Annotated in this window: 115 protein-coding genes, 2 tRNA genes and 2 riboswitches (1 of these 119 running past the window's edge); of the genes, 38 read left to right on the forward strand and 79 right to left on the reverse strand. The window is 62.4% G+C overall.

Going from position 1 to position 110,084, the window contains the following annotated elements; translation table 11 throughout:
- Nucleotides 1–45: 45 nt before the first annotated feature.
- The 9 genes from AAEU42_RS09735 to mobB all read right to left on the reverse strand — a co-directional run bounded on the left by AAEU42_RS09735 (nt 46) and on the right by mobB (nt 8,588).
- Complete coding sequence (locus AAEU42_RS09735; protein WP_342233352.1) at nt 46–1,218, reverse strand: molybdopterin molybdotransferase MoeA; 1,173 nt, start codon at nt 1,216–1,218, stop codon at nt 46–48.
- A gap of 9 nt (nt 1,219–1,227) precedes the next feature.
- On the reverse strand, nt 1,228–2,256 hold the full coding sequence (locus AAEU42_RS09740; protein ID WP_342233353.1) for a sulfate/molybdate ABC transporter ATP-binding protein: 1,029 nt from the start codon (nt 2,254–2,256) through the stop codon (nt 1,228–1,230).
- 1 nt (nt 2,257) lies between these two features.
- On the reverse strand, nt 2,258–2,947 hold the full coding sequence (gene modB, locus AAEU42_RS09745; RefSeq protein WP_342233354.1) for a molybdate ABC transporter permease subunit: 690 nt from the start codon (nt 2,945–2,947) through the stop codon (nt 2,258–2,260).
- Between the two features lie 95 nt (nt 2,948–3,042).
- Entirely contained in the window at nt 3,043–3,879 is an 837-nt protein-coding gene (modA, locus tag AAEU42_RS09750) for a molybdate ABC transporter substrate-binding protein (protein ID WP_342233355.1), read from the reverse strand.
- A riboswitch (molybdenum cofactor riboswitch) is annotated at nt 3,872–3,988 on the reverse strand. Its footprint overlaps the gene before it by 8 nt.
- Before the next feature lie 109 nt (nt 3,989–4,097).
- The gene (locus AAEU42_RS09755; RefSeq protein WP_342233356.1) at nt 4,098–5,048 is read right to left on the reverse strand and encodes a molybdopterin-binding protein; all 951 of its coding nucleotides are present in this window, start codon (nt 5,046–5,048) and stop codon (nt 4,098–4,100) included.
- Between the two features lie 549 nt (nt 5,049–5,597).
- Nucleotides 5,598–6,563: a GTP 3',8-cyclase MoaA gene (gene moaA, locus AAEU42_RS09760; protein ID WP_342233357.1), complete on the reverse strand. Its 966-nt coding sequence runs from the start codon at nt 6,561–6,563 to the stop codon at nt 5,598–5,600.
- Complete coding sequence (gene moaC, locus AAEU42_RS09765) at nt 6,560–7,054, reverse strand: cyclic pyranopterin monophosphate synthase MoaC (RefSeq protein ID WP_342233358.1); 495 nt, start codon at nt 7,052–7,054, stop codon at nt 6,560–6,562. Before moaC ends, moaA begins: the two co-directional genes overlap by 4 nt.
- Nucleotides 7,055–7,056: 2 nt before the next feature.
- Complete coding sequence (locus AAEU42_RS09770; protein WP_342233359.1) at nt 7,057–8,085, reverse strand: molybdopterin-binding protein; 1,029 nt, start codon at nt 8,083–8,085, stop codon at nt 7,057–7,059.
- Nucleotides 8,082–8,588, reverse strand: a complete 507-nt coding sequence (mobB, locus tag AAEU42_RS09775) for a molybdopterin-guanine dinucleotide biosynthesis protein B (RefSeq protein ID WP_342233360.1) — start codon at nt 8,586–8,588, stop codon at nt 8,082–8,084. Before mobB ends, AAEU42_RS09770 begins: the two co-directional genes overlap by 4 nt.
- A gap of 78 nt (nt 8,589–8,666) precedes the next feature.
- Nucleotides 8,667–8,783, reverse strand: a riboswitch (molybdenum cofactor riboswitch).
- A 190-nt stretch (nt 8,784–8,973) separates the two neighbouring features.
- Between mobB and AAEU42_RS09780 the strand changes: the two genes are divergently transcribed.
- From AAEU42_RS09780 to AAEU42_RS09810, 7 genes are all read left to right on the forward strand, one after another.
- On the forward strand, nt 8,974–9,795 hold the full coding sequence (locus AAEU42_RS09780) for a MerR family transcriptional regulator (RefSeq protein ID WP_342233361.1): 822 nt from the start codon (nt 8,974–8,976) through the stop codon (nt 9,793–9,795).
- 142 nt (nt 9,796–9,937) lie between these two features.
- A complete protein-coding gene (locus tag AAEU42_RS09785; protein ID WP_342233362.1) occupies nt 9,938–10,636 on the forward strand; it encodes a DUF554 domain-containing protein in 699 nt (232 codons plus the stop codon).
- Nucleotides 10,637–10,761: 125 nt separating this feature from the next.
- A complete protein-coding gene (locus AAEU42_RS09790) occupies nt 10,762–12,111 on the forward strand; it encodes a Na+/H+ antiporter NhaC family protein (protein WP_342233363.1) in 1,350 nt (449 codons plus the stop codon).
- A 66-nt stretch (nt 12,112–12,177) separates the two neighbouring features.
- Nucleotides 12,178–13,368 (forward strand): MalY/PatB family protein, encoded by a 1,191-nt coding sequence (locus AAEU42_RS09795; protein WP_342233364.1) that lies wholly within the window; start codon nt 12,178–12,180, stop codon nt 13,366–13,368.
- Nucleotides 13,365–14,630 carry an NAD(P)/FAD-dependent oxidoreductase gene (locus tag AAEU42_RS09800; protein ID WP_342233365.1) on the forward strand — a complete coding sequence of 422 codons (1,266 nt, stop codon included), beginning with the start codon at nt 13,365–13,367 and terminating at the stop codon, nt 14,628–14,630. Before AAEU42_RS09795 ends, AAEU42_RS09800 begins: the two co-directional genes overlap by 4 nt.
- Complete coding sequence (locus AAEU42_RS09805; RefSeq protein ID WP_342233366.1) at nt 14,627–16,753, forward strand: molybdopterin-containing oxidoreductase family protein; 2,127 nt, start codon at nt 14,627–14,629, stop codon at nt 16,751–16,753. The genes AAEU42_RS09800 and AAEU42_RS09805 overlap by 4 nt, the downstream gene beginning before the upstream one ends.
- Entirely contained in the window at nt 16,750–17,256 is a 507-nt protein-coding gene (locus AAEU42_RS09810) for a 4Fe-4S dicluster domain-containing protein (protein WP_342233367.1), read from the forward strand. Before AAEU42_RS09805 ends, AAEU42_RS09810 begins: the two co-directional genes overlap by 4 nt.
- 42 nt (nt 17,257–17,298) lie before the next feature.
- Here AAEU42_RS09810 and mobA read toward each other — a convergent pair whose 3' ends face one another.
- From mobA to AAEU42_RS09825, 3 genes are read right to left on the reverse strand one after another with little or no spacing between them, the layout of a single operon-like run.
- Nucleotides 17,299–17,877 (reverse strand): molybdenum cofactor guanylyltransferase, encoded by a 579-nt coding sequence (gene mobA, locus AAEU42_RS09815; RefSeq protein ID WP_342233368.1) that lies wholly within the window; start codon nt 17,875–17,877, stop codon nt 17,299–17,301.
- 1 nt (nt 17,878) lies between these two features.
- On the reverse strand, nt 17,879–18,796 hold the full coding sequence (locus tag AAEU42_RS09820) for a SufB/SufD family protein (protein ID WP_342233369.1): 918 nt from the start codon (nt 18,794–18,796) through the stop codon (nt 17,879–17,881).
- Between the two features lies 1 nt (nt 18,797).
- Nucleotides 18,798–19,535, reverse strand: coding sequence for an ABC transporter ATP-binding protein (locus AAEU42_RS09825; protein ID WP_342233370.1), 738 nt, complete (start codon nt 19,533–19,535; stop codon nt 18,798–18,800).
- Nucleotides 19,536–19,664: 129 nt separating this feature from the next.
- On the opposite strand from AAEU42_RS09825, the gene ymfI reads away from it, so the two are divergent.
- The 6 genes from ymfI (at nt 19,665) to AAEU42_RS09855 (ending at nt 25,489) form a co-directional block, all read left to right on the forward strand.
- Complete coding sequence (ymfI, locus tag AAEU42_RS09830) at nt 19,665–20,384, forward strand: elongation factor P 5-aminopentanone reductase (protein ID WP_342233371.1); 720 nt, start codon at nt 19,665–19,667, stop codon at nt 20,382–20,384.
- A gap of 122 nt (nt 20,385–20,506) precedes the next feature.
- A complete protein-coding gene (locus AAEU42_RS09835; RefSeq protein WP_342233372.1) occupies nt 20,507–21,730 on the forward strand; it encodes an ABC transporter substrate-binding protein in 1,224 nt (407 codons plus the stop codon).
- Nucleotides 21,731–21,948: 218 nt separating this feature from the next.
- The gene (locus tag AAEU42_RS09840; protein ID WP_342233373.1) at nt 21,949–22,839 is read left to right on the forward strand and encodes a branched-chain amino acid ABC transporter permease; all 891 of its coding nucleotides are present in this window, start codon (nt 21,949–21,951) and stop codon (nt 22,837–22,839) included.
- Nucleotides 22,840–22,849: 10 nt separating this feature from the next.
- On the forward strand, nt 22,850–23,929 hold the full coding sequence (locus AAEU42_RS09845; protein WP_342233374.1) for a branched-chain amino acid ABC transporter permease: 1,080 nt from the start codon (nt 22,850–22,852) through the stop codon (nt 23,927–23,929).
- A complete protein-coding gene (locus tag AAEU42_RS09850; RefSeq protein ID WP_342233375.1) occupies nt 23,929–24,780 on the forward strand; it encodes an ABC transporter ATP-binding protein in 852 nt (283 codons plus the stop codon). The genes AAEU42_RS09845 and AAEU42_RS09850 overlap by 1 nt, the downstream gene beginning before the upstream one ends.
- A 1-nt stretch (nt 24,781) precedes the next feature.
- Nucleotides 24,782–25,489 carry an ABC transporter ATP-binding protein gene (locus tag AAEU42_RS09855; RefSeq protein ID WP_342233376.1) on the forward strand — a complete coding sequence of 236 codons (708 nt, stop codon included), beginning with the start codon at nt 24,782–24,784 and terminating at the stop codon, nt 25,487–25,489.
- Nucleotides 25,490–25,548: 59 nt separating this feature from the next.
- Here the strand turns inward: AAEU42_RS09855 and AAEU42_RS09860 are convergent, their stop codons facing one another.
- The 3 genes from AAEU42_RS09860 to AAEU42_RS09870 all read right to left on the reverse strand — a co-directional run bounded on the left by AAEU42_RS09860 (nt 25,549) and on the right by AAEU42_RS09870 (nt 29,176).
- Nucleotides 25,549–27,669 (reverse strand): Cys-Gln thioester bond-forming surface protein, encoded by a 2,121-nt coding sequence (locus AAEU42_RS09860; RefSeq protein WP_342233377.1) that lies wholly within the window; start codon nt 27,667–27,669, stop codon nt 25,549–25,551.
- Nucleotides 27,670–27,779: 110 nt separating this feature from the next.
- Nucleotides 27,780–28,598 carry a putative RNA methyltransferase gene (locus AAEU42_RS09865; RefSeq protein ID WP_342233378.1) on the reverse strand — a complete coding sequence of 273 codons (819 nt, stop codon included), beginning with the start codon at nt 28,596–28,598 and terminating at the stop codon, nt 27,780–27,782.
- Nucleotides 28,592–29,176: a DNA-3-methyladenine glycosylase I gene (locus AAEU42_RS09870; protein WP_342233379.1), complete on the reverse strand. Its 585-nt coding sequence runs from the start codon at nt 29,174–29,176 to the stop codon at nt 28,592–28,594. Before AAEU42_RS09870 ends, AAEU42_RS09865 begins: the two co-directional genes overlap by 7 nt.
- A 166-nt stretch (nt 29,177–29,342) precedes the next feature.
- Between AAEU42_RS09870 and AAEU42_RS09875 the strand changes: the two genes are divergently transcribed.
- The 3 genes from AAEU42_RS09875 (at nt 29,343) to metG (ending at nt 34,637) form a co-directional block, all read left to right on the forward strand.
- The gene (locus AAEU42_RS09875; RefSeq protein ID WP_342233380.1) at nt 29,343–30,938 is read left to right on the forward strand and encodes an ABC-F family ATP-binding cassette domain-containing protein; all 1,596 of its coding nucleotides are present in this window, start codon (nt 29,343–29,345) and stop codon (nt 30,936–30,938) included.
- A 902-nt stretch (nt 30,939–31,840) separates the two neighbouring features.
- A complete protein-coding gene (locus tag AAEU42_RS09880) occupies nt 31,841–32,677 on the forward strand; it encodes a hypothetical protein (protein ID WP_342233381.1) in 837 nt (278 codons plus the stop codon).
- A complete protein-coding gene (metG, locus tag AAEU42_RS09885; RefSeq protein WP_342233382.1) occupies nt 32,670–34,637 on the forward strand; it encodes a methionine--tRNA ligase in 1,968 nt (655 codons plus the stop codon). Before AAEU42_RS09880 ends, metG begins: the two co-directional genes overlap by 8 nt.
- Before the next feature lie 177 nt (nt 34,638–34,814).
- Here metG and AAEU42_RS09890 read toward each other — a convergent pair whose 3' ends face one another.
- Nucleotides 34,815–35,633, reverse strand: coding sequence for a 4Fe-4S binding protein (locus tag AAEU42_RS09890; protein ID WP_342233383.1), 819 nt, complete (start codon nt 35,631–35,633; stop codon nt 34,815–34,817).
- Between the two features lie 157 nt (nt 35,634–35,790).
- On the opposite strand from AAEU42_RS09890, the gene AAEU42_RS09895 reads away from it, so the two are divergent.
- Nucleotides 35,791–35,919, forward strand: coding sequence for a hypothetical protein (locus AAEU42_RS09895; protein ID WP_342233384.1), 129 nt, complete (start codon nt 35,791–35,793; stop codon nt 35,917–35,919).
- A 95-nt stretch (nt 35,920–36,014) separates the two neighbouring features.
- Here AAEU42_RS09895 and arcC read toward each other — a convergent pair whose 3' ends face one another.
- The 4 genes from arcC to dpaL all read right to left on the reverse strand — a co-directional run bounded on the left by arcC (nt 36,015) and on the right by dpaL (nt 41,187).
- The gene (gene arcC / locus AAEU42_RS09900) at nt 36,015–36,956 is read right to left on the reverse strand and encodes a carbamate kinase (protein ID WP_342233385.1); all 942 of its coding nucleotides are present in this window, start codon (nt 36,954–36,956) and stop codon (nt 36,015–36,017) included.
- Nucleotides 36,957–37,050: 94 nt separating this feature from the next.
- Entirely contained in the window at nt 37,051–38,250 is a 1,200-nt protein-coding gene (gene ygeW / locus AAEU42_RS09905; RefSeq protein WP_342233386.1) for a knotted carbamoyltransferase YgeW, read from the reverse strand.
- A 143-nt stretch (nt 38,251–38,393) separates the two neighbouring features.
- Nucleotides 38,394–39,701 (reverse strand): YgeY family selenium metabolism-linked hydrolase, encoded by a 1,308-nt coding sequence (locus AAEU42_RS09910; protein WP_342233387.1) that lies wholly within the window; start codon nt 39,699–39,701, stop codon nt 38,394–38,396.
- Nucleotides 39,702–39,975: 274 nt separating this feature from the next.
- A complete protein-coding gene (gene dpaL, locus AAEU42_RS09915) occupies nt 39,976–41,187 on the reverse strand; it encodes a diaminopropionate ammonia-lyase (protein ID WP_342233388.1) in 1,212 nt (403 codons plus the stop codon).
- Nucleotides 41,188–41,388: 201 nt separating this feature from the next.
- Between dpaL and xdh the strand changes: the two genes are divergently transcribed.
- The 4 genes from xdh to AAEU42_RS09935 all read left to right on the forward strand — a co-directional run bounded on the left by xdh (nt 41,389) and on the right by AAEU42_RS09935 (nt 47,166).
- On the forward strand, nt 41,389–43,944 hold the full coding sequence (gene xdh / locus AAEU42_RS09920; protein ID WP_342233389.1) for a selenium-dependent xanthine dehydrogenase: 2,556 nt from the start codon (nt 41,389–41,391) through the stop codon (nt 43,942–43,944).
- A gap of 188 nt (nt 43,945–44,132) precedes the next feature.
- Nucleotides 44,133–44,609 (forward strand): hypothetical protein, encoded by a 477-nt coding sequence (locus AAEU42_RS09925; protein ID WP_342233390.1) that lies wholly within the window; start codon nt 44,133–44,135, stop codon nt 44,607–44,609.
- Nucleotides 44,610–44,686: 77 nt separating this feature from the next.
- The gene (locus tag AAEU42_RS09930) at nt 44,687–46,849 is read left to right on the forward strand and encodes a bifunctional metallophosphatase/5'-nucleotidase (protein WP_342233391.1); all 2,163 of its coding nucleotides are present in this window, start codon (nt 44,687–44,689) and stop codon (nt 46,847–46,849) included.
- Nucleotides 46,850–46,917: 68 nt separating this feature from the next.
- Nucleotides 46,918–47,166, forward strand: coding sequence for a hypothetical protein (locus AAEU42_RS09935; RefSeq protein WP_342233392.1), 249 nt, complete (start codon nt 46,918–46,920; stop codon nt 47,164–47,166).
- Nucleotides 47,167–47,459: 293 nt separating this feature from the next.
- On the opposite strand, the gene AAEU42_RS09940 is transcribed toward AAEU42_RS09935, so the two are convergent.
- The gene (locus tag AAEU42_RS09940; protein ID WP_342233393.1) at nt 47,460–48,710 is read right to left on the reverse strand and encodes a M16 family metallopeptidase; all 1,251 of its coding nucleotides are present in this window, start codon (nt 48,708–48,710) and stop codon (nt 47,460–47,462) included.
- 124 nt (nt 48,711–48,834) lie between these two features.
- Nucleotides 48,835–49,371 (reverse strand): MntP/YtaF family protein, encoded by a 537-nt coding sequence (locus AAEU42_RS09945; RefSeq protein WP_342233394.1) that lies wholly within the window; start codon nt 49,369–49,371, stop codon nt 48,835–48,837.
- 195 nt (nt 49,372–49,566) lie between these two features.
- Between AAEU42_RS09945 and AAEU42_RS09950 the strand changes: the two genes are divergently transcribed.
- Nucleotides 49,567–50,160, forward strand: coding sequence for an HD domain-containing protein (locus AAEU42_RS09950; protein ID WP_342233395.1), 594 nt, complete (start codon nt 49,567–49,569; stop codon nt 50,158–50,160).
- A 2-nt stretch (nt 50,161–50,162) separates the two neighbouring features.
- Entirely contained in the window at nt 50,163–51,542 is a 1,380-nt protein-coding gene (locus tag AAEU42_RS09955; protein ID WP_342233396.1) for an MATE family efflux transporter, read from the forward strand.
- Nucleotides 51,543–51,581: 39 nt separating this feature from the next.
- On the opposite strand, the gene mnmA is transcribed toward AAEU42_RS09955, so the two are convergent.
- The 3 genes from mnmA to AAEU42_RS09970 all read right to left on the reverse strand — a co-directional run bounded on the left by mnmA (nt 51,582) and on the right by AAEU42_RS09970 (nt 56,060).
- Nucleotides 51,582–52,607 (reverse strand): tRNA 2-thiouridine(34) synthase MnmA, encoded by a 1,026-nt coding sequence (gene mnmA / locus AAEU42_RS09960; RefSeq protein ID WP_342233397.1) that lies wholly within the window; start codon nt 52,605–52,607, stop codon nt 51,582–51,584.
- 733 nt (nt 52,608–53,340) lie between these two features.
- Entirely contained in the window at nt 53,341–55,158 is a 1,818-nt protein-coding gene (gene mnmG, locus AAEU42_RS09965; protein ID WP_342233398.1) for a tRNA uridine-5-carboxymethylaminomethyl(34) synthesis enzyme MnmG, read from the reverse strand.
- Nucleotides 55,159–55,163: 5 nt separating this feature from the next.
- The gene (locus tag AAEU42_RS09970) at nt 55,164–56,060 is read right to left on the reverse strand and encodes a diacylglycerol/lipid kinase family protein (RefSeq protein ID WP_342233399.1); all 897 of its coding nucleotides are present in this window, start codon (nt 56,058–56,060) and stop codon (nt 55,164–55,166) included.
- A 169-nt stretch (nt 56,061–56,229) separates the two neighbouring features.
- Here AAEU42_RS09970 and AAEU42_RS09975 point away from each other — a divergent pair, with 169 nt between their 5' ends.
- Together AAEU42_RS09975 and AAEU42_RS09980 are read left to right on the forward strand one after the other, a co-directional pair.
- Nucleotides 56,230–56,940, forward strand: a complete 711-nt coding sequence (locus tag AAEU42_RS09975; protein ID WP_342233400.1) for an AzlC family ABC transporter permease — start codon at nt 56,230–56,232, stop codon at nt 56,938–56,940.
- Nucleotides 56,937–57,266 (forward strand): branched-chain amino acid transporter permease, encoded by a 330-nt coding sequence (locus AAEU42_RS09980; RefSeq protein ID WP_342233401.1) that lies wholly within the window; start codon nt 56,937–56,939, stop codon nt 57,264–57,266. Before AAEU42_RS09975 ends, AAEU42_RS09980 begins: the two co-directional genes overlap by 4 nt.
- A gap of 224 nt (nt 57,267–57,490) precedes the next feature.
- Here the strand turns inward: AAEU42_RS09980 and AAEU42_RS09985 are convergent.
- The 3 genes from AAEU42_RS09985 to AAEU42_RS09995 all read right to left on the reverse strand — a co-directional run bounded on the left by AAEU42_RS09985 (nt 57,491) and on the right by AAEU42_RS09995 (nt 59,277).
- Nucleotides 57,491–57,566 (reverse strand) — tRNA-Gly (locus AAEU42_RS09985).
- A gap of 49 nt (nt 57,567–57,615) precedes the next feature.
- Nucleotides 57,616–58,809 carry an MFS transporter gene (locus AAEU42_RS09990; protein WP_342233402.1) on the reverse strand — a complete coding sequence of 398 codons (1,194 nt, stop codon included), beginning with the start codon at nt 58,807–58,809 and terminating at the stop codon, nt 57,616–57,618.
- Nucleotides 58,810–59,058: 249 nt separating this feature from the next.
- Nucleotides 59,059–59,277: a helix-turn-helix domain-containing protein gene (locus tag AAEU42_RS09995; RefSeq protein ID WP_342233403.1), complete on the reverse strand. Its 219-nt coding sequence runs from the start codon at nt 59,275–59,277 to the stop codon at nt 59,059–59,061.
- 144 nt (nt 59,278–59,421) lie between these two features.
- On the opposite strand from AAEU42_RS09995, the gene AAEU42_RS10000 reads away from it, so the two are divergent.
- The 4 genes from AAEU42_RS10000 (at nt 59,422) to AAEU42_RS10015 (ending at nt 60,491) form a co-directional block, all read left to right on the forward strand.
- Nucleotides 59,422–59,556, forward strand: coding sequence for a hypothetical protein (locus tag AAEU42_RS10000; RefSeq protein WP_342233404.1), 135 nt, complete (start codon nt 59,422–59,424; stop codon nt 59,554–59,556).
- A gap of 299 nt (nt 59,557–59,855) precedes the next feature.
- Nucleotides 59,856–60,065, forward strand: a complete 210-nt coding sequence (locus AAEU42_RS10005) for a hypothetical protein (RefSeq protein ID WP_342233405.1) — start codon at nt 59,856–59,858, stop codon at nt 60,063–60,065.
- Between the two features lie 44 nt (nt 60,066–60,109).
- A complete protein-coding gene (locus AAEU42_RS10010; RefSeq protein WP_342233406.1) occupies nt 60,110–60,298 on the forward strand; it encodes a hypothetical protein in 189 nt (62 codons plus the stop codon).
- Between the two features lies 1 nt (nt 60,299).
- A complete protein-coding gene (locus AAEU42_RS10015) occupies nt 60,300–60,491 on the forward strand; it encodes a hypothetical protein (RefSeq protein ID WP_342233407.1) in 192 nt (63 codons plus the stop codon).
- 265 nt (nt 60,492–60,756) lie between these two features.
- Here the strand turns inward: AAEU42_RS10015 and AAEU42_RS10020 are convergent, their stop codons facing one another.
- The 11 genes from AAEU42_RS10020 to AAEU42_RS10070 all read right to left on the reverse strand — a co-directional run bounded on the left by AAEU42_RS10020 (nt 60,757) and on the right by AAEU42_RS10070 (nt 71,773).
- Entirely contained in the window at nt 60,757–61,218 is a 462-nt protein-coding gene (locus AAEU42_RS10020) for a phage holin family protein (RefSeq protein WP_342233408.1), read from the reverse strand.
- Between the two features lies 1 nt (nt 61,219).
- A complete protein-coding gene (locus tag AAEU42_RS10025; protein WP_342233409.1) occupies nt 61,220–61,897 on the reverse strand; it encodes a CHAP domain-containing protein in 678 nt (225 codons plus the stop codon).
- Nucleotides 61,881–62,027: an XkdX family protein gene (locus AAEU42_RS10030; protein WP_342233410.1), complete on the reverse strand. Its 147-nt coding sequence runs from the start codon at nt 62,025–62,027 to the stop codon at nt 61,881–61,883. Before AAEU42_RS10030 ends, AAEU42_RS10025 begins: the two co-directional genes overlap by 17 nt.
- 227 nt (nt 62,028–62,254) lie before the next feature.
- On the reverse strand, nt 62,255–63,856 hold the full coding sequence (locus tag AAEU42_RS10035) for a phage tail protein (protein ID WP_342233411.1): 1,602 nt from the start codon (nt 63,854–63,856) through the stop codon (nt 62,255–62,257).
- Nucleotides 63,846–64,049, reverse strand: a complete 204-nt coding sequence (locus AAEU42_RS10040) for a hypothetical protein (RefSeq protein ID WP_342233412.1) — start codon at nt 64,047–64,049, stop codon at nt 63,846–63,848. The genes AAEU42_RS10035 and AAEU42_RS10040 overlap by 11 nt, the downstream gene beginning before the upstream one ends.
- On the reverse strand, nt 64,042–64,338 hold the full coding sequence (locus tag AAEU42_RS10045; protein WP_342233413.1) for a hypothetical protein: 297 nt from the start codon (nt 64,336–64,338) through the stop codon (nt 64,042–64,044). The genes AAEU42_RS10040 and AAEU42_RS10045 overlap by 8 nt, the downstream gene beginning before the upstream one ends.
- Nucleotides 64,335–65,417: a glycine-rich domain-containing protein gene (locus AAEU42_RS10050; RefSeq protein ID WP_342233414.1), complete on the reverse strand. Its 1,083-nt coding sequence runs from the start codon at nt 65,415–65,417 to the stop codon at nt 64,335–64,337. The genes AAEU42_RS10045 and AAEU42_RS10050 overlap by 4 nt, the downstream gene beginning before the upstream one ends.
- A gap of 4 nt (nt 65,418–65,421) precedes the next feature.
- Nucleotides 65,422–65,835, reverse strand: coding sequence for a hypothetical protein (locus AAEU42_RS10055; protein WP_342233415.1), 414 nt, complete (start codon nt 65,833–65,835; stop codon nt 65,422–65,424).
- A 1-nt stretch (nt 65,836) separates the two neighbouring features.
- On the reverse strand, nt 65,837–67,618 hold the full coding sequence (locus tag AAEU42_RS10060) for a hypothetical protein (RefSeq protein WP_342233416.1): 1,782 nt from the start codon (nt 67,616–67,618) through the stop codon (nt 65,837–65,839).
- Nucleotides 67,619–67,996: a hypothetical protein gene (locus tag AAEU42_RS10065; RefSeq protein WP_342233417.1), complete on the reverse strand. Its 378-nt coding sequence runs from the start codon at nt 67,994–67,996 to the stop codon at nt 67,619–67,621.
- A gap of 12 nt (nt 67,997–68,008) precedes the next feature.
- Complete coding sequence (locus AAEU42_RS10070; protein ID WP_342233418.1) at nt 68,009–71,773, reverse strand: phage tail tape measure protein; 3,765 nt, start codon at nt 71,771–71,773, stop codon at nt 68,009–68,011.
- Nucleotides 71,774–71,902: 129 nt separating this feature from the next.
- Here AAEU42_RS10070 and AAEU42_RS10075 point away from each other — a divergent pair, with 129 nt between their 5' ends.
- The 3 genes from AAEU42_RS10075 (at nt 71,903) to AAEU42_RS10085 (ending at nt 73,760) form a co-directional block, all read left to right on the forward strand.
- Nucleotides 71,903–72,520, forward strand: a complete 618-nt coding sequence (locus tag AAEU42_RS10075) for a hypothetical protein (RefSeq protein WP_342233419.1) — start codon at nt 71,903–71,905, stop codon at nt 72,518–72,520.
- Between the two features lie 407 nt (nt 72,521–72,927).
- Entirely contained in the window at nt 72,928–73,254 is a 327-nt protein-coding gene (locus AAEU42_RS10080) for a hypothetical protein (RefSeq protein WP_342233420.1), read from the forward strand.
- Nucleotides 73,251–73,760 carry a hypothetical protein gene (locus tag AAEU42_RS10085; protein ID WP_342233421.1) on the forward strand — a complete coding sequence of 170 codons (510 nt, stop codon included), beginning with the start codon at nt 73,251–73,253 and terminating at the stop codon, nt 73,758–73,760. Before AAEU42_RS10080 ends, AAEU42_RS10085 begins: the two co-directional genes overlap by 4 nt.
- A 175-nt stretch (nt 73,761–73,935) precedes the next feature.
- On the opposite strand, the gene AAEU42_RS10090 is transcribed toward AAEU42_RS10085, so the two are convergent.
- From AAEU42_RS10090 to AAEU42_RS10140, 11 genes are all read right to left on the reverse strand, one after another.
- Entirely contained in the window at nt 73,936–74,385 is a 450-nt protein-coding gene (locus AAEU42_RS10090; RefSeq protein ID WP_342233422.1) for a hypothetical protein, read from the reverse strand.
- Between the two features lie 12 nt (nt 74,386–74,397).
- The gene (locus AAEU42_RS10095; protein WP_342233423.1) at nt 74,398–75,270 is read right to left on the reverse strand and encodes a major tail protein; all 873 of its coding nucleotides are present in this window, start codon (nt 75,268–75,270) and stop codon (nt 74,398–74,400) included.
- Nucleotides 75,271–75,275: 5 nt separating this feature from the next.
- Nucleotides 75,276–75,656 carry a hypothetical protein gene (locus tag AAEU42_RS10100; RefSeq protein WP_342233424.1) on the reverse strand — a complete coding sequence of 127 codons (381 nt, stop codon included), beginning with the start codon at nt 75,654–75,656 and terminating at the stop codon, nt 75,276–75,278.
- Between the two features lie 98 nt (nt 75,657–75,754).
- Entirely contained in the window at nt 75,755–76,090 is a 336-nt protein-coding gene (locus AAEU42_RS10105; protein WP_342233425.1) for a hypothetical protein, read from the reverse strand.
- Entirely contained in the window at nt 76,071–76,385 is a 315-nt protein-coding gene (locus AAEU42_RS10110; RefSeq protein WP_342233426.1) for a hypothetical protein, read from the reverse strand. The genes AAEU42_RS10105 and AAEU42_RS10110 overlap by 20 nt, the downstream gene beginning before the upstream one ends.
- Nucleotides 76,375–76,665: a hypothetical protein gene (locus tag AAEU42_RS10115; RefSeq protein WP_342233427.1), complete on the reverse strand. Its 291-nt coding sequence runs from the start codon at nt 76,663–76,665 to the stop codon at nt 76,375–76,377. Before AAEU42_RS10115 ends, AAEU42_RS10110 begins: the two co-directional genes overlap by 11 nt.
- A 12-nt stretch (nt 76,666–76,677) precedes the next feature.
- Nucleotides 76,678–78,057 (reverse strand): phage major capsid protein, encoded by a 1,380-nt coding sequence (locus AAEU42_RS10120; RefSeq protein WP_342233428.1) that lies wholly within the window; start codon nt 78,055–78,057, stop codon nt 76,678–76,680.
- Nucleotides 78,058–78,639, reverse strand: coding sequence for an HK97 family phage prohead protease (locus AAEU42_RS10125; RefSeq protein ID WP_342233429.1), 582 nt, complete (start codon nt 78,637–78,639; stop codon nt 78,058–78,060).
- The gene (locus AAEU42_RS10130; RefSeq protein ID WP_342233430.1) at nt 78,632–79,825 is read right to left on the reverse strand and encodes a phage portal protein; all 1,194 of its coding nucleotides are present in this window, start codon (nt 79,823–79,825) and stop codon (nt 78,632–78,634) included. The genes AAEU42_RS10125 and AAEU42_RS10130 overlap by 8 nt, the downstream gene beginning before the upstream one ends.
- A 12-nt stretch (nt 79,826–79,837) precedes the next feature.
- Nucleotides 79,838–81,556, reverse strand: coding sequence for a terminase large subunit (locus AAEU42_RS10135; RefSeq protein ID WP_425288215.1), 1,719 nt, complete (start codon nt 81,554–81,556; stop codon nt 79,838–79,840).
- Between the two features lie 37 nt (nt 81,557–81,593).
- Nucleotides 81,594–82,031, reverse strand: a complete 438-nt coding sequence (locus tag AAEU42_RS10140) for a P27 family phage terminase small subunit (RefSeq protein ID WP_342233432.1) — start codon at nt 82,029–82,031, stop codon at nt 81,594–81,596.
- Between the two features lie 456 nt (nt 82,032–82,487).
- Between AAEU42_RS10140 and AAEU42_RS10145 the strand changes: the two genes are divergently transcribed.
- Entirely contained in the window at nt 82,488–82,631 is a 144-nt protein-coding gene (locus AAEU42_RS10145; protein WP_342233433.1) for a hypothetical protein, read from the forward strand.
- A 462-nt stretch (nt 82,632–83,093) separates the two neighbouring features.
- Here the strand turns inward: AAEU42_RS10145 and AAEU42_RS10150 are convergent, their stop codons facing one another.
- The 12 genes from AAEU42_RS10150 to AAEU42_RS10205 form a co-directional block, all read right to left on the reverse strand.
- Nucleotides 83,094–83,534 (reverse strand): hypothetical protein, encoded by a 441-nt coding sequence (locus AAEU42_RS10150; RefSeq protein WP_342233434.1) that lies wholly within the window; start codon nt 83,532–83,534, stop codon nt 83,094–83,096.
- A 210-nt stretch (nt 83,535–83,744) separates the two neighbouring features.
- Nucleotides 83,745–83,909, reverse strand: coding sequence for a hypothetical protein (locus AAEU42_RS10155; RefSeq protein ID WP_342233435.1), 165 nt, complete (start codon nt 83,907–83,909; stop codon nt 83,745–83,747).
- Between the two features lie 153 nt (nt 83,910–84,062).
- A complete protein-coding gene (locus AAEU42_RS10160) occupies nt 84,063–85,382 on the reverse strand; it encodes a DnaB-like helicase C-terminal domain-containing protein (protein ID WP_342233436.1) in 1,320 nt (439 codons plus the stop codon).
- Nucleotides 85,363–86,019: a hypothetical protein gene (locus AAEU42_RS10165; protein WP_342233437.1), complete on the reverse strand. Its 657-nt coding sequence runs from the start codon at nt 86,017–86,019 to the stop codon at nt 85,363–85,365. Before AAEU42_RS10165 ends, AAEU42_RS10160 begins: the two co-directional genes overlap by 20 nt.
- A gap of 18 nt (nt 86,020–86,037) precedes the next feature.
- A complete protein-coding gene (locus AAEU42_RS10170) occupies nt 86,038–86,676 on the reverse strand; it encodes a CHC2 zinc finger domain-containing protein (protein WP_342233438.1) in 639 nt (212 codons plus the stop codon).
- Nucleotides 86,663–86,887, reverse strand: coding sequence for a hypothetical protein (locus tag AAEU42_RS10175; RefSeq protein WP_342233439.1), 225 nt, complete (start codon nt 86,885–86,887; stop codon nt 86,663–86,665). The genes AAEU42_RS10170 and AAEU42_RS10175 overlap by 14 nt, the downstream gene beginning before the upstream one ends.
- Entirely contained in the window at nt 86,884–87,177 is a 294-nt protein-coding gene (locus tag AAEU42_RS10180; RefSeq protein ID WP_342233440.1) for a hypothetical protein, read from the reverse strand. The genes AAEU42_RS10175 and AAEU42_RS10180 overlap by 4 nt, the downstream gene beginning before the upstream one ends.
- Entirely contained in the window at nt 87,174–87,482 is a 309-nt protein-coding gene (locus tag AAEU42_RS10185; protein WP_342233441.1) for a hypothetical protein, read from the reverse strand. Before AAEU42_RS10185 ends, AAEU42_RS10180 begins: the two co-directional genes overlap by 4 nt.
- A complete protein-coding gene (locus tag AAEU42_RS10190) occupies nt 87,479–87,793 on the reverse strand; it encodes a hypothetical protein (protein ID WP_342233442.1) in 315 nt (104 codons plus the stop codon). Before AAEU42_RS10190 ends, AAEU42_RS10185 begins: the two co-directional genes overlap by 4 nt.
- 196 nt (nt 87,794–87,989) lie before the next feature.
- On the reverse strand, nt 87,990–88,253 hold the full coding sequence (locus tag AAEU42_RS10195; RefSeq protein ID WP_342233443.1) for a hypothetical protein: 264 nt from the start codon (nt 88,251–88,253) through the stop codon (nt 87,990–87,992).
- Nucleotides 88,254–88,454: 201 nt separating this feature from the next.
- Nucleotides 88,455–88,670 (reverse strand): hypothetical protein, encoded by a 216-nt coding sequence (locus AAEU42_RS10200; protein WP_342233444.1) that lies wholly within the window; start codon nt 88,668–88,670, stop codon nt 88,455–88,457.
- 274 nt (nt 88,671–88,944) lie between these two features.
- Entirely contained in the window at nt 88,945–89,655 is a 711-nt protein-coding gene (locus tag AAEU42_RS10205; protein WP_342233445.1) for a BRO-N domain-containing protein, read from the reverse strand.
- A 287-nt stretch (nt 89,656–89,942) separates the two neighbouring features.
- Between AAEU42_RS10205 and AAEU42_RS10210 the strand changes: the two genes are divergently transcribed.
- Complete coding sequence (locus AAEU42_RS10210; protein ID WP_342233446.1) at nt 89,943–90,143, forward strand: hypothetical protein; 201 nt, start codon at nt 89,943–89,945, stop codon at nt 90,141–90,143.
- A 69-nt stretch (nt 90,144–90,212) separates the two neighbouring features.
- Here the strand turns inward: AAEU42_RS10210 and AAEU42_RS10215 are convergent, their stop codons facing one another.
- Both AAEU42_RS10215 and AAEU42_RS10220 read right to left on the reverse strand, forming a co-directional pair.
- A complete protein-coding gene (locus AAEU42_RS10215) occupies nt 90,213–90,383 on the reverse strand; it encodes a hypothetical protein (RefSeq protein WP_342233447.1) in 171 nt (56 codons plus the stop codon).
- 83 nt (nt 90,384–90,466) lie between these two features.
- On the reverse strand, nt 90,467–90,676 hold the full coding sequence (locus AAEU42_RS10220; RefSeq protein WP_342233448.1) for a helix-turn-helix domain-containing protein: 210 nt from the start codon (nt 90,674–90,676) through the stop codon (nt 90,467–90,469).
- A 181-nt stretch (nt 90,677–90,857) separates the two neighbouring features.
- On the opposite strand from AAEU42_RS10220, the gene AAEU42_RS10225 reads away from it, so the two are divergent.
- From AAEU42_RS10225 to AAEU42_RS10235, 3 genes are all read left to right on the forward strand, one after another.
- Nucleotides 90,858–91,367: a helix-turn-helix domain-containing protein gene (locus tag AAEU42_RS10225; RefSeq protein ID WP_342233449.1), complete on the forward strand. Its 510-nt coding sequence runs from the start codon at nt 90,858–90,860 to the stop codon at nt 91,365–91,367.
- Nucleotides 91,368–91,837: 470 nt separating this feature from the next.
- Complete coding sequence (locus tag AAEU42_RS10230; RefSeq protein WP_342233450.1) at nt 91,838–92,275, forward strand: hypothetical protein; 438 nt, start codon at nt 91,838–91,840, stop codon at nt 92,273–92,275.
- Between the two features lie 131 nt (nt 92,276–92,406).
- The gene (locus tag AAEU42_RS10235) at nt 92,407–93,591 is read left to right on the forward strand and encodes a site-specific integrase (protein WP_342233451.1); all 1,185 of its coding nucleotides are present in this window, start codon (nt 92,407–92,409) and stop codon (nt 93,589–93,591) included.
- Nucleotides 93,592–93,677: 86 nt separating this feature from the next.
- On the opposite strand, the gene AAEU42_RS10240 is transcribed toward AAEU42_RS10235, so the two are convergent.
- A tRNA-Val gene (locus tag AAEU42_RS10240) sits at nt 93,678–93,754 on the reverse strand.
- A gap of 123 nt (nt 93,755–93,877) precedes the next feature.
- On the opposite strand from AAEU42_RS10240, the gene AAEU42_RS10245 reads away from it, so the two are divergent.
- Nucleotides 93,878–94,477, forward strand: coding sequence for a rubrerythrin (locus AAEU42_RS10245; protein ID WP_342233452.1), 600 nt, complete (start codon nt 93,878–93,880; stop codon nt 94,475–94,477).
- Between the two features lie 56 nt (nt 94,478–94,533).
- Here the strand turns inward: AAEU42_RS10245 and AAEU42_RS10250 are convergent, their stop codons facing one another.
- The 14 genes from AAEU42_RS10250 to AAEU42_RS10315 form a co-directional block, all read right to left on the reverse strand.
- Complete coding sequence (locus AAEU42_RS10250; RefSeq protein ID WP_342233453.1) at nt 94,534–95,247, reverse strand: V-type ATP synthase subunit D; 714 nt, start codon at nt 95,245–95,247, stop codon at nt 94,534–94,536.
- Nucleotides 95,248–95,250: 3 nt separating this feature from the next.
- The gene (locus AAEU42_RS10255; RefSeq protein ID WP_342233454.1) at nt 95,251–96,633 is read right to left on the reverse strand and encodes a V-type ATP synthase subunit B; all 1,383 of its coding nucleotides are present in this window, start codon (nt 96,631–96,633) and stop codon (nt 95,251–95,253) included.
- Nucleotides 96,630–98,402 (reverse strand): V-type ATP synthase subunit A, encoded by a 1,773-nt coding sequence (locus AAEU42_RS10260; RefSeq protein WP_342233455.1) that lies wholly within the window; start codon nt 98,400–98,402, stop codon nt 96,630–96,632. Before AAEU42_RS10260 ends, AAEU42_RS10255 begins: the two co-directional genes overlap by 4 nt.
- Nucleotides 98,403–98,949: 547 nt before the next feature.
- A complete protein-coding gene (locus AAEU42_RS10265; RefSeq protein ID WP_342233456.1) occupies nt 98,950–99,264 on the reverse strand; it encodes a V-type ATP synthase subunit F in 315 nt (104 codons plus the stop codon).
- Nucleotides 99,257–100,246: a V-type ATPase subunit gene (locus tag AAEU42_RS10270; RefSeq protein ID WP_342233457.1), complete on the reverse strand. Its 990-nt coding sequence runs from the start codon at nt 100,244–100,246 to the stop codon at nt 99,257–99,259. The genes AAEU42_RS10265 and AAEU42_RS10270 overlap by 8 nt, the downstream gene beginning before the upstream one ends.
- A gap of 30 nt (nt 100,247–100,276) precedes the next feature.
- Nucleotides 100,277–100,966, reverse strand: a complete 690-nt coding sequence (locus tag AAEU42_RS10275) for a V-type ATP synthase subunit E (RefSeq protein ID WP_342233458.1) — start codon at nt 100,964–100,966, stop codon at nt 100,277–100,279.
- A 31-nt stretch (nt 100,967–100,997) separates the two neighbouring features.
- Complete coding sequence (locus AAEU42_RS10280; RefSeq protein WP_342233459.1) at nt 100,998–101,522, reverse strand: V-type ATP synthase subunit K; 525 nt, start codon at nt 101,520–101,522, stop codon at nt 100,998–101,000.
- Nucleotides 101,523–101,535: 13 nt separating this feature from the next.
- Nucleotides 101,536–103,479 (reverse strand): V-type ATP synthase subunit I, encoded by a 1,944-nt coding sequence (locus AAEU42_RS10285; protein WP_342233460.1) that lies wholly within the window; start codon nt 103,477–103,479, stop codon nt 101,536–101,538.
- Nucleotide 103,480: 1 nt separating this feature from the next.
- Nucleotides 103,481–103,795: a hypothetical protein gene (locus AAEU42_RS10290; RefSeq protein ID WP_342233461.1), complete on the reverse strand. Its 315-nt coding sequence runs from the start codon at nt 103,793–103,795 to the stop codon at nt 103,481–103,483.
- Between the two features lie 335 nt (nt 103,796–104,130).
- Nucleotides 104,131–105,243 carry a putative glycoside hydrolase gene (locus AAEU42_RS10295; RefSeq protein ID WP_342233462.1) on the reverse strand — a complete coding sequence of 371 codons (1,113 nt, stop codon included), beginning with the start codon at nt 105,241–105,243 and terminating at the stop codon, nt 104,131–104,133.
- A gap of 114 nt (nt 105,244–105,357) precedes the next feature.
- Nucleotides 105,358–105,792 (reverse strand): MarR family winged helix-turn-helix transcriptional regulator, encoded by a 435-nt coding sequence (locus AAEU42_RS10300; protein WP_342233463.1) that lies wholly within the window; start codon nt 105,790–105,792, stop codon nt 105,358–105,360.
- A gap of 149 nt (nt 105,793–105,941) precedes the next feature.
- Nucleotides 105,942–106,565 (reverse strand): S-layer homology domain-containing protein, encoded by a 624-nt coding sequence (locus tag AAEU42_RS10305; RefSeq protein ID WP_342233464.1) that lies wholly within the window; start codon nt 106,563–106,565, stop codon nt 105,942–105,944.
- A 74-nt stretch (nt 106,566–106,639) separates the two neighbouring features.
- The gene (locus tag AAEU42_RS10310) at nt 106,640–108,463 is read right to left on the reverse strand and encodes a glycoside hydrolase family 13 protein (RefSeq protein ID WP_342233465.1); all 1,824 of its coding nucleotides are present in this window, start codon (nt 108,461–108,463) and stop codon (nt 106,640–106,642) included.
- A gap of 39 nt (nt 108,464–108,502) precedes the next feature.
- Nucleotides 108,503–110,084: the 3' portion of a penicillin-binding transpeptidase domain-containing protein gene (locus AAEU42_RS10315; protein WP_342233466.1), read on the reverse strand. It continues 512 nt past the right edge of the window; the window shows 1,582 of its 2,094 coding nt (coding positions 513–2,094); the start codon falls outside the window, past its right edge; it ends in the stop codon at nt 108,503–108,505.

Genomic DNA, 110,084 nt, shown 5'->3' on the forward strand with positions numbered 1-110,084 from the left:
TTCCTCTCAACCACGCAAAATGCCCTGCCACCCACACAGGCCCGCTTACAAAATCAAAAGGGGCACAGGGCTCCCCGGCTCCAGCGCGGGGCCCGGGGAACGGTCGATGAGACAGTCGCAGCCCGCCAGGGACCAGACCATGCCGGAGGAATGTCCCCCCGCCGCGGGGCAGACCCTTCCCTCCGGGGTCCTGACCGCCCGGATGAACCGCCGGACCTGGGAGGCGGGCAGGCCCTCGGCCAGGGGGAGGGTCATCCTCCCGGGCAGAGCCCCCTCCATCCCCGCCAGCTTTTCCAGGGCGGGGCGGCCCACCGCCTCAAAGACGGCCAGGGAGGCGAAGGGGTTCCCCGACAGGGCCAGCACCGGCTTGCCCTCCGCCAGAAATGCCATGGCGGGGGAGCCGGGGCGGACAGCCAGGCCGTGGAACAGCACCTCCGCCCCCAGCAGCTCCGCCGCCCGGGGCATGGCGTCCTCCGCCCCCACCGACACCCCGCCGGTGGTGAGGAGGAAGTCGCATTTGGCCAGTGCCGCCCGGACCCGCCCGGCCAGCAGCTCCGCGTCGTCCCCCACGGGGGGGAAGGCCACCGGTTCCATCCCGAGGGCCTGGAGCCGGGCGCACAGCATGGGGCCGTTGGCGTCATAGATACCCGACGAGGGCAGGGGGGCCCCGGCGGGGACCAGCTCCCCTCCAGTGGGCAGGACCCCCACCTTGGGCCGGGCCGCCGCCGCCAGCGCCGTCACTCCCTGGGCGGCCAGGGCGGCCACGTGGGTCCAGTCCATCCGGGTCCCCACGGGAAAAATGGTGCGGCCCACGGGCATGTCCTCCCCGCGGAACACATAGTTCTCCCAGTGGGCCGGGGCAATGCACACCAGGACGGCGTCCCCATCCCGGCGGGTGTCCTCCACCTTGACCACGCAGTCCGCCCCGGCGGGAATGGGCGACCCGGTGGACACGGGGACGGCCGTCCCCGGCCCCACGGCCTCCCCCAGGACAAGCCGGGCGGGCTTTTCGGGCTCCGCCCCCACCGCGTCCACGGAGCGCAGGGCATAGCCGTCCAGCGGGGAGCGGTCAAAGGGGGGCGTGTCCAGCTTGGCTGTGACGCTTTCCCACAGCACCCGCCCCGGCGCCTGGGCCGGGGAGATCTTCTCCCACCTCGCCAGGGGTTTGACCCGCTCCAACAGCAGGGCCGCGCCCCGCTCCACAGAAATCCGCTCCATTCCCGCACCTCATTTCAACAGCATGATATCTTCCGGCTTCACCGACACCGTCAGCCGGTCCGGTTCTCCCAGGGCCTCCCAGCCCTCCTTGGACAGCTCCATCCGAAGCCGCTCCGGGCCGGAAGCAGTTAATATAACAACAGTGGAGAACACGTCCTCCACCACCCGCTCCACCCGGCAGGGGATAGGGTTGGGGCCTGGGCCGGGGGTGATGAAGTGGGCCCGGATGCCCACATGGTCCAGCTCCGGGGGCACCGGCCCGGCCACGTCCAGGGTCACGCCCCAGTCCAGGGCCTCCACCCGCCCCTCCCCGGCCCTCCGGGCCCGGGAGACGTTCTTGCACCCGGAGAGGAGGCAGGCGGACAGGGTGTCGGGGGCTTGAAAGAGGGCCTTGACCTCCCGCTCGGGCTCCGACCTGCCGTGGTCCAGCACGCAGGCCTGGCGGCACATACGGTAGACCTCCCCCCGGTCGTGGGTCACCAGCACCGCCGGGCCGGGGAACTCCCGGAGGAAATCCGTCAGCTCCAGCTCCATCTCCCAGCGCAGGTAGCCATCCAGGGCGGAAAAGGGCTCGTCCAGCAGCAGGCACTCCGGCTCGCTGGCGAAGAGCCGGGCCAGGGCCGCCCGCTGCTGCTGGCCCCCGGAGAGCTGGCGGGGGTATTTGCCCGCCAGCTCTCCGATCTGGAAGCGGGCCATGAGCTCCGCCGCCGTCTCCCGGCGGCGGTGGCGGTCCCTGGCCCCGGCCTCGATGTTCTCCCCCACGGTCATATTGGGGAAGAGGGCGTAGTTTTGAAAGAGGTACCCTACCCGCCGTTCCTGGGGGGGGAGGTCGATCTTTTTCTCCGCGTCAAACAGCACCCGGCCGTCCAGGACGATGCGCCCCGCGTCCGGTGTCACCAGGCCGGCCACGCATTTGAGGGTCATGCTCTTGCCGCAGCCGGAGGCCCCCAGCAGGCCGGTAAGGCCCTCGCCGGTAGTGAAGGCCACCTTCAGGTGGAACTTGGTAAAGCGCTTCTCGATCTGTACTTCTAAGCTCATCTCACACCTCCGGCGCCCCGGCGGGCCACTTGTCCCGCTTCTCCCGGCGCTCCAGCAGGTTCACCGCCAGGAGGACGGCCAGGGAGATGCCGACATTCACCGCCACCCAGCGGTAGGCCAGAACATCGTTCCCCTCCCGCCAGAGCTGGTAGACGGTGGTGGCGATGGTGGCCGTCTTGCCGGGGGTGTAGCCGGAGACCATGGAGGTGGCCCCGTACTCGCCCAGGCCCCGGGCGAAGGCCAGCACGGTGCCCGCCATGAGCCCCTCCCTGCACCCCGGCATCAGCACCCGCCAAAAGACCCAGGGGTTGGACCGGCCCAGGGTGCGCCCCGCCGCCAGGAGGTTGGGGTCGAAGGCCTCGAAGGCCCCCCGGGCGGTGCGGTACATCAGGGGGAAGGTGACGATGATGACGGCGAAAATGGCGGCTGGCCAGGTCATGGTGACCCGGAGGGCGAAGGTGTCCAGCAGCCAGGCCCCCAAAACGGTCTTGGGCCCCAGCAGCTTCAGCAGGAAAAAGCCCACCACCGTGGGGGGGAGCACCAGGGGCAGGGTGAGCAGGCAGTCCAGCAGCCCCTTGGCCACCCTGGGCAGCCTGGCCACGTAATAGGCCGCCAGGATGCCCAGGAAAAAGACGCAGACGGTGGAGATGGCCGCGATGCGCAGGGAGTTGAGCAGCGGGAACCAGTCCATCCTTCCCACCTGCCTTTCTATGGTATTCCGGCGGACACGCTCCGCCCCGCTTTTTTGTAAAACCCCATGTAGGGGCGGCTATCAGCCGCCCGCCCTTACTTCGCCATGGCGAAGCCCACGGCCTCAAACACGGCTACGCTCTCATCGGTCTTTAGATAGTCCAAAAACGCCTGGGCCTCATCCTTATGGGCGGAAGCGGCCAGCACGGCGGCGGGGTAGATGACCTGGTTGGTGAGCAGGGCCGGGTCGGCCTCGGCCACCACCTCCAGCCCGGCGGAGAAGGCGTCGGTGGCGTAGACCACGCCGCAGTCCACGGCGCTCTCCCCCACCCAGGTGGTGACCTCCTTCACGTTGGAGCCGAAGGTGATCTTGTCCTGGATGGCGTCCCAGACGCCCATGGCGGTGAAGAGCTCCTGGGAATACTGGCCCACGGGTACATCAGCGTTACCCAGGGCGATCATCTTCACCTTGTCGGTGTTCACATCCTCAAAGGACGCCACCCCGGCGGGGTTGCCCTGGGGCACGGCCAGGGTGACTTTGTTCTCCAGCAGATCCACCCGGCTGCCCTCGTCGATGTACCCGCCCTCGGCAAGGCCGTTCATCTGCTTCTGGGCGGCGGAGAGAAAAAGGTCGCAGTCGCCCCCCTCCTCGATCTGGGTCTTGAGGGTGCCGGAGGAGTCAAAGGTGTAGGTAATGGTCACGTTGGGGGCCACGGCCTTGTAGTTCTCGGCAATCTGGTTCAAGGATTCGGTGAGGGAGGCGGCGGCGTAGACGTGAAGCTCCACGGCCTCGGCGGCGGGGGTCTCCGCCGGGGCGCTCTCAGCGGCGGGAGCGGTGGTCTCCGGGGCTTCGGACGGGGCGGCTCCTCCCCCGCAGGCGGTCAGGGACAGGGCAAGGGACAGGGACAGTGCGAAGGTCACAAGCTTTTTCATGGGTTTCTCTCCTTTTCAAACGGAAGGCACGCCCGTTTCCCGGCGTACCCTTTGGCCCGCCCCCATGGCGTCCGCTTTAGGCGAGACGGGCTCGAAGATTTTGGGACCTATTGAAACAGGCGTTGGCAGGGGTTCCGTTCCGCCCGAAAAACGGCCGTTGAAAGCCTTCCCGGCTTCCCTTCTCTTCCGAAAAAGCAGTTTATGGAAGCTCTTTTTGCTTACTTTTTCTCTCGAGAAAAAGCAAGGGCGCACTCGCCTGCCGTTCCCCGCAGGATGTCCAGGCCGTGGCCCAGGGCGGGGAGGATGTACTCCGCCCCCTCCCGGGCGGCCTTGGGACTGCCGGGGAGGTTGACGATGAGGGTCCCGTTTCGGATGACCGAGGCCCCGCGGCTGAGCATGGCCCGGGGGGTGATGGTCATGGAGTAGGCCCGGATGGCCTCGGCGATGCCGGGGGCGTTCCGGGTGGCCACCGCCAGGGTGGCCTCCGGGGTCACGTCCCGGGGGGAGAAGCCGGTGCCGCCGGTGGTGAGCACCAGATGGCACTGGCGGCCGTCGGAGAGACGGATGAGCTCCATCTGGATGCGGCTTTGCTCGTCGGGGATGAGCAGCTCTTCCACCACCTCATAGCCCGCCTCGGTAAGGAGCTTCGCCAGCACCGGGCCGCTCTCGTCCGCCCGCTCCCCCTTGGCGCCCTTGTCGGAGAGGGTCACCACCGCCGCCCGGCGGACGGCGGGGTCCGGGGGGAGCATGACGAGCTCGTCCCCCACGCGGATGTCCCCGCCCTTCAGCACCTTAGCGAAAACCCCCTCATGGGGCATGATGCACTCCCCCATCACCTGGTAGATGGCGCAGTGGGTGTGGCACTCCTTGCCGATCTGGGTCATCTCCAGCAGGGCGTCGCCGCACTGGAAGCGGGTGCCCACGGGGAGACTGCGGAAGTCATAGCCCTCCACCACCAGGTTTTCCCCGAAGGCGCCGAAGGCCACGTCGGCCCCCTTGGTGCGGAAGGCCTCGATTTTCTCGAAGGACAGCAGGGAGACCTGCCGGTGCCAGTGGCCGGCGTGGGCGTCCCCCTCCAGGCCCCAGTCCTCCACCAGCCGGGCGGCGGGGACGGTGTGCTTTTGGGTGCCCTTTTTCTCGCTGAGGCAGATGGCTTTAATAGTTGACATAAGATCGTCTCCTTTGTTCGCGGACTGGGGCAGCTGTGCGCTTCTCTTGGGGAGAACAGGGATACACCTGGACGGCGTGCGTTTCGCCCTGCGCCGCACAGGCGGAAAACCCCGCTTGTTTTGCCAAGGGCTCCCCCTGCGGGGGAGCTGCCCCCGAAGGGGGCTGAGAGGGAGGCAGGCCGGTGAGGACATCGGCCTCGCAGGGAGAGGCCCTGCTAAACGGTAAGTTTCCCTCATCAGTCTCGCTATGCTCGACAGCTTCCCCCAAGGGAGGCCTAAGACCTGATCAACAGCAAAACTGGTGCAAAATAAGGGACTGGTGTTTTTCTGCACCCTTTGGGACAACCCTAAAGACTAAGTCCACACAAGGGGCTCAGAGGCCCACACCGGGAAACAAATGGGCTCGCGGCGCATTTGCAACGTAGGCCAGCCAAAGCCAAAGTCACCCGCCGATTTGAGACACCGCAGCGTTAAGAAAACTTGCCGGTGGCAAGTTTTTAGCGCAGGCAGGGTGGCTACGCCACCCTGGGCTCTCTTCCAGAAGTGAAATCACCCTCCGATTTGGGACATCAGCCGCCCCTCCTCCGTCGGCCCCCGGCCGAAGGAGTGGTGGGCGGGCTTGTTCCAGACCGCCCGCCGGATGGTCTCCTCCAGCTCCCCGTCGGAGGCGCCCCCCCGCAGGAGTGGCCGCAGGTCCACCCCTCCGCCGTAGCACAGGCACAGCTTCAAAAAGCCCTCACTGGTCAGACGAAAGCGGTTGCAGTCCCCGCAGAACTCATGGCTGACGGCGCTGATGAAGCCCAGAGCCCCCTTCATGCCGGGGGCCCTCCAATACCGGGCGGGGCCGTTGCCCCGGCGCTCCTCCACGGAGGCCAGGCCGGGCCAGCGCTCCCTCAGGGCGGCCAGCAGCTCCGCCTGGCCGAAGGGGGCGAGATCGGCCCCGTGGCCCACCGGCATCAGCTCGATGAAGCGCACGTCCAGCGGCCGGTCCTGGGCCAGAGCGGCCAGGGCCAGCAGGCCTTCCCGGCCGGTCCCGGCCAGGGGGACCACGTTGATCTTGGTCCGCACCCCGGCCGCCAGGGCCGCCTCCAGCCCCGCCAGGGCCCGGGGCAGGTCATCCCGGCCGGTGACCGCCCGGTAGCCCTCCCGGTCCAGGGTGTCGATGCTGATGTTCACCGCGTCCAGCCCCGCCGCCAGCAGTTCCGGGAGCTGATCGGCCAGCAGGACACCGTTGGTGGTCAGGGTCACCTGCCGGATGCCGGGGACCTCCTTCAGCGCCCGGACCAGCCCGGCGCAGCCCTTTCGGGCCAGGGGCTCCCCCCCGGTGACCTTGATAGTGTCCACCCCCAGCCGGGCGGCGGCGGCGCACACCCGGACCATCTCCTCATAGCGGAGGATGTTTTCGTGGGGCACGAAGGGCACCTCCTCCGGCATGCAGTAGCGGCAGCGGAGGTTGCAGCGGTCGGTGATGGACAGCCGCAGATAGTCGATCTTCCGTCCAAAGGCGTCGGTCATGTCCCGTCCTCCCGGGGGGCGGCGTTGAAAATACGGCCGCTCTTGCCCCCGTCCTTCTCCCGGAGGTAGACCCCGGTGAGGGTCATGCCCCGGTCCATGGCCTTGCACATGTCGTAGATGGTGAGGAGGGCCACGGTGCAGCCGGTGAGGGCCTCCATCTCCACTCCGGTCTTCCCGGTGCAGGAGACGGTGCACTCCGCCTCCACGGCGTGGATGTCCTCCAGCAGGGTAAAGTCCACCGACACCTTGGTGATGGGCAGGGGGTGGCACAGGGGGATCAGGTCGGAGGTGTGCTTGGTGGCCATGATCCCGGCCACCCTGGCCACCCCCAGCACGTCCCCCTTCTTGGCGGTGCCCCCCCGAATGGCCCGGAAGCACTCCGGGCTCACCAGGATGCGGCCCGCCGCCGTGGCCTGGCGGACGGTGTCCGCCTTTTGGGAGACGTCCACCATGACGGCGTTGCCGGCAACGTCAAAATGATTGAGCGGCACGCTCACCACCCCTTTCCAAATCCGCAGTTCGGGTAGGTGCAGACCTCACAGTTCAGGCACAGCCCCCCGTGGCCCATGGCGGCCAGGTCCTCCAACCTCACCGGCACACCGGCCAGGAAAAGGGGAAGCACCAGGTCAAACACGGTACGCTTGGCGTACATGACGCAGCCGGGCAGGCCGGCCACGGGCACGCCGTCCAGATAGGCCACCATCAGCATGGCGCCGGGGAGGACGGGGGCGCCGTAGCTCACCACCCGTGCCCCGGTGTTCTTGATGGCCAGCGGGGTCCTGTCGTCGGGGTCCACGCTCATACCGCCGGAGCAGAGGATGAGCTCCGCCCCCTGGGCCTTATAGTCCAAAATGGCGGCAGTGATGGCCGCCGGGTCGTCCCCGGGGCAGACGTGGCCCATGACCTGACAGCCGTACTCCCCCACCTTTTCCTCCAGCACGGGGGTAAAAGTGTCGGTGATGAGGCCCTTCTGGACCTCGCTGCCGGTGGTGACGATGGCCACCTTTCTAGGCCGGAAGGGCCGCAGCTCCAGCAGGGGTTTGTCCCCCGCGGCGGCCCGGGCCGCCTCCATCTTCTCCGCCCGGATGACCAGAGGGATGATGCGGGTGCCCGCCAGCTTGTCCCCCTTCCTGACCGCCTGATGGCCGTGTCGGGTGGCGATCATCAGCTCCCCCAGGGAATTGAGCTTTTGGAGCCGGTCCGTGTCGATGAGGAGCAGGCCGTCCTCCCCGGCGGAGACCTCGATCTTCCCCTCCTTTACCTCGGAGGGGACCAGGTTTTCCGCCCCGCCGGCGCAGATTTGATACAAGATCTCCGCCGCCTCGTTTTCGTGGAGCATCCCTGGCTCCTTCTCCCAGACATAGAGGTTCTCCTTGCCCATGGACAACAGGACGGGGATGTCCTCGGGGGCCACAACATGGCCTTTGCGGAAGGCGGGGCCCTTGGAGACCCCCTTGACGATACGGGTCATATCGTGGCAGAGCACGTGGCCCACCGCGTCTTCGGTACGGATCAGTTTCATTGATCTTCCTCCTTCACATTCCGCCGTTCCAGCTGCCCCGCCAGCCACAGGGCCAGGGGCTCCGGGTCCTCCGTGGGGAACAGGGGCACCGGGCAGTCCTCCGGCGGCGCGTCGGTAATGAGGGCCGCGCACTCCTCCAGCGGCACCACCGGCTCCCGCCCCGCCCGGCAGAAGGCCAGCTTAGGCCAGGGCCCGTGCTTGAAGCCCTCCGTCAGGATGAGATCCACCCCACGGACCCGTCCCACCGCCTCTTCCGGGGTGAGGGGCCGCCGCTCCACGAAGGCGGCCTGGGTGGAGGAGACCACGGCGGTGACCTCCGCCCCCGCCCGGCTCAGCCGCCAGGAGTCCTTGCCCTCGTAGTCGATCTCAAAGTCGTGGGCGTCATGCTTCACCACCCCCACCGTCAGGCCCAGACGGCCCAGGGCTGGGATCAGTTTTTCCAGATAGGTGGTCTTGCCCGTATTGGACTGGGCCACCAGGGACCACACCGGGATATTCGGCATCGCTTACGCCTCCCTGCCTCCATAAAAAAATCCCCGCCTTTCTGTTCGAAAAGCGAGGACGGAGAGCCACGGTCCCCCGCGGCCCTTGGCTCCTCTCCTTTTCAAGCATGGAAGGCCCGGCCGTTTCCAGCGGGACCCTGGCCCGGCCGCCATAGCGTTTGCCGTAGGCGGGCAGGCTCGGAGAATTCTATTTTTACTGTTTTAAAAGGGCACCCGGCCCGGCCGGATGCTTTTTTCCAACATAACACCTTCCATCCCCCTTTGTCAAGCCCAAAGAGCGCAAATGGAAGAGATGACCTTTGCGCACCGGATCAAAACATGCTATGATATTTTTGTCATCCCCATCAACGGGGTATCTGCCCCCTCTATTGAAGGAGTGTTCTCTATGTCCATCGAGCTGTCCATCAGCCAGATGGCTTCCCTCCACGGCCTGTCCCGGCAGACGCTGATCTATTACCACAAGATCGGCCTCTTTTCTCCCCAACGTCTGGACGAGAACGGAAACCGCATCTACTCCTCCGCCCAGATCCCAATTTTGCGGGAGATCTGCACCCTCAAGTCCATCGGCGTACCCCTGGAGACCATCCGCCAGCAGCTTTTCCGCCGGGCTCCGGAGAGCGCCGCTGAGCTGCTGGAGCGGCGGTGGCGGGAGATCGACGAGGACATCCGCCGCCAGCGGGACATCCAAAAGGCCATCGAAAACCGGCTTATCCTCTACCGGAAGGGAAAGGATCTGGAGCGGGAGGACACCTTCACCCTGGAGCACCTGCCCCGGCGGCGGGGCGCCTTCCAGGCCTGGGAAAAGGGGCCGCTGGACCGCTCCGCCCTCCACATGGCCACCATGGACGTCCGAAAGTGGCTCACCGCCCGGGGGCTCATCCTGTCCGGGAGCATGGGCTCCCTCCTGCGCAGGGACAGCCTCTACACCGACACACCCCTGGCCGGGGCGGGCTCCTTCCTCATCGTGCCCGAGACCGCCCCCGAAACGGGGGAATTTTTGGAGTTCCCCGAGGGGGACTACCTGTGCATGTACAAGACCGGGATGCCCTACGAGCCGGAGCCCGCCTACCACATGCTCTCCGTGGCGGAGAAGCGGGGCTACAAGCTCCGGGGGGACATCATCGACATCTGCCTGCTGGACGCCACCTTTTATGACTACGTCCATCTGAAGTCCGATTTCTGCCAGCTTCAAATCTTGCTGGCCTAAACGGTCTTTTTCGACATTTTATCCATTTTGCCCACTTGCGTGTATAACCGCTATACATCCTATAATGACGGTCAAGGAGGACGCAGCCTCTTTGGCCGTCATTTTCCGTATGACCACGATCCCATACAAGGAGGCTACGCAAATGCCCACCTGCATCTTCATCGACAGCGGCGCCGTCTGCCTGGGCGGCATCTTGGGGGCGCTGCTGGGCCGGCGGCTGGACGAGGCCCTCAAGGCCACCCTCAACCGCATCTTCGGCCTTTGCTCCATCGCCATCGGCGTCATCAGCCTGACCCATACCCAGACCCTGCCCGCCCTGGTGCTGTCCGTGGTTCTGGGCTCCCTGGCCGGCACCCTCCTGCTCCTGGAGCGCCGGGTCACCGCCCTGGCGGCCCCCCTGGGGGGCAGGCTCTCCGGCGGCGGGGCCTTCTCCAGCGCCGACGCCGACCGGCTCATCAGTGTGCTGGTCCTCTTCTGCGCCAGCGGCACCGGCATCTTCGGGGCCATCCAATACGGGGCCACGGGGGACGGCAGTGTCCTGCTGGCCAAGTCCATCCTGGACTTCTTCACCGCCGCCATCTTCGCCTCCTCCCTGGGCCTGGCGGTGAGCGCCATCGGCCTGCCCCAGTGCCTCATCCTCTGCGCCCTCTACCTGTGCGGGCCGCTGCTGATGCGGGTGTCCCCGGCGGTGGCGCTGGAGGACTTCACCGCCTGCGGCGGGGTGCTGATGCTGGCTACGGGCCTCAAGATCACCGGCATCTGCTCCTTCCCGCTGATGGATATGCTCCCCGCCCTGGTGTGCGTCATTCCCATCTCCACGTTGTGGAATGTTCTGTTTTAACGGCCGAACCGACGCGTCAACGGTTTGATCCTGCTTCTTCAAAAGGAGGGAAAACAGCCCCATCAAACGCCCCGTGTCCCCAAGTCATTTCGTGAGAGAGAAATTGAGAAAGGTGGCAAACGAGTATGTCTGACAACGTCAAAACAGCGGATAAAAAAGTGCAAAACATGGGAGGGGCGGCCTTCGTCCCCTTCCTGGTCCTCATCGGCCTGGTGCTGGGGAACATCCTCTTCAACACCGTCACCGGCGCGCCCCAGGCGGGCAATGGCCTGCCCATCCTGGCCGTCACCCTGGTGGCCGTGGTCTTTTCCTTCTTCTGGGGGAAGGGCGGCAGCGTGGAGGGCCGGGTCCAGACCTTCTCCAAGTCCATGGGCGACCCCACCGTACAGATGATGGTGGTCATCTTCCTGCTGGCCGGCTCCTTTACCTCCGTCAGTAAGGCCATGGGCGGCGTGGACTCCGTGGTAAACCTGTGCCTGTCCTTTCTGCCCAAGAACATGATCTACATGGGCATCATGCTCATCACCGGCTTCATCGCCGTCTCCATCGGCACCTCCGTGGGCTCGGTCACCGCCATGGCCCCCATCGCCGTGGGCCTGGTGGAGCAGGCGGGGCTCAACGTGAACATCGCCCTGGCCGCCTGCGTGGCAGGCGCCATGTTCGGCGACAACCTCTCCATGGTGTCCGACACCACCATCGCCGCCACCCGGGGCCTGGGCTGTGAGATGAAGGACAAGTTCAAGATGAACTTCCTCATGGTTCTCCCCGCCGCCATCCTGGCCCTCGTGATCTACGCCGCCCTGGGCATGTCCGGCAGCGGTGGGGCCATTGAGGTGGGCGCCTACAACATCATCAAGATCCTGCCCTACATCTTTGTCCTCATCGCCGCGCTGTGCGGGCTCAACATCATGACCGTGCTCCTCTCCGGCATCGTCCTCTCCGGCGTCATCGGCTTCGCCATGGGCGAGCTGACCTTCCGCTCCTTCATGGGGGCCATCGGCTCCGGCATGTCCGGCATGACCACCGTCATCCTCACCTCTCTGCTGGTCAAGGGCCTCATGGGCATCATCGCCGAAAACGGCGGCGTGGACTGGCTCATCCAGAAGCTCACCGGCAACCTCAAGAGCGCCAAGGGCGCCCAGGCCAGCATTTGCGTATTGTCCTTCTGCATGAGCGTCCTGCTCCGCAGCACCAGCGCCATCGTGGTCTCCGCCCCCCTGGCCAAGGACATCGGCGACCAGTACGACATCGACCCCCGGCGCACCGCCAGCCTGCTGGACATCTTCGCCACCTCGGCCAACGGCTTCGTGTTCTGGGAGGGCTTGATTCTCACCGTCACCCAGCTCACCGGCGTGGGCGACCCCATCAGCATCGTGGGCTTCGCCATCTACCCCATCCTCATCATCCTCTCGGTGGCCATCAGCATCATCTTCAACATCCAGCCTGGCAAAAAGCGCGCGGCCGCGGGCAAGTAATCGCTCATCCAAGCTGGGGTCCCTCCTCGGAGGGGCCCCAGTCACGTTCGGAAAGAAGGTTTCGTTATGGCATTTGATTTTGACCGTGTCCCCTCCCGGAAGGGCACCCACTCTCTGCGGTGGGACACCGTGGAGGAGAAATTTGGGGAGCCCGACCTCATCCCCCTGACCACCGCCGACATGGACTTCCCCGCCCCGCCCTGCGTCCGGGAGACTTTGGCCCGGGCGGTGGAGCAGGGCGTCTACGGCTATCCCTCCGCCGGGAAAAGCTATACGGACGCCGTGGCGGCCCACATGGCCCGGGACGCCGGGTGGGAGATCGCCCCGGAGTGGCTCTGCCGGGCCCCCGGCGTGGTCAATGGGGTGGCTTACGCCCTCCAGAGCCTCACCCAGCCGGGGGACGGGGTCCTGCTACCCTCCCCCATGTACCACCCCTTCGCCCACCTCATCGAGGACAACGGCCGGAAGGTGGTCCGCTCCTCCCTGAAGCTGGAAAACGGCCGCTATGAGCTGGACTGGGCCGACCTGGAGGCCAGGGCCGCCGATCCCGCCGTCACCCTGCTCATTTTCTGCACCCCCCACAACCCCTGCGGCCGGGTGTTCACCCGGGAGGAGCTGGAGCGGGTGGCCCGGCTGTGCCATGACCACCACCTCATCCTCATCGCCGACGAGATCCACGCCGGCTTCTGCTGGCCGGGGCACCCCTTCGTCTCCATGGGCAGGGTGTGCCGCGACCTGGGGCCCGCCTATGAAAACAACCTGGTGCTGTGCACCTCCGCCTCCAAAAGCTATAACCTGGCGGGGCTCCAGACCTCCGACATCATCATCCCCTGCCCCGGCAAGCGCTCCCGGTACCAGCGCACCCTCCAGAACCAACACCTGATGAGCGCCAACCTCTTCGGCATCCTGGCCACCGAGAGCGCCTACAACGGCGCCGGGGAGTGGCTCTCCCAGCTCCGGGATTACCTGTGGGGCAACTGCCAATATCTTCTGGACTTTTTCCGGGACCACGTCCCCGGCATTGTCCCCCTGGTCCCCGAGGCCACCTACATGGTCTGGCTGGACTGCCGGGGGTTGAACCTCTCCGACAGCGCTCTGGAGGAGCTTTTCATCCACAAAGCCAAGGTGGGGGTCAACCTGGGCCACACCTTCGGCCCCGAGGGCGCCGGCTTCGTCCGCCTCAACTTCGCCACCCCCCGTGCCACCCTGGCCGAGGCCTGCCGCCGGATCGCCAAGGCCGTGGAGGGTCTGGCATGAGGCGGTGCGCCATCGTGGGCTTCGGCTGCGCGGGTTACCACGCCGCCGAGGAGCTGCGCCGCCGGGACCCCCAGGCGGAGATTTCCGTCTTTTCCGACCACTCCCTGGCCCCCTACAACCCCATGCTCACCACCTACTACGCCGCCGGGCGCATCCCTTTCGACGCCGCCTTCCCCTTCGGGGGCCTGCCGGAAATCGGCACGCGGCTGCGGCTGGACCTGCGGCCCAACTGCCGGGTTGCCCGGGTGGACGGGAAAAACCGCCGCCTCCTGCTGGAGGGCGGAGAGAGCGAAACCTTCGACTCCATCCTGCTCTCCACCGGGGCCAAGGCCTTCGCCCCGCCCATTGAGGGGCTCCCCAAAGACCGCACCTTCCTTATGCGCACCATGGACGACGCCCAGGCCCTGCGTGCCCGCCTGTCCCAGGGGGACCTGAAACGGGTGCTGGTGGTGGGGGCCTCCATGGTGGGCATCAAGGTGGTGGAGCTGTGCCGGGCCGCCGGACTGGAGGTGCTGCTGGCCGACATGGCCGGGCGCATCTTCCCCCTGTCCACCTACCCCGAGGTGGCCAAGGCCATCGAGGGCCGCCTCACCGCCCAGGGCGTGGAGCTGCGCTTCGGCTGTGCCATGGACAGAGCCAGGGAGACGGAGACGGGCCTTCTCTGCCACATGACCGACGGCAGCGAGACCCCCGCCGACATCGTGGTCCTCTGCATCGGCACCCGGGCCAACACCGCCCTGGTGGACCCGGCGGAGATTTCCCTGGGCCGGGGCATCACCGTCAATTCCCGCATGGAGACCTCCTGTCCCGGCGTCTACGCCGCCGGGGACTGCTGCGAGGGCACCGACCTCCAGTCGGGGCAGAACCTCATCATCGGCCTGTGGGCCAACGCCGGTCACCAGGGGGTCACCGCCGGGGCCAACATGGCCGGCGGGGACGAGCGGTTCGACGGCAACATCCTCCACAACATCACCCACTTCATGAACATGGACTTCGTGGGTATGGGGGACAACCGCCGCACGGGCCGGGACTGTATCCTGGGCACCCCGGACAAGGGGCTCTACATCCACGCCGTCATGGACGGGGAGGAGCTGGCGGGGGTCAATATCCTGGACAGCTACCGCGTCTCCGGCGCGGTGAAAAACTACTTCTACCGGATGCTCAAGGGGAAGGGCCACGCCCTGGAGGACGTCCAGCGGGGCGTCCTTCTCAAGGAGGGCCTCACCCCAAGCTTCATCCGGCAACTGGAGGGACGGACATGACACGACAGGAAGCGCTGCTCCACAGCAAGATCCCCGGCGCCGAGACCGGCATCCAGGTGCGCCATACCCTGTGCGACATCTGCACCCCCCAGATGCACTGCGGCCTGGACGTGTACGTGAAGGACGGCAGGGTCCTGAAGGTGGAGGGGAACAAAAACCACCCGGTGAACCGGGGCAAGCTCTGCACCAAGGGCCTGTGCAACCGCCAATACCTCTACCGGCCCGACCGCATCCTCACCCCCCTGCGCCGGGTGGGGGAGCGGGGGGAGGGGAAATTTGAGCCCATCTCCTGGGACGAGGCCCTGGAGGAAATTTCCCGCCGCCTGCTGGACATCCGGGCGGCCCACGGGGCGGACGCCGTCACCTTCTTCTCCGGCTACTCCAAGTGGTACCGGCCCATGTTCCGCCGGTTCGCCCACGTCTTCGGCAGCCAGAACTACTGCACCGAGTCCAGCGCCTGCTTCACCTCCGGGCTGATGGCCTGGCAGGTGGCCACCGGCCTGCCCGCCGGGATGGACCTGCCCCGCTGCGACCTCTTCGTGGGCTGGGGCTTCAGCGGGTACTACTCCCGTTACCTCCAGCCCGCCGCCGTGGAGGAGAACCGGAAGCGGGGGATGAAGGTCATCATCATCGACCCCCGCACCACCCCCGCCCAGCGGTTGGCCGACCTGGTGCTCCATCCCCGCCCCGGCACCGACGGGGCCCTGGCCCTGACCATCGCCAACGAGCTCATCCAAAACGGCTGGATCGACCGGGACTACGTCGCCCGGTACGTCCACGGCTTCGAGGCCTACGCCGCCTACGCCGCCGGGTTCAACTCCTCCAACGTGGAGGCCCTCACCGGCGTCCCCTACGAGCAGGCCGCCCTGGCCGCCAAGATGATGGCCCGGGCGGAGCGTATGTGCATCAGCGAGAGCAGCGCCCCCATCGGCCACCACGCCAACGGGATGCAGAGCTACCGGGCCATTATGGCTCTGCTGGCCATCACCGGCAGCTACGACCGCCCCGGCGGCCAGCTCCCCGCCCCCCACACCTACATGGAGATGCCCTGCGGCTTCGAGACCCGGGAGGAGGAATTCATGAACGGCCGCTTCCCCGCCGGCGCCCCCGCCGCCGTGGGGGCCGAGCGGTTTCCCCTGTGGTACGAGTGCCGCCGGGAGGGCCAGGCCATGGATCTGAGCCGCCGCATTCTCACCGGGGAGCCCCGGCCCATGAAGGCCGTCTTTTCCCTGGGGATGAACCTGCGGATGTTCCCCGGTGACGGCAAGCTCATCGAGGCCCTTAAAGCGCTTGACTTTTTCGTGGACGTGGACCTCTTCCTCACCGACACCGCCAAGTACGCCGACATCGTCCTGCCCGCCTGCACCTCCATGGAGCGGGGGGAGCTCAAGTGTTACCCCGGCGGCTACCTGTGGTACACCAGCCCCGTGGTGGAGCCCCTGGGGGAGGCCAAGTCCGACGCCGACATCCTCACACTCCTGGCCCAAAAAATGAGTCTGGACGACGACCTTCTGAAGGGGGGCTACGACGCCTGCTCGGCTTACATCCTCCAAGACCTTCCCGTGTCCATCGACACCCTGCGGCAGAGCCCCACCCCCGTGAAGCTGCCGGATTTCGCCCCGCCGGAGGCCGGAAAATGGCTGGAGAAGGGCCTCCCCACCCCCACGGGAAAGTTCGAGCTCTATTCCGAGGTCATCGCCGCCCACCCCGAATGGGGGCTGGACCCCCTGCCCACCTACACGCCCCCCAAGTCCGGCGGGGCGGAATACCCCTACACCCTCTCCGCCGGGGTGCGCATCCCCAACGCCCTCCACTCCCGGCTCCACGACGTGCCCTGGGCCCGAAGCCTGCGGCCCGAGCCGGGGGCGGAGATCAGCCTGGAGGACGCGGAAAAGCTGGGCGTGGAGGAGGGGGACCGGGTCCGCATCTCCACCCCCTGGGGGAGCACGGTCCTCAAGGTCCTGCCCACCGCCACCGTCCGCGCCGGGGAGGTCTACACCTACCACGGCTACCGGGAGTCGGACATGAACGCCCTCCTGGACCCCGACGCCCTGGACCCCTACTCCGGCTTCCCGGCCTACCGGAGCGCCTACTGTCAGATGGAAAAGGTGGTGGAAGCGTGAGCCGCTATTTTGAACTGGACATCGACCGCTGCTGCGCCTGCGGGGCCTGCGCCATCGCCTGCATGGACCAGAACGACGTGGACATCCCCGCCGGGGAGCGGCCCTTCCGCACGGTGTTCCGCCAGGAGCCGGAGCGGATAGGCGCCTGCGCCAGCTACTACTCCGTGGCCTGCATGCACTGTGACAACGCCCCCTGCGTGCTGGCCTGCCCGGTGGGCTGCCTCTACAAGGACGAGGCCACCGGCCTGACCCTCTTCGACAACACCGACTGCATCGGCTGCCACTCCTGCGCCATGGCCTGCCCCTTCGGGGCCCCTGCCTTCGGGGCCGACGGGAAGATGCGCAAGTGCGACGGCTGCGTGGAGCGGCTGCGGGCGGGAGAGGAGCCCGCCTGCGTCCGGGTGTGCCCCACGGGGGCCCTATCCCTGGCCAGGGACGGGGAGATCCCCCCGGACCACTCCCTGCGGGAGATCTGCGCCCGGCTGGCCAAGGAGCAGATTTGAAAAAACGCCCAAAGACATCTGTCTTTGGGCGTTTTGCTTCTTTTATAAAAGCCGGTCAAAATCCTCGGGGTAGTTGATGTTGTAGAAGGGCGAGCCGGGGGCGGCCTCCCCGCTTTGGCACCAGTCCCCGCAGTCCAGGAACAGGGTGTCGGTGTCCTCGTAGAGGCCCCGGACGGGGCGTCTCCCCGCCCGGAGCAGCTCCTCCGCCCGGGGCAGTAGGGCCCGGTCATAGACGGCGAAGAGGGGCTGGAGCTTGTCCCCCACCCTGGGGACGCAGGCCAGGTGTCCCCCGCTCGCCTCCAGCAGCCGCCGGGCCAGCTCTGGGGAGAAAAAGGGCATGTCGCAGGCCACCACCAGGTTCTTTTCGCTTTGGGAGGCGGTCAGCCCGGCGTGGATGCCCCCCAGGGGGCCGGCGTCGGGGTAGATGTCCCTAAGCTCCATCACGCCGGGGAGGCCAAACTTCCCCTGGGCGTTGCTCACCAAAAACAGCTCGCCGCAGAAGGGACGGCAGGCGTCCACGATGGCGGGGACCAGCCGCCGCCCGGCCAGCTCCAGCTGGGTCTTGTCACGGCCGAAGCGGGAGCTCTTGCCCCCCGCCAGCAAAATCAGGGCGTTTCCCATCTCAGTTGAGGAAGCCTTCCAAAATCTTTTCCTCGGCCTCCTGCTCGGTGAGGCCCAGGGTCATCAGCTTCAAAATCTGGTCCCCGGCGATGCGGCCGATGGCCGCCTCGTGGATGAGCTGGGCGTCCACGCTCTGGGCGTCCAGGGCGGGGATGGACTTGATCTTGGCATCGTCCATGATGATGGAGTCGCACTGGACGTGGCCGAAGCACTTGGCCTTCCCCGTCACGCAGGGCTGGAACACCTGCCGGGAGGTGCCCCGGGCCACGGAGCGGGAAATGACCCGCCCGTTGGCGTCCGCCCCGTCCAAAATCAGCTCCACGTTGGACTCGGCGCTCTGCACCCCGTCGGTGAGGAGCTTTTCATTGATGATACACTCGGCCCCCGGCCCCACCACGACCACGGTGTCCCGGATGGTGGAGTCCACCCCCCGGATCTGGGTCATCTCCATGGTGATGGAAGCCCCCTCCTCCAGGTAGACCTCGGTGCGGGGGTTCAGGATGTTCTCGCCGGTGCCGGGACCCTCGCCGTAGTGGCGCTCGTAGTAGCGCACCTTGGCGTTCTTGCCCACGTGGAAGACGTGGATGCCGTCGTGCTGGCTGGTCTCGCAGCCGGTGTTGTGGATGCCGCAGCCGGCCACGATGTCCACGTCGGCCCCCTCGCCCACGTAAAAGTCGTTGTACACCACGTCCTTCAAGCCGCTCTGGCTGAGGACCACGGGGATGTGGACGCTCTCCTTTTTGGTGCCGGGCTTGATGATGATGTCGATGCCCGGTTTATCGGCCTTGGAGGCGATCTCAATGTTGGCGGTGGACTGCCGCCCGTCTCCCGCGCCGTTGAGCCGGAAGTTATAGGCCCCCTGGGGCACCTGCTCCAGGTCGGCAATCTCCTTTAGAATTTTCCACTCGGTCTTATCCATCTCAGCGGTCCGCCTCCTTCATATAGCCGCAGCCCGGCAGTGTGCGGGCCATGATCTGGGGGAAAATCTCCTCCCGGGGGCCGCACTTGGCCACCTCCCCCTTCTCGATGACCACGATCTCGTCGGCCAGCTGGATGATGCGCTCCTGGTGGGAGATGATGAGCAGGGTGGACTCCCCCCGCTTGTGGATGGCCTCGAAGGTCTCGGTGAGCTTGGCGAAGGACCACAGGTCGATGCCCGCCTCCGGCTCGTCGAAAATCATCAGCCCGGCCTTCCGGGCCAGGATGGTGGCGATTTCGATGCGCTTGACCTCGCCGCCGGAGAGGGAGGCGTCCACCTCCCGGTCGATGTAGTCGTCGGCGCACAGGCCCACCTGGGTCAAATACTGGCAGCCCTCGGCGGGGGTCAAATCCTCCTTCCCCGCGGCCAGGGCGATGAGGTCCTTGACCTTCAGGCCCTTGAAGCGGGGGGGCTGCTGGAAGCCGTAGCTCACCCCGGCCCGGGCCCGCTCCGTGATGCTCATATCGGTGATGTCGGTGCCGTTCCAGCGGATGGAGCCGCCGGTGGGCTGGTTGAGGCCCATGATGGTCCGGGCCAGAGTCGTTTTTCCGCCGCCGTTGGGGCCGGTGATGACCACCAGTTTGCCGTCACCCACGGTGAGGGACACGTCCCGCAGGATTCCCAGCTCCCCGCCGTCCTCGGCCGCCACGTCGTAGCGCAGATGGCTGATCTCTAACATAGTATCTATGCTCCTTTGTGGGTGTTATTTCCTATCAGTACGGTATTTTATCACGGCGGTATTGAAATTACAATGGAAAAACCGAAAAACACCTGCTATACTGGGGAAAAACGCAAGGAGCTGAGGAAGATGGCAAAAACCGCGCTCGTCACCGGCGGCAGCCGGGGCATCGGCGCCGCCGTGGCCCGTCGGCTGGCCGCGGATGGGTACCAGGTGGCGGTGAACTATGCCGCCTCCCGGGAGAAGGCGGAGGCCCTGGCCGGGGAGATCGGCGGCATGGCCCTCCAAGCCGACGTGTCCGACCCGGTCCAGGTCAAAGGCATGGTTGACACTGTGTTAGAAAAATTTTGTCAACTTGACATTTTGGTATGCAATGCAGGTGTGGCCTGGCAAGGACTTTTGCAGGACATGACGGACGGGGATTGGCGCCGGGTCATGGGGACCGACCTGGACGGCGTCTTTTACTGCTGCCGGGCCGTTCTGCCCCAGATGATCCGGCAGAAGCAGGGAAAGATCGTCACCGTCTCCTCCATGTGGGGCCAGGTGGGCGGGGCCTGCGAGGCGGCCTATTCCGCCGCCAAGGCCGGGGTCATCGGCCTGACCAAAGCCCTGGCCAAGGAGGTGGGACCCTCGGGCATCACCGTCAACTGCGTCTCCCCCGGCGTCATTGACACGGAGATGAACCAAGCCCTTGGGCCCCAGGCTCTTGACCAGTTGGCGGAGGAGACGCCCCTGGGGCGGCTGGGCTCCGCCGAGGACGTGGCGGAGTGTGTCTCCTTCCTCTGCTCCCCCGCCGCGGACTTCCTTACCGGTCAGGTTTTGGCCCCCAACGGGGGGCTCATCATCTGAATAATTGGGCGTTTTCCCGGAAACGACTGTCCTCCTGTGGGGTACATTATGCAAAACAACGGTTGACAATCCACTTTGACGCCGCTATAATTGTCAACATACCTGTAAGGAGGTAAGATGAAATGAAGAAACGCGTGATTGCACTTGCCCTCACCGGCGCCATGACCGCCGGCCTGCTCGCCGGCTGCGGCGGCGGCTCCACCGAATCCCAGGCTCCCGCCCCCTCCCAGGCGGCTGAATCCGCCGCCGCGGAGTCCAAGGCCCCCGCCACGGACGCCAAGGCCTCCGGCACCTTCAAGCTGGGCGGCGTGGGCCCCCTCACCGGTGACGCCGCCATCTACGGCACCGCCGCCATGAACGGCGCCAAGATCGCCGTGGACGAGATCAACGCCCTGGGCGGCGATGTCCAGTTCGAGTTCCAGGCCGAGGACGACGTGGCCGACGGTGAAACCGCTGTCAACGCCTACAACACCCTCATGGACTGGGGCATGCAGGCCCTGGTGGGCCCCGTCACCACCGGCTCCGCCATCTCCGTCTCCGCCAAGGCCTATGAGGAGCGGGTCTTTGCCCTGACTCCCTCCGCCTCCTCCACCGACGTCATCGACGGCAAGGACAACATGTTCCAGGTCTGCTTCACCGACCCCAACCAGGGCGTGGGCGCCGCCGACTACATCTCTGAGAACATGCCCGGCTCCAAGGTGGCCATCATCTACCGCAACGACGATCCCTATTCCCAGGGCATCCGGGACACCTTTGTCAAGGAGGCCGAGGCCAAGGGCCTGGAGGTCGTGAAAGAGGGCACCTTCACCAAGGACACCCAGACCGACTTCTCCGTCCAGCTCACCGCCGCCCAGTCCGCGGGGGCCGACGTGATGTTCCTGCCCATCTACTATCAGCCCGCCTCCGTCATTCTGAACCAGGCCAACCAGATGGGCTACGCCCCCACCTTCTTCGGCGTGGACGGCATGGACGGCATCCTGACCATGCCCGGCTTCGACACCAGCCTGGCCGAGGGCGTCATGCTGCTGACCCCCTTCTCCGCCGACGCCCAGGATACCCTGACCCAGAACTTTGTGAAAACCTACAACGACCTCTACGGCGAGACTCCTAACCAGTTCGCCGCCGACGGCTACGACGCCGTGTATATCATCTATAACGCCCTGAACGCCGCCGGCTGCACCGGTGACATGTCCGCCGAGGAGATCTGCGAGGCCCTGATCGGCGCCATGCCCACCATCTCCGTGGACGGCCTGACCGGCGAGGCCATGACCTGGGCCGCCACCGGCGAGGTGTCCAAGGCCCCCCGGGCCGTGGTCATCAAGGACGGCGTGTACGTCACTCCCTGAAAACCGGCCCCAACCACAATAATAAAATAAACGGATCAGGCTGCCGGGAAGGGGGACCTCCCCGGCAGCCACCGTTGTTTTATTCCACCTGTCTGTGTGTTGTGTATCCTATGGTGGAAACAGCGGCAGCGGCCTTCCCGCCGCCGTTGTTTCTGCCATAGGCCGCCCTTTCCCCCGGGGACAAGGGCTTGATTTGAGAGAAAGAGAGGTGCGATCCCATGGAATTTTTGTCCTACCTGATCAGCGGGATCAGCCTGGGGAGCGTGTACGCCATCATCGCCCTGGGCTACACCATGGTCTACGGAATCGCCAAGATGCTCAACTTTGCCCACGGCGACGTCATCATGGTGGGCGGCTACGTCTCCCTGGTGGCCATGACCTCCCTGGGGGTGCCCAACCTGGTGGCGGTGCTGCTGGCCATGGTGGTGTGCACCATCCTGGGCGTGGTCATCGAGGGGCTGGCCTACAAGCCCCTGCGTCAGGCCACCTCCCTGGCGGTGCTTATCACCGCCATCGGAGTGAGCTATTTCCTCCAGAACGCCGCCCTCCTCATCTGGGGCGCCAATCCCCGCAGCTACACCCCCATCATCCCCACCGGCCCGGACTCCGCCCTTAAGCTGATGGGCGGGCGGCTGTCCATCTCCTACATCTCCCTGCTGACCATGGCGGCCTGCATCGTCATCATGATCGCCCTGACCCTCTTCACCAGCAAGACCAAGATGGGCAAGGCCATGCGGGCCTGCTCGGAGGACAAGGGGGCCGCCCAGCTCATGGGCATCAACGTCAACCGCACCATCTCCATGACCTTCGCCATCGGCTCCGCCCTGGCGGCCATCGCGGGGGTGCTGCTGTGCTCCTCCTACCCCACCATCATGCCCACCACCGGCTCCATGCCGGGCATCAAGGCCTTCACCGCCGCCGTGTTCGGCGGCATCGGCTCCATCCCCGGGGCCTTCCTGGGCGGGCTGCTGCTGGGCATCATCGAGTCCCTGTCCCGGGCCTATATCTCCTCCCAGCTGGCCAACTCCATCGTGTTTGCCGTCCTGATCGTGGTGTTGCTGGTGCGGCCCGCCGGTCTGCTGGGCAAATACGTGCCCGAGAAAGTTTGAGGTGGCCCACATGGGAAATTTGAAAGGAAAAAAGCTGAAAGCCACCACCAAGGTGGACTTCGCCACCTATCTGGGCGTTATCCTCGCCTTCCTGGTGGTCACCTTCCTGAAAAACGGCGGCTTCCTCACCCGCTCCCTCACCGGCATGCTGGTGCCCATCTGCGCCTACGTGGTCATGGCCATCTCCCTGAACCTGACCGTGGGCATCCTGGGGGAGCTCTCCCTGGGCCACGCGGGCTTTATGAGCGTGGGGGCCTTCTCCGGGGTCATCGCCGCCATGTCCCTCCAGTCCGCCATCCCCTTCGCCCCCGTGCGGCTGGCGGTGGCCATGCTGGTGGGCGCCTTGTGCGCCGCGGCGGCGGGCGCCCTCATCGGCATCCCGGTGCTCCGGCTCCGGGGGGACTACCTGGCCATCGTCACCCTGGCCTTCGGGGAGATTATCAAGGAGCTCATCAACTGCCTGCTGGTGGGCTATGACGCCAAGGGCCTGCACATCGCCTTCAACATCTCGGGCAGCCTGACCATCGACGACCTGAACCTGGCCGAGGGGGGCTTCGCCATCATTAAGGGGGCCCAGGGGGCCACGGGCACCACCACCATCGCCTCCTTCACCGCCGGGTTCGTCCTCATCATGCTCACCCTGGTCATCGTCCTCAACCTGGTGCGCAGCCGGGCGGGCCGGGCCATCATGGCCCTGCGGGACAACCGCATCGCCGCAGAGAGCGTGGGCATCAACATCACCAAGTACAAGATGATGGCCTTCGTCACCTCCGCCGCCCTGGCGGGGGCCGCCGGGGCCCTGTACGGCCTGAACTACTCCAACCTGGCGGCCAGCAAGTTCGACTTCAACACCTCCATCCTGGTGCTGGTGTACGTGGTGTTGGGCGGCCTGGGCAATATCTGGGGCTCCATCATCGCCGCCGCCGTCCTCTACATCCTGCCTGAGGCCCTGCGGCAGTTCTCCGACTACCGGATGCTGGTCTACGCCATCGTCCTCATCCTGGTGATGCTGGCCACCAACAATCCCACGCTGCAAAACTTCTTTGGCCGCTTCCGCCGCCGGAAGGAAGAGAAAGGGGGCGAGGCGTAATGGCGCTGCCCAAGAGAGAGCCCACCAAGCTGGTGCCGGTCCCCAGCGTCAACAAGATTCCGGAGCGGGACATCGACAAGTCCCCCATCCTGGAGTGCCAGCACCTTGGCATCGACTTCGGCGGCCTCACCGCCGTCAATGAATTCAACATGGCCATCGGCCGCACGGAGATCGCCGGGCTTATCGGCCCCAACGGGGCGGGCAAGACCACGGTCTTTAACCTGCTGACCAAGGTCTACCAGCCCACCCGGGGCACCGTCCTGCTGGACGGGGTGGACACCCACAGCATGAACACCATGCAGGTCAACAAGGCGGGCATCGCCCGGACCTTCCAGAACATCCGCCTCTTCAACAACCTCTCGGTGGAGGACAATGTGAAGCTGGGCCTCCACAACCACATCGACTACGGCATGTTCAAGGGCATCCTCCGCCTGCCCGCCTACTGGCGGGAGGAGAAGATCGCCCACGACCGGGCCCTGGAGCTCCTCTCCATCTTCGACATGCAGGACCTGGCGGAGGCCAAGGCGGGCAGCCTGCCCTACGGCGCCCAGCGGCGGCTGGAGATCGTCCGGGCCCTGGCCACCAACCCCTCCCTCCTTCTGCTGGATGAGCCCGCCGCGGGCATGAACCCCTCGGAGACCGCCGAGCTGATGGAGAACATCGTCAAGATCCGGGACACCTTCCAGATCGCCGTCCTCCTCATCGAGCACGACATGTCCCTGGTCATGGGCATCTGTGAGGGCATCTGCGTGCTGAACTTCGGCCAGATCATCGCCAAGGGCACCCCCGACGAGATCAAGAACGACCCCACGGTCATCGAGGCCTATCTGGGCAAGAAGGGGGAGAATTGAGATGGCCCTTCTCAGTGTCAACGACATTAACGTCTATTACGGCGCCATCCACGCCATCAAGGGCATCTCCTTCGAGGTCAACGAGGGAGAGGTGGTCACCCTGATCGGCGCCAACGGCGCGGGCAAATCCACCACGTTGCAGACCATCTCCGGCCTGCTGCGGTCCAAGACCGGCTCCATCACCTTCCGGGATCAGAACATCTCCAGCATCCCCGCCGACAAGCTGGTCTCCCACGGCCTGGCCCAGGTGCCGGAGGGCCGCCGGGTTTTCCTCCAGATGAGTGTGGAGGAGAACTTGGAGATGGGGGCCTACACCCGGCCCAACTCCGAGGTGGACCCCGGCCTGGAGCGGGTCTACGACCAGTTCCCCCGGCTCAAGGAGCGGCGGAAGCAGGTGGCGGGCACCCTCTCCGGCGGCGAGCAGCAGATGTTGGCCATGGGCCGGGCTCTCATGTCCTCCCCCAAACTCCTCATGCTGGATGAGCCCTCCATGGGCCTGGCCCCCATCCTGGTGGATCAGATCTTCGAGATCATCCAGCGCCTCCACAAGGCGGGCACCACCATCCTGCTGGTGGAGCAGAACGCCCAGATGGCCCTCTCGGTGGCCGACCGGGGCTACGTGCTGGAGACGGGCAAGATCGTCACCAGCGGCACCGGCAGCGCCCTGCTGGCCGATGAGAGCGTGAAGAAAGCCTACCTCGGCGGCTGACCAAAGAAACCAATAAAGGCGCCATCCCCTCTCGGGGATGGCGCCTTTAATTTTAGCGCTCAGGATTCCTTTTTCTTCAGGAGGGAAACCCCCGCCAGAGTCAGGGCGCCGGCGCCGGCCAGCAGAGCGGCGGTCAGGCCGGTGATGGACTGGGCGGTGGTGCCGGTCTGGGGCAGATCGCCCAGGGCGGTGGGGTCGTCCACGATGACGGTCTCTTCCCCATCAAACACCTCGGGCAGATCGGCCAGAGGCACTTCCTCGGGGATCAATTCCACAAGTTCCTCTTCCTCGGGCTGGGAGGCCAGGGGGATCTCCTCGTCGACGATCTCGATCTCTTCGGCGGGCTCGCTGTCCTCAGGGGCGGGCGCCTCGGGCGTGGAGGCGGGGGGAGGGGTGGGTCTGCTGGGACGGTCGTCCCGGTCGCCGTTATCTCCGGAGTTCGCGGGGGGCGTCTCAGTGGGCGTTTCACTGGGGTCCGTGGGATCCCCGGTGGGAGGCACCGGCTTCCCCGCGGTGGTAAAGTCCACGTCCACGCCGCCGCTCACATCGCTCCAGCCGAAGCCAAGCATGGCCTGGAAGGGCCTGCTTTTCCCGGGAAGGTCGGTGACAAACGCGCCAAGGGTTTTCTCGTCCACCAGCTGGTACTTCGTGTAGGAGAAGCTCAGCCCGGTCAGGTCGGTCCCCTCTTCCGCCACCGCGGTAAAGGTGCCGTCGGAACCGACGATGGCCTCTCCCGCCGTCACGGCGGTCTGGCTGCCGTTGTAATCATAGCTCAGCTCGAGCCCCTGGGGCAGGCTGACCACCTTCAGGCTGTCGTTGACCTGGGAGAGCTGGAAGGTGCCCACGTACTTGCCGTAATTGTCGTCAGTCTCATCGGCCACATAGCGCAGCTCCACCTGGCCACCGCCCAGCACGGTGATGGCCGTCTCGTCCACCCGGTCGAATCCATCGGGCAGCTCCCCGGTGGCAGCGTAATTCCACACCGCGGCAAAATAGGGATCCACCCCCTGAAGGGCATCCTCGTCATAGGAATCGCCCCTCATCAGCGCCCAGATGACCTGCTGGGTCAGGGCCCCCCGGGCCGCGTCGGTGGCGGCGTCCAGGCGGCTGAAGCCGAACACGTCGTAGGGGTATCCCGCCATCAGCGCGCGGGCCAGCATCTCGTTGTCCAGGATGTCCTCCAGGGCCCGGGCAGCCAGCTCCCCCTGGGAGGCGAAACGGTAGGTCAGCTCAGGCCTGCCGGGCAGATTATCCAGGAAAGACCCGGTCCCGGCCATGGGGTAGGCATTGTCGGGCTCCACACAGTAGGTGTAGTAGCTCCCCATATCGTTGCCGACCTCCACGCCGCAGGAGCCCGCCTTCAGCACGGTATCCACCCAGTGGGTGGCGGGAATGGAGACGGTGAGAGCCACATTGGACCCCGCGTCGAAATAAGTGTGCCCGAATCCGATGGAGTAGTCCACCTTGGCGATGCCGCCGCTCAGCACGGAGACCCGGGTGCCCTTCTCAAAGGCGACCGCCTCCCCGCTGTCCTTCTTTGCTCCGGAGGCCTTCTCGCTCAGGGTCATCTGCACGGCCTGCTCATCCACTCCGGCATAGTCGGTGACCCACACGCCGAAGCTGGTGATCCGCCCGGCGTCCTCTTCCGGGTCCAGACGGACCGTGCGGACCGCCCGGGTCCCCGCTGCGTTCAGCTCCGCCTCGCCGCTCACCCGCAGGGTGTAGCCCGCCTTCACCAGGGCCGGGGCCAGGTCGTAGGTGATGGTGTAGCTCTGCTCCGGCGCCTCCAGCTTGAACTGGGCCATGTTGAGCTGGAGCTCAGGAAGCTGGTCCGCCTCTTCGGAGGGCTCCGGGGAGGGCTCAACCTCCTCTGTGGCCTCGGGGGAGGGCTCGGCGCCGGGCTCCAAAGTGGGCGCCACGGAAGGTTCCGCGCTGGGCTCCGAAGAAGGCTCGACGGAAGGCTCGGCGCTGGGCTCCGAAGACGGTTCCGCGGAAAGCTCCGCGCTCACCTCGGCGGAGGGCTCCCCCTCAGGCTCCACAAACATTTCCTCGTCCAGGAGCATATCTTCATCCTGCACGGCGGGATCCGCCGCCAGGGCCACGGCGCTCAGGGCGGTGGAACTGACGCTCACGGCAAAGCCCACAGCCAGGGCCAGGTTCAATACACGGTGCTTTTTCATATCGTCATCCTCCGGTCAGGTAACCTTTGCTTTCTTGAGCATAAGTCTACCCCCCGGAAGTGACATTTCAGTTACATTCCCAAAATAGCCATCCACATTTTATTTTGTTTTTATACCCGCTCCAGCACGTGACACCGGAACTGGGCCCGGACCGTGAGCCGGTCCAGCTCCTCCAGCCGGGCCATGCCGGTCTTGGGTGTCTTCCAATAATAGGGCGTCATGTGGAACAGGTCCCGGATCTCTCCGGGCCCCGGCAGGGTAAAGACCGTCTCCACCGGTACGATGTCCACGTAGCGAAAACCGGGGTAGGCCTCTTCCTTTTCCGGGTTTTCATAGAGGGTGTCATAAAGCGCCTCCTTCAGCTCCCACAGGTGCCGGGGGCCGGGCACCACGTAGAGAAAGAGCCCTCCGGGGCGGAGCACCCGGCCGAATTCCTCCGCCGCCAGTGGCGAGAAGCAGTTCACCAGCAGGTCCACCGCTCTGTCTGCCACCGGCAGGTGGTACACCGAGGCCACGGCGAACTCCGCTCCTCCGCACCGCTTGGCCGCCTTTTTCACTGACGGCTTGGACAGGTCGATCCCCGCCGCCCGGCCGCCCTTGGCGGCCGCGGCCCCGGCCAGGGCGGCGGTGTAATATCCCTCCCCGCACCCGGCGTCCAGCAGAGCTGGGGCCTCCCCCGGCCATCCGCCAATCAGTTGACATAACGTGTCACGAAGAGGCCCATACCAGCCCCCGTCCAAAAAACGGGTCCGGGCGGCGGCCATCTCTTTGTCATCCCCCGGGGTCTTGGAGTGCATCCGGTTGGCCGGCAGGAGGTTGACATAACCCTCCTTCGCCAGGTCAAAACCGTGCCCCGACGGGCAGACGTACCGCCGCTCCTCCCGGTCCAGCGCCCCGCCGCACACGGGGCAGCGGAAGAGGCTCAGCATGTCCCGCCTCCGCAAAGCTCATGCCACGGGCAGGACAGCAGGTGGTCGTTGACCAGCCCCGCCGCCTGCATCAGGGAATAGACGATGACCGGGCCCACAAATTTGAACCCCCGCTTCTTCAAATCCCGGCTCAGGGCCCTGGACAGCTCCGTCTGGGCGGGCGTGTCCTCCATCCGCTCCAGTCCGCCCTCCAGCTGTTTCCCCTCTGTCCAGCCCCAGAGGTAGGCGTCAAAGCTCCCGAATTCCTCCCGGACCCGCAAAAACGCCTGGGCGTTGGTGACGGCGCAGTGGACCTTGCTCCGGTTGCGGATCACCCCAGGGGCGGCCAGGGCCTTCTGGATATCCTCTTCCCCCCAGGTGGCCAGCTTTTCCGGGTCAAAGCCCGCGAAGGCCTCCCGCAGGGCCGCCCGGCGCTCCAGGATGAGGCTCCAGCTCAAGCCCGCCTGGAAGCCCTCCAGCTCCAACAGCTCAAACAGGGCCCCCTCGTCGTGGAGGGGCCTCCCCCACTCCCCGTCGTGATAGGCGATCTCCAACGGCGTTTTGGCCCAGGGACAGCGCTTTCCCGTCTGTCGCTCCATATAAACCGCCTCCTTTCTCTTTTGGACAGTATAGCACACCCCATTCTCCCCTTACAAGGGCGCCCCACCCCCATTTTCAGCTCTTTTGCCCTTGTTTTGCGGCAAAAATATGATATACTAGTTGGGCGTTTATACGATTACATCAATGATATATAAGGAGCACAACATGATTACCGTTTCCGACCTGAGCCTCAACTACTCCGGCACCCCCCTCTTCTCCCACGTGGACCTGCAGTTCGTCAAAGGCAACTGCTACGGCATCATCGGCGCCAACGGCGCGGGCAAATCCACCTTCCTGAAGATCCTGTCCGGCCAGCTGGAGCCCACCTCCGGCGAGGTCAACCTCCTGCCCAAGACCCGCATGTCGGTCCTCAAGCAGGACCAGAACCAGTACGACGCCTACACCGTCATGGATACGGTGCTTATGGGCAATCAGCACCTCTACGACATCGGCAAGGAGATGAACGCCCTCTACGAGAAGGAGGACTTCACCGACGAGGACGGCATCCGGGCCGCCGACCTCCAGGCCGAGTACGCCGAGCTGGGGGGCTATGAGTCCGAGTCCGACGCCTCCCGCATCCTCCAGGGCTTGGGCATCACCACCGACTTCCATTACAGCGACATGGCCACCCTGGACGCCCGGCTCAAGGTGAAGGTCCTGCTGGCTCAGGCCCTCTTCGGCAATCCCGACATCCTCATGATGGACGAGCCCACCAACAACCTGGACATCGCCGCCACCAACTGGCTGGAGGACTTCCTGCTGGACTTTGAGGGCACCGTCATCGTGGTCTCCCACGACCGGCACTTCCTCAACACCATCTGCACCCACATCGTGGACATCGACTACAACAAAATCAAGATGTACGTGGGCAACTACGACTTCTGGTACGACGCCTCCCAGCTCATGCAGAACCTGATGAAGAACCAGAACAAGAAGAACGAGGAGAAGGCCCAGGAATTGAAGGAGTTCATCTCCCGCTTCTCCGCCAACAAGTCCAAGTCCAAGCAGGCCACCTCCCGCCGCAAGCTGCTGGATAAGCTCTCCCTGGAGGAGATCCCCGCCTCTTCCCGCCGCTACCCCTGGGTGGCCTTCTCCCCCGACCGGGAAGTGGGCAAGGACATCCTTTTCGTCACCGACGTGTCCAAGACGGTGGACGGGGTGAAGCTGCTGGACAAGGTGAGCTTCACCGTGGGCCACGGGGACAAGATCGCCTTCGTGGGCGACAACGAGAACGCCCACACCGCCCTCTTTAAAATCCTCACCGGCGAGTGGGAGCCCGACGAGGGCACCGTGAAGTGGGGCCAGACGGCCACCTTCTCCTACTTCCCCAAGGACAACACCCAGTACTTCCAGGACTGCGGCGACAACCTGGTGGAGTGGCTGCGCCAGTTCTCCACCGACCCCCACGAGGCGTACCTCCGGGGCTTTCTGGGCCGGATGCTCTTCTCCGGGGACGACGTGTATAAGCCCGTGAAGGTCCTCTCTGGCGGCGAGAAGGTGCGGTGCATGCTCTCGAGGATGATGCTCTCCGGGGCCAACGTGCTGCTGCTGGACCAGCCCACCAACCACCTGGACCTGGAGTCCATCGCGGCGGTGAACAACGGCCTGGAGGCGGTGAAGTGCAACGTCCTCTTCTCCTCCCACGACCATCAGATGGTCCAGACCGTGGCCAACCGGGTGTTCGACTTCACGGCCGACGGCAAGCTCATCGACATGCCCATGACCTATGACGAGTATCTGGAGCGGCAGGCCCAGCAGTAAGAGGAGCGGTGGATCGTCTTATATCCATTGGGTGGATGAATTTTTGATCTGTTGGCTGATTGCACGTCAAACGTGCGCTTTTCTGGGGGACATTTCTTTTCCCGAGGAAAAGAAATGTCCCCCAGACCCCCAAAGAAAAGTTTTTGGTGCTAACCTGCTCGCAGACTCCCTTTTTGGTAGAAGGTCTACTGCTTGTTGAAAGGGGGAAAAACACGGGAGCGTCTGTGCGACACGTGGTCCCTCTGGCGCCGCTCGCCGCTGACGTGTTCTTGATTGGCGGCCCCTCCGGGGGCAGGCAGAGCATATCCGTAGGGGCCGCTGTCCTCAGCGGCCCACCCCGCCCCCGACATTTGCCAAGGGCTCCCCCCTCCGGGGGGAGCTGTCCGGCTTCGCCGGACTGAGAGAGAGCCGCTGACGTGTGCTTGATACAGGTTGGTCTTTAGCCTTCCCCTGGGGGAAGGTGGCAGCGGCGAAGCCGCTGACGGATGAGGGGAACTGCGGATATGGGAAAGGCCCTGCTACACGATAAGTTCCCCTCATCAGTCTCGCTTCGCTCGACAGCTTCCCCCAGGGGAAGCCTAGGCCTACCGGACCCCGGACCCGCTACGGAGTAAGGGACCGGGGTTTTCCCACACTCTTGTGGACAGCCCCGGGGGATGAATCCAAACAAGGGGGCCGAGGCCCCCTTGGCTGGCCGTTGAGAGAGGGGGTTCAGGGGGAGAGAGAGTCGGAACTCTCTCCCCCTGATGCTTTCTTGGGGGGTGTGGGGGGCTATTCTTTCCAGAAAGAATAGCCCCCCACGCTTCCTCCCACCTCCCGAGGCGGAAAACCTTTTCAAACAAGTAAAACCATGGTATACTATGATATTATCATAAAATCCCCATCCAGAGAGGATGTCAGCCATGCAGAAAAACAAACTCCTCCCCGCCATCGCCCTTCTGGGCGGCGCCGTGGGCTTTGCCCTGCGCAAATGGGAGCTGGCCACCGCCTTCGAGCCCGGCACCGGCCTCCCCATTTCCGGGATGCCCGCCACCATAACGTTGGCTGTCTGGTCGGCCGCCATCGCCGCCGCCCTCTTCTTCCTGTGCCGGGACTGCAAGGAGCGCCTGCCCTACGACAGGGCCTTCGCCGCCGAGGGGAACTCCCTCTATCTCACGGCCGCCGTCCTCTCCGCCTTCCTGCTGCTGGCCAGCGCCGGAGCGGAAATCGTCACCTTCCCCATCACCTATCAGGCCGCCCTTTCCGCCGAATCCAGCGGCTCCAGGCTGGCCCTGACCCTGCCCCCCCTGCGCATCGGACTGTGCGTACTGGGCTTTTTGTGCGTGCTGATGATCGCCGGGAATCTGTACCGGGCCAAGGGCCGGGGCAAGGAGAGCCTGCCCCTTCTGGGGCTGTGCCTCCTCTTCTGCGTATGGCTCATCTCCGACTACCAGGGCCGGGCGGCCGACCCCGTCATTCTGGACTACGTCTACGAGGTCTTCGCCATCATCTCCAGCCTTCTGGGCATCTACTTTATTGCCGGATATTCCTTCCAGACGGGAAAGCCCCGCCGGACCATCCTGCTGTCCCTGCTGGGGGTTTTCTTCTCTATGGTAACCATGGCCGACCGCCACTCCCTGGCCGACCTGCTGCGCTACGGCTTCGCCGTGGTGTTCCTCACCGCCCACGCCGTCCTGCTGCTCAGTGAACATCCCGCCGGGGAACTCCCGGCTGAAACGGAGGAACCCGAACATGCCTGAAAAGTTCTATATCACCACCCCCATCTACTACCCCTCGGACAAGCTCCACATCGGCCACACCTACTGCACCGTGGCCACCGACACCATGGCCCGCTATAAGCGGCTCCAGGGCTGTGAGGTCATGTTCCTCACCGGCACCGACGAGCACGGCCAGAAGATCGAGGAGAAGGCCAAGGAGGCGGGGGTCACCCCCCAGGCCTTCGTGGACAAAATCGTGGACGGCCCCGGCGGCGTGAAGGATCTGTGGGAGCTGATGAACATCTCCAACGACCGCTTCATCCGCACCACCGACGGCTACCACGTGGCGGCCATCCAGAAGATCTTCAAGAAGATGTACGAAAACGGGGACATCTACAAGGGCAAGTACACCGGCAAGTACTGCACCCCCTGCGAGTCCTTCTGGACCGAGACCCAGCTGGTGGACGGCAAGTGCCCCGACTGCGGCCGGGACGTGGTGGACGCCGAGGAGGAGGCCTACTTCTTCAAGCTTTCCAAGTACGCCGACCGCATCCGGGACCTGCTGGAGAACACCGACTTCCTCCAGCCCAGGAGCCGGGTCAACGAGATGGTCCACAACTTCCTGGACCCGGGACTGGAGGACCTGTGCGTCTCCCGCACCTCCTTCACCTGGGGCGTGCCCGTGGACTTCGACCCGGGCCACGTGGTCTACGTGTGGATCGACGCCCTCTTCAACTACTGCACCGCCCTGGGCTTCATGAACGACCAGTACCACGACTTCGACCAGTTCTGGCCCGCCGACGTCCACTTCGTGGGCAAGGAGATCGTGCGGTTCCACTCCATTATCTGGCCCGCCATGCTCATGAGCATGGACATGCCCCTCCCCAAGCACGTCTACGGCCACGGCTGGCTGCTGCTGGACGGCGGCAAGATGTCCAAGTCCAAGGGCAACGTGGTGGATCCCTACCTGCTGGGGCAGCGCTACGGGGTGGACGCCCTGCGGTTCTTCCTGCTGCGCTCCTTCCCCTTCGGCTCCGACGGCAACTTCAGCAATGAGCTGCTCATCCAGACCATCAACACGGACCTTGCCAACGACCTGGGCAACCTCGTCAGCCGCACCACCGCCATGGCGGAGAAGTACTTCGGCGGCACCCTCCCCGCGGAGCAGGCGGCGGACGAGGAGAAGGACGCCGAGCTCGTCTCCCTGGCCTCGGGCCTCCGGGACCGCTACGAGGCCGCCATGGAGGGCTACCAGTTCCAGGACGCCCTGGCGGCGGTGTTCCAGGTCATCGGCCGGGCCAACAAGTATATCGACGAGAACGCCCCCTGGACCCTGGCCAAGGATATGCAGGCCAACGGCCCCCGGCTGGCCCGGGTGATGTACAACCTCCTGGAGGCCGTGCGGCTGTCCGCCGTCCTGCTGACCCCCTTCATCCCCGGCACCTGCGCCAAGATTTTTGACCAGATCGGCGCCTGCGACGGCTGCCGCAGCTGGGAGAGCGCCAAGGGCTGGGGCCATCTATCCCCCACCGTCACCGTCCACAAGGGGGAGAACCTCTTCCCCCGCATCGACCTGGAGAAGGAGCTGGCCGAGCTGGACGCCGCCCAGGCGGCCGCCCATGCCGCCCAGGGGCCTGCGGTGGAGCTGGAGCCCCTCGCCCAGGAGCAGGTGGACTTCGACACCTTCTGCAAGTCCGACTTCCGGGCGGTGAAGGTGAAGGCCTGCGAGGCGGTGAAGAAGAGCGAAAAGCTTCTCAAGTTCACCCTGGACGACGGCACCGGCACCGACCGGCAGATCTTGTCCGGCATCCACAAGTTCTACGAGCCGGAGGCCCTGGTGGGCAAAACCCTGGTGGCCATCGTGAACCTGCCCCCCCGGAAGATGATGGGCCAGGAGAGCTGCGGGATGCTCCTCTCCGCCATCCACACCGAAAACGGGGAGGAAAAGCTCAACCTTATCATGGTGGACGACGCCATCCCCGCCGGCGCTAAGCTGTGCTGAACGAAGGGCTATGTCCTTCCGCCTCGCCTTTAATTTTTCTGAAAAAGCACCCACCCCGTTTTGAACGGGGTGGGTACTTTTTTGCTGTGACCGCACGGGGCATCGTGATTGGCCCGTTCCGCGCCACGCCGCATCGCCGCATCTCGCTTTCGATAAGCCAAATGACAAATTGGAATTTTATAGTGCGCCCGTTGGGCAATTTTTTACACACTTAAAACAGAGAATACATTCCGTGCCGTTTTCTCGCTTTCTGGAATTATCCGTAACATTCACATCCATAGGACATACTTTTTTGCATTTCCCACACGAAATACATTTGGATTCGTCACATTTTATCCGAAAAATTGAAAAATAACTCATAGGCTTCAGAAACACCGTGATTGGACATATGTATTTACAAAATGCACGATTATCCTTAAACAAAAAGGCAAGAGCAATTCCAACAGCATAATACAATATATTTCCTACAATAAATGCCCAAAACATAATCTTTTCAATATTGCCAACATGAGCAAGAAATAAGGCCGCAACAAATAAAAAGGAAATTACAAATACAACATATCTAATCCACTCAATCCTTTTTCTCGGTGTGTTAGAAGTCTTATACGGAAGAAAATCAAGCACCATCGCCGTCCAGCAGGCATACCCGCACCATCCTCTCCCAAAAATCAATGCTCCAAAAATCTTGGCAACAGCATAATGGATTGTTGCAGCTTCAAATACGCCAGTGAAAAGATAGTACCAGAATCCTTCAATCTGCATATTCTCCCCGCTTATAAGCCCTAAGTAAATTAGTATATAAATTCCCACAAGCAACTGGGTAACCCGCCGTGCGTGCTTGTATTTTTTGAGAAACAAGAACGTACCCAACGCTATCGCAATTCCTATGTAGCTAAAATTGAACAGATAAAACAAATTATCCATTGCCAGCCAAAGCGTAACCGCTACTGTTTCAAAAATTGCCAACATAATAATCGGCAGCAAATGTTTTTTCATTCCAACGTCTCCCTAAAGTCTGTTCTACAACTCCCGATTTTCCTACCCGTTTCAGCGAATTGTATTATATCACTTTTTTGCGCAGCGGCAAGTAAAGTCCGTTTTATGGGACACTCCTTCTGGTACACTGTGATTGTAAGAAAGGAGTGAGGTCCAAATGACGGAACAGTTTGAGATAAGATGGGTGCGGGGCCACGTGGAGGTCTTCGACGCCGCGGGGCGGTTCTGCTTCTCGGCGGACAACGAGACTGAGGCCCGGGAGGACCTGCGGGAGTTGGCGGCGTAAGGCCGCCGGGGGCGGGCGGATGGTATCCGCCCCTACGAGGCCCGCGAAAAGCCCGGAGCGCATTGCGCTCCGGGCTTTCTTCTGCTTTTTTGTGCTTACTGACGGATGACGGTGCCGGTCTTGCCCTCGATGCCGTCCTTGGCCTTTTCCAGGAGGGTAATCAAAGCGCTGCGGCCGGGCTTGCTCTCGGCAAACTCCACCGCCGCCTGGACCTTGGGAAGCATGGAGCCGGGGGCGAACTGGCCCTCGCCCATATACTTCCGGGCCTCCTCTGGGGTGAGGGAGTCCAGCCACTTCTGGTCGGGCTTGCCGAAGTTCACCGCCACCTTTTCCACGGCGGTGAGGATGATGAGCATATCGGCGTCCAACTGCTGGGCCAGGGTGCAGGAGGCGAAGTCCTTGTCGATGACCGCCGCCGCGCCCTTGAGGTGGTGGCCCTCGGTCTGGAAGACGGGGATGCCGCCGCCGCCGCAGGCCACGACCACCAATCCGGCGTCCACCATGTCCCGGATGGACTCGATTTCCACAATGGACACGGGCTTGGGGGAGGCCACCACCCGGCGGTAGCCCCGGCCGGAGTCCTCGATGACGTCATAGCCCCGCTCCGCCACCAGCTTGTCGGCCTCTTCCTTGGTCATGAAGGCGCCGATGGGCTTGGTGGGGTTCTGGAAGGCGGGGTCGGCGGGGTCCACCTCCACCTGGGTCAGCACGGTGGAGACCCCCTTCTTAATGCCCCGGTCCAGCAGCTCCTCCCGCAGGCCGTTCTGCAGGTCGTAGCCGATGTAGCCCTGGCTCATGGCCACACAGACGGACAGGGGGCAGGGGATGTACTTGTCCGGGTCGGAGCGGGTCAGCTCGGCCATAGCCTTCTGAATCATGCCCACCTGGGGGCCGTTGCCGTGGGCGATGACCACCTGGTTGCCCGCCTGGATGAGGTCGGCGATGGCCTTGGCGGTCTGCTTCACGGCCACCATCTGCTCGGGCAGGTTGTTTCCCAGGGCGTTGCCGCCTAATGCAATTACGATACGTTTACCCATGGTATGATAATACCTCCTGTTATTACTCAAAAACGGGCACGGCCCGCCCCGTCGCCAACAGCGGTGGCCAGGGCGGGCCGTGAGGGGTTCAAAATTACTTGGAGAACTGGCGCTTCTCGGCCCGCTCCTCCAGGGCCTTCAGGGTGGCCTGGGGGTCCTGGCACTTGGCCAGGAAAATCATGGCGGCGATGACGTAGGGCTTGAAGGAGGCCTCCTTGTAGAGGGGGGTGCGGTAGCGGTCGAAGACGCTGGCCTCCACCTCGCCGTCCACGCAGGAGACGTCGTTGATGTCGGCGGGCAGGCAGTGGAGGTAGAGGGCCTTGCCGTCCCGGGTGGTCTTCATCAGCTCCTCGGTGCAGCACCAGTCCTTGTGCTGGGCGTTCTGGGCCAGCAGCTCCTTCTCCAGGGCCTTGATGCCCTCGGAGTCGCCCTGGGCGTAGAGGTCGGTGCGCTTCTCCATGGCGGCGAAGGGGGCCCAGGACTTGGGATACACGATGTCGGCGTCCTTGAAGGCCTCGGCCATGGAGTTGGTGCGGGTGAAGGTGCCGCCTGTCTTGGCGGCGTTCTGCTTGGCGACCTCCTCCACCTCGGGCATGACCTCGTAGCCCTCGGGGTGGGCCAGGACCACGTCCATGCCGAAGCGGGTCATCAGGCCGATGACGCCCTGGGGCACGGAGAGGGGCTTGCCGTAGCTGGGGGAGTAGGCCCAGGTCATGGCCACCTTCTTGCCCTTGAGGTTCTCCACGCCGCCGAACTCGTGGATGATGTGGAGCATATCGGCCATGCACTGGGTGGGGTGGTCGATGTCGCACTGGAGGTTCACCAGGGTGGGCTTCTGCTCCAGCACGCCGTCCTTGTGGCCCTGGGACACGGCCTCCACAACCTCCTTCTGGTAGGTGTGGCCCTTGCCGATGTACATGTCGTCCCGGATGCCGATGACGTCGGCCATGAAGGAGATCATGTTGGCGGTCTCCCGGACGGTCTCGCCGTGGGCGATCTGGCTCTTGCCCTCGTCCAGGTCCTGGACCTCCAGGCCCAGCAGGTTGCAGGCGGAGGCGAAGGAGAAGCGGGTACGGGTGGAGTTGTCCCGGAAGAGGGAGATGCCCAGGCCGCTCTCGAAAATCTTGGTGGAGATGTTGTTCTCCCGCATGTAGCGCAGGGCGTCGGCTACGGTGAAGACGGCCTCCAGCTCGTCGTCGGTCTTATCCCAGGTCAGGAAGAAGTCGCCCTCGTACATTTCCTTGAAGTTGAGCTTGTTGAGCTTGTCGATATACATCTGAAGGGTCTTATCCATATTGGTCAGTTCTCCTTTTTATTTTGTTGTGGGTGGGTGGGTGGGCCTTGGGGGCGCGGCGGGCGGATAATATCCGCCCCTACGCAATGGAGGATACGGCTTGTGGAACCGGTAGGGGCGGATAGCATCCGCCCGTTCCCTGTTTACTCGCAGTAGCAGCCGGGCAAAGCGGCGTAGACGGCGGCGCAGGTGGCCAGGTCCTGCTTGTAGGTCACCTCGTTGGGGGCGTGGGCCTGGGCCTCCGCGCCGGGGCCGAAGCCGATGACGGGGATGCCGTTGCGGCCCATGATGGACACGCCGTTGGTGGAGAAGGTCCACTTGTCGGTGAGGGGGCGGGCGGTGCGCATGGCCAGGGTCTCGGGGGCGCCGATGCGGGCGTCACCGAAGAGGCTGGTGTACGCCTTCTCCATGGCCTTGGTAACCTTGTGGTCCTTGGGCAGCACCCAGGTGGGGAAGTAGCACTCGATGGGGTAGGTGAGGCCGGTCCAGGAGGGACGGGCGTACTCGTACATGGAGACCTTCACGTCGGCGGCGTACTTCTTGACAGCGGGCAGGTCCTCAATTTCCTTCAGGCAGCTCTGCCAAGTCTCGCCGGCGGTCATGCGGCGGTCCAGGGACACGGCGCAGCTGTCGGCCACGGCGCAGCGGCTGGGGGAGGTGAAGAAGATCTCGGAGGTGGTGACGGTGCCCCGGCCCAGGAAGTTGGCCTCCTCCCACTCGGGGTTGAACTCCTTGAGGAGCATCTTGGCCAGGCCCTTGACGTGGGGGTCGTCGGCGGGGTTCTCGTTAAGGGCCCGCACGTCCTGGAGGATGTCGGCCATCTTGTAGATGGCGTTGTCCCCCCGCTCAGGGGCGGAGCCGTGGCAGGAGACGCCCTTGACGTCGATGCGGATTTCCATGCGGCCCCGCTGGCCCCGGTAGATGCCGCCGTCGGTGGGCTCGGAGGAGACCACGAAGTCGGGACGGACTTTATCCTCGTTGATAATGTACTGCCAGCACAGGCCGTCGCAGTCCTCCTCCTGGACGGAGCCGACGACCAGAATCTTGAACTTGTCGTTCAGCAGGCCCAAATCCTTCATGATTTTGGCGCCGTAGACGGCGGAGACGGTGCCGCCCAGCTGGTCGGAGCCGCCCCGGCCGCCAATCTGGGTGTCGTCCTCGAAGCCCTCATAGGGGTCGAACTTCCAGTTGTTCTTGTTGCCGATGCCCACGGTGTCGATGTGGCCGTCGAAGGCGATGAGGGTCTTGCCAGAACCCATATAGCCCATGACGTTGCCCATGCCGTCGATGACCACCTCGTCAAAGCCCACCTTCTCCATCTCTTCCTTGATGCGCATGACGTGGCCCTTCTCGTCGGCGCTCTCGCCGGGGATGGCGATGAGGTCCCTGAGGAACTTGTTCATGTCGGCCTGATAGCCCGCGGCCGCCTTCTTGATGGCTTCGAAATCCATTTATGTCAACCTCCATTTAATATATGTTGTTTCCATTCAGCCTTCCCCTGGGGGACACCCCAGGGTGGCCTCTCTTGCCCCTGCGGGGCAATTCACCTTCAGGTGGCCTCGCAGGGCCGGATGAGGGGAGCCTGCCGTTTAACACAATGTCGTGCTTTTCCCGCCGTTCCCCTCATCAGTCAGCCTTCGGCTGCCAGCTTCTACCCGCAGGGCATGAGCTGTCCGTAAGCGGCAGAGCCGCCAACGGCCAGCCGACCCCAAGGGGAAGCCTTTTTCAATCGTTGGGATAGGCCCCGTTCCAGACGATTTTCTTGTAATTCACGGGGTCGGTGTCCCCCTCGGTGGAGAACATGAGCACCTGGCTCTTCTCGTCCAGGCCCAGGGCCGCTTTCAGCTCGGCGTAGGCCGGGTCGGTCATGATGGTGGAGATGACCCCCATCCCCACGGCCCCGGACTCGCCGGAGACCACCTGGGGGTCCCCCTTCACGGGGGCGGAGAGCATCCGCATGCCCTTGGCCGCCACCCAGTCGGGGCAGGAGGCGAAGACGGACACGTGGTTTTTCAGGATATCCCAGGAGATGGTGTTGGGCTCGCCACAGGCCAGACCGGCCATGATGGTCTGGAGGGCGCCCCCCACCATCCGGATGGCCCCGTCGGCGGCCTCGGCCCCCCGGTAGAGGCAGTCGGCCACCCGGGCCTCCATCACCACCACCTTGGGCGGGTTGTCGGGGTACTTGTTGGCGAAGTAGCCCTGGACCGCCCCGGCCAGGCTCCCCACGCCGGCCTGGATGAACACGTGGGTGGGCCGGGCCACGCCGGCGGCGTTCAGCTGCTCGTTGGCCTCGTCGGCCATAGTGCCGTAGCCCTGCATGATCCAGGCGGGAATTTCCTCGTAGCCGTCCCAGGCGGTGTCCTGGACGATGACGCCGTTGGGGGTCTCGTCGGCCTCCTTGGCGGCGAGGCGCACACAGTCGTCGTAGTTGAGCTCCTCGATGGTGACGGCGGCGCCCTCCTTGGCGATGTTGTCGAAGCGGGTCTTGACGCTGCCCTTGGGCATATGTACCACGGCCTTCTGGCCCAGCTTGTTGGCCGCCCAGGCCACGCCCCGGCCGTGGTTGCCGTCGGTGGCGGTGAAGAAGGTGGCCTGGCCGAACTCCTGGCGCAGCTTGTCGCTGGTGAGGTAATCATAGGTGGTCTCGGACACGTCCTTGCCCGTCTTCTGGGCGATGTACCGGGCCATGGCGAAGGAGCCGCCCAGCACCTTGAAGGCGTTGAGGCCGAAGCGGTAGCTCTCGTCCTTCACGTAGAGCCCGCCCAGGCCCAGCTCCCCGGCCATGCCGTCCAGCTTCGCCAGCGGCGTCACCGTGTACTGGGGAAAGCTCTGGTGAAACGCCCTGGCCTTGGCCACGTTTTCCAGGGACATGACCTCCAGGTTTTTGTCCTCGCTTTTCGGCAGGTGGTTTTCCACCCATTTGATCTGCTCCATGAAACCCCTCCATATCCGCTCGTTCTTTGATTCTGGCCTTATCATACCATCCCCACGGCGCAAGTCAAGGGGTTTTCAGAAAAATTTTTCTATGACCTAAAAGTTTTTTAGATTTTTGTCTATTTTGACGATACGTTTGCTGTTGCCGCCAGGGTTTTTTGGTGATACACTGGAGGCACGAACATAAGGAGGGGCACAGATATGTACACCTTTACTGTCAATGGCAAAACCGTCTCCACGGACAAGGACGTCAAGCTCATGACCTTCCTGCGGGAGGACCTGGACCTCACGTCCGTGAAGAACGGCTGCTCCGAGGGCGGCTGCGGCACCTGCACCGTGGTCATCGACGGCAAGGCGGCCAAGTCCTGCGTCCAGAAGACCTCCCAGCTGGAGGGAAAGCACGTCCTGACCTGCGAGGGTCTGACCGACCGGGAGAAGGACGTCTACGCCTACGCCTTTACCCACTGCGGGGCGGTCCAGTGCGGCTTCTGCACCCCCGGCATGGTGATGAGCGCCAAGGCCCTGCTGGACGCCAACCCAGACCCCACCCGGCAGGAGGCCAAGCTGGCCATCCGCAACAACGTCTGCCGCTGCACCGGCTATAAGAAGGTGGTGGACGCCATCCTGCTGGCGGGCAAGCTCTTCCGGGAGGATGCCCCCGTCCCCCACGAGGACTTCACCGGCGCCGTGGGGGAGAACCTCCCCCGGGTGGACGCCCCCGCCAAGGCCGTCGGCGCGGCGGAGTACACCGACGACATCCGCATGGAGGGGATGCTCTACGGCGGGGCGGTGCGCTCCGATTACCCCAGGGCCATCGTCAAGGCCATCGACCTCACTGAGGCGGAAAAGGTCCCCGGCGTGGTACGCCTGGTCACCGCCGCCGACCTGCCCGGAGAGCTCAAGGTGGGCCACCTGAAGCGGGACCAGTGGGTGCTGGTGCCCGTGGGGGGCGAGGTCCACTTCTGCGGCGACCCCATCGTCCTGGTGGCCGCCGAGACTCGGGAGGCCCTGGACGCCGCCCGGGCCCTCGTCAAAATCGACTACGAGGTGTTGACCCCCGTCCTCTCGGTCTATGAGGCCATGGCCCCCGACGCCCCCCAGATCCAGGAGGGGGGCAACCTCCTCTCCCACGAGCACCTGGTCCGCGGCGACGCCGAGGGCAAGCTGAAGGCCAGCAAATACGTGGTCACCACCAAATACCACACGCCCCCCACCGAGCACGCCTTTCTGGAGCCGGAGACCGCCGTGGCCGCACCGGAGAACGACGGTGTGGTCATCTGGTCGGGGGACCAGGGCATCTACCAGACCAAGCGGGAGTGCGCCGACGCCACCGGCCTCAACCCCGACCTGGTCCGCGTGGTGGCTAAGGCGGTGGGCGGCGGCTTCGGCGGCAAGGAGGACATGTCCGTCCAGCACCACGCCGCCGTGCTGGCCCTGCTGACCCAGCGGCCCGTGAAGATGTTTATGACCCGGAAGGAGTCCATGCTCTGCCACCCCAAGCGCCACGGCTTCGAGATGGAGGTCACCACCGGCTGCGACGAGAACGGCTACATCACCGCCATGAGGGCAACCCTCCTCACCGACACCGGGGCCTTCGCCTCCCTGGGCGGCCCCGTCCTCCAGCGGGCCTGCACCCACGCCGCCGGGCCCTACAATTACCAGGACATCGACATCGACGGCAAGGCCTACTACACCAACAATCCCCCCTGCGGGGCCTTCCGGGGCTTCGGCGTGACCCAGAGCGTCTTCGCCAGCGAGTGCAACCTGAACAAGCTGGCCGAGCTGGTGGGCATCTCCCCCTTCGAGATCCGCTACCGCAACGCCATCCGCCCCGGCCAGACCCTCCCCAACGGCCAGATCGCCGACGAGTCCACCGCCCTGGTGGAGACCCTGGACGCGGTGCGGCCCTATTACGAGGCCAACCCCAAGGCGGGCATCGCCTGCGCCATGAAGAACTCCGGCCTGGGGGTGGGCATCCCCGACACGGGCCGGTGCACCCTCCACATTGAAAAGGGCGTGGTCCACATCCGCACCTCCGCCGCCTGCATCGGCCAGGGCCTGGGCACCGTCCTGTGCCAAATCGTCTGCGAGACCACGGGCCTCGCCCCCGCCCAAGTGGTGTGGGACGACCCCGACACCTCCATCGCCCCCAACTCGGGCAACACCACCGCCTCCCGCCAGACCCTCTTCACCGGCGAGGCCACCAGAAGGGCGGCCACCGAACTCAAGTGGGCCCTGGAGGGCCGTACCCTGGACGCCGTGGAGGGGGTGGACTTCCACCAGGAGTACACCGGCATCACCGACAAGCTGGGCTCCGACCGGGAGCACCCCGTCAGCCACATCGCCTACGGCTATGCCACCCATCTGGTGGAGCTCAACGAGGACGGCACCCTCAAGCGGGTGGTGGCCGCCCACGACGTGGGCCGGGCGGTGAACCCGGTGAGCGTGGAGGGCCAGATCGAGGGCGGCGTGGTGATGAGCCTGGGCTACGCCCTCACCGAGGACTTCCCCCTGGAAAACGGCCGCCCCAAGGCGGTCTACGCCTCCCTGGGGCTCTTCCGGGCGGACAAGACCCCGGACGTCACCGCTCTCATCGTGGGCAAGAGCCACTCGGAGCTGGCCTGCGGGGCCAAGGGCATCGGGGAAATCTGCTCCATCCCCACCCCCCCAGCGGTGCAGCTGGCCTACTACAACTGGAACGGGGAGTTCCAGACCAGCCTGCCCCTGACGGGCACGCCGTATAAGAAAAAGCCCTAAAAGGCTTCCCCTGGGGGGAAGCTGTCCGCGCAGCGGGCTGATGAGGGGAACGTGGCAGCATGATGAAAGGTTCCCCTCATCCGGCCCAGTCTGCTGACTGGGCCACCTTCCCCCAAGGGGAAGGCCCTTTCTCCGCGCATAAAATACCCACCTCCTTGGGCAAGCTGACCCAAAAGAGGTGGGTATTTTTGACTTTGATCGGAATTTGGGAGCGGGACGACGGCCTTGCCGACCTGGTGGAGGCCAACCGGGAGAGCTGGGCCCTCCCCGCCCGGGTGGTCCGGGGGAGCCACCCGGCGGACTTCTCCGGCCTGGCGTTGGACCTGCTGGCGGTGTCCCCCCGGGCGGTGGGCTGGGCGGGGGCGGGGAACCTGGCGTGCCGCGCGGCCCTCCTCCCCGGCGCCGCCGCCCCCCTCCTGCGGGTCCTGCGGTGTGACGCCGCCGTCACCTACGGCCCCGCCCCCCGGGACGACCTGACCTTCTCCAGCCTCTCGGACCACGGAGTCGTGGCCGCCCTCCAGCGGGGGCTGGTGACCCTGGACGGCCGGGCGGCGGAGCCCCAGGAGTGGCCCCTGGCCCTGTCGCCGGACACGTCCCCCCTCGCCCTCCTGGCGGCGGCGGGGGTGCAGGTGTTGATGGGCGGAATTTTACCAAATGAGAATTGATTTTTACCGTCAAACCGTGTACACTTATTTTATCTTCCCAACCTGATTTGGGTACACGAGAAAGGAGCGATACACCAATGAAAAACCGTCTCCGCAAACTCCTGGCGGGCGCCCTGGCCGTCACCATGCTGGCCGGCACCCTCCCCGCCGCCTTCGCCGCCGAAGAGGGCGAGAAGCACCTCACCATCCTGGGCACCTCCGACATGCACGGCAACATCTGGGGCTACTCCTACGAGGACGACCTGGAGAGCACCAACAACGGCATGTCCCGGCTGTACACCTACATCCAGCAGGTCCGGGAGGAAAACCCCAACACCATCCTCATTGACGCCGGCGACGACATCCAGGGCACCATCATGACCGACGACATCTACAACAAGACCCCCGACGAGGCCCACCCGGTCATCGCCGCCATGAACTTCATGGGCTATGACGCCATGACCCTGGGCAACCACGAGTTCAACTGGGGCATTGAGACCATGAACAAAATCCTGGGCCAGGCCGACTTCCCCGTGCTGGCCGCCAACGTCCGCAACGCCAAGGGCGACTTCGTCACCGGCGCGGGCTGGACCATCGTGGAGAAGGACGGCGTGAAGGTGGCCGTCATCGGCGTCGTGACCCCCGACGTGCCCATCTGGGACGGCGGCAAGGAGGGCATCGAGGGCTGCACCTTCGAGGCCGCCAACACCGCCGTGAAGAAGGCCATTGCCGAGATCGGCGATAAGGCCGACGTCATCGTGGTCTCCGCCCACATGGGCATGTACGCCGAGTTTGACGAGGACAACGGTTCCGACTCCGCCCAGAAGCTCCTGGACGACAACCCGGAGATCGACGTGCTCCAGGTGGCCCACAACCACGTGGTGGTCAAGGACAAGCAGGGCGCGGTGCCCATCGGCGGCGTGCGCAACGGCGGCCGTGACATCGCCCGCTTCGACCTGACCCTGGACGCCGACAACAACGTGGTCAGCGCCACCGTGGACGTGGTGGACATGGCCAACACCGCCCCCAGCCAGGCCATCCGCGACATCCCCCTGGTGGCCGAGTCCCACCAGAAGACCATCGACTACATCAAGGGCGGCACCGGCGAGGACGGCGAGCAGGGGGAGCCTCTGGGCGTCACCACCGCCAAGTTCCAGCCCGAGGACGAGATCCGCGGCCTGCCCGAGGGCAAGCTGCGGGACACCGCCGTCATGGACCTCATCAATAAGATCCAGATGGAGAACGCCCAGGCCGATGTGTCCGCCGCCGCCCTCTTCAAGGACACCAGCGACCTGCCCGAGGGCAACATCAACTACGGCAACATCTTCGATATCTATAAGTTCGACAACACCCTCTACCGGGTCACCGTCACCGGCAAGGAGCTGAAGGCCTACATGGAGTGGTCCGCCGAGTGCTACAACCAGTGGGTCCCCGGCGACATCAACATCAGCTTCGACCCGGAGTATCCCGGCTACCTCTACGACATGTTCGCCGGGGTGGACTACGAGATCAACCTCTCCAAGCCCAAGGGTGAGCGCATCGAGAACGTGATGTTCAAGGGCGAGCCCCTCAAGGACGACCAGACCCTCACCCTGGCGGTGAACAACTACCGCTACTCCTCCGCCCTGAAGGCCGGCGGCCTCATCGAGGGCAAGAAGGAGTGGGAGTCCTCCAACTCCATCCGGGACATGATCGTGGCCTACTTCGCCGAGCACTCCCCCGTGGCTCCCGAGGTGGACAACAACTGGAAGATCACCGGCGTGGACCTGCAGCTGGACAACCCCGCCCGGGCCGCCTACATTGAGAAAATCAACGCCGGCGAGCTGGCCGCCCCCTACGCCAAGAGCATCAACCTCAACGAGGCCAACAACGTCGTCGTGGGCGGCAGCATCTACTCCGCCGCCGCCGGCACGGACGAGGCGGGCACCAGCTACTACCGCCTGCGTGATATGGCCACCATCCTGAAGGGCACCAGCCTGGCCTTCAACGTGGCGTGGAGCGACGGCGTGGTCATCACCAAGGGCGAGGTCTACGCCGACGAGGCCCTGGCCATGCCCGAGGCCGTCCCCATGGCCGCCCCCGTCACCCTCTCCGTCACCGTGGACGGCGCCCCCGTGGAGGTCTCCGCCCTTCTCCACAGCGGCAACTACTATGTCACCGCCGAGGGCCTCAACGCCCTGTTGGGCGCCGCCGCCACCGTGGCCGACGGGGTGCTGACCATCGACACCTCCGCCGCCGTCACCGCCACCAAGGGCGGCTGATTCCCATCTCATCCGTCAAACGGCGCTCCCCCACCGGGGGAGCGCCGTTCCCTACAAGGAGGCAGTTCATGGACCGTCTGACCCAAAAGACCGAAGCGGGCTATTCCGCCGCCGACCTCCCCGCCGCCCTGGAGCGGCTGGGCCGGTTCGAGGACTTTTACGAGAGCGTCCGGGACGGACAGGGCGCGCTGTCCCAAGAGCTGGCCGCCCTCCGGGACGCCGGGAAGCAGAAGAGCTATGAGTTCCGGGAGCGGATGGGCAGGAAGCTCACCAACACGGAAATCTTGCTCCGGCTGGAGCAGTTCGGGCTGAAATAAGAGAGGGGACCGCTTAAGCGGCCCCCTCTCTTCAGGCTGTCGGAAAAGTCCTTTGGACTTTTTCGACAGCCTTCTCAATGCCGTTACTTTCCCGGGGCAAAGCCCCGGAAAAGTCCTCGCTTCGCTCGCCGAACGCCTGCTGACGCAGGCTTTTCGGGGCATTTGATCCCATGCGAGGCGGGCTGCCGCCCCCTCGCGCTCCCCCGCCGCAGATCGAAAGGGAGCCCTAAAATACAGGTTTTGCGACAAGCTGGAGAGAGAGGGGGCCGCCCAAGCGGCCCCCTCTCCCTTATTTATCCGTTCAGCAGTTCCCGGTACCGCTCCTCGCTCCCCACCCGCCCCACGGCGGAGAGGGAGACCCGGTCAAAGTCCAGCAGCTCTGCCGCCAGGGCCCGCACGTCCTCCGCCGTCACGGCGTCGTAGGCGGCGATGACCTCCTCGGTGGAGAGGACCTCCCCGGTGAGCAGCTCCCCCCGGCCCAGGGCACTCATCCGGGACTGGGTGGACTCCAGCCCCATCAACACGTTGGCCTTGGACTGCTCCCGGGCCCGGTCCAGCTCGGCGGGGGTGACCCCCTCCGCCGCGAACCGCCGGGTCTCCCGGGCGATGGTTTTGAGGGCCTCGGCCTCGGTGTCCGCCCCGGTGGCGGTATAGATGGCGAAGAGGCCCAGGTCGGCATGGCCCGCGCCGTAGGAGTACACCGAGTAGCAAAGCCCGCTCTCCTCCCGCACCTTCTGCCACAGCCGGGAGGACATGCCGCCTCCCAGGACGGAGGAGAGGAGCTGGAGCGTGAACCGGCGAAGGTCCCCCAGGGACAGGCCGGGGAAGGCCAGGGTCAGGTGGTTCTGCTCGGCGGCCTTTTTCTTCACAGTGAAGGCGGGGATATAGGCGGCGGGCCGCAGCCCGGGGAGGGGCTCCCCCTCCAGGCCGGCAAACCGCTGGGCCAGGGCTTCCACGTCCCGGTCCGTAAAGCTCCCCGCCAGGCTCACCACCAGCTCCGAGGGCACGTAGTGGGCCTTCTGCCAGGCCCGCAGCCCCTCCCCCGTCATCTTCTCCAGGGTGGACTTCCGGCCCAGGATGGGCCGGGCCAGGGCGGAGCCCTTGAACACCGCCGCCGACAGCCGTTCGGCGCACAGATCCTCCGGGTTGTCGGCGTACATCCCCATCTCCTCCAGGATGACCCCCCGCTCGGTCTGGACGTCGGCCTCGTCGAACTTGGAACAGAAGAGCATGTCGCACAGGATGTCGGCGGCCTGGGCCAAATGGGTGTCCAGCACCCAGGCGTAATACACCGTGTCCTCCTTGGTGGTGTAGGCGTTCATCTGCCCGCCGATGGCGTCCATCTCCTCGGCCAGCACCGCCGCCGAGCGGCGGGCGGTGCCCTTGAAGGACATATGCTCGATAAAATGGGCGGCGCCGCTGTCGGCGTTGGTCTCCCGCCGGGAGCCCACCCCCACCCAGACACCCAGGGCTGCGGACCGCACACCGGGGACGTGTTCGGTCAGGATCCGAACTCCGTTGGGGAGGATCAATCTCTCGTACATAGGCTTACTCCTTGTCTTGGCGCAGAAATGGGGGCAGGATGCCGCGGGCGCAGAGCGCCGCCGGGGTATCGATGTAAACTCCCATATGATAGCCGTTTGGGCTATTATACCCTTTTTCTTCTCTTCACACAAGCTGCCACAGCCCCAGGGCCACCAGGAGGGCCCCCGACACGGGCAGGGCCAGGGCGCTCCACCCCGCCAGCTTCCGGCCCAGCCTCCGCCCCCACACCAGGGCGGCCAGGGTCACGAAAAAATTGCACCCGGAGGCCAAAAAGGGAGACATCCCAGTGATCCCGGCGGCCACCCCCACCCCGGCGTTGTTCACCGCCAGGGCGGCGGCCAGGGCCACCCAGCTTCTGCTGTCCGCCGCCGGGGCGTTGGTCTTGCCCCGCAGGGCGTCCAATAAGTACCAAAGGCCCATGGCCGTAAGGGCCAGGCCCCCCAGCCGCTCCCCCACCGCCTCGGGCAGGAGGGCGGCGCCCACCGCCCCCAGGGCCAGGGAGAGGAAGGTGACGGCGGTGGTGACCCCCGCCACCACAAGGGCCGCTTTGGCTCCCAGCCGGTCTCCCCGTGCGCCCTGGCCCACCGCCACCAGCACTGTGTCCAGATTACAGGCCAGAGCAAATATTATACCCGCCGCGAGGGCGGAAACAAGGTCCATAGTATCACTCCTTCCGCCCATCCTATGGCGAAAAGAAGTGGGGGGTGAAGGCCGCAAAGTGGTTCCCTTTTTGCCTCCGGCATGATATAATAACAGTTATATTTGAAACTGTTTGCGCAATGGGCCGCACCCCCCCTGCCCCGGTCCGGCAGCGGAACGGACCCCTGATGAAATCACTGCAAAAAGGAGAATACCATGAGCGGAAAAGAAGAATTTATCGAGCTCTACCAGGAGCTCATCCACCGGGAGGGCGCCGACGCCCTGCTGGACTACTTAGAGAACAAATCGGACTTCTTTACCTGCCCCGCCTCGGCCCGGTTCCACGGGGCCTACGTGGGTGGGCTGTGCGACCACAGCCTCAACGTCTACCACTGCCTGACCGACTACCTGGCCCGGGAGCGGGTCCAGGAGCTCTACGGGCTGGAGGTGCCCCCCGAGAGCGCCGCCATCGCCGCCCTCCTCCACGACCTGTGCAAGATCGGCTGCTACAAGGCGGGCACCCGGAACGTGAAGAACGAGGTCACCGGCGCCTGGGAGAAGGTGCCCACCTTCTACTATGAGGACCCCCTCCCCTACGGACACGGGGAAAAGTCCGTCTACATCATCTCCGGCTTCATGAAGCTCAAGCGGGAGGAGGCCATGGCCATCCGCTGGCACATGGGCTTCTCCGGCGGGGAGGACAGCCGCCTGGTGGGGCAGGCTTTGGAGAAATACCCCCTGGCCTTCGCCCTGTCGGTGGCCGACATGGAGGCCACCTATTTCCTGGAAGGCGAGGAGGCACAAATTTAACCATGGAAGACAAAAACGCGCTTGGCACAGCCCCGGTGGGGCGTCTGATGGTGAAGCTGGCCGTCCCGGCCGTCACCGCCCAGCTGGTGAATGCCCTCTACAACATTGTGGACCGGATGTACATCGGCCACATGGAGGGGGTGGGGGACCTGGCCCTCACCGGCCTGGGGGTGGCCTTCCCCATCATCATGTTCATCTCCGCCCTCTCCGCCCTGGCCGGCATGGGCGGCGGCTCCCGGGCCGCCATCCGCATGGGCGAGGGAGACATCGCCGGGGCCGAGGCCATCCTTGGGGGCTGTACCGCCCTCCTGCTCCTCATGTCCGTCCTCTCCACGGCGGTGTTCCTGACCTTCCAGCGGCCCCTCCTCTTCCTCTTCGGCGCCAGCGAGAACACCATCGGCTACGCCACCGGCTATCTCACCGTCTACCTCTGGGGCACGGTGTCCGTCCTCCTCTCCCTGGGCCTCAACAACTTCATCACCACCCAGGGCTTCTCCATGACCTCCATGCTGACGGTGGTCATCGGGGCGGTGTGCAACATCGTGCTGGACCCCATCTTTATCTTCGGCTTCGACATGGGGGTGGCGGGGGCCGCCTGGGCCACCATTATTGCCCAGACCGTGTCCGCCCTGTGGGTGCTCCTCTTCCTCCGGGGGAAGAAGACCCAGCTCAAGCTGCGGCTCAAATACCTGCGGCTCAAGCCCTCGGTGCTGCTGCCGGTGGTGGCCATCGGCATCTCCCCCTTCATCATGCAGTCCACCGAGAGCCTGGTGAACATCTCCTTCAACTCCTCCCTGCGGACCTACGGCGGGGACGTGTACGTGGGAGCCATGACCATCGCCTCTTCGGTGATGCAGGTCATCACCATGCCCTTCATGGGCCTGGCCCAAGGGGCCCAGCCCATCGTGGGCTTCAACTACGGCGCGGGCAACCTGGACCGGGTGAAAAAGGCCTTCCGGCTCCTCTTCATCAGCGGGGTCATCTACTCGGTCACCGCCTTCGCCCTGGTGCAGCTCTTCCCCAATATCTTCATCGCCATCTTCAACGACAAGCCCGCCCTGGTGGAGGTGGCCGACCGGACCATGCACGTCTACTTCGCCGGGCTCTTCGCCCTGGGAGTCCAGTTCTCCTGCCAGCAGACCTTCGTGGCCCTGGGGGAGGCCAAGGTCTCCCTCTTCCTGGCCCTCCTCAGAAAAATCATCCTCCTCATCCCCCTGGTGTTCATCCTGCCCCAGTTCCTGGCCGACAAGGTCTTCGCCGTGTGGCTGGCCGAGCCGGTGGCCGACATCTGCGCCTCCCTCACCACCGGCATCATCTTCTTCTGGCGCTTCCCCCGCATCCTCAGCCGCCGGGAAAAAGAGATACAGCAGCAGCAAGGGTAATACAAAGCGCCCGGCCTTTTCATCAGGCCGGGCGCTTTTTTATTTTATAATCCACGCGCTCCCCACCACGGTGTCGCAGTCGTAAAACGCCGCCAACTGGCCGGGGGTGGGGGCCCGGACGGGGGCGTGGGCCTCCACCAGCACCCCGCCGTCCCGGGGGGAGATGGTGCAGGGAGTCTCAGTCCTGGCGTGTCGGAACCGGGCGGTGACCTCCCTGGGGCCGGTGAGGTCCGGAATAGCGATCCAGTTTGGCTCCCCGCAGAAGACCGTCTCCGCCATCAAGTCGGAGCCGTCGGAGAGGGTGACAGTGTTGGCCTCCGGGTCGATTTTGGACACGTAGTACCGGTGGGGGCCGGACACCCCCAGCCCCCGGCCCTGGCCCAGGGTGTAGCGGTGGACGCCGCCGTGGCGGCCTAAAATCCCGCCGTCGGGGCCGATAAAGTCCCCGGCGGGCGGGGTGCCCCCCCGGCGCTCCAGCCAGGCGGCGTAGTCGTTGTCGGGGATGAAGCAGATCTCCATGGAGTCCGGCTTGTCCGCCACTGGGATACCAAATTCCCGTGCCAGTCCGCGGACGGCGGACTTGTCGTAATCACCCAGGGGGAAAATCACTCTGCGTAATAGCTCCTGGGGCAGCCGGGAGAGCATATAGGACTGGTCGTTGGCGGGCGCGCCCTTCAAAAGGAGGGCCCGCCCCTCCGGGGAGGTCCCCCTCCGGGCGTAGTGGCCGGTGGCCACGTACTCCGCCCCCAGCTCGTCGGCCAGGGCAGCCAGGGCGGGGAACTTCACCAGGGGGTTACAGCGGGCACAGGGCAGGGGGGTGCGGCCCGAGAGGTAGTCGGCGGCGAAGGGGGCCTTCACGTGGCGCTCCAGGGCGTCGGAAATGTCCATCACCCGGAAGGGGATGTCCAGCTCCCCCGCCACCCGGGCGGCGTCCCGCTCCCCGGCGGCCTCGGGGCCGATGGAGAGATAGAGGGCGGTCACGTCGTAGTCTTTTTTGAGGAGCCGGGCCGCCACGGCGGAGTCCACTCCGCCGGAGAGGCCCAGCACCACCTTGGGCTTGGGCATAGGGGCGCTCCTTTCATCGCTTGGGTTGGGCTTGTCCGCCCTCAGGGGGGGCATGGGGTTGCGCCCTGCGGGGCCCAAACCCGGTTTATGTTCTCAAGAACAGAGCCCTGTCCGGCATAGTCGGCCAGCCTACGCTAAAAACTTGCCACCGGCAAGTTTTCTGAACGCTGCGGTGGAGGCCAAAGAAAAGCGATAAACTAAATCTATAACTGGTAGCTCCTATCAACCGGCGTCCACATCTGTCAACTCCTGCTCCTCTTTGCGCCGCTGCCGCTGGGTACTACTGTACCGCCAGCAGTTGCAACTCATTGGCGCGCCTAGGTAGGAGAAAATAGGCTTCCCCTGGGGGAAGCTGTCTGCGAAGCAGACTGATGAGGGGAACTTATCAGTGTAGCAGGGCCTTTCTTTGTTTCCTCAGTTCCCCTCATCCGTCAGCCCTCCGGGCTACTACCTTCCCCCAGGGGAAGGCTAAGGACCACCCTTCTGTCAAGCACACGTCAGCGGCCGAGCGGCGCTAGAGGGACCACGGGTCGCACAGACGCTCCCGTGCTTTTCCTCCTGACAATAAGCAGTAGACCTTCTACTAAAAAGGGAAACTGCGCGCAAGGCTGCACCAAAGACTTTTCTTTGGGGGGCTGGGGCGGTGTTTCTTTTCCTCGGGAAAAGAAACATCCCCCAGAAGGCCGCACCTTCCAAGGTGCACACAGGAACCGCAAAACCGAAGCCCCTTCCCTTACCCCTTCTCCAAATACACCATCAGCGCCGCGATATCCGCCGGGCTCACCCCGGACACCCGGCTGGCCTGCCCCAGGTTCAGCGGCCGGATCTGGGCCAGCTTCTGCCGGGCCTCCAGCCGCAGCCCCTGCATGGAGGCATAATCCAGCTCCGGAGACAGGGGCCGCCGCTCCAGCTTGCGCATCTCCTCCACCTGCCGCTCCTGGCGGCGGATGTACCCGGCGTATTTGATCTCGATCTCCGCCGCCTCGGTCACCGCCCGGGGCAGGTCGGGGCGGTGGGGGTCCAGGGGAGCCAGGCTCTCATAGGTGTTCTCCGGCCGCCGCAGCAGGTCGGCCAGCTTCCCCTGGGGGGTGCCGGTCTTCTCCAGCCGGGCCATCTCGGCGTCCACGGCGGCGTACTTGTCCAGCACCTTTTGGTAGTCTTCGTCGCTCACCAGCCCCACGCCGTGGCCCACCCCCGCCAGCCGCCGGTCGGCGTTGTCCTGGCGCTGAAGAAGTCGGTACTCCGTCCGGGAGGTCATCATGCGGTAGGGCTCATTGGTGCCCTTGGTCACCAGGTCGTCGATGAGCACCCCGATATAGCCCTGCTCCCGGCCCAGCACCACGCTCTCCCGGCCCAGCAGTTTCATGGACGCGTTGATGCCCGCCATTAGCCCCTGGGCGGCGGCCTCCTCGTAGCCCGAGGAGCCGTTGAACTGCCCCGCCCCGTAAAGGCCGGGGACTTTTTTGTGCTCCAGGGTGGGGCGCAGTTCGGTAGGGTCCACGCAGTCGTACTCGATGGCGTAGGCGCACCGGGTCATCTCGGCCTTTTCCAGGCCGGGGATGGTGTGGAGCATCTTCACCTGTACCTCCTCGGGGAGGGAGGAGGAGAAGCCCTGGATGTACAGTTCCTCGGTATTCAGGCCCATGGGCTCCACGAAGAGCTGGTGCCGGGGCTTGTCGGCGAAGCGGACCACCTTGTCCTCGATGGAGGGGCAGTACCTCGGCCCCACCCCCTCGATGACCCCGGAAAAGAGGGGGGAACGGTCCAGGTTGTCCCGGATGACCGCGTGGGTCTCCTCCGTGGTGTAGGTCAACCAGCAAACCGCCTGGTTTTCCGGGGGTTCGGCAGTGGAGAAGGAGAAGGGTACCGGGGTCTCGTCCCCCGGCTGGAGTTCCATCTTGGAGAAGTCCACGCTCCGGCGGTTCACCCGGGGGGGCGTCCCCGTCTTGAAGCGGCGGAGGGTCACCCCCAGCCTTTGCAGGCACCCGGACAGCCCCCCGGCGGCGGCCATACCGTCGGGGCCGCTCTCCCGGGTCACCTCCCCCACAATGGTCCGCCCCGCCAGATAGGTGCCGGTGCAGACGATGGCCGCCCGCACCCCGTAGACCGCCCCGTGGTCAGTGCGGACGGCGGAGACCGCCCCTCTTTCATCCGTGAGGATATCGGTGATCTCCCCCTGCTTCACCCACAGGTTTTCCTGGCGCTCCAGAGTGTGCTTCATGATCTCCTGGTACCGCCGCCGGTCGGCCTGGGCCCGGAGGGACCAGACGGCGGGGCCCTTGCCCTTGTTCAGCACCCGGTACTGGATGCAGGCCTGGTCGGCGGTCTTGGCCATCTCACCCCCCAGGGCGTCAATCTCCCGGACCAGGTGGCCCTTCCCGGTGCCGCCGATGGCCGGGTTGCAGGGCATGTTGCCCACCGCATCCAGATTGATGGTAAAGCACAGGGTCCTAAGCCCCAGCCGGGCGCAGGCCAGGGCGGCCTCAATGCCCGCGTGGCCCGCCCCGATGACGGCCACATCATAGATTCCGGCACTATAATCAAAACTCATATGGATTACGCTCCGTAGACAATGGTGACCGGCCGGGAGACCGCCCCGATGTCCGCCGAGGTGTAGGCGCCGCCGTACTCCCCGTCCAGCGTGAAGGGCACCGGCTCGGCACAGGTGATCTGGAAGCGGGAGGAGTGGAGCCCCACGATGCCGCTCTCCGGGCTGTACTCCTGCCGGGCCAGACCGTGGATGGCGGCCTGGAGCTCCATGGCGTTTTTGGGCATCCGCACCAGCACCGCCTCCAGCAGGCCGTCGTCCAGGGCCACCTCGTCGGCGGGCAGGCCGATGAGCCCCCCCACGGAGACCGTATTGCTCACCATGCCGTAGAGGTATTCCCCCTCCAGCACCCCGCCGTCGTGGTCCACCCGGAGCTGGTAGCCCTTCAGGTTGGCGAACTCCGCCACCCCCTTGAGCACATAGGCCAGATGGCCGAACATGTTTTTGAACTGCTGGGGCGTATTGTAGGCCACGTCGGTAAAGGCCCCGAAGGCGGCCACGTAGATAAAGTATTGGTCGTCCAGCCGTCCGATATCCACCGGCCGGGGCACGCCCCCGGCGGCCACCGCCGCCATATCCTCCATCCCCTTGGGGAGGGACAGGTTCCGGGCGTAGTCGTTGGTGGTGCCGGCGGGAAGATACCCCACCGGGGGCCGGGAGCTCTCGGGCAGCTCCATGAGCCCGGCAATGACCTCGTGAAGGGTCCCATCCCCGCCGCAGACCGCCACCCGGTCATACTGAAACGCCATGGCGGCCGCCGCCTTGGCTGCGTCTCCGGGGCCCTGAGTGGGGTAGGCAGTGACCAGGCACCCCGCCCTGGTAAAGGCGTTCAGGATCCCGGCCAGCTTGCCGCGCACCTGGCCTTTTCCGGCGTGGGGATTGTAAATGAAAAGCAGCTTTTCCATGGGGAGCCTCCCGCTTCAAACAGTTTTTTTCATTATAGACTTTTTTACTCGGAAATGGAACCCCTTTTCCCCGGGCCCGCTCCCAGACGCAACTCCCTCTTGCCTTTTTTCCCCGCAGTGGTTAAAATAAATACTTAGCTTCGTTTTCCCAAAGGAGGGGATTCATCCCATGGACCGCAAAGCGCTCGCCGCGGCTTTTCCCGCCACCCTGCCGGTGCTGCTGGGTTATCTGGCCATCGGCATCGCCTTCGGGCTGATGCTGGAGGCCATCGGCTACAACTTCATCTGGGCGTTCTTTATGTCCCTGACCGTCTACGCCGGATCCGGGCAGTATCTTGGGGTCTCTCTGCTGGCGGCATCCGCCGCCCTGGGGGAGGTGGCCCTCATGACCCTGCTCATCAACTTCCGCCACCTGGTCTACGGCCTGTCCATGCTGGAGAAATTCCGGGGCATGGGGATCCGCAAGCTCTACATGATCTTTTCCCTCACCGACGAGACTTACGCCCTGTTGGCCTCCGCCCAGGCCCCCGTGGGGGTGGATCCCCACAACTATTACTTCTCCATCGCCATCCTGGACCACTGCTACTGGGTCGTCGGCTCCATCATCGGCGGGATGCTGGGCGCGGCCCTGCCCATCAACACCCAGGGCATCGACTTTGCCATGACCGCCCTCTTCGTGGTCATCGCCGTGGACCAGTGGAAGAGCTATAAGTCCCACCTCCCCGCCCTCATCGGCGCCGGAGCTGCCCTCCTCTTCCTCCTTCTCATCGGCCAGGAGCAGATGCTTCTCCCCGCCCTGGGGGTCATCGTGGCAGCTCTGCTGGCCCTCCGGGACCGGCTGGACGAAAAGCCGGAGCAGCAACGGGAGGTGAAGGCATGAATCCTCTGTATGCCGCGGCCGCCATCGCCATTATGGCTGGCGTGACCTTCCTCACCCGGGCCCTCCCCTTTCTCCTCTTTGACCGGGGGGAACGCCCCCCCAAGCTGGTGCTCTACCTGGGCAAGGTCCTCCCTCCGGCGGTCATCGCCATGCTCATCGTCTACTGTCTGCGGACGGTATCCTTCGCCGGGCTGGGCAGCTGGCTCCCCCAGCTCATCAGCGTGGCGGCGGTGGTGCTTCTCCACTTGTGGAAGCACAATAACCTTATTTCCATCTTCGGCGGGACCCTTTTGTATATGTTCCTGGTCCAGGCGGTATTCGTCTAAATCAAAGCAGAGCGCCCAAAAGGGCGCTCTGCTTTTTTATATGGCGGCAGTGAGTTCTGTCCCGCAATGAAAAGGGGGCAGATCGGCTTTCGCCGGGAGTCCGGCGTGAATCTGGGCGCGAAGCGGAGAGTTCCCGCAGGGAGGCTTTAAAATAAAATGGGTGGAGCCGCCGCAGGCGGCGGAACCCAAAAAGAAAGACATTCCCAAAGGAATGTCTTTCTTTTTGGAGCGGGTGACGAGGCTCGAACTCGCTACCTCCACCTTGGCAAGGTGGCGCTCTACCAGATGAGCTACACCCGCAGCGACGAGTAGTATTATATAAAACCCATCGTCTTTTGTCAAGACCTTTTTACAAAGAATCTGCCTGTGGTTTCTCCCGGACAGCCAGTACGCTGACCACGATGGACACCAGCAGCAGCGCCGTCAGTGCCGCCACGATGCCCATGCCCGCCCGGATACCCAGCCGCTCGGCCACCATGCCCACCGCCGTGGGGGTGAGGATACCTCCGACGCTCCCCACCAAGATCATAGTGCTGGAGCCCAGGTCGTTGCCCCTGATGCACTCCGCCCCAAAGGAGAAAGCGGTGGGATAGATGCCCGCCATGAAAAGCCCCAGACCGGCGATGCCCAACACCGCCGCCGCAGAGGTCCTGGCAGTGAACATGACGAGGAAGAACAGGCAGAAGCCTGCCCCATCCAGCACCAGCAGCTTATTGCGGGAGACCCTGCCCCCCAGCCAGACCCCCGCCAGCCGGCCCACAAACATATCCAGCCACAGCAGGCTGTTCATCATCTGGGCCACGGACAGGGGCAGGATGCCGCTCTCCTGGAAATAGGTCACCAGCCAGCCGGTGACGGCGTACTCGGCGGACATATAGAAAAACAGCATGACAGCCCCCAGCCAAAACCGCTTTTCACGGGCAAAAGAGGTGTCCATCCGGCCCCGCTCCTTGAACTGGTCGGGGGGCAGCGCCATCCTGCCGTAGGTCACCACTTGAAGCCCGGCGAACACGCACAGGGCCCCCGCCATCACCCGCCAGCCGGAGGCGGGCCAGCGCTTCTGGCAGGCCAGCAGCAAAAGGGGCGTCAGCACCGCGCCCACGGCATAGCCCCCATGGATCAGATTGTAGCCCCGTGTGGCCAGGGAGCCGGAGAGGGTGCTCACCATGGTGTTGGAGAAGTTGGAATTGCCGCCCCGTGCAAAGCCGGTCATCAGACATCCAGCCATCAGCACCGCCGGCCAGGGGGCCCCTGAAAGGAGGATCAGGTATCCCCCGATCATCCAAACCGAGGTAAAGAGGACGCTCCGCCGCCGCCCCAGCAGGGCCGGCAGGAACCCGGTGACTACCACTGCCAGCAGATTTCCCACGGAGTGGCAGGAGAGCAGCAACCCGGAGACCTCGTAGCTCAAACCGTAGCTCTCCCGAAGGTAGGGGATAAAGGACCCAAGTGGCTGGGCGGTGGTGCCACTGATGAAAAAGGTAAACAGCACCGTCAGCAAAAGGGTCTTTTCCCGTTCGTTTTGGATCTCTTGATCTGTCATCGTCTTTGTCTCCCCCAGGCAAGGATAAGTCCGGGCCGCACAAAAATCAAAAAGAAAACACCAGCCAAAGGCTGGTGTTTTCTTTTGGTGGACGATACAGGACTTGAACGAGTGTCATGTACAAAAATGCCGTAAATCTTGTCTAAAATCGTGTTTATCGTGAAGATTTACGTATCTTTCGTCAAGGAAGTCTATCGTGAAAATCATCAATTCAAATTGATAATGACCAAATAATGACCAGCCTATTCCTTATTCATTTTCCGGAACATACTCCATGAGATCACCGGGCTGGCAGTTCAGATACCGGCACAGGCTTTCTATGGTCCGGGTATCAATATGCCCGCCTTCTCGGATCTTTTTCAAGGAGGCTTGCCCTATAACATTGTTCTTTTTTATTGTATAGCTGGTAATGCCTCGTTCGTCAAAGATTTTAATGAGTTTTTCATAGCTAATTGGCACCGATACCACCTTCTTGCATGATTATTATACCGTTTCAATATCGCTAAAGATAGTGACGCATTGCACAAAAATACATCTCTATCTTTAGTGATTTTGACGCTTGTTTATCTCTAGCTCTAGTGATATACTATAATCAGAAAGGGGGTGAACGACATGAGCAAGAAAAAGCGCCGCAGGCAAAAACCTACGGCGCAGCCCAAGAGGATTGAAGTCGTAGCGGGCGACATCCTGGCGGGCACAATCTCCGGGCTCATCACAGCGGCAATTCTGAAATTGCTTAAGTGGTAAGGCCCAGGGGTGCGGGGGCTGGAACCTCCGCACCCCCACTATAAAAGATTTTGACTCAAACGTCAAGGAGGCAAACATGAAATATCTGGCCTTTGCACTCATTTTCCCCACAGTTTACGTGGCCGCCCGAGGCATCATTCGGAGGCTGTGGAAGTGAGACGCCATCCCCAAGCAAAAAGATAGCCGCCCTACCCTGAACAAGTAAGCGGCTATCTCGCAACCAGAGGAGGCGGTTAGAGCCTGCCATCTGACCGCCTCCACTATATCACAACAGGCAGGGAAAAAGCAAGGAGGCAAACATGAACAGATTGCATTACGATATCGGCTTCGGCTGGGGCATAGCTGCGTGTCAGAGAAATGCCGTGAGAGTCCCGGTGGCAGACAGCAGAATTATGGACTTCATCAAAGAATCGTGTAAAGAGCCCGGCAGTTCCATTTCCGTGTTGAAGGGCTGGGCAGATGGTTATGCGTGGCAAATCTGCCAGGACATGAATACCGCAGGCTTTTAATATATACCCGCCCCGGAGGTCACGAGGGCAGAAAGGGAAAAGCCATGGACAGCATCAAAAAGTGGGCCATAACCTACCAGCACCCGACCACCGGCAAGATCGTAATTTCGTATGAATTTGCCGTCACAAAGGCCCAGGCCACCGAACAGGCCCGCAAAGCCAATGCCAGAGATCCTGTTTCAGGGCGTCTCTGGAAAATCCTATCAGTCGAACTTTGTTCCGAGGAGGAGTAACATGACATATTTGGAAATTTTGCACTGGGCCAGGAAAGGAATACAGGCCGAGCAGAAACAGCTTCGTGAGCTCCAGGATAAAGCCATCGAAAAGCAGTCCCGCAAATTCATGGAGGACTGTCAAGAGCACATCGACGAGCTGGACGTGTATCTGGTTACTCTGAAAGAACTGGAACAGATCCATAATCGGTAATGAGCCCAGCCGCCCCTGGTGCCGGTGAACGCAGTATATAAGAAAGGAGCCCCACTATGAAAGACCAATGGCGAATTGTTTGGGACCTGGACTGCGGCGGCCTCGCCCGCACGTGGTCCGAGCTGACCCCCACCGCCCGCCGACGCATCCGCCGCTTGGTAGGTCACGGACACGATTCGGGCCGACTTTCCCCTGCGGATCTCCGAGGACAATAAAAGCGCCCCCGCCGCCTGGACGTAAATCCAGGGGCGGGGGCTTCTTATGCTTATTCCGTCTTTCCGGCGGCGTCGTCCACCTTGTCCTTGAGGGCGGCCACCGCCTTCTTCAGCCATGCCGGGATAGGCGCCCCCATGGCCCCGGCGTTCTCCACGATGCTCCCCGCCTCGGTCAGGAGGTACCACACCACCACCAGAGGGCAGAGGAACACAGTATACTCAAAAGGCAGGGCCAGACCCGGCAGGTTAGCTAGGAGCTGCCCCACCACCAAGTCCAGGATGCCGGAGATGGTCACGGCGGCCACACATCCCATCTTGTGCCACAATCCCTCTCGGGCCACAGAGGAGGACCATTCTCCGTTTTTCATCCCTGCCGCCATGCCCGTCAATACGTCGATGCCCATACAGGCCGCCCAGGCCACGATGAGCCACCCAAACCACCCCCACAGGGCCGTCAGAGCCGCCAGGGCGGCGGTGATTGCCGCCTTGATCCCGTTGATATGCTCCATCATGTCACATCTCCTCTCTGGCCGGCTTGTCCAGCAGGCCCAGCCGGTCAAGGTATGTAAACACCGGCGCATTACTTTCGTAGAGCATCATGGCCCCAGAACCATCCATTTTGATGATGCCCAGGTTGATGGCCTTGGTCACCGCCGCCTGCCAGTCCTTCGGCAGATCCGCTACATACCGGTAGATTTTCATTTCCTCTTCCTCCTCATATTTGGGGCGGGCCACGCCGCCCACGTACTTCAGCGCCCGCCTGCGGCGCATCACCGCCCCGCCGTTGGCCTCGTTGGCGGTGCCGGTATTCCCGTCGATGGTGGTGACGTACCCAGGCTCCACCTTCTCACAGATGCCGATGTGGTTCATCACGGCGGGATTGCCGTCGAAGTTGAAAAACACCAGGTCTCCGGGGCGGAGCTCGACCTTCTCAACCGCTTGTCCCTGCCGCTTGTACCAGCCATAGAGCGTGGTGCAGGAGGCGGTCTTGCCGCCCCCGTAGAACAGCTCCGGCGCACCCGCTTCCCGGAAGAGCCACCAGATGAAGGCACAGCACCAGGGGTAGGCGCCCCCGCTCACCTCCCGGCCATAGTAAGCCGTGTTGTACTTCACCCGGTTGCTCCCCGCCGGGGCCTCTTTTACCCCCAACTGGCTCCGGGCCAGCTCCAGCAGGTCATTGACTCCGGCCATCACAGGCTACCTCCCCCACAATCTCGTCGTACTCTGCCTGTGTAATCCGTCCCAGCTCCAACAGCTTGTCCAGCCGTTCCAGCGGCCACAGGCGGGGATAATACAGCTTGGCCAGCTCGTAGGGCGTCATAGACTCACCCCCTGCACAGCGGCCAGGAAGTCCACGTCGGCCCGGAGCTGTTCGGCTGGGGTCGGCTCCGGCTGCTGGACCGGGTTCAAGGAAGGCAGGCCCAGCGGCAAACTACCCCGGAACACCTCGGATGAAACCTCCGTAAATCCCTTCGGAGGCACAAAGCCTTCGGTGTATGCCACGGGTTTCCCCTCAACATACTTAATAAAATACCCCATACTTTTCTCCTACATTTTCGCTTTAATATAGAACACCGGGGAGGTCGTCGTCTCGTCCCTACATGTTTCCCTCGCCTTATATGCCATTTCCTGGTTAAGCTGACCTAAAAACGGAACCGTGACTAAGGTGTCCCAAGTGACCAGCTTTTTGGGGCTGTTGTAGGTTGCAATGTTTAAAGCCAAGGGCTCCAGGGCCAAGATCCCACACTCGAACTCCGTACTTGTCGCCCACTCCGTGGTCAGATCCGCCACCACTTCAAGGAAAGAACGGGTAGCGTCCAAATGTACAACATGCCACTGTGCATCGTTTCCATCTTTAAGCAGGATCGAGCACAAAACATATTGCGCCGGATCATCAAATGCGAAAATCCCATTCCCATTGAGGAGGTTCAGATAAACGGAGGACGCTTTCAAAGGGAACGGGAGCTTTTCCCATGTAGCCGTAATGACCCCCGGCTCCTCGCTTGTGATCTTGTATCTTTGGCCTGCGGAATCAAACCACACCGTGTCATTAATGACAACAACGCCGTAATAATTGTTACTTACATTCGCTGAAATCTGTTCCCAGCTCTTTGCGGGCGTTCCCCACCACACAAAGGCCGTGCCTACACGGGCGTAGTAACCATGACTCACATATACAAGATCTGTTCGATTCCCATATGAAATATTTACCGGGGCTCCAATACTGACAAATCTGTTTGTATCCGCCGTCACGTTAAACTCAACCCTGTATCCATACTTCTCGGCGCCGTTTTGCCCCACGTAGCAATAAATTGCGGATACCGTCTGTGCCGCCTCATCATAGTAGAAATTTGAAACCGCTGCGCTTCCAACTTGTTCGGTGGACGACACGTTGAAATGGATCACTCTCATATCCAGTTCAGCCGCAGTTGTGGCCGTGTTCTGAAATGAAAAAGCGAAAAGCTCTACATAGCTGCTTCTGGGGTTTTCCCCGACGATCAAATAAGTATGGTCCCCTACGATCTTGTAGGAAAAACTGTATGTCGATGAGCCATACACCCTCGCATAGCCATTGTACAAGGCAGAGAACAAGGCGGTCCGTGCTCCGGTATTGATGTCGTAAATATCGTAATACAGAGTATCCCTGTTCGGATTGCTTGTGACCGTGCCCCAAAACACCCCGATCAGGTTTTCTGTGATCCGCTTCATATAGAAAACCTTGTACCCTACATTTTGAGGGGTCTCAATTTTGATGGTGGCGTCCCGCACCTTCTCCACTGGAGACAGCCCAAACCGATTTCCCAGAAAAGAACTTAGCTCGGGGTACGCATCTTTACGAATGGCCGTTCCATCACAGGCCAACCACTCCGCCGTTCCAGGGGAAACCGCCTTATCAGACAGATCCCTCACACTGGCCCGAATGTCTCCAATCTGATCGACCTGCGTCCTGAAGGCATCATCCACCGTAGGATTATCAGCGGGATTCAGCCCCAAATTTTCAGCGGTTGAATCCTTCAGCAATGTTGCCTTGTTCAGCGGTGTGCCCTCTTGAACGGGGGAATCCGCCCGTTTCAAATCAAACGTGTCCGGCTGTCCAGGCACCGGAATCAGCTTTACCCTTCCGGGGTAGGTAGGCACTCTATCTTCCACAGATCGTAACCTCCACCCCATGCGGAAGGGCTACGCTTATCCAAGATTTAGGAGCCCCCCCCCCGGTAATTTTTTCCAATTCCTTGATCTCGTCCGCCTGTTCCCTGGAGATCACGGAAAGCTCCACATACCGCTCCAGTTGGGCGTCGGTGATGTAATACTTCTGATACCGCTCCTTGATCTTCTCAAACATTGCTCTTCCCTCCCAAAATCATCAGCTCCAGATCCGTGTGGGCCTGTCCCTGCTCAATGGCCGCCAGCTCCAGGTCCGTCACCGCCTGCCCCAGCTCGATGATGGACAGCTCTTTGTCGGTGATCTCCTGCTGGGCCTGCTCCAGGGGCGTGTATTCGTGCGGCGGGGCGTAGGCCTCTCCGATTACGCACCCCTCATAGACCGGCAGGGCCCCCAGCTCGGCGGCCACCTCCGGCTCGGCTACAATGATGTTTTCCACCATCCCACTGTTTACGATAGCGCAGTTCATGACGCAACCCTCCAGATAATCGTGACCCTGCCGCTGCCACCTCCGGCGCCCGGATAGTTGCCGATACTGCCGCCTCCGCCGCCGCCTGGGGCGCTTCCAGACTGAGCCCTTTGTGTACTGCCCCAGTTATCCGTCAGGCTGCCTCTGCCCCCGCACGGGCTGCCTGCGTTCGCATACTCGCTGGAATAGGATGCCGTGCTGATCCCGGCGCCGCCGCCCCCGCCGCCGCCTCCAGTTCCGTCCGTAGCAAGGGCAGGCGGGAAACTTCCGGTAAGATAGCCGCCGGTGCCATTGCCGGAACCGCCACGACTTCCAGACGCCCCTTGTCCACCGGCGGCAGATACATCCATAAAGCTGCTCGTGCCTCCACGTCCTCCGCTGGAGCCGCTCGAGCCTTCCCCGCCGCTTCCCACCACAGCCGTCAGCGGGGTGGAGTAAGGTGGGACTACGTTCGTTTTGCGCACGACGTATCCACCGCCGCCTCCGCTGTTCTGCGCATTTCCGCCACCGCCGCCGCCAACATTGATAATATCGATATCAGTTACATAGGGACTGAAAAGAATGTTGGTTGTGGTCGTCACAATCCCCTTTGTGCCTGCGGTGGGGGCACTCAATTCCAAAACCGCCGTGACAATCGTTTTCAGTGGGGTGCTTATTGTTTTGGATACCTTGGGCATATCCAGATAATCCAGGGTGGTCAGCGTTGTGCTTTCCGTGGTTGCCAGCCCTACCGCAGTTCCATCAGCCTTTGTGTACAAAGTCCCGCCGCTCAGATCCGTCAGTCCTTCAATGGGCAGTCCCGCTTTTGCCGGATGGCCGCCCACGGTCACGGTCAGCCTCACCAAGCAGGCGCTTTTACTAGACAAAACAGACGCCACGAAAGCGTCGTCCACCGTTGGGTCATCGGTGGGGACCAGCCCAAGAAACTCCGCCGTCTCGTCCGACAGCAGCGTCGCCTTGCTGAGGGCCGTCCCCTCCTCCACCGGCTCGTCGGCCCGCACCATGTCGAAGGTGTCCGCCTTTCCCGCCACCGGGATCAGCCTCACCCGGCCCGGATACTTGGGCACTCTGTCTCTCATACCTTCATACCTCCCCGGCATAGATCTCGCCGCAGTAGTACCAAGCGGCGGCCATATTGTTCAGCAGAAATTCAAGGTCGGCCAGGATCTTTTCGATATCGTTGGCCTGCTCCCAGGTCAGTCCGGCCATGCTCCCAGGCACGGGCGGCGTGGTCTCCATCATCCGCAGCGCACCCCGCAGCGCCCGCAGGTCCGCCAGATATCGGTCCATATCCGCCTGCCAGGGGATATCCTCCATGGTCCAGTTCACCTTCGGAGCGATGGAAACCCCATACCCACAGGCCCGGAACCGTCCGGCCAGATAGGCCTGGGCCTCCCCCACCCGATTGAGGTCCGTGGCGTTGTACGTGCCCTTCTCGTTCAGCGCCGCCACGTCCTGCGCCGTCCGATCCAGAACCAGAGTGTCAATCACGCCCAAGCTAGTCTCCTCCTCCCCACGCCTTGGTGTCGGCGCTCAACCCGCCGTCAAAGCTGAACTCCTCTTTGAGAATGATGGCCTTCCGGTCCTCGCCGTAGGCGTCGGAGACCCGCACCGTGTCCCCCACCTCCCGGGCGGGGTTGCCCCGCTCCCGGATAGGGTAGACAAGCCGCCGCTGTTCCAGGGCAAGCCGCCGCTCTCCCACCTGCCGGGCCAGGGCATCGGAACACACCAGCGGGTTTTCGATCTCCACCGCCTGCTCCGTCTCCCCCGGCTCAAGGGCCTGGACCACGCACACGCTCTCCGAGGCATCCAGGCTGACGCCGGCCACGACGACAGTGGCCGTCCCGTTCCCCGTCATGGTGAGCTTGGCGGCATAGAGATAGTATTCGGCGGAGGTCAGCGTCCCGCCGCTCACAGTGGCCGCCGCCCCCCGCACAGGCCCGGAAAACTTCGCCCAAAGCACGGTTTCGCCCTTCAGCTCCACCGTGCCCTTGTAGACCTCTCCCGCCTGTGTGCCCGTGGGGGCCTGGAGGCCATAAGCGCACACCTCCACGGTGTTGACCCGCTCCGCCACCTCCACGTCCGGCGGCTCCTCCATGTTGTTCATGTCCAGCGCATCCACCGTCTCCCCCTCCTGGAGGTCCACAAAATGGAGCACATCGTCACGTCCCATGAAACACACCGCCATAGCCGCCTGGGCCACCAGCCGCAAGGCCTCCCTGTGAGACACCAGGGGCACCGCCCAGCCGATCACGGTATTCCCCACGGCGGGGTCGATTTCCGCCGTAAGCCCCGTTCCGCTGTCGGCCAGAATGTCCGCCACAATGGTCGAAACCGTGTCTGTCCCCTCCCGGCCCTTTCGGTAGGTCCCCCGGTCCAGCAGGAACAGCCGGTCCCGTGCCGTGATTTGGGCGGTCATGCCGCTGTCGCTGGCGCTGGAGCGGTAAAAGTAATGCCGTCCCATATTCACCAGCTCCACGTCCCGTTTCGCCCCCACACCCAACACCGTGTTCAACGCCTGCCCCTGCTGAAGGTAGCGGTATGCCCCGGTTGGGTTGACCATGTTATACATCCGGTCCCGGTTGTCGATGGTAATGACCAGCTCACCCACGGGCAGGCTGTCCATCCTGGGGTCGATCTCATAGAGCAGCTTCAGATCCACGGTATTGTCCTTCCGAAAGCTCTGCACCACCCCAAAGACCACCTCGGCCACCCGCACCCGGCGGAAGGGCCTGGACGTGCGGCGGAACACCAGCTCCAAGCGCCGGTATCCGTAGGACGGCACACTGGAGACGTACACCGGCCCGCTGTTCCCTCGAACCTCCTCCAGGCTCAGACGGTTCCCCTCGGCGTCGTAGGTCATCAGGTCGAAGTCCGTGGCCCACTCCCCGGCGGCCTCGTCGAAGTGGATGGTAAAGCCCACGCTGGAGTGGGGCAATGTGAAGTCGAAGGCCAGGGACGGCGGCTCCTCAAATCGTCCGTCCTCCCCCGAGAGGACCCCGCTCCACCAGCCGGTCTCCTCCCCAGACAGATCGGCCTTGGGCGGCTCAAATGTCCCGTCCAGAGCCCAATAGTTCCGCTCCAGCACCGCCCACCGTTTTTCGATGGCCTCCACCCCGTCGTGGGTCTGGCCCAACTGAGAAATGGGGGCCTCTCCGCTGCACACTGGGACGGCTTCCCCGGCGGCGGTGGTGTCCTCCAGCCGAAAGGTCACCCTGGCATCCGCCCACCGGGCATCGGCATAGACCCCGGCTCCCCAGGCCGGACCGGTCTCCACCATTTAAACCACCTCCTGGGCCTTCATCGTCAGGGAGGCCCCATACCACCGGGGCTCTCCAGCCACGAAGCGGAAAATGCCCACGTCGGGATAGTTCACGCTGAACAGCCCGGAAGCCGCCCCAGCCACCGGGTCGGGGTACTCCACGAGAAAATAGCCGCCCCGCCGCAAGAGCTCGTGAAGCCTCCGCACGGTTTCCACCGGAAGCCACTCCCACTCCGCCCGGATGGTGGCCCGGAAGCCCTTGACCTCCTTCACCAGCCTGCCGGAGGCCATGGCCTTCTCCGTCGCCACCTCCTCGCCGCCCAGCGTGACGGCCCGCACCCTGGGCATGATAATCTCCACCGCCCTGTCAGGGCTCGATATGGTGATGCGGTCCATGTTCATCCCTCCTTACGCGGGAACCAGTGACTTCCCGCCTCTCCGCCGCCCTTCGTCCACCAGCGGGTCATACACCACACTGGCAATCTGCTTTCCGTCCAGATTGATATTCAAGGTCACATTCTGGCCGCCTCCGCCCCGCTCCATCAGCGGAGCCAAAGCGTTCACCAGCCCGGAGACCAGATCAGCAGAAGTGTTTCCGCCGCCTGTGACGGGCAGGCTCCCCATGATCTCGTCGGCGCCGCGGCGCATCCGCCGTTTCACGTTCGCCATCTCCGACTCGAAGCCGACCATGATCCCCTGGGCCGTGGGGACGCCCACCAGCTCGGCCATCTTCCGGCTCGGGGAGTGGATATCCAGGGCCCGCCGCATCTCGGCCACGATGGCGTCGGCAATGCTTCTCGCCGTGGCGATGGCCCTGCGCCCCTCGCTCTCCAGCCCGGAGCGCAGCCCCGCCATTGCGTCCCGGCCCGCCCGCTGGAACTTCCCGGCACTGGCGGAAAAAGTGGCGCACACGGCCTCCACCGACTCCCCGGCGGCCCCCGTCAGTTGGGCCAGGGCGGCCTGAAATCCCCGGACCGTCTCGGTCATGACCCCGGCCCCGGCGGCCTGGGTCCGCTCCGCCTGTCCGGCCACACCCTGGGCAAAGGCCCCCGCCGTCTCCTCTCCCGCCGTCTGGGCCTCTCCGGTTCCGGCCAGGGCGGAGGCAATGGTCTGCCCGACCTGGGCAAGCTGCTCCTCGGCCAGGGCGCCCAGCTCCACCGGCACCTCCACCGCAGGGATCTCCCGCTCGGCCTGTTCGGCGGCAAGCTGTCCCTTTTTGGCAAAGAGCTCAGCGTACTCGTCTAACTGCTTGTCGGAGAGCTGCAAAAGAGCGTGCAGCTCGTCCGCCGCCTTGGGCCCCATGTCCCGCAGCTCGTCCAGCAGCGGCCCGGTGATGCCCCGCCCGGCCAGGGCTTCCATGTCCGCCTGCCAGCCCTCAAAGGCCTTGACTTGATCCCGCAGGTTCTTCAGCAGTTCCCGCCCGGACACGTCGTTTTTCTTCTCCACGCTGTCGAAAAGACCGGCGAAGCCCTCCAGGCTCTTGGCCCTGGACTGGACCGCCTTCTCGTACTCGTCGAAGGCCTTCTTCTGCTCGTCATAGATCTTCTGTTCCGCAGCCTGCTCTTCCTTCATCAGGTTTTGGCGGGCGGTGTACAGGTTCTTTTCCGCCTCGGCCTGCTCGTCGGCCAGCAGATTGTGGCGCTCCACCACCCGCTCCCAGGCCTCCACCTCCTCCTGGGCGGACAGCCGGTGATAAAACTTCTCGTTGTCGATCCATTTTTTCGAGTAGGTGTAGGCGTCCTTGGATGCCTTTGCGGAGGCGTCGGCGGCCTCCTTGGCCTCCTGCTTCCGGGCCTTGTAGAGGTTTTGGTCAATCTCTTTGAGCTCTTCGGCCCCCAGACCGCCCACCTCTTTGAGGGCTTCCCAGAAGTCGGCCTCCTCCCCTATGGTGAGCTGATCCAGGGCCTTCTTGTCCTTGACCCATCCGGAGGCGGCGTCATAGATGGCCTCCGACAGCTCTTCGGCGGTCTTGATGGCCTTCCCCTTCTTGTTCTCCATGCCCAGGGCAAAGCCCTCCACGGTGAACCCGCCCAGCTCGGCAAAGACGGTAGAGGGGGAATGGATTCCGAGGAAGTTTTTCACCCCGTCCACCACACCAGAGAAAAAGCCCTTCACCTGCTCCATGAGCCAGGCGCCCATGCCTTTGATACCCTCCCAGATGCCGGTGACCATGTTATTCCCGGCCTCTTTCAGGTCGTTCCACAGGTTTCCAATTCCCATCACCACCGTGGCCACGATCTCCCCGGCGGCCTGGCCCAGGTTGGAAAGCCCGCTTTTGATCCCCTCCACCAGCTTGACAATCAGCTCCCCCGCCGCCTCCAGCAGCTTGGGGGCGTTGGTCACGATGGCCGAAACCAGCTTCCCCACAATCTCCGGCGCCTTCTCCACCAGCCGGGGCAGGGCGGAAATCAGCCCGTCCGCCAGGGCAAAAACGAGGTCGATCCCGGCGTCCACAATCTGGTCGATGTCGCCCAGCAGTCCGTCCACAATGGTGAGCACGGCGTCCACCGCCGCCGGGATCAGTGTGGGCAATGCGTTCGTGATGCCGCCCACCATCGCCAGCACCATCTGACGGGCCCCGTTCACGACGCCGGGCAGGGCGCTCACCATGCCCTCCGTGACTTGCCCCAGGATGTTCCCGGCCTCATCGACAAGCCCCTGGAAGCCGCCCGCCTCGAACGCCTGGGTGAGCTGTCCAACGTACTGCGTTGCGGTCTGGGCCGCCTGTTTCAGCGGAGCGCCGATGCCCTCATAAACGGCAATTCCAAAGCCCTCGATGGAGGACTTCATAATGGTAACAGCGCCCTTGAGGTTGTCTATCTGCACGTCGGCCATGTCCTGCATGGCGCCCCCGCTGTCGCTCACGGCGGCGGCCAGGGTGTCGAACTCCTCCCCACACCCGGCCAGCATGGCCTGGACGGACTTGAGGTCCACCTTATTGAACATTTCATTGAGGGCCGCCGTTTTCTCGCCCTCGGTCATTTGGGCCATGGAGGAGTCCAGGTCCTTGAACACCTCATTGAGGGGCCGCAGATTGCCCGAGGCGTCGTAAACCTCCAGCCCCAGGGCCTTCATCTGCTTTGCCGCCTTGTCGGTGGGGGCGGACAGGGACAGAATGATGTTTCTCAAAGCGGTGCCGCCCTCGGCCCCCTTGATGCCCCGGTTCGCCAGGACGCCCAGGGAGGTGTTGAGCTCCGTCACGCCCCCCGCCAGCCCCTTGGCCGTGCCGCCCACGGTAAGCGTGGCCTCGCCAAGCTGGGCCACGCTGGTGTTGGCCTTACTGGCCGTCCGGGCCATCTTGTCCCCGAACTCCGTCAGGCTTTCCTGGGACGCCTCGATCCCAAGCGCCGCCATGGCGTCGGTGGCTAGGTCGGAGGCGTAGGCCAAATCCAGCCCGCCAGCCGCCGCCAGATTGAGGACAGCGGGAAGGGCGTCCGAGGCCTTTTCAGCGTCATATCCGGCCAGAGCCAGATAATTGAGGGCTTCCGCCGACTCCGTGGCGCTGAACTTCGTGGATGCCCCGGCGTCTTTGGCCGCCTGCTTCAGCGTTTCAAAGGCCTCGCTTCCGGCGGCGATCTCCTCCGGCGACATTCCCATGGTGGCCGCCACCTGGGACATACCCTCCTCAAAGTCGGCACCGGCGCCCACAAACTCCTTCAGGGCCCGCCCCAGCTCCCTGGCCGCCGCCACGACGGCCACCTGCATGGCGGTGATGCCCTGTTTGAACTTCTCCGTTTTGTCCCCGGTGGCCTGGGCCGTCCGCCCGAACTCGTCCAGCTTGTTCCCGGCCTCGTCGTACCCCCGCCGGACATTGGTCAGGTCCCGTTCGTTCTCCTCCAGGGCTTGCCCCAGCCGGTTCAGCTCCGTCTGAGCCCTGTTGACCTGCTGCTGCCACTTCTGGACAACCTCGCTGTTGTCGTCATATTTGCCCCGGGCGGCCTCCAGGCCCCTCTGCATCTCGGCCAGCTTCGTCTTCTGGGTGTCATACTGCTTATTCAGCACTTCGCCCCTGGCGGTCAAGGCGGCCTCGCTCTTGTCCGTCTTGTCGAACGCAGACGCCACCATGCCCAGCTCGGTCCCCAGGGTCTTCATGGTGGTGTTGATGCCCTGGATGGCCCGCCGGAACTCGGCCTCCCCATCAATTCCAATTTTCGGTCCAATATCGTAGGACATACCAGCCACCTCCCGGCAAATAAAAGAGCCGTCCGAACTTCGGACAGCTCTCTCTTATTAATTTCAATTTCCGTGACATTTTTGTAAAATCATGGTATTATAAACAAAAAGATGTTGAACCTTAAGGAGATGTTTGACTTGTCCGATGGAATTGTTCTATTCCTTTTTGTCTTGTTTTTCGTCATTATCTGTATCTATGTTTCTGCACTCGCAATCGCCCTGGATTTAACACTTCAAACAAACCGGCTTTACAAGGCTTTTTCCGCGCTTTTTCTATCAACATTTGAAAAAGAGATTGATGATGCCCGTTTAAACGATTTGACTATCCGCTCTAAAAATATATTCTCTTCCCTTTGTGGACCAGAAAAGAGTAACAATACTTTTCAAAGAAGGATCCGCAATTACCTCACTAGACTATATGACAATCCACGCTCCGTAAAAGTGGCCTTTGACAAGCGAGATCGGGTGGCCGATCTTGTTATGGCAATGATTAACCGGATGGAAGCAACCACTCCCGAATACTCGGAGATCCCATCTAAGGCAGGCGCCATTTTTGTTCAACTGGACGAAGCCTTAACGTTAAATAACACCCTCGCCGCAAAGAGCCATTTAAATCTGCTTTCCACTGAGGTAAAAGCCCTTTTTGAGGAAAATAGAAAGCAGCAGAAACAAACAAAGTTAGCCACCTATACTTCATTCGCCGGTATTGCGCTTACCATTATATTTGGGATTATATCAATGAAATAGCCCCTAAAAGCGCCGGCCTATCAGGTCGGCGTTTTTGATGAAACAATTTGAAAGAAAATATGTGAAAACGCTTGACAAATATACGTACGTATGTTATTATTATATCAGAAAGGAGGTCAAGCATTGAGCAAGAAAAAGAAAAGCGGCAACAAGGAGCAGCCCGCCAGCTACATCACCCTTGTTACCGCCATCATCAACCTCGTGGTTTCTCTCATACTGCTGTATGAAAAGCTCACGAGTTGAGGCGAGGGGGAGCAATCCCCCTCCCCTCAGATGATAGCAAATAAGCCGCTCAATGTCAAACACTATGGATACTTTGGTTTATGTGCTCCTTGGAATCAACATCGTTCTTTCCATCGTCGCCATCATTCTGTCCGTCAAGGCCATCCGGAACGGGAGGAAATAATATGCTGGAAGAGAGCAAGTATAAATCCCAAATGAAAAACCTGCGTAAGAACTATGTCCGCTTTCCCTTGGACCTGAAACCGGAAGTTCTGGACGGCTTCAAAGCTGCCTGTTCGGCCAACGGGACCACCCCCACTACGGAAATCAAAAAATTTATTGCCCGATACTGCGCTAAATATGGCCGGGGCGTTCCCGGTCTGACGACGGACGTCGAAGTTGAACTTCCCGCCAACCTTGCCCGCTTCGCCACTGAACAAGGCATTGACTTAAATGACTTTTTGGTTGACTTATTGACTGAAAAGCTGGGTTCAGATGGAGAAAAAACATGACGTTCCACGGCATGAGCGGCACACGTCTCTACCGCATTTACAGCGGAATGAAACAGCGTTGCTACAACCCCCACGCTCCTCAATACTCCCGTTATGGTGGGCGTGGTATCACCGTCTGCCCTGCATGGCTTGGCCCCGAAGGGTTCCAGCACTTTTATAAATGGGCGATGGAACATGGTTACAAAGACCCGCTTACGATTGACCGAATCAACTCAAATCAGGGTTATGCGCCGGAAAATTGCCAATGGCTCACTTTGAGCGACAATTCCTCAAAGGCCCAGCGAGAAAAGAGCCTTCGCCGTTGGGACGGACACGGACCGCATGCGTTGCCAGACATGAGCAAATGCTCTCTTTTCGTCCAGGGACTTTTGAAAAAAGGATGGCGGCCCGCTTTTGCGTCTGCCGACCAAGTCCTTCTTAAAAAGGGCCATCAAAAAATTACGGTTCCTATCAAAGACGAGCCAAAGGAAAAAATAAAGCAACTGCTGTCTCCCATCATCAAATAGCCGGAGGCCCCCACGGGCCCCCGGCTTTTCTTGTCCTATGGGATATCCGGAAGCATTTCCTCGTCGTCCACCGCTCTGGCCTCCCTGGCCCCCTTGCTGATATTGTAGCAGGCAATGAGGTCCAACAGCTCCCCGTATGGCATACACCACACCTCCCGCTGAGAGAGACCTATCTTCAGTCCGAGGTAGAGGCACCACGCAAAGGTTCCTCCCCCTGCGTGGCCGCCCCGTTTTTTTCGCCGTCCTCCGGCTCAGTCTCCACGGTGCGAGTCATGCTGCGGTTCATCGTGGCGAACACTTTCTTCATCAGCCCATTTATGTCGATGCCATCCATGAGAATGGAAATTTCCTCCTGGGTGGGAGCCGTGTCATTGGCCCCCTCCAAAAGGTTCCGCCTCGCAACCCCCTGATTCACCAGCAGGGCCAGCATCCAAAACAGGTTTTCCATCAGATTCGCTTCGTCGTTCCCTGGAAAAAGCGTGTTCATTTTTTCCAGAGAGCCACACCGTCCCACCACGGCCTGGGTCGCCGCCAGAGAGAAAACCATGGGGTAATCCTTTCCCCCGATAGAGACGGAAGGGTAATCCCGGCCAGCCAGACAAATGGTATCCTTCACCCCATCCATGCCGCCGCCCCCTTACGCCCCGGCGGTCTTAGTGACCGTCACGGTGTACACCTTCTTGGCCCCGCCGTTGGTGACGGTGATGGTGACAGTGTTTTCCCCCTCCGCCCAGGTGGCGGCGGTGCCATTGGCGACGGTGGTCCCGCCCACGTCGATGGTCACAGCGGCGCCGGTGGCGGCGGTGGCCGTGATGGTGTTGGTGGCGTTGGCGGTCTCGGCGGCATACAGGGTCACCGCCGGGTCAAAGGCCGGGGTCAGGGTGAGGCTTCCCAGGCTCAGGCCGGTCAAAGCGGCGCTCTCCTCCACGATGTTCAGCTTCTGCTTGATGTAGGCCCTGGCAAGCGCCTCGCTCTCCACCGTGGCCTCCATTTTCCAGTTGTGCTCCTCGGTGTCGTCCCGCATGATGGTGCCCTCCAGCTTGGGGGTCTGCCACTCGATTTTCTCCCCCATGGTCTTGGCGCTGTCCTCGGGCACACTGAACTTGACCTTGGGCAGGACCACCGCACGGAAGAGTAGCTTGCCGTCCTTCTTCTTGGGAATGATGATGCCCATGCCCAGATCGGGGTCCTTCCGGTTCTCCCCGAAGGCCAGCTCCATCACGGTCTTTTCCCCCACCTTCACCTCACGGGGCTCCACCCCGAGAATGGCGGCGCCGACCTCCTGGGTCAAATCATCGGTGGTGATGCTCACCGTGCCGCCCGCAAAACTGGTGTCACTCTCGGCCACCCCGTCGTCGGCATAAAGGTTATTGTCGCTTGCGCTCTCGATCTTGGCGGAAAACTCCACCGCCTTGCCCAGCAGACCGCCGCCGGAATAGCTCACGGCGCCCGTCACCGGGTCCACGGTGTATTTGGCGAAATAGGGAGATCTCAGTCCGATCCCTGCCATATCAATCACTCCTTCATTGTTTTCTGAATTTCTTCCTCGACCACACGGCCCATCTCCGCCTCCGCCTTTTTCCTCACGGCGGTAACGGCGGGCCGGACAAAGGGCGTTTTTTGCCGCACAGAAGACCCGCTTTCAACGGCTCGGGCCAACAGTTGATTCGGCACACCCTTCGGATATTTCTTGGTCGGATTGGAGCCGTACCCGTCAAATCCGACCTTGGCGCTAATGTATCCGTCTCCGCCAATCTGGATCGGCGTAATCCCAAAGGATTCCTCCAAATCCCGCTTTTGCCGGGCTGGAAGGCCGGAAAAAAGCTCTCTCTTCCCCAAGCGCCGAAAGCGCTCCTCCGGCAAAGCAGTCAGATTCTTTTTCACTGCGTCGGCCACGATCCCGGCCCCGGCGTAAACTGACTTTTTCGCAATCTCCTCCGACCCGGAGGCCAGCTTGGAGAGCTTGAGGGCGTATTCCTCCCCCAGCTTGAGCGTCATGTGTCCCACGGTGCCATCGCCCCTTCCCACACCCACTCATAGTGATAAAGCCGGGCTTCATCCTCATACTGGATGCTGTTCAGCCGCCACGCCATTCCGGCTTGTGTCAGCACGGTCTGGACCTTTCCGGCCAGCGGATCGTATTCCCGCTGTGTGAAAAGGTCCACCGTGCCTTGCAGGGCCATGTCCTCCCCGGCGTTATCGGCATAGACGCTTTCTCCCTGGCTGTCCTCCGCCCATACCAAATAGGGCGCCGTCGGACACCGGGCGGAAAAGTGGGACACGTCCGGCGTTACGGCTCTTAGCCGGGCCTCAAATTCCCGCAAGGTCAAAGTGCGTCCCCACCCTTTCCAGGGACAGGTCTGTGACCTGGAGCCCGTCTTCATCCAAGGTGTGCTGGACCTGGAGGATACGGTACTGATTCTCCCCGATGCCGCACATGTCGGAAGTGAGGACGTCCCGGTCCCTCCAGATACGCACCAGAAGGTCCGTCCTGAGGTTTTCCGCCAAGGAGGCGTAATAGCGGCTCATTCCAACCGTGCGTTCTCCATAGGGATGTTCCCGCAGAGGGACCCACCCCTGTTTCGTCTCCCGGTAGAGCTTCAGCCGCCCACTGTCAAACAGCATCGCTCCCGCCTCCCACCGCCTGGGCCACTATGAGATCGTGCCGCATCCGCCGCAAGAACTCCGGTTCGGCCTCGCCGTTCACCCGCTTGCGGTACATCCAGGCTGCGGTCCCAACGGTCAAATAGGCGCAGTCCTCACCGGAATCGTCCCGGACGCCCTGCCGCTCCAGGTGCTTTTTGGCCGCCCGGAGCAGCAGGCGCAAATAATCTTCGTCCCCCAGGTCGGCGCCGGTGCGCTGAAGGTCGATTTTCAACAGCGTCAAAAGCTCGTCTTCGCCCATCGGCGCACCTCTTTACTTTCCGGAGTTGGCGGGCGCCACAGGCTCGGTCTGGCCGGCGAAGTCCACACTGGTGGTCGGGGCCTTACCGGAGATGTTCAGTCCCACGAAGCCTTCGGGGATGGCAGGAACACCGTCATACCGGGCGGTCCCTTTGAAGATGGTCTGGTCCTCGACGAACCGGGCGTGCTCACTCTGGCCGATGGCCGCACCGGCCCGCTCGGCCAGCAGGTAGAGGTCGCCGTAACCGCCCACCACGTCGCCGTCGGGGATGAAGTCCAGCTCCACAATGTCGCCGCCCACAATAGGCATCGTCCCATTCTGGGCGGAGACAACGGCCCCGGCGGCGTTGAAGGTGACGGCCTCCGCCTGAAGCATGGTCTTGGTGGTCTCGCTCATAGCCCAGAACTTGACCCCCCGGCTGAACTTGCCCTTGGCTTTGCCGGAGGCCAGCACCAGAGCCTTGAACAGATCCACACCGCTCTTGCCGCTGATGGTAACCAGGTTGCTGGTATGCAGGTCTTCCCAGGGCCGGGCGGTGGCGGAATAATCGGAGGGCTTGGCGGTCTGGGCCAGCCGGGTCATGACGCCCAGGGGCATCTTGACGCCCTTGCCGTACAGCACGGCCTTGTCCAGGGCGTAGCCGATGGCCTGCCCCAGAGCGGTGATGATCTCAGAGGCCAGGGCAATGTCGGAATCCTCCATCGTGGCGTTGCACACGGCGATAAAGCCGCCCACCTTGTAGCCGTCCACCTCCACGTTGTTGAAGGTAAGGGACAGCTCATTCAGACTGGCGCACATCTCCGTCCAAACGCCCTCGGGGATGGTCCCCATGATGTTCTGGCGGGCCTTGCCGGGTACAGGCCTGACATTGACATACTTGTAGAGCTTGCTGTACCCCTGGACCTGCTCCCGAATCAGGCCCAGCATCACCTCGGGGATCAACAGCTCCGAGCCGTTGATGGCCCGCTTCTGTCCGGCCAGCTCCCGCACCCGCACGAGGAAGTCTTTCACATCCTCCCTCGCCAGGAAGGCGTCCCGCCGCTCCATGGTCATACCGAAAAACGCTCTCGTCTCCATCTGAACCTCTCCCTTTCTCTCCTGTCCGCCGGTGGGGGCGGGCTTCTTCCGCTCCAACGCCTCCACCTCGGTTTCGATTTCTTTGATCTCGCCCTCCAGGGCGGTGGCCGCCTTCTCGTTGGCGTCCTTATCCCGGTCATACTGCTCCACGGCCTCTTCCACGGCCTGCTTCTCCTCGTCGCTCCGGGCCTCGTCGATATCCTTTTCCAACTCGGCCTCCCGCCGCTGGAAGTCCTCGGCCTGCCGCCGCAGCTCTTCCAGCTCCGTGCGCTTCTCCTCCAGCTTCTTGCGAAGCATCAATACCTTCAGCGCCATTTACTCACTCGCTCCCTTCTTCATCTTGTTGCGCATCTCTTCCCGCCACATCTCCAGGCGGCGGGTCCGCACCGCTTCGTAATCCCGCTTCCGGGCCGCCACCCCCGTCTCCTCGTAGGCCGGGAACGTGACCACGCTCACCTCGTAGAGCCTGACCTTTTTGATGGTCCAGTGGACCGTCCCGTCCTCCTTGTAGTCGGTCTCCTCGTCCAGAATGTCAAACCCAAAGGAACACTGGGACACGTCCCCCCGCTGGACCCTGGCGTACAGGTTCATGGCGTCGGTGTCGTCCTGGTTGAGCCGAATCCGGCCCCACAGCCCCCGGCTGTCCTCCCGGAGCTCCAGCGTTCCCGCCGCCGTCCGGCCCAGCACCAACCGGGTCTCATGGTCCACCAGGGCCCGCACGTCTGCGGACAGGGCATCTGAAAAGGCCCCCGGCGCCACGCTCTCCGTGGCCCCCGGCCACAGCTCGTAGTTACTGCCGAAAACCGAGAAATATCCCTCGATGTACTTTTCTCCCGTCTCCTCCCTGGTCTGGAACTCCGCCGGAAGGCTCCTCGTCTGCATCTGTTTCCTATCCATCCGCTTCACCTCCGTTCAGCTTTTTTTGCTCCCCGATCATGCCTCGGGGGATGTAGTTCTCCAGGATCACCAGTTCGTCCAGCCCGTCCTTGGGGCTCAGGCCCAGCCAGTCCCGAACCTCGTTGCCCGTCATGATGCCCCGCACGAACTGATCGTCCCCCACCTGGGCCAGCTCCTTGATATCGTAAGCGTGGAGGGCCCTGGCGTTGAACCGGAAATAGAGCTCGGGAGAAACCAGCAGCTTGCGGGTCAACTCTTGCTCGATCCCTCGGGCAATGGGCAGAATGGTGGCGTCAATGAAGCTGTTCCACTCATCCCGCTTGAACTCTCCCACGCCCACCACAAAGGGGGGCACATGGAAAATCCCGGCCACCGTCCGCTTGTCGATGGTAACGGAATCGTTGAGCGCCAGATCATTGAGCGTCAGCGGCTTCACCTGTTCCACGTCGATGAGGTCGGCGGGCAGCACCCAGGGCGTCCCGGCCTCCTCCGTCCTCATGTACTTTTCCAGCAGGGCGTCCCGGCCCCGCTCCGACGCCATCTCTTCAGCGCTGGAGTTGACCCGCACGATAATAGAGGGCTTCCACTTGGATTCCATGAAGCCCTTCTTGGTCTGCGCCGCCTGCCGGAGGTTGTGGACCACATCCCGCAGGGCCACCCTGGCCCCCCGGCCCATCCATGGCCGCTCCGGGTCTGGGTTATAGACGAAATGGAGCACTTCATCCGGGCGGTATACCGCCCCGCCGCAGCGGATCAGATAGCCGTCCCCCTCCGCCTGGAACGTGAGAGAGGAAGGCTTGAGCGGGGCCAGATTGTCGATGCGCCCGCCCGAAATTTCGGGCAGGACCACGGCGTTTCCGACCCCCTCCAGAAGCATGGTCCTCACCAGATTTGTCATAAAGGTCATCCGGGTCATGTTCCGGCTGGGCTCAATGTCGATTTTCCGACTCAGCCCGTTTTTGATTCTCACATCTCCCCGGTCCGTGTTCTGCATGAGGTGGATCGTCATAGACCCGATGAGCCCGGCGATACGGTCCACCGCCATCAACACCTCCGGGTTTTCCGACAGACGGGTGAATCCAGGCACACACAGCCCGTCATACCCTTCCTGAGACAGCAGGAAGGCCACCGCCCCGTCCTGGGGCTTGTCCCTGGCCGGGTGGCCCCTCAGCTTTTTCTTACTCAATGCCATACCCCCTTATAGCCACTGTTTTGCTTTTTCGTTGAGCTCCATAGCCTCCAGCTTCCGCACACAGGCGAAAACCGAGGCGTCAAAAACGTCGATACGCTGCTCCGGCTCAACTTTTTCATATTGAATCATGTCGTCGGTCTTCTCGATGGCCCGGACATTCTGGACGCAATACTCGAAGGGGTCGGCATGGAGGTAATAAAGCTCACCGTTCTTGGCCTTGACCTCGATATGCCGGAACCCCTCCGACTTCTTGTAGTAAAGCTGCGGCTGATCCACCACGTTGAATCCCGCCGTTTTCATACCCACGTAATACTCCCGGCAGAATTTCCGGTCATGGCCCACCTGTTTGATCTTGAAGCCCTTACGCCGCATCTCCACAAACCAGTTGACCACCTCCGCATGGTTCACCGTGGGGCTGTTGCACATGTCCAGCCATCCGTCGTCCTTCCAGCCGAAGAGGGGGATGCCGTCCTCGTCGGCCTTCTGGTGGGCGGCCACCACCGGGAACCAGGCGTGAGGGATGATAATGTCCACGTCCACCTTCTTTCCATCCGCCCGCTCCCAGCCGTACAGGGTCCCATAGAGCACGGCGGCGGTCAAATCGTGGAGTTTGGACAGGTCGGCGCCGCCATACCACGCCACCGGCAGGGCGGCCAGATCTTCCAGGCTCCAGTCGTACAGCTCGTCGGAGCGCTGGAACTCCCCCAGGTCGAAATAGGCCCGCAGGGCGGAGGTGTAAACGTTCAGGCTCTTCGCCAGAAAGTCTTTTCTCTGCTGGGGGTCGTTCTGGGCCTCCAGGGCGTCGTTCATAATGTCGTCCGGGCGGATGGTCACACCGTAAGCCGGGTTTGCCATTTCATGGATGCGGGGATTCGTGAAATCCACATCCCCGTTCTCCCCCTCTTCCGCCTTGCAGATGAAAATGAAGAGCTGCTCGTTCTTCACCAGACCGTCCAGCACCTTCTTGCAGTATTGAAGCCGCCGGTAGCAAAAGCTGGACATGTTGTCGCCCGCCGTGGTGATCCCGATCATCAGCTTATTGGTATAAGCCTTCATGGCCTCCTTGATGATGTTGTACTGCTTGGGGCTTTTGAAGGCGTGGATCTCGTCGGCAATCGCCACGTTGCAGTTCAAGGAATCCTGAGCGTCCGGGTTGGCCGCCAAGGCCTGGATGAAGAGCGAACCCCCGTCCAGTTCCCCGCTGATGGAGTGTTCCTGATTGTTGTCGATCACCCGGAAGTTGTCCTTCTCCCCCATCTCCCCCAGATTGAAGTTGATGAAGTCAAAGCTCTCCAAGCTCTGCTTCAGGGCGGCGGCCACGATATAAACCTTACTGCCGCTCTTCCGGTTGAGCACCGCCAGGGCCCAGGCCAGGGCGGCGGAGAAGGAGGTCTTGACGTTCTTCCGGGGGATATAGATAAAGGCCTCCTTGAAGCGGCGGACCTTCCGGTCTGTCCCCGCCTCATAGAAGCCCAAGAGGTTATAGACGATGAACTTGTGAAAGGGCAGCAGCAGAAACGGCTTGCCCCGCATGGGGGTTCCGTCCAGCGCTTCCCCCTGTTGATGGACAAAGGTCTGCTCAATGAGCCGGATAACAAACTCGGCCTCTCGGGTGTCGAACTCAAACGCCGGGTCCTCCAGGTCCCGCAAAAACCGCTCACACGCCTGCTTCAGCTCCGGACAGGCAATTTTCCGCCCCTCCACGATCCCGCTGACATAATCCATGACCTCCCGCCGGTTTGGCGAGGGGGCGCCGCCCCTTTTACGGCCCACCCGTCAACGCCTCCGACAGCTTCGACGTCTTTCTAGGGGTCAGCCCCTTGTCGTGGATTTTTTTGAGCCCCGCCGGGGTCAGCCCCAAGATACCCTCCAGCCGGGTCAATTCGTCCCGCAGGCTTTCAATGGACCGGTACAGCTCCGTTTTGCAGTTGTTGGCCGCCTTGGCCTTATTGACGTAGACCTCTGTGATCTTGCAGCCCTCCAAATACCACTGAGCCATCAGCACATCGAATTGGAGGCGCATGTCCGCATAGCGCCGGATGGCCGGGAGAAATTCGTCCTTGTAGGTCCCCACGGATTTCATGTCCCGGACGGTCTGCTCCAAAATCTCGTCCACATACCGCTCCCGGCTCTCGTCGTTCAGCGCCAGCACACCGGCTTCCTTCTCGTCCCCCGCTTCGTTCCCCGTCTTGTTCCCCACCGTGCCAGCACCCCCCTTTCAAAAAACCTCGCTCTATTGGAAAAAGTTACCCTACCCAGTAACCTGAAACCGAAAATCAATCGTCTTTGGGTGGGGGGGTATGTCTTCTCCACCACTCCCCCAGCTCTGTGAGCTTCCCCGTCTTCCTGTCGTGCATCATGTTGTTTGCCCCATCCGACAGACTGAGAAGGTTCCAGTCGGCCAAGGCATACTCGGGGTAATCCTCCAGAGGCCAGATGTGATGTACTGTCGTAGCCCCTACCCGTCGACCATACCGAAGCGCTTCCCGGCAGAGATATCGGTCACGCCTCAAAATCTGTTTGCGCTTCGCTCTCCATTGCTTGGACCGATAGAACTCCTCACTTGTCACCATCACACCTCGGCTTTCCAATATTTGTTTACATCAATTTTTAAACATGATATAATGCACTAAATTAAATTTTAGGAGGTATTGTTATGTCCAAAGAGAACACTTGCCCAATATGCAGCAAAAAGTTTTCTGCCGATGAAGGCGCTATCAGCGACAACGGTAATTATATTTGCCAAGAATGTGCAGAAAAAGAACTGGATGACCTCATCCCAACAGATGAAAAATCCTAATCTCATAAACACTACCGCCGGAGGATTTATATATCCCCCGGCGGTCTTTTTTAGTTCCACACTATCGCAGGGGCTTTCGTTGGATCTGAGAGGCAGCGGGAGAATACCCCGCCTTGCGTCACCTCTCAGATCATTGGAGCCACCATCAGCCTCGTGCGGCCAAGAGTGACATATACCCCTCTTCGGGGTACGTTGCAGGCTCAACGGCTTTTCCTGCTTGCCGTGGCCCTCCCCCTTTCGGGTGAAGGAAACGGAAACGGCCCCTGCCGTCCTCATGCGGACAGCCTGGGCATGGGGCCCGACGAGGCTGGCACCCCGCCGGGCTGGTAGGAAAGGAGGCGCCCGTTACTCATGCCGCCACGGTGCCGGGCGACAGAAAGGCCGGAAGGGGCCTTACCTTGGCCCACTTCCATGGTTAGAGCATATCACGGTTTTTCTGGAAAATCGTCTCCTGAAATTCTCCTAGCTCTCAGTTACCCCATACATGGCAAGCGTAAATTTGCGCAACGCCCTATCCTTGCGCTTGTAGACACCTGGAGGGTTCTCGATGTTCAGCTCTTCGCATAAACGTTCCACGTTCCCCTTTCCACGGTGGATGAACATTAATTCCAAGATCCTGCGCTCCTCTTCGTCCAGCACAGAGAGCCCTTTTTCCACCATCCTCACCCGCCGCTGGGCAAGCTCCAAGTTCTTTTTGATCTCGTCCCGTTTAACAATGTTGGATAGGAGTTTGTCCCCAACTTCACCGCCGCCGCCAGTGACATGTTCACCCTCCCCCAAGGAGCTTCGCAAGGCTGATCTTTCTAACTCCAACCTCTCCAACTCCCCAGGCAGCGTAGCAAGGCTCATCCGCTGGGCCGGGTAGTTTTTTAACATGTCAATCGCTTCTCGCTTCCAGTCCATCAGTATGGCCACTCCTTCCTCGGCCGATCAGGTATGTACTTCGGACAAGCCTTGACACTCCAGGTCTTGCCTATCACCGACTTGCCTACCCTCTCTGCCGTCCAGCCAGGAACGGGTCTGAAATCAAGAGACCATTCACATCCACGACGCCCATCCTCAGTCGGTACAGCGTTCTGACAGCTCCAGCATAGTTGAGCCGTGGAAGCCGGTCTATTCGTCACCATGAAACCCCTCCCGAAAAAGCGCCTCTGCCTCCACGACTTTCTCCAAGTGCCCTTTGGCCGTCTCATTGCCTTCCGAGGCCATGAGCTCCCAAATGCGCCTTTCCTTCTGGAACAAGCGAAGCACCAGCTCTCGCATCTCCATTTCATTCATCTGCAATCCTCCTCCGTGTGCCAGGGGCACGATACTGTGTGCCTTTCGTTATCGCAACGATTACACATATCGGCATCCTCCAGACAATCCTTGGTCATGAAAAGCCCGCAAAGCCTACAAACGCACTCCCGGCATTCATAGTCCATGTCGCCCCTATACATTGCCGCCACTCTCCTCAAATGGGACCGGGGCGTCTCCCAGGTCCACTAAAGTCGTTTGCTCACCCATCCGCTCCCAGCCGTAGGCCTTAGACGGCCCCTTCCCCGGTGGGTAAAACCGGCACGAATCCGAATCGAACTCTAACCCGACCTTGCCCCGCTTCCCCCGGTTGCGGACCTTCATCACGTAGACCAGCGAGGAACAGCCCTCGTTCTCGGCCTCCTCGTCGGAGAGCCGCCGCACAGAAAACACGTTATCCGCAAGGTTTGCGATATCACCGGAGCCGGAAATATCGTCCCCGTCCGTCACCGGCTTGCCCTGCTGGGTCTTCCGGGGATGTGCCACCAAGTGGACGTGGACCCCTTGGGCTTTGGCAAATCGGGTCAACCGCTGGGTGAACATGGACTGAGCCCGGTAGAAATCCCGGTCCCCTGAAAGGCGGGTGGTCATGATGTTGTCCACCAGGAACACGTCACAGCCAAGAACACGATTTGCATAAGTAAACTCATCCAGGATTCGGTCCTCATCGTGGGCAGAGCCGTCCCGAATATCGTTGAGGTAATACCGCCCGGCCCACCACTCGTCCACCCGCCGGGCGGCCATGGGCTGGGCACAGCTTATCTGCTCCCCCACCTCCGGGTCCTGGAACAGATCCAGGTGTCCTGGCCCCACCGCTTGGACCAGGGCCCAGGCCTTGAACTGCCCGGCGGGCAGTTCCCCGGAGTAGGCGCAGACCTTGTGCCCTTGGTCGATGGCCTCCAGAAGGATCTGGCTCAGGAGGGTGGACTTTCCCTCCCCCCGCTTGCCCGTCCAGACAGACAATTCCCCGGAACGGAAACCGCCGGTGAGCTTGTCCAGCACCGGCAGGCCGGAGAGCGTGCGGGGGACCTCCCGCTCATCCAGGACCGAGACCCGGGCCAGCTCCAGAAGCCCGTAAGAGGGCTCCATCACCGCCCCGTACAAGATGCCATTGATCTCGCTTGGCAGATGGGCTTCCAGGAAAGCCGTAATGGAGGGATAGCCCCCAAAAGCCCCCTCCCGTGGGGAGAGCACCGGCAGGCCCCGGACATGGCGCCGCACCTGCTCCACCAGCTCCCGGTCCGGGGAGGCCACGAACACGAAGGGAAACTGGGAGAGCCAATCCCCGCAGTTCTTCACGTCCTCCCACCGCCCTGTCACTGAGAGACAGACGGCGTTGACACCGACGGCCTGCACATCCTCTGGAGACTGACACCACCAAAGGCCGGTGCTCATGCTCGGGTCGATCATCCGGGGCTCACAGAGAAGGACGTCATTAAAGCAGAGTCGGCCCATAGCCGTCATCCTCCTTGGTGCGTTCCGGGGAACAGGACCGGTCCCGCCTCTCCCAAGTCCTTACCGCCGCTTTCCAATCCACAATAGGCTTTCCCCGCCCCTGCTTCCAGCCGTTGGCCTCGTAATGATCCACGAACAGCTCTGGGTCCACATGATAATGCTTCTCCAGGCAATAGGCGGAAACCTCTTTCAGGGTGGGAGGAACAAACTTTTTACGAGCGGGAGGAGACGTCGTAGACGTCCCCTCTATTATTTCTTTATTATTAAATAAGGAAGGTTCGTTATTTTGTTGTTGTTTAGGTGTTGTCTTGTTCGTTGCCGCTTGGTACTCGGCGTAATTTTTCACTGTAATTACAGTGCCTTTAGGGAACGAAGTGCTCGTTATGGTGTTCGTTAATTTCAAACGCTCTAACGCCGTCCTCGTCTGCTGGTATGAAAGACCGGTTTCCAACGCCAGTTTTTTAACGCTACACAGCCTTTGTCCTCTTTTTATGACCATCCCTCGGATCTTGTGATCTTGATATTCGACGGTCAAAAGCAGATGGATAAAAAGGCGGCAGACGTTGATATCGTCATACCATTCCCAGCTCAGGATAGACCGATGGAGCGAGATAAACCCCCAGTTGTCTCCAATCACATATTTACCCTCCAGACCCTATCCAGCCGCTTGCCCGTGGCCTTTCTCAGGTTTTTTAACGTCACATTTTTCCTCCTTCGCTCTGCCCACGGCCCCATTGATGGCTGGCATAGCCTCCCACAGCGCTTCGTCTTCCTCAAAGGTGAGGAGGTCCAGGTAATATCCTATCGTCTCGATTTCCCGCAGGGCGTTGGCGTAGGTGTCTGGTATGGAGCCGGGAACAGCCAGTGCCCCACCCACCTTGACCATAAGCCACAGGGCCCGGAAACGACGTGTCAGCACTAAGAGGGCGTCTTTCCGCCACGCCTGAAACTGGCGCTTCCTCTCCCGCTCGGCCTCAGCCATAGCCACCGCCACCGGGTCCGCTGGGGCGCCAAGGTCTATCCCAAGGTGAAACACCTCATTGATCTCCTTGGCGGCCTCCAGCAACGGAACGTCCAGAAGCGCCGCTACAAGATCCATAACGTCCCCGTGGGCATCACATCCAAAACAGTGATACCGCTGTTGGTACAGGTGAAACGACGGGGTTTTCTCCCCATGAAACGGACAGCAACACCAGCCCCGCCGGTCAGGCTCAAGGCCAAAGTGCCGGGCTACCTCCGAGATATCCACGGCTTCCTTGACCCGCTGAAAGGCAGTAGGATCAATCCTGCTCATGCCTCTGGTACTCCGCCTGTCTTTTTTCCCGCCTAGCCTCCGCCCGCTCTGCTTTCCGGCCCTGGATAAACCCGAAAAGGAAGCAGTTGGCCGCAGCTTTCAACCCATATCCACCAGAGGCGCCGCAGATATCGGAAAGCTCTCCGAGCTTACAGCCGTGCCGTCCAGGCTTAACCTTCTGAATGTCTTTCATGAGCTTGTCAATATTCATGCGCCCGCCACCTCCTCCCCCAGCTCCCTGGCCAGCTTCATGCCCAGGCGGAAACCGTTGATGAAACCCTGCTTTTCATAAACGAGAGCAAATTCACCACCGATGGTTTCCAGGAGGTCCTTTTCATCTACCGTCAGATTCAAGGCATACACTTTCTTAGAAAAACATTCAGAAACATTTTCGGCCTCTTCAATCCTCTCATAGAACTCCGCCAGTTTCGTGCCGTCCGCCTTAACGTTGCTCTCGTCCGCACACGCCCAATACAGACGTTCCAAAAATTCCTTGTTCAAAGTTTCATCGCTCCTTTCGTTGCGTCCAGCCGCCCCTGTTCCCAGCAGAGACGTTCCCATTTGAGCAGAAGGCCCAACAATTTAACCTCTTCGTGCGTCATATGCTGCTTTCCCTTAAACTCACACCATTGCTCCGACGCAACCTCGAAATCCCTCAAATGATCCTCTTTGTTGATTCCTGCCACTCCGTCGTTGTAGAAACTACGCAAAAGCTGAATCAAAGGATCTGCCATCTCTTCCCCAAGCGCTCCCGTAATAGCGTCAATGATTTTAGGCGGAAGATCATAAATTTTTTTGCTTTTCATTTTTCCGCCTTCTTTCCAGCGTCACGCTGACCGTGATCCCAAGCAATAGCAATCCAACAGCGGATCCCCTCCATAAAGCCGACATACGCCTGCTTCCCGAGGTTGCTTTCGATAAGCCCGTCCACGAAGTCCATGGACAGCTTAATATCAGCAAAGTCAGATTTCAGTCCAGCTTCATAAGCGTTGTTGATAGTGGGGAGCCACTTCCCGACAAGATTTTTCGTGCTCCTTGGCAGTTTACGCCCCACAAGGTTCGCTTGGTAGGCCATGAACTCCTCCAGCGAGACGGGGAACTTAAAAGGAAGATTCATACCCTCACCCCTTTCTTGGCCTGAAACTCCCGGCCCGCCCGCCAAACGGCGGCAAGAGCACAACGCAGAAGCGTTTCCCCCCTCATGTCTCCACACTGGAAGCCGGGAGATAACCGAACGATTTTAGCCTTGAACGTTTGCACCGCCATTTCTACTTCGGCCACAGAGGGACACAAATCAAGGTCCAAACTGCAATTCATACTTGTTTTTCTCCTTCAGATCCCTTAAAATAGGGATGGATAAATTCACTGCATGGGTTTTCCACTTTGCCGCTTTCAGTGTTCACAGCACTGGAAGCGGCTCTCTTTTTTGCCCAAATTCCCAAACGCTTGGGAGTTTGGGAGGTTGTCAGTGTCAGGCCTGCCGCTCCGGTCAGCCCCAGAGCGAGCGGGATATTCTCGGCACACAGGGCCGCCAGGAGAGCGAGGAAGAAAGCCATGCAATTAACAGCCTTCTTCATTGCTTCTACCATCCCGGCGGGAAAAATACTCCAGCACTTCGTCCAAGTCCACTAGCGCCTTGGATTCGTTGGGCACCCACCTGATCTCCCCACGCTTCATAGCACGGCGGATAGCACTTTCCGTGATGCAGGTCCCAGGGTCTTGCATCTTGATTTCGGCAGCCGCCTTCCTGGCGCTTCTCATCCTCGGAAGAGGCATATTTACTCCTCCTCCCGCTCGGCCAGTCGCTTGGCAGAGCACTCAGCGCAGAGAACGACAGTGCCGTAGAGATCAAGGCCATCATCGGCATCCACGACGTCCGCAAGGTTAACCTGATGCTCACAGCCACAGCCGGGGCACATGGTAAACACATTCTCGTCGGTGATCTCACTCCGAAGGGTGACTCCTTCAGAAAGCTCGGTTTTGATATAAAACATGCTTTTCTCCTCTCGTTTCCAGTTTGTATGAAGATCGTAGGTAAGTGACTCTCTGTCACCCAGCTCTTAAAATTGTCGGTTGGGGCTTTTTACTGTTGCAGAAATCAGAAACAGTTGTAGAAATTAGGAGAGGTTAAAGGGTTTGCAGAAATCAGAAAACCTTTTCCACTTTGCTGATTTTGACAGGTAGGTCAATATCATTGACCAAGCTCTTAAACCGTTTAAGAGCCTCTTCCCACTTCTGAAAACTGGAACCTCTGCACTTTAGGGGTAGTCAAAGGGAAAGAATCTCTCTGAACCTCTCTACCGCCTTATCGTTATAACGCCATGCCGGGACCTGCTTATTGCTGTGCCGGGACTTGTCCCACACCTCAACCGCATATTCAGGTACCTTCAGGCCATACTGGTTTGCAATACGCCCCACCTTGTTCCCGCTGAGACCACCCAGCATTGCACCGACCTCTTCCGCCGTGTAGGTGTACCCCGCCACCTCCGGGAGAGGCAGGACGGGTTTCCCCGCAAGAGCCTCGCTGGCATAGCTGGCACAAATCTGTTTGAACTCTGAGAGGGGCACCACGTCGGCCACCCTCATCCACATGGATGCGACACGAGCTCGACTGTTGTTGAGCTTGGCTTCGGCCAGGGCCGCCTTGTTGGGGTCGGTAATGTATGCGCCCGTTTTGCGGATGCTGGGAAGCACCTCGTCGAAGATCCAGCTCTCGAAGCGGTCCGCACCAGGAAGCTCCGAGCTGGCGGCGAGACGGTAAATGTCGCCCTCGGGGATAAAGTTGGTGAGCTGCTTGCCTCCGCCGGTAAGGAGGTGGCGTTTTACCACCCCCTTGCAATGGAGCTTAATAGCGTTGGTTGGGTCTTTGTAGCCGAGTGATATTGCCACGTCTTTGGCGCAAAAGAGAATTTTGTCTTTCTCCTCCAGAGTGCGCACTTGACCAAACTCAGGGTTGCTAAAAAGCATCAGTTCGTTCATGTGGTCTCCTTTCTCAGTCCGTTTTATGGGGTAAGTTTGTGGTGTCCTTGTTTCGTCTGCAAGAAGATGGTAGAATACTGGGGAAAGGATGTGCTCTTTGTCTGCTGATAGAAGTCTTTAGGCAACGCCGAGCCAAGCCCCAAACGGGGAAGGTGTAACGACTGGACACGGAGCGACCCACGTGGCCGAAGGCACAGTCTGAACTCACGGGTGACCGTGAGAGGTGGGCAGAAATGACCCGCCCTCACTTTGGTGAAGTAACAAAATGGATGTCTATCGGTAAAACCATGACCAAAACCCTGACCGGCATCACTGCCTCCGATGGAATTACTTCCGCCTTTGATGCTGCAAACAGCAGCATGAGATCCATTACGCACGGCATCTCCGACAGCCTGTCCGGTATCCTCGGTTCCTACAAGCCCTTTACTCTTGATGACGAGGTGAATTATCGCCCTACCGTCCGGCAACGGGCGGTCTGTACTCCGTAAATTCGGTGAAACCCTAAAGACTTCTATCAGCAGACAAAGACATTTCCAAGTTTAAGAGCGCAATTCCCTTTATTTGAGGCAATCAGGAATTTCCAGTCCGTAGGTACGGATGAACTCAATAAGAACAGCTCGGTAATCTCTCTCAACTTCATCCAGCATCTTTCGGCTGGATTCAATTATCCGCTTGAGGTCAGCCATCTCTTTTTCCAGCGTTTCAACACGCTTTCGCAAATCTCTCATATTTTCATTCCTCCTTTCTTCTCCTGTTTGTATGAAAATTGTCGGTTGGGGATTTTTCTGTGGTAAGCTAAGCGAATTGTCGCTTATTGGGCGACAGCATTTGCAAAAAAAATGCTGACAGGATCTTGAATTGCGAGCACTGAAATCATTGCATCAATTTCAGCACTGCTAAAAATGCCGTTTTTCATCTTCGAGTAAAATGTTCTCGAAGATATACCAATGGATTCAGCTACTTGCCGCTGGGATAAGCCCCGCTCAACAATCAGTCCCCGCAATTTTGCCGTGTCGATCACGCTGATTACCTCCTTAACTCATTGTCGCTTGTTGTGCTACAAGCATACACCCACACCATGTAGTATGTCAAGCGACTTTTTTCTTTGTCAGCGAAAATTTTGTAGCTTAATATGCGAAATAATTCTTGCAATGCCTTGAAATTGCGGGTATACTAACGTTACAGCAAGGAGGTATTTCGATATGACTATTGGTGAGCGCATAAGAAAAAAGCGCCTTGAGTTAGATATGACCCTTGAAGACGTTGCTCGCCTTATTGGAGTCACCAGACAAACCGTTCAAAAATATGAAACTGGTATAGTTTCGAATATTCCATCCGATAAAGTTGAGGCGCTTGCAAAGGCCCTTAAGACTTCTCCTTCTGATTTGATGGGATGGAATACATCCATATTCGACCAGATTAAAGACACAAAGCAAGAAATTTTAGAGCTAAAAGAAATGCTGAAATCCACTGTTGATCCTATCGATAGAAAAGACATTTGTAATGATATTGAAGTTCTCGAGGAATCTCTTCTAGATATGAACTTTATAAAAAATATGGAGGAAACGCCAAAGCCCACCCCCGTTTCCGAGAGTGGGCCGATCAGTCCAGAGCGGGAAGCTCTGCTAAAAGCGGTTGAGGATATGGATGATGAAACCGCACGGGTCCTTCTTGAAATGGCTAAGTCAATAAAGAAGCTGCGAGAGAAATGAGATCTTTCACTTCACTTTCAGTTAGCGACATAATGATATCAACCAATTCATTATGTACGTCTCCCTGGGGCGCACCTCCCTTCCCTTCGTTACTTGGCTGTTCACACTGCTTCATCTTGAGTGCCCCCTTTCTCTGACCAGACTCCTCCCCTTGATGGACACATTGTAGTACATTTGTTCCATGCCTGTCAAGACAAATTCTCTCCATCCTCGGGGTACAACTATCGTATCAAATAACGTGTCCCATAAACTGGCCTCACCAAGATTTCCAGCCATTTACACGGCCCCCTTTCCCATTTGCTTAGAAGACACCGTGGCAACGACAGTATTACACAAATTTCGACATGTCGAAGGCTTTTTATTCCAAGAGCTGAAAAAGTGCTCCAACGGGGGGCGCCCAGTAGCCCCAGAAGTTTACAAGGTATCCAAGCCGCTGGAGAGCGGCACAGATATGGAAAGAAGGATTTACAATGAAGAAAAGAACGCTCACCTTGCTCCTGTCCGCAGTAATGTGCCTTTCCCTGGCCGCCTGTGCCGGTGGGGGTGCCCAGCCGTCAGAGGAGCCCACGCCTACCCCAGCCCCCGACCTGACCGGAGAATGGAAGCAGGTCGACGGCAATTCGGAGGAAAACTATCAGACAGCCACTATCACCGCAGACACCATTGAGATCTATTGGGTTTCGGACGGCGGCGACACTAAGTCCCTTTATTGGGCGGGTTCCTTTACTGCCCCTACCACCGCCGACCAGCCTTACACCTGGGATTCCGAGAATGATACGGAAAAGACCAGCACCGCCCTTTTGGCCTCCAGCGACGATACCAAGGCTTTTACTTATGAGAATGGCCAAATCAGCTATGAGGTCTCCGCCCTCGGAACGACTACCACCGTGAAAATGGAAAAGCAGTAAATAAAAACCGCCCTCGGGCTGGACCCCCGAGAGCGGCAGATGCAAAAGACCCCCAACCGACAAGTTAAGGTGCCCTTATGCCCTTTTATCTTACCACAAAAGGGCCTGGGCCGCAAGAGAAAGGAGCAATTATGGCCACAGCTACAAAGCGTGGAAAATCCTATCGCATCCGGGCCTCCAGCGGATACACTGTCGACGGAAAGCAGGTCCAGCCCTCCACAACATGGACTCCAGATCCAGGCATGACCCCTAAACAGGAACAACGAGAGCTCACACGGCAGATGGTGTTGTGGGACGAGAAGTGTGCCGGGGGCGCTTTAGGCAGCCATACAAAGTTTCAGGCGTTTGCACAGCAGTGGTTTTCTGAATACGTTGAAGTCTACCTTGGCCCCAGGACCATAGAAAACTACCACCAATGCGAGGCCAGGGTGTACAAGGCTTTAGGGCATTTATATTTGGACAAGATCACGGCCAGACAGATCCAAACGTTCATCAATTCTCTCGGAGAGCCGGGGGTAAACCAGCGAGATCAAAGCAAAGGCCTCTCCCCAAAAACTATCAAGAATTATCTTGGCTTCATTTCCGGGGTTTTTTCTTATGCCGTGAAGATGGGTATGCTCAAAGATAATCCATGCTCCAGAATCACAACTCCAGCCATGCGCCAGCAGGAAAAGAAGTGCTATGACGTAGAGCAAACCCAGGCCTTCTTGAACGTCCTTATGGAAGAAGCCCCTCTTCGATATCAGGTTTTTTTTGCTCTTGCCATCTTTGGCGGCTACCGAAGGGAAGAACTGTGTGGCTTTGAGTTTTCCGACTTTGACTTTGAGGCCTGCACCGCCACCGTCAACAGGGTATCTCTTTACACACCCGCCAACGGCATCTTTACAAGCCACCCGAAAACCGAAAAAAGCCACCGCATTTTAAAACTTCCTGCTTTCATTTTTGATCTCGTAAAGCACCTCAGGGCCGAGCAAGCGGAAAAGCGTCTACTGCTGGGCGATCAATGGCACGAGAGCGGGCGCCTATTTACCAAGCAGGACGGAAGCCCGGTACAGCCACACTTCGCATATCAATGGCTTCAACGGTTCTGTGCGACGCATGGGTTCCCGTTCTATGGCATTCATCAATTCCGCCACCTTAACGCCACTTTGCTGATAAACAATCATGAAGATATTAAAACCGTTTCCGCCGCCTTGGGACACTCCCAGACCAGCACCACCTTGAACATCTACGCCCATGCCCTCGCTGCGGCCCAGGCCCGTGCCTCCCAGGCGCTTGCCGACGCTCTTCCCGTAACAATAAAAAAAGCCCGGTAATGACCAAATAATGACCAAACCGGGTTTATTAAGGTATAGCAAAACCGCCAACCCACTGTATCACAATGGATTGACGGTTTTCTTTTTGGTGGACGATACAGGACTTGAACCTGTGACCTCCCGCACGTCAAGCGGATGCTCATACCAGCTGAGCTAATCGTCCAAACGGCGAGTATTAGTATACCCAAATCCGGCAGGGTTGTCAAGCCCTTTTCCCGCTTTTCAGGGCCAAATTCTTTCTTCCCGCATAGAATGGGGGGAACATGAGCAAAAAGGAGGAATCCCCATGGATCAAGCCCAGTGTCCCGGCGGGCCCCAGCAAGAGTTGGACCGGGCCGCCTTTGAGCGGGTGTGGCGGCGGGTGATGCCGGAGGACCGGCCCGACTGTCCCTTCACCCTTCCGTCTGCCCCGCCGGTGTCCGCCCTTCCGGCGGTCCCCGCCCCCCAGCCCCGGCGGGAACCCACCCCCGCCCCGACCGTCTGCCTGGGGGAGGCCAGCGCGACCGACCTGCCCCGGCTGGAGGTCTTTCTCCGCCAGACCGCGGAGGCCAACCGGCTCTACCGCACCCTGGCCCGCCGGGTCAGCGGCAACAAATTCCTCTCCACCCTGGCCGCGGAAAAGAAGCGGCAGGCCAAGCGTCTGGCGGCCGCCTATTTCCTTATCTCCGGCCAGACTTACACCGTCCCCCCCACCCCCATGCCCCGGCCCATGCCCTTTCCCCTGGCTCTCCGGGACCGCTTCCAGGCCGAGCAACGGCTGGCCGCCGACCTCCTCTCCGCCGCCGGCACTACCACGGACATGTGCCTGGCAGACCTCTATCAGGTTTTGGCGGCGGAAAACCGAAGCTACGCCCAGCAGCTCTGGGGCTGGATCGAGCAGATGTAAGCAAAACAGGCCGTATTTTCATTTAATGAAAATACGGCCTGTTTTTACTTTCTCAATTAGACGTCCTGGGGATCGTCCAGGTGCCCGCCGAAAGCCTCCACGGCCTTCACGTCGGCCTCCTGGCGCTCCTCGATGGCCTCCTGGAGGAGCATATCCTTGACTTTCATCAGCCGGATGGTGGAGGCGCGCTCGTTCTCGTCCAGCTTCATGGTGATATACTTGATGGCCTCCTGCATCTGGGGGATCTTCACATATTCCAGGGCGTTGACCCGCCGTCTGGTCTTTTCGATCTCCTGGGCCAACAGCTGGGCGGTCTTTTCCGCCTGGGCCAACTTGAGCATATCCTGAAAGACCTGGCCAAAGACGCCCACGGCGTCGTCCAGCTCCCCGGAGGTGGCGGCGAAGCCGTAGGGATAGACCTGGCTGGGGTCGTCGCTCTTGGTCCGGAAGTGATAGACGGGGACGTCCACTGACATGATGTTCTGAAAGGTCATGTCCAGGGAGACCGACTGCTTGGGATACAGGAGGGCCTGCTCCAGCATCTCGGGGGACATGACGGCCGAGGCCACGGTAAAGGCGGCGTTGGCCCGGATAAGGCCCTCCTCCACCTTTTTGCGCAGCTCCCGGTTCTCCCGTACCACGTCCATGAACTGCTTCATCAGCTCATCCCGCTTGTCTTTGAGCAGCTTGTGGCCCCGGGTGGCGGTCCGCAGGCGGCCTTTCAGGCGGGTGAGCTCCATACGGGTGGGATTTACGTTGATCGCAGGCACGGTTTACCCCTCCTTTTTCGGGAGGTACTGCTCGATGAACTCAGGCTTGATCCGTTTCAGCTCGGCGGTGGGCAGAATGGACAGAAGGTCCCAGCCCAGATCCATGGTCTCCAGGATGGACCGGTTCTCATCGGGCCCCTGGGAGACGTAGCGCTGCTCAAACTCGTCGGCGAATTTGGCGTACAGAAGATCGGTGGGGCTGAGGGCCGCCTCGCCCAAGATGGACATGAGCTCCTTGTTCTCCTTACCGGTGGAGTAGGCGGCGAAGAGCTGGTTCATGACCCCCGAGTGGTCGGCCCGGGTCTTTCCCTCGCCGATGCCCTTGTCCTTCAGACGGGACAGGGAGGGCAGCACGTCGATGGGCGGGTTGACGCCCTTGCGGAAGAGCTCCCGGCTCAGGATGATCTGGCCCTCGGTGATATACCCGGTCAGGTCGGGGATGGGGTGGGTCTTGTCGTCCTCGGGCATGGTCAGGATGGGGATCATGGTGATGGAGCCCGGCTTGCCCAGCTGGCGGCCCGCCCGCTCGTACATGGTGGCCAGGTCGGTGTAGAGGTAGCCGGGGTAGCCCCGGCGGCCGGGGACCTCCTTCTTGGCCGCCGAAATCTCCCGGAGGGCCTCGGCGTAGTTGGTGATGTCGGTGAGGATGACCAGCACGTGCATGTTCTTCTCAAAGGCCAGGTACTCCGCCGCCGTCAGGGCCATACGGGGGGTGGCGATGCGCTCCACGGCGGGATCGTTGGCCAAGTTGGTGAACAGCACCGTCCGGTCGATGGCCCCCGTGCGCTTGAACTCCTCCACAAAGTAGTTGGACTCCTCGAAGGTGATGCCGATGGCGGCAAAGACCACGGCGAAGTTGGCGGAGTCCTCCCCCAGCACCTTGGCCTGCCGGGCGATCTGGGCCGCCAGGGCGGCGTGGGGCAGGCCGGAGCCGGAGAAGATGGGCAGCTTTTGGCCGCGGACCAGGGTGTTCAGCCCGTCGATGGCGGAGATGCCGGTCTGAATGAACTCGTTGGGGTAGTCCCGGGCGGCGGGGTTCATGGGCAGGCCGTTGATATCCCGGTACTCGTCGGGCAGGATGTCGGGGCCGCCGTCGATGGGCTGGCCCATGCCGTTGAAGACACGGCCCAGCATCTCGGAGGACACCCCAAGCCGGAGGGGATGGCCCAAAAAGCGGACCTTGGAGTCCCGCAGGTTGATGCCGGCGCTGGCCTCGAAGAGCTGGACCACGGCGTTGTCGCCGTTGACCTCCAGCACCTTGCAGTGGCGGATGTCGCCGTTGGGCAGCTCGATCTCGCCCAACTCGTCGTAGGTGACGCCCTGGACCCGCTTCACCATCATCAGGGGGCCGTTGACCTCTTGAATTGTCTTATATTCCCGAATCATGCGTCCTCGCCTCCCTTCGCCACCGCGGCGTCGATCTCCTGCTCCATCTCACGGGCCATGTCGGCGTAGACGGCGGGGAAGGTGTCGTCGGGGACGCTCTTGGCCCGGCCCATCTTCTCCCGGAAGGGGATCTCAAAGAGGTCGGCGGTGCGGGCGCCCTTGGCGATGGCCTCCCGGCAGAGCTTGTCGTAGTCCAGGATCATCCCCAGCATCTTGTCCTGGCGCTCGTAACTGGAGTACCAGTCCACCTCCATGAAGCCGTTTTGCTGGAGGAAATCCTCCCGCAGCATCTTGGCGGTCTCCAGGGTGAGCTGGTCATTGGGGGACAGGGAGTCCTTGCCCACCAGCTGGACGATCTCGTTGAGGCTGGCCTCCTCCTGGAGGATGGCCATGGCCTTGTCCCGGTCGGCCATGAACTGGGGGCCCAGGTTCTCATCATACCAGGGCTTCAGGGAGTCCAGGTAGAGGGAGTAGGAGTTGAGCCAGTTGATGGCGGGGAAGTGGCGGCGGTAGGCCAGGGAGGCGTCCAGGGCCCAGAACACCTTGACGATGCGCATGGTGGCCTGGCTGACGGGCTCGGAGAGGTCGCCGCCAGGAGGGGACACGGCCCCCACGGCGGTGAGGGAGCCCCGGCGCTCGTCGGAGCCGATACACTCCACCACGCCGGCCCGCTCGTAGAACTGGGACAGGCGGGAGGAGAGGTAGGCGGGGTAGCCCTCCTCGCCGGGCATCTCCTCCAGCCGCCCGGACATCTCACGCAAAGCCTCGGCCCAGCGGGAGGTGGAGTCGGCGATGACAGCCACGTCGTAGCCCATGTCCCGGAAATACTCGGCGATAGTGATGCCGGTATAGATGGACGCCTCACGGGCGGCCACGGGCATGTCGGAGGTGTTGGCGATGAGGACGGTGCGCTTCATCAGCGGCTCGCCGTTGCGGGGGTCCACCAGCTCGGGGAACTCCCGCAGCACGTCGGTCATCTCGTTGCCCCGCTCGCCGCAGCCGATGTAGACCACGATGTCCACGTCGGACCACTTGGCCAGCTGGTGCTGCATGACGGTCTTGCCCGAGCCGAAGGGCCCGGGGATGGCGGCGGTGCCGCCCTTGGCCACGGGGAACATGGCGTCCACGATCCGCTGGCCGGACAGCAGAGGGGTCTTGGGGGGATACTTGTGGGAATAGGGCCGGCCCACACGCACGGGCCAGGTCTGCATCAGCTTCAGCTCGTGTCGCTCCCCGTTGTCGTCCACCAGGACGCCCACGGGCTCGGTGACGGTATACGCTCCGGCCTGGATGGAGAGGATGGTGCCGCTCAGGCGGGGGGGCACCATGATCTTGTGGAGGACGGAGACGGTCTCGGGCACAGTGCCGATGACGTCGCCGCCGGTGACCTTATCCCCGGCCTGGACGGCGGGGGTGAATTCCCACTTCTTCTCCCGGCTCAGGCCGGGCAGCTGGATGCCGCGGGTGATGTTGGACCCGGCCAGCTTCATGATCTCCTCCAGGGGCCGCTGGATGCCGTCGTAGATGTTCTCGATCAGGCCGGGACCCAGCTCCACGGACAGGGGGGCGCCGGTGGTGACCACCTCGGCGCCGGGGCCCAGGCCGGAGGTCTCCTCGTAGACCTGGATGGAGGCGGAATCGCCGTTCATGGTAAGGATCTCGCCGATCAGGTGTTGGGGACCCACCCGGACCACGTCGGCCATATTGGCGTCGGCGAGGCCGGTGGCCACCACCAGCGGGCCGGAGACCTTGACTACTTTACCGCTCAAGTTTTCAACCTTCTTTCTCGTCGGAGTACGCCGTGTACCCTCGCCCCGGCGGACCCGACCGGTATCACTGGGGCGCTTTCCCTGCCTTCCCTCCGGGGGAAGGTGCCCCCGCAGGGGCGGATGAGGGGAATGATACTTCTTTGCTGCGCCTGTGCTTGGGGCAGAGCTCCCCGCCCTAATTTTCAGAGTGCGTCGTGTATCCTCGTCCCGGCGCACCCGACCGGTTTCACCGGGGCGTTTTCCCCGCCTTCCCCCGGGGGAAGGTGCCCCCGCAGGGGCGGATGAGGGGAAGGGTACTTCTTTGTCGCGCCTGTGCTTGGGGCAGAGCTCCCCTCATCAGTCTGCTTCGCAGACAGCTTCCCCCAGGGGAAGCCTATGGCCGGAATAAGTTCCGCTTCGGCCGCTCCCAAAACGTGTCGGGGGCGTAGCCCTTGGCGGCCCGGAAGGCCCGCTCGGCCTTCTCCACCTGCCGCAGGGCCCTCTTTTCGTTATGGCTCAGATAGGGGCCGGGTCTCCTTTCCCGCTCGGTGGAAGGAACGGCGGACCCTTACAAAATATCCGCGCCCACGGCCCGCTCCACGGCGGTCTTTACGTTGGCCATGCCGATGCCCAGGCTCCCCTCCCGGCCGGGGATGAGGATAACGGCGGGGGTGAGGGAATCCTTATACCGGGCGATCTCAGCCCCCATGTGCTGGGCAAAGCCCTCCGTGAGGTAGACGATGGCGTAATTTTCTTTTGCCAGACGGTGGAGGAGGGCCTTGGCCTCCTCGGCGTCCCCGGCGGGAAACATGTCCAGCCCCAGGGCCTTGAAGCCCAGCACGCTGTCCCGGTCCCCCACCGCGGCGATCTTATACTCAGACATAGGTGTCACGCAGCCTTTCCCGAATGGCGTCGGCGCTCAGCCCCGCCATCCGTCCGGCCAGGATGGTGCGGATGGCCGTGGCCTCCGCCTCCCTGGCGCACAGGTAGCCCACCACCGGCTGTTCCCCGAAGGAGGTCCGCCGGGCCTGGGCCAGATAGGCGGTCAGGGCGTCGTCACAGAGCTTCTCGAAGGCGGTCAGACTCCCCGCCTCGGGGGAGGCCAGCTCGGCCCCCACCTCGGCAGCCTTCTCCAGGGGGGTGGACCGGAACCGCTGGGCCAGCTCTCCCCCCTTGGCGGTGGCCACCGCCTGGGGCGAAACATTGCCGCCGGACAGAAGGCTCTTGGCCAGCAGTTCCGCCCCGGCCCCCATCCGCTGGCACCGCACGGCCACCCGCAGGTTCACCGCGTCCACGGCCAGCTTCACGTAGCCCTGGAGAAAGGCGCTGCCGCTGGCCTTGGCCGCGGTGGCCATCTCGCCGTAGCAGGCCCGGTCCAGGATGAGGTCGGCCTCCTGGGAGTCTCCCCCGTCGGACAGGGCCGCCCCGGCCTGCTCCACCGCCGAGCGGAAAGGATCGGAATAGTCCCGCAGGTCTCCCCGGCGGAAATTCTCGGCCAGAGCCTTGGGGGCGTAGCGGCCGCCCTCCATGAGCAGCCGGTCGGCCTCCTCCCCCACCGCCTCGGCCTTCAGAAGCACCTTGGCGTTGTGGTAGTCGTACTTGATCTGAAAGACCTCCACCAGGGCCGGGTCGGGGACCGCCCCCTTCAGGTCTTGGAACAGCTCTTCCCGGGCCTTGGCCAGCACCCGGTTCAGGGCCGGGACCGAGAGGTCCTCCGGCTCCTCGTAGCCGCACTCGGCGAGGATCTTCAAGGCCTCGTCGTCGGTGCGGGCCTCTATCATCCGCTCCTGGCGCTCCCGGGTCAGGAGGCGGTTCTCCATGGCCCGCACCCGGGCGGAGATGGAGAGATAATCGGTGTCTTTCACGGCTTCCTCCTTTCCCTCCTCAGGGAGGGGTCATTCCCCGAAGAGGATCTGGGCCACCTGCCGCTCCAGCTCGGGACGGGACAGCCGGACCAGGGTCTCGAAGGCGCAGTTGACCTCCACGCCGTCGGCGGCCAGGATGAAGCCGCCCTGGATGGGCCGGGTCTCCTCGGCCAGGGTGAGCATCCCGGTGCCCGCCAGCAGGGCGGAGCCGGCGGTGACCACCTTATCCAGGAAGGCCCCGGCGGCGGAGCCGGTCAGCTCCTCGGGGAGCTTGGGGGCCACCTGTTTGGCCAGGATCTCGTTGGCCTTGGTAACCACCTGCTTGCCCACCCGCTGCCGGTCCTTTTTGGAAAAGATGACGGCCTCACGGCCGGTGACAGCCGCCTTGGCGCACAGGGCGGCCAGCAGCTCGGCGTACTCCTCCTCGGGGAGGGCCAGCAGCTCCTCCAGCGCCCGGTCGAAGGCCTGGCCGATCATCTCCTGCTTGGCGGCCAAAATCTGCTTGCGCCCTTCCAGCTGGGCCACGCTGGCCAACCGCTCGGCGCGCTCCCCGGCGTTCTTCCGCCCCCGCTCCAGGATGTCCTCCCGCTCCTTCCGGGCCTTCTCGGCCCACTCCGCGGCGATGGCGTCCGCCCTGGCACGGGCGTCGGCAAGGACCTGGCCGGCCTCGGCCTGGGCATCCTGCTCAATGCGCTGTGTAATTTTTTCCAATCCGTTCATGTGGTTTCCGCCTTTCCAAGTTGGGGCGTCATCAGGCGCTGATGTTGATGATCATCAGCATGGAGGCCAGCAGGGACAGAATGGCGTAGAACTCCACGGTGATGCACAGGATCATGCCCTTGGACCAGTCGTCGGGCTTCTTGGCCAGGATGTTGATGGAGCCCGCGGCCACCCGGCCCTGGGCGATGGCGGAGAAGAGGCCGCCCAGCGCCATGGGCAGGCAGGCAAAAAGGTACTGCATCCCCTGGGCGATGGTCAGCACGGGCAGGGTGCCGGAGAGCAGGCCCATGCGGAAGATGGCGAAGAACCAGACCACCAGGCCGTACAAGCCCTGGGTGCCGGGGATGACCTGAAGGATCAGGACCTTACCGAACTTGCTGGGGTCCTCGCTGAGCAGGCCTGTGCCCGCCTCGCCGGCGATGCCGGTGCCTTTGGCCGAGCCGATGCCGCTGAGGACCGCCGCCAGGCCGGCCCCCAGCAGGGCCAGGGCCAGGCCGCCGATGCTGCCCAGGAAAGTCAAGCTCTGCTGGACTTCCACCATTTGAGACAAATCCATGATAATATCCTCCTTATTTCACTACGTCGTAGTATTTGGGGTTCACATCCAAGGGCTGGAAGGGCCTGCCGCCGTCCTTGTAAAACTTTCCGAAATATTCCAGACATTGCAGGCGCAGGTCGTGGACATAGCAGCCCAGCAGGTTCAAAGCGAAGTTCAGGGCGTTGCCCGCGAAAGAGATGATGAGGAACAAAATGATGTTGCCGGGGATGGCGCCCAGGGTGTTGAAGACCTGGGCGATGACGCTGCCCGCCAGCATCAGGGCCATCAGACGGGAATAAGAGAGGATGTCTCCAAAATACCCGGTGATGTGGTTGTAAAGGGAGCCGAAGATGCCGCCGACGGTGCCCAGCACCTTGCCGAAGCTCGGCTTCTCCCGGGCGCCCCAGGCGGCTCCCGCCAGGATCATGACGCCGCCCAGAATGAGGACGATGGGGGTGATCCCCAGAATGGCCAGAGCCGCCCCGGCGAAGACCACCCACCAGGTGACCTCCTCCCAGATGGCGTCCATCACCTCTCCGGCCTTGAGCTTGTTGACAAAGCTGATGGCCATGCCGGTGATGATCTGGACAAAGCCCAGGCACATGGCCCCCACCAGGATGGCCAGCGTGTCGTCCAGGGGGGTGAAGAGGGCGGGCAGGGCGAAGGTGCTCTCGGGGTTGATGAGCTTCAAAAGCTGGGGGATGAAGTCCCCGAAGAAGCCGCCGGTGAGGGCCCCCACCACGAAGGTGCTCACCCCGCACAGGCCCATCAGCCCGAAGAGGTGCTTCATGGTCCCTCTGGGCCGCAGCTTGAAGTGGACGAAGAGGGAGGCGGCGATCATCAAAAGCCCGTAGCCCATGTCCGCCAGCATGATGCCGTAAAACAGCACGAAGAAGGGGAACATGAGGGGATTGGGGTCCACCCCGTCGTAGGCGGGGAGGGAATACATCTCGGTGACCATGTTGAGGGGCTCGGTAAGCTTGTTGTTCTTCAGCCGCACCGGCACGCTGGGATACTCCTCCGGTTTGGGGTCCGCGCTCTCCCACGCGCAGGCGTATCCGGCCAGCAGGTCCTTGAGCGCCTCCTCATCCCCGGCGGGAAACCAGCCGGTGAGGAGGAAGGTCTCCGACGTGTCCAGAAGCCGGCCCTTTGCGCTCTCCCGCCGCTCCTCCAGACCGGCCCGGTCTGCGCACAGCCGCAAATCCTGACGGCTGCCGGCAAACCCGGCGGCCAGGGCCTTGGCCTGCTCCGCCTTCCGCTCATTGTCCCGGATGGCCTCGCTAAGCCGCTGGTCGTTCTCCGCCGCCGTCCCGGTCAGGCCCCGGAAGGTGGTCCGGGAAAAGCCCCGGGCCTGGAGAGCCGCCAAAGCCTCTTCCGAAGCGCTCTTGTGGCAGAGGAAGAAGACATACTGGAAATCCCGGTCCTTCCCGGCGGGGGTCAGGGCGCACAGCTCTCCCAGCTCCCCCTCCAGCCCGGTGAGTTCCACCGCCGCGGGGAGGGTGCCGAACAGGGCGGTCACCTCCGCCGTGGAGGGGGTGTCCAGGGGGACGTCCAGCTCCAGCCAGGGGGCCAGGGCGGCCTGCTGGGCCCGGAGCTTTCCGGCCTCCGCCTTGAGTGCTCCGATCTCCCGCTCGGCGGCGCAGATGGTCTGGGCGGTCTCGGCGGCCCGGTCGTAGGCGGCGTCGTCAAAGAGCTCCCCTTCGGTGATCCGGGGCCGGGCGGACAGGCCCTTCCCCTTCTCCGGGGCGTACTTTTTCAGCACCTCCAGGGCTTCCAGGGCCTTGGCCTGACAGTCCCTGGCCGTTCCCAGGGCGCCGCTCTCCGGCCGGACCAGGGCGGTCCAGGCGGGGTCGTCCTCCTCGGGCTCCGGCTCGGAGATCTCCACGCACCCCAAGTGCTGGAGCTTTTTGAGCAGCTCCTCCCGGTCCGCCCGGAGGGCCAGCAGGCGAAGGTGCTTCATTTTCACGATTGCCATATCAGGTATTCACGACCCTTCTGACGATCAGCGCCGCGGCCTCGTCCAGTTTTTCCGCCGCTCTGGCCTTGAGGGCCTGGCAGTCCTTTTCATACTCCGCCAGAGCCTCCCGGGTCTTGACCTCGGCCTGGCTTTCGGCCTGGGAGAGCAGCTCCCTGGCGCCCGCCTGGGCCTCCTTCCGGGCCTGGGCCAGGGCTTCCCGCCCGGCCTTTTCCGCCCCGGCCACCATGGCCTGGGCCTCGGCCTGGGCCTTCGCCCTGCGCTCCTTTGCCTCTGCCTCGGTATCGGTCACTTGCTTGATCGCGTCCATCGACATTATCTCACCGCCTTCTTCATGGTCCTCGTTCTGAAAATGGAAATTACTGCTCTCCTATCATACTAGAAAGGGGTTTAGAAAGCAAGTTTATTTTATCCCCGTCAAAATGCACTACTCTCCAAATGAACGGGGTAAAAACAAAAATTTATCCAGTTTTTCCTCATTTATTTCACCAAAATACGACACTTATCCACTTTTGTCAAAAAATAAGCCGCTATTTTTCACATAAACCGCTCAGTTTAAACTTATTATTTCGTCATTTTAAATAAATCTCTTTCGCCTGGAAAGCAAAAAACGCCGGGGCCCATGGTTTTCCATGGGTCCCGGCGCTGGATTCACTGGGTGGGCGCGGCGGAGAGAAGCGCGCCTCCCATCGGGATATAAGACGAAGTGAGCTCGGGCACGTAGGGGTCCGAGGTAAAGATCAGCCGGGCGTGGGACAGCCCCATCCCCTCCAGCGCCCGGTCGTACTGGCGGGAGACCTCTTCGCTCTCCGGGCCGGGGGCATAGATCCGGTCGGCGTACTTCCCCAGCAGCCCGGTGGTCTGGCCGCTCTTGTCCCCTTCCCCGGTCAGCACCCCGCCGCCCGCGGACAGGGAGAGCTTCACCTCCGGGTAGTCCTTCAGCGCCTCCCTCACCTTGCCGTAAAAGCCGTCCAGCACTTGGGCGAATTGGCTCTCGTCATAGTTGGCCCCCGCCTTGATATACTCCAGGTGCCCCGTGGTGGGATAGGCGGCGTTGTCCAGCCAGATCTCGTCAAAGCCCAGGGCGGCCAGCTCCCGGCAGACCCCCGCCACGTAGTCCTGGGCCCCCTCGATGGTGGGGCTCAGCCAGCGGATGTCCCCGGCGTCCCGCCAGTTGTAGCCGCTGTTGGTCTTTACCGCCAGAGAATTGTCCTGACGGGGAGCCAGGTTGTCCCGGAAGCAGGACACCCGGGCCACCGTGTAGAGCCCGCCGCCGTTGAGGGCGGTGATGGCCGCGTTGAGGGCGGGGTTGGCGTCGGAGGAGCCGAAGCTGATGGCGGCGGGGAGGCTGGAGACATAGCCCAGGGTGCCGTCGTCCGCCTTCATGTCAAACCAGGCGGCGTTGCCCCCCGCGGCGGCCACCTGGTCCGCCGCCGTGCCGTCGTAGAGGGCGCTGCGGGGCAGGGCCGCAGCCCTCAGGATCTCCTCCCGGGGCTCGGGGGTGGGCTCGGCCGTCACCACCACCACATCATCGGCGGAGGGCGAGACGGGGGGCGCCGTCTCCTCCTGCCGCTGGAGGAAGGGCAGCTCAAGACGGGCCCGGCCGTCGTCGGTGTAGACGATGTATTTTTGCAGCAGGAAGAAGGCGGCCACGGCCAGCAGCAGGACCACCAGCAGGATCACGATGACGACTGTCAGAAAGGTTCTCAGCTTGGACCGGCCCCGATAGGACCCGTACCCATAAGATGACCGCAACCGCTCCATCCCCTCTCCACTGTTCGGCCCAATGGGCGCTCCCCTCAGCAAAAGCGGGGCGCAGGCCCGTAATCACAGCGTTTTCGCAGTTATAATAGCACAATATGAAAAAAAAGGAAAGCTTTACCCTTCCGCCGAAGTCCTCTCCTCCGTCAGGGCGCGGTCCAGCAGTTCCAGCGCGTGGCCGATGGCTTCCCGCTCCCCTGGTTCCAGCGTGTCCAGCAAGCCGTCAAAATACTCGTCGACACCGGTCTGGACCTTGACCCGCATCTCATTGTACCTGGGGGTCGCCTCCACGTAGATGACCCGCCGGTCCGCGTCGGAGCGGGTGCGTTTGGCCAGCTCCAGCTTCTCCAGCCGGTCCACGATCCCGGAGACGGTGGAGTTGGCGCTCCCCGTCCGCTCGGCCAGCTGGCTGATGGGCATAGGCCCCTCGGAACCCAGCACACTGAGCACCAGCGCCTGGGGAAAGGTCAGATTCAATTTCCCGAAGTGAGAGCGAAACTGCTGGGAGAGGTGCTGGCTCACCCGGAGATAGTACATCAGGATATGGTCCATGGCGGTCCGTCCTTTCTTTGTTGCTTTTCGAACGAAGCATATCTCAAACTTCCGGCCCCGTCAAGGAATCAGGCGCAAGGTTTACAAAACGTTTCCAGTTCGGACATAAAACCCCATCCCTAAGGGTCAGGGAACCGAACCCCGGGCCCTTACCCCGCCGCCGGGGTGAGCATCCGCTGGAGGGTGACGGCCAGGGCCGCCCGGTTTGCGATGCCCTGGGGCTCCACGGTGCCCGCGGTGGTGCCCTGGAGGATGCCCGCCCCCACGGCGTGGCGCATGGCGTCCTCCGCCCAGGGGGAGATGGAGCCGGCGTCGCTGAAAAGGCCCAATGCCCCCTCGGCCACGGGCTGGCCCATGGCGTAGGCATACCGGTAGAGGAAGGTGGCCAGCTGTTCCCGGGTCACCAGATCTCCCCCGCCGAAGCTGCCGTCCCCATAGCCGGTGGCGATGCCGGTGCCCTTGCCCCAGGCGGCCGCCGTATCGTACCAGGTGCCCACGGCGTCGGTGAAGGGGACTTCCACCGCGGCGTCGGGGGCGCCGGCCATCCGCCACAGCACGGTGACCACCGTGGCCCGGGTAATGGCCTCATAGGGGGCGAACAGGCCGTCGGCCACCCCGGTCATGATCCCTTTTTCCGTCATCTCAGCCACGGCGGGGGCAAACCACTCCCCGCCCTCGATATCGGCATAGCCGCTCTCCCCCGCCGCCAGGGCGGGCCCCGCCAGCAGGCACAGGGCGCAGGCCAGGGAAACGGCCCGTTTTTTCACATTCATCACGGTCACCTCACGCGTCAGAATAAAATTATGGTAGCACACATTCTTTAAATATTTCTGAACAACGGTAATCTTTATAAAATCGTAAGGCAGTCGCCGTAGGGCCCGAACCGCAGGAGCCGCCCCTCCATGGCCCCCAGGGCCACCCGGCCGTCCCAGGGCAGGTCCAGCCGGGCCGGCTTCTCCCCGGCGTTGACGGCGGCCACCACCGTCTTCTCCCCCAGCCGGCGGGCAAAGGAGAGGACCCGCCCCTCGCAGCGCAGCCACTCCAGCTCTCCCCGGCGCAGGGGCTCCAGCTCTTTCCTGGCCCGGCCCAGGGCGGCGAACCAGGCCGTCAGGCCCGCGTCCTCCCGCCCCCAGGGGAAGGTGCGGCGGTTGAAGGGGTCCTCGAAGCCCTCCAAGCCCGCCTCATCGCCGTAATAAAGGGTGGGAGAGCCGGGGAAGGCATAGAGCACCAGGGCCCCCAGCTTCAGCCGGGCCAGCCCCCGCTCCCGCTCGGCCTGGGTCATGCGGTATCCCGCCCGCCAATCCCTGGGCTGGTCCTTTTTGTCGCTCCCCACCCCCAGGAGGGTGAGGACCCGGGGGGTGTCGTGGGTCCCCAGGGCGTTCATGGCGGAGGAGAAGGCCCATCCGGGGTAGTTCTGCCGGAGGGCCTCCATCGACGCCCGGAAATTCCTGGCGTCAGAGCCCAGGAGGTAGTCCAGCAGGGCGGAGCGCAGAGGGTAGTTCATCAGCCCGTCGCAGTGGCCCCCCAGCAGGTGGCGGCGGCGGAGGTCATAGGCGATCTTGTTGGAGCCGTCCTCCCACACCTCGCCGATGACCACGGCGTCCGGCTTCTCCGCCCGGGCGGCGGCGTGGATGGCCGCCACCACGAAATCGGGCAGCTCGTCGGCCACGTCCAGCCGCCAGCCGTCCGCCCCGGCCCGGAGCCAGGAGCGGATGATCCCGTTCTCCCCGGTGATGTACTCCAGCCAGGCCCCGCTCTCCTTCCGGGTGGTGGGCAGGGAGTAGATGCCCCACCAGGAGGTGTATTTCTGGGGCCAGTCCTGGAAGGTGAACCAGTCGTAATAGGGGGAGTCCTTGCTCTGAAAGGCCCCCGGGCCGGGGTAAAAGCCGTCCCCGTTAAAATATTTGGACACGAAGCCCGTGTGGTTGAACACACCGTCCAGCATCACCCGCATCCCCAGGGCGTGGGCCCCGCCGCACAGGGCGGCGAAGTCCTCCCCCGTCCCCAGCATGGGGTCGATCTTCTCGTAGTCCGCCGCCCCGTAGCGGTGGTTCTCGGCGGCCTCGAAAATGGGACAGAGATAGAGGGTGTCCACCCCCAGCCCCTTCAGATAGGGCAGCTTCTCCACGATGCCGGCCAGGCTGCCGCCGAAAAAGTCCCGGTTGCGCACCTCCCCATTGTGGTCGGGGCGGTACTCCGGCTCCTCCTCCCAGCCCTGGTGGACCCAGCGTCCCCCCACCATCCCGGCGGGGTCGGGGACCGTCAGGCGGCGGAACCGGTCGGGAAAGATCTGATAGGTGACCCCCTCCCCGAACCAGCCGGGCACCCGCTCCTCGGCGTCGTAGACCGTGAGCTGGAATTCCGGCGACCGCCAGCTCCGCCCGTCGATCCCCTCCAGCCGGAGGGTGTACCACACAAGGCCCACATAGCCCGCCGTGTCCAGCTCCCCGGAGAAGCAGTCCACGGCCCCGTCCCGCCCGGTCCAGGGCAGGGCCAGCTCGGTGACCCTGTCCCCGTCGAACTCCCACCGGGCGGCGAGGAAGCCCCTGGAAAACCCGGCCGAGCAGGGGGGACGCAGGGTAAAGCGCACCCGCGTGCCCGAGGGGGCGGCCCCGTAGGGGGCCTTGCACCTGGGGTCCGCGGGGTCAAAGTATTGAGGTCCTTGGGTCAAAATGATCACTCATTTCATGTAGGTTCAAGGAACCCGGCGTCACCGGGTCAGGGTATTCTCCACCGGGGCGGCGTCCATGGTGTCCTTGGCAGAGAAGTAGTAGTCCAATATCTCGGCGGCGATGGCCGCCACCAGGGTGCCCGAGCCGCCCTTCTCCACCACCAGGGAGACGGCGATCTCCGGGTTGTCGTAGGGGGCGAAGGCCACCAGAAGGGCGTTGGCCTCGCTGTTCCGGGCCACCTGGGCGGTGCCCGTCTTGACGCCGATCTTGACGCCCAGGTCCTTGAAGTACCCGGCGGCGGAGCCCTCGCTGGCCACCATGCCCATGCCGTACTTCACCGCCTCCATGTTGGCGGGGTCCAGGTTGATCTCATCCCGGGCCTCAGGGCGGTACTCCTCCACCACCTGGGAAAAGTCGCTGGACTTCACCGTCTTTAAGAGGTGGGTGGGGTAGTGGGAGCCCCCGTTGACCAGGGTGGCGATATAGTTGGCCAGCTGAATGGGGGTGACCTTGGTGTTGCCCTGGCCGATGGCGGCATACATGGTGTCCCCCTCGTACCAGGTCTGGCCGTGCTTGGCGCTGACCTCGGGCCCGGCCACCTCCCCGGCCTCCTCGTAGAGCTCCAAACCGGTCTTCTGCCCCAGGCCGAAGAGGGCGGCGTAGGTGTCGATCTTCTCAATGCCCATGCGCAGGCCGGTCTCGTAGAAAAACACGTTGCAGGAGTCCCGGATGGCCTCGGACACGTTCTCCCAGCCGTGGGTACGGCCGTACTGGCGGAAGTACCAGCACATGGGCTGGTCCTGGATCCGGTCGTAGTGCTTATACCGGCCCGTGTCCAAAATCTTCTCCGTCCGGGTGATGGCCCCCTCCTCCAGCGCGCCCGCCGCCACCGCCATCTTGATGGTGGAGCCGGGGGCGTAGAGCCCCTGGAGGGCCCGGTTCAGAAGGGGCTTCAGCGGATCGTCCCGCAGGTCGGCGAAGTCCTGGGAATAGGTGGCGGGGTCAAAGCCGGGGTAGGAGGCCATCGCCAGTACGCCGCCGGTCATGTCGGTGACCACGCAGGCGGCCCCCTCGGTCTCGTCGGTCATGCCGGGGACATGGCGCTCCAGCGCCTCCTCCACCACCTCCTGGAGCTTGATGTCCACGGTGAGCATCACGTTGTCGCCGGGGGCGGGAGCCTCCACCTCGCCGGTCTCCTGGTTCACGTGCCAGTTCTCGCTGACGATCTTGCCGCTTTGGTTGAGCTCGATGTCCTTCACGCCGGGGGTCCCCCGGAGGACGCTTTCAAAGGCGGCCTCCACGCCGTCCTTTCCCACCGTGTCGTTCATGGAGTAGCCCTTGTCCTTGTACTGGTCCCACTCCTCGGCGTAGATGGGCCCCACCTGGCCCAGCAGGTGGGCGGCGGAGGCGGTCTCGTACTGCCGGACGGTGACGGTCTCGATCTTCACCCCCGCCAGGCCCCGCTCCTTCACCGCCGTGATGAATTGAATATCCACATCCTGGGCAAAGACATAGCCGGTGCGGGCCACGTCCTTGGAGCGGAGGGCCAGCTCGTAGAGGACCCCCACCAGGGCCCGGCCCTCCTCCTCGCCCACCGCCTCGTCCACCTCAAAATAGGTC

Origin of the sequence: Pseudoflavonifractor phocaeensis (assembly GCF_038439875.1) — a bacterium.
Taxonomy (GTDB): domain Bacteria; phylum Bacillota; class Clostridia; order Oscillospirales; family Oscillospiraceae; genus Vermiculatibacterium.

What these genes read in the sequence shown, in the direction of transcription:
- AAEU42_RS09825 (WP_342233370.1), bottom strand. Translation starts at nt 19,535, where the DNA reads ATGTTAGAGATCAGCCATCTGCGCTACGACGTGGCGGCCGAGGACGGC.
- AAEU42_RS09755 (WP_342233356.1), bottom strand. Translation starts at nt 5,048, where the DNA reads ATGTCAACTATTAAAGCCATCTGCCTCAGCGAGAAAAAGGGCACCCAA.
- AAEU42_RS09950 (WP_342233395.1), top strand. Translation starts at nt 49,567, where the DNA reads ATGAGCGGAAAAGAAGAATTTATCGAGCTCTACCAGGAGCTCATCCAC.
- mnmA (WP_342233397.1), bottom strand. Translation starts at nt 52,607, where the DNA reads ATGCCCAAGCCCAAGGTGGTGCTGGGCCTCTCCGGCGGAGTGGACTCC.
- AAEU42_RS10195 (WP_342233443.1), bottom strand. Translation starts at nt 88,253, where the DNA reads ATGAAGAAGGCTGTTAATTGCATGGCTTTCTTCCTCGCTCTCCTGGCG.
- xdh (WP_342233389.1), top strand. Translation starts at nt 41,389, where the DNA reads ATGTACACCTTTACTGTCAATGGCAAAACCGTCTCCACGGACAAGGAC.
- AAEU42_RS10075 (WP_342233419.1), top strand. Translation starts at nt 71,903, where the DNA reads ATGTTTGACTTGTCCGATGGAATTGTTCTATTCCTTTTTGTCTTGTTT.
- AAEU42_RS09890 (WP_342233383.1), bottom strand. Translation starts at nt 35,633, where the DNA reads ATGAAAAAACATTTGCTGCCGATTATTATGTTGGCAATTTTTGAAACA.
- mobA (WP_342233368.1), bottom strand. Translation starts at nt 17,877, where the DNA reads ATGGGAAACGCCCTGATTTTGCTGGCGGGGGGCAAGAGCTCCCGCTTC.
- AAEU42_RS10095 (WP_342233423.1), bottom strand. Translation starts at nt 75,270, where the DNA reads ATGGCAGGGATCGGACTGAGATCTCCCTATTTCGCCAAATACACCGTG.
- AAEU42_RS10200 (WP_342233444.1), bottom strand. Translation starts at nt 88,670, where the DNA reads ATGTTTTATATCAAAACCGAGCTTTCTGAAGGAGTCACCCTTCGGAGT.
- AAEU42_RS10215 (WP_342233447.1), bottom strand. Translation starts at nt 90,383, where the DNA reads ATGAGAGATTTGCGAAAGCGTGTTGAAACGCTGGAAAAAGAGATGGCT.
- AAEU42_RS10235 (WP_342233451.1), top strand. Translation starts at nt 92,407, where the DNA reads ATGGCCACAGCTACAAAGCGTGGAAAATCCTATCGCATCCGGGCCTCC.
- AAEU42_RS09880 (WP_342233381.1), top strand. Translation starts at nt 31,841, where the DNA reads ATGCAGAAAAACAAACTCCTCCCCGCCATCGCCCTTCTGGGCGGCGCC.
- AAEU42_RS10110 (WP_342233426.1), bottom strand. Translation starts at nt 76,385, where the DNA reads ATGCTGTTTGACAGTGGGCGGCTGAAGCTCTACCGGGAGACGAAACAG.
- AAEU42_RS10205 (WP_342233445.1), bottom strand. Translation starts at nt 89,655, where the DNA reads ATGAACGAACTGATGCTTTTTAGCAACCCTGAGTTTGGTCAAGTGCGC.
- AAEU42_RS10230 (WP_342233450.1), top strand. Translation starts at nt 91,838, where the DNA reads ATGAAGAAAAGAACGCTCACCTTGCTCCTGTCCGCAGTAATGTGCCTT.
- AAEU42_RS10115 (WP_342233427.1), bottom strand. Translation starts at nt 76,665, where the DNA reads ATGGGCGAAGACGAGCTTTTGACGCTGTTGAAAATCGACCTTCAGCGC.
- AAEU42_RS09735 (WP_342233352.1), bottom strand. Translation starts at nt 1,218, where the DNA reads ATGGAGCGGATTTCTGTGGAGCGGGGCGCGGCCCTGCTGTTGGAGCGG.
- AAEU42_RS10170 (WP_342233438.1), bottom strand. Translation starts at nt 86,676, where the DNA reads ATGAGCAGGATTGATCCTACTGCCTTTCAGCGGGTCAAGGAAGCCGTG.
- AAEU42_RS09870 (WP_342233379.1), bottom strand. Translation starts at nt 29,176, where the DNA reads ATGGAGCGACAGACGGGAAAGCGCTGTCCCTGGGCCAAAACGCCGTTG.
- AAEU42_RS09930 (WP_342233391.1), top strand. Translation starts at nt 44,687, where the DNA reads ATGAAAAACCGTCTCCGCAAACTCCTGGCGGGCGCCCTGGCCGTCACC.
- AAEU42_RS09800 (WP_342233365.1), top strand. Translation starts at nt 13,365, where the DNA reads ATGAGGCGGTGCGCCATCGTGGGCTTCGGCTGCGCGGGTTACCACGCC.
- AAEU42_RS10060 (WP_342233416.1), bottom strand. Translation starts at nt 67,618, where the DNA reads ATGGTGGAGACCGGTCCGGCCTGGGGAGCCGGGGTCTATGCCGATGCC.
- AAEU42_RS10070 (WP_342233418.1), bottom strand. Translation starts at nt 71,773, where the DNA reads ATGTCCTACGATATTGGACCGAAAATTGGAATTGATGGGGAGGCCGAG.
- AAEU42_RS09975 (WP_342233400.1), top strand. Translation starts at nt 56,230, where the DNA reads ATGGACCGCAAAGCGCTCGCCGCGGCTTTTCCCGCCACCCTGCCGGTG.
- AAEU42_RS10295 (WP_342233462.1), bottom strand. Translation starts at nt 105,243, where the DNA reads ATGGAGCGGTTGCGGTCATCTTATGGGTACGGGTCCTATCGGGGCCGG.
- AAEU42_RS09860 (WP_342233377.1), bottom strand. Translation starts at nt 27,669, where the DNA reads ATGAAAAAGCACCGTGTATTGAACCTGGCCCTGGCTGTGGGCTTTGCC.
- AAEU42_RS09835 (WP_342233372.1), top strand. Translation starts at nt 20,507, where the DNA reads ATGAAGAAACGCGTGATTGCACTTGCCCTCACCGGCGCCATGACCGCC.
- AAEU42_RS10150 (WP_342233434.1), bottom strand. Translation starts at nt 83,534, where the DNA reads ATGGACTGGAAGCGAGAAGCGATTGACATGTTAAAAAACTACCCGGCC.
- AAEU42_RS09935 (WP_342233392.1), top strand. Translation starts at nt 46,918, where the DNA reads ATGGACCGTCTGACCCAAAAGACCGAAGCGGGCTATTCCGCCGCCGAC.
- AAEU42_RS10210 (WP_342233446.1), top strand. Translation starts at nt 89,943, where the DNA reads ATGACCAAAACCCTGACCGGCATCACTGCCTCCGATGGAATTACTTCC.
- AAEU42_RS10000 (WP_342233404.1), top strand. Translation starts at nt 59,422, where the DNA reads ATGAGCAAGAAAAAGCGCCGCAGGCAAAAACCTACGGCGCAGCCCAAG.
- AAEU42_RS09820 (WP_342233369.1), bottom strand. Translation starts at nt 18,796, where the DNA reads ATGGATAAGACCGAGTGGAAAATTCTAAAGGAGATTGCCGACCTGGAG.
- AAEU42_RS09910 (WP_342233387.1), bottom strand. Translation starts at nt 39,701, where the DNA reads ATGGATTTCGAAGCCATCAAGAAGGCGGCCGCGGGCTATCAGGCCGAC.
- AAEU42_RS10305 (WP_342233464.1), bottom strand. Translation starts at nt 106,565, where the DNA reads ATGAATGTGAAAAAACGGGCCGTTTCCCTGGCCTGCGCCCTGTGCCTG.
- AAEU42_RS09955 (WP_342233396.1), top strand. Translation starts at nt 50,163, where the DNA reads ATGGAAGACAAAAACGCGCTTGGCACAGCCCCGGTGGGGCGTCTGATG.
- AAEU42_RS09990 (WP_342233402.1), bottom strand. Translation starts at nt 58,809, where the DNA reads ATGACAGATCAAGAGATCCAAAACGAACGGGAAAAGACCCTTTTGCTG.
- AAEU42_RS10185 (WP_342233441.1), bottom strand. Translation starts at nt 87,482, where the DNA reads ATGAAAAGCAAAAAAATTTATGATCTTCCGCCTAAAATCATTGACGCT.
- AAEU42_RS10275 (WP_342233458.1), bottom strand. Translation starts at nt 100,966, where the DNA reads ATGAACGGATTGGAAAAAATTACACAGCGCATTGAGCAGGATGCCCAG.
- AAEU42_RS10155 (WP_342233435.1), bottom strand. Translation starts at nt 83,909, where the DNA reads ATGAATGAAATGGAGATGCGAGAGCTGGTGCTTCGCTTGTTCCAGAAG.
- AAEU42_RS10120 (WP_342233428.1), bottom strand. Translation starts at nt 78,057, where the DNA reads ATGGCGCTGAAGGTATTGATGCTTCGCAAGAAGCTGGAGGAGAAGCGC.
- AAEU42_RS09845 (WP_342233374.1), top strand. Translation starts at nt 22,850, where the DNA reads ATGGGAAATTTGAAAGGAAAAAAGCTGAAAGCCACCACCAAGGTGGAC.
- AAEU42_RS09840 (WP_342233373.1), top strand. Translation starts at nt 21,949, where the DNA reads ATGGAATTTTTGTCCTACCTGATCAGCGGGATCAGCCTGGGGAGCGTG.
- AAEU42_RS10025 (WP_342233409.1), bottom strand. Translation starts at nt 61,897, where the DNA reads ATGGCCGGAGTCAATGACCTGCTGGAGCTGGCCCGGAGCCAGTTGGGG.
- AAEU42_RS09770 (WP_342233359.1), bottom strand. Translation starts at nt 8,085, where the DNA reads ATGAAACTGATCCGTACCGAAGACGCGGTGGGCCACGTGCTCTGCCAC.
- mobB (WP_342233360.1), bottom strand. Translation starts at nt 8,588, where the DNA reads ATGCCGAATATCCCGGTGTGGTCCCTGGTGGCCCAGTCCAATACGGGC.
- mnmG (WP_342233398.1), bottom strand. Translation starts at nt 55,158, where the DNA reads ATGAGTTTTGATTATAGTGCCGGAATCTATGATGTGGCCGTCATCGGG.
- AAEU42_RS09805 (WP_342233366.1), top strand. Translation starts at nt 14,627, where the DNA reads ATGACACGACAGGAAGCGCTGCTCCACAGCAAGATCCCCGGCGCCGAG.
- AAEU42_RS09740 (WP_342233353.1), bottom strand. Translation starts at nt 2,256, where the DNA reads ATGAGCTTAGAAGTACAGATCGAGAAGCGCTTTACCAAGTTCCACCTG.
- AAEU42_RS10040 (WP_342233412.1), bottom strand. Translation starts at nt 64,049, where the DNA reads ATGTTTGAGAAGATCAAGGAGCGGTATCAGAAGTATTACATCACCGAC.
- AAEU42_RS09945 (WP_342233394.1), bottom strand. Translation starts at nt 49,371, where the DNA reads ATGGACCTTGTTTCCGCCCTCGCGGCGGGTATAATATTTGCTCTGGCC.
- AAEU42_RS10125 (WP_342233429.1), bottom strand. Translation starts at nt 78,639, where the DNA reads ATGGATAGGAAACAGATGCAGACGAGGAGCCTTCCGGCGGAGTTCCAG.
- AAEU42_RS10135 (WP_425288215.1), bottom strand. Translation starts at nt 81,556, where the DNA reads ATGGATTATGTCAGCGGGATCGTGGAGGGGCGGAAAATTGCCTGTCCG.
- modA (WP_342233355.1), bottom strand. Translation starts at nt 3,879, where the DNA reads ATGAAAAAGCTTGTGACCTTCGCACTGTCCCTGTCCCTTGCCCTGTCC.
- AAEU42_RS10030 (WP_342233410.1), bottom strand. Translation starts at nt 62,027, where the DNA reads ATGACGCCCTACGAGCTGGCCAAGCTGTATTATCCCCGCCTGTGGCCG.
- AAEU42_RS10090 (WP_342233422.1), bottom strand. Translation starts at nt 74,385, where the DNA reads ATGGATGGGGTGAAGGATACCATTTGTCTGGCTGGCCGGGATTACCCT.
- AAEU42_RS10085 (WP_342233421.1), top strand. Translation starts at nt 73,251, where the DNA reads ATGACGTTCCACGGCATGAGCGGCACACGTCTCTACCGCATTTACAGC.
- AAEU42_RS10145 (WP_342233433.1), top strand. Translation starts at nt 82,488, where the DNA reads ATGTCCAAAGAGAACACTTGCCCAATATGCAGCAAAAAGTTTTCTGCC.
- AAEU42_RS10160 (WP_342233436.1), bottom strand. Translation starts at nt 85,382, where the DNA reads ATGGGCCGACTCTGCTTTAATGACGTCCTTCTCTGTGAGCCCCGGATG.
- modB (WP_342233354.1), bottom strand. Translation starts at nt 2,947, where the DNA reads ATGGACTGGTTCCCGCTGCTCAACTCCCTGCGCATCGCGGCCATCTCC.
- AAEU42_RS09980 (WP_342233401.1), top strand. Translation starts at nt 56,937, where the DNA reads ATGAATCCTCTGTATGCCGCGGCCGCCATCGCCATTATGGCTGGCGTG.
- AAEU42_RS10020 (WP_342233408.1), bottom strand. Translation starts at nt 61,218, where the DNA reads ATGATGGAGCATATCAACGGGATCAAGGCGGCAATCACCGCCGCCCTG.
- AAEU42_RS09895 (WP_342233384.1), top strand. Translation starts at nt 35,791, where the DNA reads ATGACGGAACAGTTTGAGATAAGATGGGTGCGGGGCCACGTGGAGGTC.
- AAEU42_RS09850 (WP_342233375.1), top strand. Translation starts at nt 23,929, where the DNA reads ATGGCGCTGCCCAAGAGAGAGCCCACCAAGCTGGTGCCGGTCCCCAGC.
- AAEU42_RS10005 (WP_342233405.1), top strand. Translation starts at nt 59,856, where the DNA reads ATGAACAGATTGCATTACGATATCGGCTTCGGCTGGGGCATAGCTGCG.
- AAEU42_RS09780 (WP_342233361.1), top strand. Translation starts at nt 8,974, where the DNA reads ATGTCCATCGAGCTGTCCATCAGCCAGATGGCTTCCCTCCACGGCCTG.
- AAEU42_RS10010 (WP_342233406.1), top strand. Translation starts at nt 60,110, where the DNA reads ATGGACAGCATCAAAAAGTGGGCCATAACCTACCAGCACCCGACCACC.
- AAEU42_RS09970 (WP_342233399.1), bottom strand. Translation starts at nt 56,060, where the DNA reads ATGGAAAAGCTGCTTTTCATTTACAATCCCCACGCCGGAAAAGGCCAG.
- AAEU42_RS09875 (WP_342233380.1), top strand. Translation starts at nt 29,343, where the DNA reads ATGATTACCGTTTCCGACCTGAGCCTCAACTACTCCGGCACCCCCCTC.
- ymfI (WP_342233371.1), top strand. Translation starts at nt 19,665, where the DNA reads ATGGCAAAAACCGCGCTCGTCACCGGCGGCAGCCGGGGCATCGGCGCC.
- AAEU42_RS09790 (WP_342233363.1), top strand. Translation starts at nt 10,762, where the DNA reads ATGTCTGACAACGTCAAAACAGCGGATAAAAAAGTGCAAAACATGGGA.
- dpaL (WP_342233388.1), bottom strand. Translation starts at nt 41,187, where the DNA reads ATGGAGCAGATCAAATGGGTGGAAAACCACCTGCCGAAAAGCGAGGAC.
- AAEU42_RS10050 (WP_342233414.1), bottom strand. Translation starts at nt 65,417, where the DNA reads ATGAGAGACAGAGTGCCCAAGTATCCGGGCCGGGTGAGGCTGATCCCG.
- AAEU42_RS10245 (WP_342233452.1), top strand. Translation starts at nt 93,878, where the DNA reads ATGGATCAAGCCCAGTGTCCCGGCGGGCCCCAGCAAGAGTTGGACCGG.
- AAEU42_RS10255 (WP_342233454.1), bottom strand. Translation starts at nt 96,633, where the DNA reads ATGATTCGGGAATATAAGACAATTCAAGAGGTCAACGGCCCCCTGATG.
- AAEU42_RS09785 (WP_342233362.1), top strand. Translation starts at nt 9,938, where the DNA reads ATGCCCACCTGCATCTTCATCGACAGCGGCGCCGTCTGCCTGGGCGGC.
- AAEU42_RS09855 (WP_342233376.1), top strand. Translation starts at nt 24,782, where the DNA reads ATGGCCCTTCTCAGTGTCAACGACATTAACGTCTATTACGGCGCCATC.
- AAEU42_RS09795 (WP_342233364.1), top strand. Translation starts at nt 12,178, where the DNA reads ATGGCATTTGATTTTGACCGTGTCCCCTCCCGGAAGGGCACCCACTCT.
- arcC (WP_342233385.1), bottom strand. Translation starts at nt 36,956, where the DNA reads ATGGGTAAACGTATCGTAATTGCATTAGGCGGCAACGCCCTGGGAAAC.
- AAEU42_RS10280 (WP_342233459.1), bottom strand. Translation starts at nt 101,522, where the DNA reads ATGGATTTGTCTCAAATGGTGGAAGTCCAGCAGAGCTTGACTTTCCTG.
- AAEU42_RS10225 (WP_342233449.1), top strand. Translation starts at nt 90,858, where the DNA reads ATGACTATTGGTGAGCGCATAAGAAAAAAGCGCCTTGAGTTAGATATG.
- AAEU42_RS09940 (WP_342233393.1), bottom strand. Translation starts at nt 48,710, where the DNA reads ATGTACGAGAGATTGATCCTCCCCAACGGAGTTCGGATCCTGACCGAA.
- AAEU42_RS10045 (WP_342233413.1), bottom strand. Translation starts at nt 64,338, where the DNA reads ATGAACTGCGCTATCGTAAACAGTGGGATGGTGGAAAACATCATTGTA.
- AAEU42_RS10290 (WP_342233461.1), bottom strand. Translation starts at nt 103,795, where the DNA reads ATGTCGATGGACGCGATCAAGCAAGTGACCGATACCGAGGCAGAGGCA.
- AAEU42_RS10300 (WP_342233463.1), bottom strand. Translation starts at nt 105,792, where the DNA reads ATGGACCATATCCTGATGTACTATCTCCGGGTGAGCCAGCACCTCTCC.
- AAEU42_RS10080 (WP_342233420.1), top strand. Translation starts at nt 72,928, where the DNA reads ATGCTGGAAGAGAGCAAGTATAAATCCCAAATGAAAAACCTGCGTAAG.
- AAEU42_RS10265 (WP_342233456.1), bottom strand. Translation starts at nt 99,264, where the DNA reads ATGTCTGAGTATAAGATCGCCGCGGTGGGGGACCGGGACAGCGTGCTG.
- AAEU42_RS10175 (WP_342233439.1), bottom strand. Translation starts at nt 86,887, where the DNA reads ATGAATATTGACAAGCTCATGAAAGACATTCAGAAGGTTAAGCCTGGA.
- ygeW (WP_342233386.1), bottom strand. Translation starts at nt 38,250, where the DNA reads ATGGATAAGACCCTTCAGATGTATATCGACAAGCTCAACAAGCTCAAC.
- moaA (WP_342233357.1), bottom strand. Translation starts at nt 6,563, where the DNA reads ATGACCGACGCCTTTGGACGGAAGATCGACTATCTGCGGCTGTCCATC.
- AAEU42_RS10015 (WP_342233407.1), top strand. Translation starts at nt 60,300, where the DNA reads ATGACATATTTGGAAATTTTGCACTGGGCCAGGAAAGGAATACAGGCC.
- AAEU42_RS10285 (WP_342233460.1), bottom strand. Translation starts at nt 103,479, where the DNA reads ATGGCAATCGTGAAAATGAAGCACCTTCGCCTGCTGGCCCTCCGGGCG.
- AAEU42_RS10190 (WP_342233442.1), bottom strand. Translation starts at nt 87,793, where the DNA reads ATGAATCTTCCTTTTAAGTTCCCCGTCTCGCTGGAGGAGTTCATGGCC.
- AAEU42_RS10065 (WP_342233417.1), bottom strand. Translation starts at nt 67,996, where the DNA reads ATGGACCGCATCACCATATCGAGCCCTGACAGGGCGGTGGAGATTATC.
- AAEU42_RS09865 (WP_342233378.1), bottom strand. Translation starts at nt 28,598, where the DNA reads ATGCTGAGCCTCTTCCGCTGCCCCGTGTGCGGCGGGGCGCTGGACCGG.
- metG (WP_342233382.1), top strand. Translation starts at nt 32,670, where the DNA reads ATGCCTGAAAAGTTCTATATCACCACCCCCATCTACTACCCCTCGGAC.